Source organism: Polymorphum gilvum SL003B-26A1, assembly GCF_000192745.1.
Classification (GTDB): Bacteria; Pseudomonadota; Alphaproteobacteria; order Rhizobiales; family Stappiaceae; genus Polymorphum; species Polymorphum gilvum.
This window is the reverse complement of record NC_015259.1, coordinates 223290-333397: the sequence shown is the minus strand read 5'-3', so window position 1 is coordinate 333397 and position 110108 is coordinate 223290. Positions and strand designations below refer to the sequence as shown.

At 67.0% G+C, this 110108-nt stretch carries 118 protein-coding genes, 2 tRNA genes and 2 pseudogenes (2 of these 122 cut by a window edge); 81 read left to right on the top strand and 41 right to left on the bottom strand.

Annotated elements, in window-relative coordinates; translation table 11 throughout:
* Nucleotides 1–819, top strand: the 3' portion of a protein-coding gene (locus SL003B_RS01665) for a L,D-transpeptidase family protein (protein ID WP_013651094.1). It extends 540 nt beyond the left edge of the window; 819 of the gene's 1359 nt are visible here — the last part of the coding sequence; the start codon falls outside the window, past its left edge; its stop codon occupies nt 817–819.
* 12 nt (nt 820–831) lie between these two features.
* Here the strand turns inward: SL003B_RS01665 and SL003B_RS01660 are convergent, their stop codons facing one another.
* From SL003B_RS01660 to ispG, 3 genes are read right to left on the bottom strand one after another with little or no spacing between them, the layout of a single operon-like run.
* Nucleotides 832–1566, bottom strand: coding sequence for a DUF429 domain-containing protein (locus SL003B_RS01660; RefSeq protein ID WP_041375313.1), 735 nt, complete (start codon nt 1564–1566; stop codon nt 832–834).
* Nucleotides 1563–2450, bottom strand: a complete 888-nt coding sequence (gene pdxY / locus SL003B_RS01655; RefSeq protein WP_013651092.1) for a pyridoxal kinase — start codon at nt 2448–2450, stop codon at nt 1563–1565. Before pdxY ends, SL003B_RS01660 begins: the two co-directional genes overlap by 4 nt.
* Before the next feature lie 13 nt (nt 2451–2463).
* A complete protein-coding gene (gene ispG / locus SL003B_RS01650) occupies nt 2464–3741 on the bottom strand; it encodes a flavodoxin-dependent (E)-4-hydroxy-3-methylbut-2-enyl-diphosphate synthase (RefSeq protein ID WP_013651091.1) in 1278 nt (425 codons plus the stop codon).
* Between the two features lie 159 nt (nt 3742–3900).
* Between ispG and SL003B_RS01645 the strand changes: the two genes are divergently transcribed.
* Nucleotides 3901–4794, top strand: a complete 894-nt coding sequence (locus SL003B_RS01645) for a hypothetical protein (RefSeq protein WP_013651090.1) — start codon at nt 3901–3903, stop codon at nt 4792–4794.
* 105 nt (nt 4795–4899) lie between these two features.
* Nucleotides 4900–5682 (top strand): 3-hydroxybutyrate dehydrogenase, encoded by a 783-nt coding sequence (locus SL003B_RS01640; protein ID WP_013651089.1) that lies wholly within the window; start codon nt 4900–4902, stop codon nt 5680–5682.
* A gap of 313 nt (nt 5683–5995) precedes the next feature.
* Here the strand turns inward: SL003B_RS01640 and SL003B_RS01635 are convergent, their stop codons facing one another.
* Nucleotides 5996–6439, bottom strand: a complete 444-nt coding sequence (locus SL003B_RS01635; protein ID WP_242390311.1) for a L,D-transpeptidase — start codon at nt 6437–6439, stop codon at nt 5996–5998.
* A gap of 182 nt (nt 6440–6621) precedes the next feature.
* On the opposite strand from SL003B_RS01635, the gene SL003B_RS01630 reads away from it, so the two are divergent.
* Complete coding sequence (locus SL003B_RS01630; RefSeq protein WP_013651087.1) at nt 6622–7452, top strand: pentapeptide repeat-containing protein; 831 nt, start codon at nt 6622–6624, stop codon at nt 7450–7452.
* Nucleotides 7453–7524: 72 nt separating this feature from the next.
* On the opposite strand, the gene SL003B_RS01625 is transcribed toward SL003B_RS01630, so the two are convergent.
* From SL003B_RS01625 to SL003B_RS01615, 3 genes are all read right to left on the bottom strand, one after another.
* The gene (locus tag SL003B_RS01625; RefSeq protein ID WP_013651086.1) at nt 7525–8313 is read right to left on the bottom strand and encodes a MipA/OmpV family protein; all 789 of its coding nucleotides are present in this window, start codon (nt 8311–8313) and stop codon (nt 7525–7527) included.
* 189 nt (nt 8314–8502) lie between these two features.
* A complete protein-coding gene (locus SL003B_RS01620; protein ID WP_148259223.1) occupies nt 8503–10527 on the bottom strand; it encodes a HAMP domain-containing methyl-accepting chemotaxis protein in 2025 nt (674 codons plus the stop codon).
* A gap of 328 nt (nt 10528–10855) precedes the next feature.
* On the bottom strand, nt 10856–11335 hold the full coding sequence (locus SL003B_RS01615; protein WP_013651084.1) for a protoglobin domain-containing protein: 480 nt from the start codon (nt 11333–11335) through the stop codon (nt 10856–10858).
* A 147-nt stretch (nt 11336–11482) separates the two neighbouring features.
* On the opposite strand from SL003B_RS01615, the gene SL003B_RS01610 reads away from it, so the two are divergent.
* Nucleotides 11483–12001, top strand: a complete 519-nt coding sequence (locus SL003B_RS01610) for an RrF2 family transcriptional regulator (protein WP_083812018.1) — start codon at nt 11483–11485, stop codon at nt 11999–12001.
* Here the strand turns inward: SL003B_RS01610 and SL003B_RS01605 are convergent.
* Entirely contained in the window at nt 11982–12326 is a 345-nt protein-coding gene (locus SL003B_RS01605) for a c-type cytochrome (protein WP_013651082.1), read from the bottom strand. The genes SL003B_RS01610 and SL003B_RS01605 overlap by 20 nt on opposite strands.
* A 327-nt stretch (nt 12327–12653) precedes the next feature.
* Entirely contained in the window at nt 12654–13064 is a 411-nt protein-coding gene (locus SL003B_RS23165; RefSeq protein WP_148259222.1) for a TRAP transporter large permease subunit, read from the bottom strand.
* 95 nt (nt 13065–13159) lie between these two features.
* On the opposite strand from SL003B_RS23165, the gene SL003B_RS01600 reads away from it, so the two are divergent.
* From SL003B_RS01600 to SL003B_RS01585, 4 genes are read left to right on the top strand one after another with little or no spacing between them, the layout of a single operon-like run.
* Nucleotides 13160–14446 carry a site-specific integrase gene (locus tag SL003B_RS01600; RefSeq protein ID WP_013651081.1) on the top strand — a complete coding sequence of 429 codons (1287 nt, stop codon included), beginning with the start codon at nt 13160–13162 and terminating at the stop codon, nt 14444–14446.
* Between the two features lie 54 nt (nt 14447–14500).
* Complete coding sequence (locus tag SL003B_RS01595) at nt 14501–14890, top strand: type II toxin-antitoxin system RelE/ParE family toxin (protein ID WP_013651080.1); 390 nt, start codon at nt 14501–14503, stop codon at nt 14888–14890.
* Nucleotides 14868–15191 carry a helix-turn-helix domain-containing protein gene (locus tag SL003B_RS01590; protein ID WP_013651079.1) on the top strand — a complete coding sequence of 108 codons (324 nt, stop codon included), beginning with the start codon at nt 14868–14870 and terminating at the stop codon, nt 15189–15191. Before SL003B_RS01595 ends, SL003B_RS01590 begins: the two co-directional genes overlap by 23 nt.
* 29 nt (nt 15192–15220) lie before the next feature.
* Complete coding sequence (locus SL003B_RS01585) at nt 15221–16042, top strand: hypothetical protein (protein ID WP_013651078.1); 822 nt, start codon at nt 15221–15223, stop codon at nt 16040–16042.
* 164 nt (nt 16043–16206) lie between these two features.
* On the opposite strand, the gene SL003B_RS01580 is transcribed toward SL003B_RS01585, so the two are convergent.
* Together SL003B_RS01580 and SL003B_RS23600 are read right to left on the bottom strand one after the other, a co-directional pair.
* Complete coding sequence (locus SL003B_RS01580) at nt 16207–18660, bottom strand: ATP-binding protein (RefSeq protein WP_013651077.1); 2454 nt, start codon at nt 18658–18660, stop codon at nt 16207–16209.
* Nucleotides 18657–18833: a hypothetical protein gene (locus SL003B_RS23600; protein ID WP_169313676.1), complete on the bottom strand. Its 177-nt coding sequence runs from the start codon at nt 18831–18833 to the stop codon at nt 18657–18659. Before SL003B_RS23600 ends, SL003B_RS01580 begins: the two co-directional genes overlap by 4 nt.
* Before the next feature lie 288 nt (nt 18834–19121).
* On the opposite strand from SL003B_RS23600, the gene SL003B_RS01575 reads away from it, so the two are divergent.
* The 42 genes from SL003B_RS01575 (at nt 19122) to SL003B_RS01375 (ending at nt 56466) form a co-directional block, all read left to right on the top strand.
* Nucleotides 19122–20084 carry an ArdC family protein gene (locus tag SL003B_RS01575; protein ID WP_013651076.1) on the top strand — a complete coding sequence of 321 codons (963 nt, stop codon included), beginning with the start codon at nt 19122–19124 and terminating at the stop codon, nt 20082–20084.
* A 249-nt stretch (nt 20085–20333) separates the two neighbouring features.
* Nucleotides 20334–20726, top strand: a complete 393-nt coding sequence (locus tag SL003B_RS01570; protein WP_013651075.1) for an A1S_2505 family phage non-structural protein — start codon at nt 20334–20336, stop codon at nt 20724–20726.
* The gene (locus SL003B_RS01565; RefSeq protein WP_242390310.1) at nt 20711–21064 is read left to right on the top strand and encodes a hypothetical protein; all 354 of its coding nucleotides are present in this window, start codon (nt 20711–20713) and stop codon (nt 21062–21064) included. The genes SL003B_RS01570 and SL003B_RS01565 overlap by 16 nt, the downstream gene beginning before the upstream one ends.
* A 106-nt stretch (nt 21065–21170) precedes the next feature.
* Complete coding sequence (locus SL003B_RS01560; protein ID WP_013651073.1) at nt 21171–23297, top strand: ParB/RepB/Spo0J family partition protein; 2127 nt, start codon at nt 21171–21173, stop codon at nt 23295–23297.
* A 98-nt stretch (nt 23298–23395) separates the two neighbouring features.
* Nucleotides 23396–23662 (top strand): DUF6117 family protein, encoded by a 267-nt coding sequence (locus SL003B_RS01555; protein WP_013651072.1) that lies wholly within the window; start codon nt 23396–23398, stop codon nt 23660–23662.
* Nucleotides 23659–23958, top strand: coding sequence for a hypothetical protein (locus SL003B_RS01550; RefSeq protein ID WP_013651071.1), 300 nt, complete (start codon nt 23659–23661; stop codon nt 23956–23958). Before SL003B_RS01555 ends, SL003B_RS01550 begins: the two co-directional genes overlap by 4 nt.
* 91 nt (nt 23959–24049) lie before the next feature.
* Complete coding sequence (locus tag SL003B_RS01545; protein WP_013651070.1) at nt 24050–24472, top strand: antirestriction protein; 423 nt, start codon at nt 24050–24052, stop codon at nt 24470–24472.
* A 165-nt stretch (nt 24473–24637) separates the two neighbouring features.
* Complete coding sequence (locus SL003B_RS01540) at nt 24638–28984, top strand: strawberry notch family protein (protein ID WP_041375312.1); 4347 nt, start codon at nt 24638–24640, stop codon at nt 28982–28984.
* The gene (locus tag SL003B_RS01535) at nt 28984–30021 is read left to right on the top strand and encodes a DUF7146 domain-containing protein (protein ID WP_013651068.1); all 1038 of its coding nucleotides are present in this window, start codon (nt 28984–28986) and stop codon (nt 30019–30021) included. The genes SL003B_RS01540 and SL003B_RS01535 overlap by 1 nt, the downstream gene beginning before the upstream one ends.
* A gap of 329 nt (nt 30022–30350) precedes the next feature.
* Nucleotides 30351–31289, top strand: coding sequence for a DUF2493 domain-containing protein (locus SL003B_RS01530; protein ID WP_013651067.1), 939 nt, complete (start codon nt 30351–30353; stop codon nt 31287–31289).
* A 176-nt stretch (nt 31290–31465) separates the two neighbouring features.
* Complete coding sequence (locus SL003B_RS01525) at nt 31466–31882, top strand: hypothetical protein (protein WP_013651066.1); 417 nt, start codon at nt 31466–31468, stop codon at nt 31880–31882.
* A gap of 715 nt (nt 31883–32597) precedes the next feature.
* Nucleotides 32598–33002, top strand: a complete 405-nt coding sequence (locus SL003B_RS01520; protein ID WP_013651065.1) for a single-stranded DNA-binding protein — start codon at nt 32598–32600, stop codon at nt 33000–33002.
* Between the two features lie 561 nt (nt 33003–33563).
* Nucleotides 33564–33938: a hypothetical protein gene (locus SL003B_RS01515; protein ID WP_013651064.1), complete on the top strand. Its 375-nt coding sequence runs from the start codon at nt 33564–33566 to the stop codon at nt 33936–33938.
* A gap of 354 nt (nt 33939–34292) precedes the next feature.
* Nucleotides 34293–34544, top strand: coding sequence for a helix-turn-helix domain-containing protein (locus SL003B_RS01510; RefSeq protein ID WP_013651063.1), 252 nt, complete (start codon nt 34293–34295; stop codon nt 34542–34544).
* Nucleotides 34545–34671: 127 nt separating this feature from the next.
* Entirely contained in the window at nt 34672–34938 is a 267-nt protein-coding gene (locus SL003B_RS01505) for a DNA -binding domain-containing protein (RefSeq protein WP_013651062.1), read from the top strand.
* 124 nt (nt 34939–35062) lie between these two features.
* Nucleotides 35063–35371 (top strand): transcriptional regulator domain-containing protein, encoded by a 309-nt coding sequence (locus tag SL003B_RS24080; protein WP_013651061.1) that lies wholly within the window; start codon nt 35063–35065, stop codon nt 35369–35371.
* Nucleotides 35295–35840 carry a DUF2285 domain-containing protein gene (locus SL003B_RS23685; protein ID WP_013651060.1) on the top strand — a complete coding sequence of 182 codons (546 nt, stop codon included), beginning with the start codon at nt 35295–35297 and terminating at the stop codon, nt 35838–35840. The genes SL003B_RS24080 and SL003B_RS23685 overlap by 77 nt, the downstream gene beginning before the upstream one ends.
* Before the next feature lie 135 nt (nt 35841–35975).
* Nucleotides 35976–36263 carry a helix-turn-helix transcriptional regulator gene (locus tag SL003B_RS01495; protein ID WP_013651059.1) on the top strand — a complete coding sequence of 96 codons (288 nt, stop codon included), beginning with the start codon at nt 35976–35978 and terminating at the stop codon, nt 36261–36263.
* A gap of 12 nt (nt 36264–36275) precedes the next feature.
* Nucleotides 36276–37472: a replication initiator protein A gene (locus tag SL003B_RS01490; protein WP_013651058.1), complete on the top strand. Its 1197-nt coding sequence runs from the start codon at nt 36276–36278 to the stop codon at nt 37470–37472.
* Nucleotides 37469–38122, top strand: coding sequence for a ParA family partition ATPase (parA, locus tag SL003B_RS01485; protein ID WP_013651057.1), 654 nt, complete (start codon nt 37469–37471; stop codon nt 38120–38122). Before SL003B_RS01490 ends, parA begins: the two co-directional genes overlap by 4 nt.
* Nucleotides 38119–38877 carry a DNA-methyltransferase gene (locus SL003B_RS01480; protein WP_013651056.1) on the top strand — a complete coding sequence of 253 codons (759 nt, stop codon included), beginning with the start codon at nt 38119–38121 and terminating at the stop codon, nt 38875–38877. The genes parA and SL003B_RS01480 overlap by 4 nt, the downstream gene beginning before the upstream one ends.
* Complete coding sequence (locus SL003B_RS01475) at nt 38874–39131, top strand: ribbon-helix-helix protein (RefSeq protein WP_013651055.1); 258 nt, start codon at nt 38874–38876, stop codon at nt 39129–39131. Before SL003B_RS01480 ends, SL003B_RS01475 begins: the two co-directional genes overlap by 4 nt.
* The gene (locus SL003B_RS01470) at nt 39128–39646 is read left to right on the top strand and encodes a DUF2840 domain-containing protein (protein WP_013651054.1); all 519 of its coding nucleotides are present in this window, start codon (nt 39128–39130) and stop codon (nt 39644–39646) included. Before SL003B_RS01475 ends, SL003B_RS01470 begins: the two co-directional genes overlap by 4 nt.
* On the top strand, nt 39643–40188 hold the full coding sequence (locus SL003B_RS01465; RefSeq protein WP_013651053.1) for a S26 family signal peptidase: 546 nt from the start codon (nt 39643–39645) through the stop codon (nt 40186–40188). The genes SL003B_RS01470 and SL003B_RS01465 overlap by 4 nt, the downstream gene beginning before the upstream one ends.
* 47 nt (nt 40189–40235) lie before the next feature.
* Nucleotides 40236–40571, top strand: coding sequence for a DUF736 domain-containing protein (locus SL003B_RS01460; protein WP_013651052.1), 336 nt, complete (start codon nt 40236–40238; stop codon nt 40569–40571).
* A complete protein-coding gene (locus tag SL003B_RS01455; protein WP_013651051.1) occupies nt 40572–41294 on the top strand; it encodes a lytic transglycosylase domain-containing protein in 723 nt (240 codons plus the stop codon).
* Between the two features lie 244 nt (nt 41295–41538).
* The gene (locus tag SL003B_RS01450; RefSeq protein ID WP_013651050.1) at nt 41539–43278 is read left to right on the top strand and encodes a relaxase/mobilization nuclease domain-containing protein; all 1740 of its coding nucleotides are present in this window, start codon (nt 41539–41541) and stop codon (nt 43276–43278) included.
* A gap of 30 nt (nt 43279–43308) precedes the next feature.
* On the top strand, nt 43309–45294 hold the full coding sequence (locus SL003B_RS01445; RefSeq protein WP_013651049.1) for a conjugal transfer protein TraG: 1986 nt from the start codon (nt 43309–43311) through the stop codon (nt 45292–45294).
* 8 nt (nt 45295–45302) lie between these two features.
* Complete coding sequence (locus tag SL003B_RS01440; protein WP_013651048.1) at nt 45303–45755, top strand: hypothetical protein; 453 nt, start codon at nt 45303–45305, stop codon at nt 45753–45755.
* A gap of 66 nt (nt 45756–45821) precedes the next feature.
* Nucleotides 45822–46076, top strand: a complete 255-nt coding sequence (locus SL003B_RS01435) for a type II toxin-antitoxin system prevent-host-death family antitoxin (protein WP_013651047.1) — start codon at nt 45822–45824, stop codon at nt 46074–46076.
* 10 nt (nt 46077–46086) lie between these two features.
* The gene (locus tag SL003B_RS01430) at nt 46087–46512 is read left to right on the top strand and encodes a hypothetical protein (RefSeq protein WP_041375734.1); all 426 of its coding nucleotides are present in this window, start codon (nt 46087–46089) and stop codon (nt 46510–46512) included.
* Between the two features lie 308 nt (nt 46513–46820).
* Nucleotides 46821–47753: a P-type conjugative transfer ATPase TrbB gene (gene trbB, locus SL003B_RS01425; RefSeq protein ID WP_013651045.1), complete on the top strand. Its 933-nt coding sequence runs from the start codon at nt 46821–46823 to the stop codon at nt 47751–47753.
* Between the two features lie 134 nt (nt 47754–47887).
* Entirely contained in the window at nt 47888–48160 is a 273-nt protein-coding gene (locus tag SL003B_RS01420; protein WP_242390370.1) for a TrbC/VirB2 family type IV secretion system protein, read from the top strand.
* On the top strand, nt 48160–48441 hold the full coding sequence (locus SL003B_RS01415; RefSeq protein ID WP_013651043.1) for a VirB3 family type IV secretion system protein: 282 nt from the start codon (nt 48160–48162) through the stop codon (nt 48439–48441). The genes SL003B_RS01420 and SL003B_RS01415 overlap by 1 nt, the downstream gene beginning before the upstream one ends.
* Before the next feature lie 10 nt (nt 48442–48451).
* Nucleotides 48452–50902: a conjugal transfer protein TrbE gene (gene trbE / locus SL003B_RS01410; RefSeq protein ID WP_013651042.1), complete on the top strand. Its 2451-nt coding sequence runs from the start codon at nt 48452–48454 to the stop codon at nt 50900–50902.
* Between the two features lie 4 nt (nt 50903–50906).
* Complete coding sequence (gene trbJ, locus SL003B_RS01405; protein WP_013651041.1) at nt 50907–51671, top strand: P-type conjugative transfer protein TrbJ; 765 nt, start codon at nt 50907–50909, stop codon at nt 51669–51671.
* Between the two features lie 22 nt (nt 51672–51693).
* Nucleotides 51694–51981, top strand: coding sequence for a putative entry exclusion protein TrbK-alt (trbK-alt, locus tag SL003B_RS01400; protein ID WP_013651040.1), 288 nt, complete (start codon nt 51694–51696; stop codon nt 51979–51981).
* A 6-nt stretch (nt 51982–51987) separates the two neighbouring features.
* The gene (gene trbL / locus SL003B_RS01395) at nt 51988–53364 is read left to right on the top strand and encodes a P-type conjugative transfer protein TrbL (protein ID WP_013651039.1); all 1377 of its coding nucleotides are present in this window, start codon (nt 51988–51990) and stop codon (nt 53362–53364) included.
* Nucleotides 53361–54050: a conjugal transfer protein TrbF gene (gene trbF, locus SL003B_RS01390; protein WP_013651038.1), complete on the top strand. Its 690-nt coding sequence runs from the start codon at nt 53361–53363 to the stop codon at nt 54048–54050. Before trbL ends, trbF begins: the two co-directional genes overlap by 4 nt.
* The gene (trbG, locus tag SL003B_RS01385) at nt 54047–55069 is read left to right on the top strand and encodes a P-type conjugative transfer protein TrbG (protein ID WP_013651037.1); all 1023 of its coding nucleotides are present in this window, start codon (nt 54047–54049) and stop codon (nt 55067–55069) included. The genes trbF and trbG overlap by 4 nt, the downstream gene beginning before the upstream one ends.
* A complete protein-coding gene (locus SL003B_RS01380) occupies nt 55066–56226 on the top strand; it encodes a TraB/TrbI/VirB10 family type IV secretion system protein (RefSeq protein ID WP_013651036.1) in 1161 nt (386 codons plus the stop codon). The genes trbG and SL003B_RS01380 overlap by 4 nt, the downstream gene beginning before the upstream one ends.
* A 3-nt stretch (nt 56227–56229) precedes the next feature.
* On the top strand, nt 56230–56466 hold the full coding sequence (locus SL003B_RS01375) for a DUF2274 domain-containing protein (protein ID WP_013651035.1): 237 nt from the start codon (nt 56230–56232) through the stop codon (nt 56464–56466).
* Here SL003B_RS01375 and SL003B_RS01370 read toward each other — a convergent pair.
* From SL003B_RS01370 to SL003B_RS01340, 7 genes are all read right to left on the bottom strand, one after another.
* Nucleotides 56444–57391 carry a LysR family transcriptional regulator gene (locus tag SL003B_RS01370; RefSeq protein ID WP_013651034.1) on the bottom strand — a complete coding sequence of 316 codons (948 nt, stop codon included), beginning with the start codon at nt 57389–57391 and terminating at the stop codon, nt 56444–56446. The genes SL003B_RS01375 and SL003B_RS01370 overlap by 23 nt on opposite strands.
* A gap of 314 nt (nt 57392–57705) precedes the next feature.
* On the bottom strand, nt 57706–58215 hold the full coding sequence (locus tag SL003B_RS01365; protein ID WP_013651033.1) for a DUF1269 domain-containing protein: 510 nt from the start codon (nt 58213–58215) through the stop codon (nt 57706–57708).
* Nucleotides 58216–58343: 128 nt separating this feature from the next.
* On the bottom strand, nt 58344–58793 hold the full coding sequence (locus SL003B_RS01360; RefSeq protein ID WP_013651032.1) for a hypothetical protein: 450 nt from the start codon (nt 58791–58793) through the stop codon (nt 58344–58346).
* 30 nt (nt 58794–58823) lie between these two features.
* Nucleotides 58824–59105: a hypothetical protein gene (locus SL003B_RS01355; RefSeq protein WP_013651031.1), complete on the bottom strand. Its 282-nt coding sequence runs from the start codon at nt 59103–59105 to the stop codon at nt 58824–58826.
* 67 nt (nt 59106–59172) lie between these two features.
* Nucleotides 59173–59982: a hypothetical protein gene (locus tag SL003B_RS01350; RefSeq protein ID WP_242390309.1), complete on the bottom strand. Its 810-nt coding sequence runs from the start codon at nt 59980–59982 to the stop codon at nt 59173–59175.
* The gene (locus tag SL003B_RS01345; RefSeq protein ID WP_013651029.1) at nt 59960–60568 is read right to left on the bottom strand and encodes a sll1863 family stress response protein; all 609 of its coding nucleotides are present in this window, start codon (nt 60566–60568) and stop codon (nt 59960–59962) included. Before SL003B_RS01345 ends, SL003B_RS01350 begins: the two co-directional genes overlap by 23 nt.
* 67 nt (nt 60569–60635) lie before the next feature.
* Entirely contained in the window at nt 60636–61307 is a 672-nt protein-coding gene (locus SL003B_RS01340) for a CerR family C-terminal domain-containing protein (RefSeq protein WP_041375310.1), read from the bottom strand.
* 121 nt (nt 61308–61428) lie between these two features.
* On the opposite strand from SL003B_RS01340, the gene SL003B_RS01335 reads away from it, so the two are divergent.
* Genes SL003B_RS01335 through SL003B_RS01325 form a run of 3 tightly spaced genes read left to right on the top strand, consistent with a single transcriptional unit; the run spans nt 61429 to nt 66402 of the window.
* Entirely contained in the window at nt 61429–62028 is a 600-nt protein-coding gene (locus tag SL003B_RS01335) for a TetR/AcrR family transcriptional regulator (protein WP_013651027.1), read from the top strand.
* A 1-nt stretch (nt 62029) separates the two neighbouring features.
* A complete protein-coding gene (locus SL003B_RS01330; protein ID WP_013651026.1) occupies nt 62030–63100 on the top strand; it encodes an efflux RND transporter periplasmic adaptor subunit in 1071 nt (356 codons plus the stop codon).
* Nucleotides 63097–66402: an efflux RND transporter permease subunit gene (locus tag SL003B_RS01325; protein WP_013651025.1), complete on the top strand. Its 3306-nt coding sequence runs from the start codon at nt 63097–63099 to the stop codon at nt 66400–66402. Before SL003B_RS01330 ends, SL003B_RS01325 begins: the two co-directional genes overlap by 4 nt.
* A gap of 302 nt (nt 66403–66704) precedes the next feature.
* On the opposite strand, the gene istB is transcribed toward SL003B_RS01325, so the two are convergent.
* Nucleotides 66705–67475: an IS21-like element helper ATPase IstB gene (gene istB, locus SL003B_RS01320; RefSeq protein WP_013650723.1), complete on the bottom strand. Its 771-nt coding sequence runs from the start codon at nt 67473–67475 to the stop codon at nt 66705–66707.
* On the bottom strand, nt 67472–68968 hold the full coding sequence (istA, locus tag SL003B_RS01315) for an IS21 family transposase (RefSeq protein WP_013650724.1): 1497 nt from the start codon (nt 68966–68968) through the stop codon (nt 67472–67474). The genes istB and istA overlap by 4 nt, the downstream gene beginning before the upstream one ends.
* Nucleotides 68969–69089: 121 nt before the next feature.
* Between istA and SL003B_RS01310 the strand changes: the two are divergent.
* A pseudogene (locus SL003B_RS01310) lies at nt 69090–69842 on the top strand (IS91 family transposase); the annotation flags it as partial.
* A gap of 392 nt (nt 69843–70234) precedes the next feature.
* Nucleotides 70235–70363, top strand: a pseudogene (locus SL003B_RS23155) (transposase); the annotation flags it as partial.
* A gap of 288 nt (nt 70364–70651) precedes the next feature.
* On the opposite strand, the gene SL003B_RS01305 reads toward SL003B_RS23155, so the two are convergent.
* Nucleotides 70652–70726: transfer RNA gene (locus SL003B_RS01305), tRNA-Gly, on the bottom strand.
* 283 nt (nt 70727–71009) lie between these two features.
* Here SL003B_RS01305 and SL003B_RS01300 point away from each other — a divergent pair.
* From SL003B_RS01300 to SL003B_RS01285, 4 genes are all read left to right on the top strand, one after another.
* The gene (locus SL003B_RS01300; protein ID WP_041375731.1) at nt 71010–71531 is read left to right on the top strand and encodes a prolyl-tRNA synthetase associated domain-containing protein; all 522 of its coding nucleotides are present in this window, start codon (nt 71010–71012) and stop codon (nt 71529–71531) included.
* A 109-nt stretch (nt 71532–71640) separates the two neighbouring features.
* On the top strand, nt 71641–72645 hold the full coding sequence (gene trxA / locus SL003B_RS01295; protein ID WP_013651023.1) for a thioredoxin: 1005 nt from the start codon (nt 71641–71643) through the stop codon (nt 72643–72645).
* A 66-nt stretch (nt 72646–72711) separates the two neighbouring features.
* A complete protein-coding gene (locus SL003B_RS01290) occupies nt 72712–73389 on the top strand; it encodes an LON peptidase substrate-binding domain-containing protein (protein ID WP_013651022.1) in 678 nt (225 codons plus the stop codon).
* A 24-nt stretch (nt 73390–73413) separates the two neighbouring features.
* Nucleotides 73414–73605, top strand: coding sequence for a Trm112 family protein (locus SL003B_RS01285; protein WP_013651021.1), 192 nt, complete (start codon nt 73414–73416; stop codon nt 73603–73605).
* A 41-nt stretch (nt 73606–73646) separates the two neighbouring features.
* Here the strand turns inward: SL003B_RS01285 and SL003B_RS01280 are convergent, their stop codons facing one another.
* Nucleotides 73647–73967 (bottom strand): DUF167 family protein, encoded by a 321-nt coding sequence (locus SL003B_RS01280; RefSeq protein ID WP_013651020.1) that lies wholly within the window; start codon nt 73965–73967, stop codon nt 73647–73649.
* Between the two features lie 4 nt (nt 73968–73971).
* On the bottom strand, nt 73972–74304 hold the full coding sequence (locus SL003B_RS01275; RefSeq protein ID WP_013651019.1) for a YggT family protein: 333 nt from the start codon (nt 74302–74304) through the stop codon (nt 73972–73974).
* A gap of 173 nt (nt 74305–74477) precedes the next feature.
* Between SL003B_RS01275 and SL003B_RS01270 the strand changes: the two genes are divergently transcribed.
* Nucleotides 74478–74553 (top strand) — tRNA-Ala (locus tag SL003B_RS01270).
* A gap of 415 nt (nt 74554–74968) precedes the next feature.
* Here the strand turns inward: SL003B_RS01270 and acnA are convergent.
* Nucleotides 74969–77644 carry an aconitate hydratase AcnA gene (gene acnA / locus SL003B_RS01265; protein ID WP_013651018.1) on the bottom strand — a complete coding sequence of 892 codons (2676 nt, stop codon included), beginning with the start codon at nt 77642–77644 and terminating at the stop codon, nt 74969–74971.
* Between the two features lie 535 nt (nt 77645–78179).
* Here acnA and SL003B_RS01260 point away from each other — a divergent pair.
* The 9 genes from SL003B_RS01260 (at nt 78180) to SL003B_RS23940 (ending at nt 86129) form a co-directional block, all read left to right on the top strand.
* Entirely contained in the window at nt 78180–78614 is a 435-nt protein-coding gene (locus SL003B_RS01260; RefSeq protein ID WP_013651016.1) for a cupin domain-containing protein, read from the top strand.
* A gap of 72 nt (nt 78615–78686) precedes the next feature.
* Nucleotides 78687–79322, top strand: a complete 636-nt coding sequence (gene ccmA, locus SL003B_RS01255) for a heme ABC exporter ATP-binding protein CcmA (protein ID WP_013651015.1) — start codon at nt 78687–78689, stop codon at nt 79320–79322.
* Nucleotides 79319–79990 carry a heme exporter protein CcmB gene (ccmB, locus tag SL003B_RS01250; RefSeq protein ID WP_013651014.1) on the top strand — a complete coding sequence of 224 codons (672 nt, stop codon included), beginning with the start codon at nt 79319–79321 and terminating at the stop codon, nt 79988–79990. Before ccmA ends, ccmB begins: the two co-directional genes overlap by 4 nt.
* Nucleotides 79991–80081: 91 nt before the next feature.
* Nucleotides 80082–80846: a heme ABC transporter permease gene (locus SL003B_RS01245; RefSeq protein ID WP_013651013.1), complete on the top strand. Its 765-nt coding sequence runs from the start codon at nt 80082–80084 to the stop codon at nt 80844–80846.
* A gap of 4 nt (nt 80847–80850) precedes the next feature.
* The gene (gene ccmD / locus SL003B_RS01240) at nt 80851–81036 is read left to right on the top strand and encodes a heme exporter protein CcmD (protein WP_013651012.1); all 186 of its coding nucleotides are present in this window, start codon (nt 80851–80853) and stop codon (nt 81034–81036) included.
* Complete coding sequence (locus tag SL003B_RS01235; protein ID WP_013651011.1) at nt 81033–81650, top strand: DsbE family thiol:disulfide interchange protein; 618 nt, start codon at nt 81033–81035, stop codon at nt 81648–81650. The genes ccmD and SL003B_RS01235 overlap by 4 nt, the downstream gene beginning before the upstream one ends.
* Nucleotides 81651–81773: 123 nt before the next feature.
* Nucleotides 81774–82520: a DUF1223 domain-containing protein gene (locus SL003B_RS01230; protein WP_013651010.1), complete on the top strand. Its 747-nt coding sequence runs from the start codon at nt 81774–81776 to the stop codon at nt 82518–82520.
* 122 nt (nt 82521–82642) lie between these two features.
* Nucleotides 82643–83530, top strand: a complete 888-nt coding sequence (locus tag SL003B_RS01225; protein WP_013651009.1) for a cation diffusion facilitator family transporter — start codon at nt 82643–82645, stop codon at nt 83528–83530.
* A 301-nt stretch (nt 83531–83831) separates the two neighbouring features.
* On the top strand, nt 83832–86129 hold the full coding sequence (locus tag SL003B_RS23940; protein ID WP_277914614.1) for a M10 family metallopeptidase: 2298 nt from the start codon (nt 83832–83834) through the stop codon (nt 86127–86129).
* Nucleotides 86130–86253: 124 nt separating this feature from the next.
* Here the strand turns inward: SL003B_RS23940 and SL003B_RS01215 are convergent, their stop codons facing one another.
* The 3 genes from SL003B_RS01215 to SL003B_RS01205 form a co-directional block, all read right to left on the bottom strand.
* Nucleotides 86254–87642, bottom strand: a complete 1389-nt coding sequence (locus SL003B_RS01215) for an ammonium transporter (protein ID WP_041375309.1) — start codon at nt 87640–87642, stop codon at nt 86254–86256.
* 20 nt (nt 87643–87662) lie between these two features.
* Nucleotides 87663–88001 carry a P-II family nitrogen regulator gene (locus SL003B_RS01210; RefSeq protein WP_013651006.1) on the bottom strand — a complete coding sequence of 113 codons (339 nt, stop codon included), beginning with the start codon at nt 87999–88001 and terminating at the stop codon, nt 87663–87665.
* A 394-nt stretch (nt 88002–88395) separates the two neighbouring features.
* On the bottom strand, nt 88396–88947 hold the full coding sequence (locus tag SL003B_RS01205; RefSeq protein ID WP_013651005.1) for a DUF924 family protein: 552 nt from the start codon (nt 88945–88947) through the stop codon (nt 88396–88398).
* 112 nt (nt 88948–89059) lie between these two features.
* Between SL003B_RS01205 and SL003B_RS23750 the strand changes: the two genes are divergently transcribed.
* Nucleotides 89060–89287, top strand: coding sequence for a sulfurtransferase TusA family protein (locus tag SL003B_RS23750; RefSeq protein WP_013651004.1), 228 nt, complete (start codon nt 89060–89062; stop codon nt 89285–89287).
* A gap of 14 nt (nt 89288–89301) precedes the next feature.
* Here the strand turns inward: SL003B_RS23750 and SL003B_RS01195 are convergent, their stop codons facing one another.
* Entirely contained in the window at nt 89302–89604 is a 303-nt protein-coding gene (locus SL003B_RS01195; RefSeq protein ID WP_277914613.1) for a 4a-hydroxytetrahydrobiopterin dehydratase, read from the bottom strand.
* A 133-nt stretch (nt 89605–89737) separates the two neighbouring features.
* Here SL003B_RS01195 and SL003B_RS01190 point away from each other — a divergent pair, with 133 nt between their 5' ends.
* Both SL003B_RS01190 and SL003B_RS01185 read left to right on the top strand, forming a co-directional pair.
* Nucleotides 89738–90199 carry a low molecular weight protein-tyrosine-phosphatase gene (locus SL003B_RS01190; RefSeq protein WP_041375727.1) on the top strand — a complete coding sequence of 154 codons (462 nt, stop codon included), beginning with the start codon at nt 89738–89740 and terminating at the stop codon, nt 90197–90199.
* Nucleotides 90200–90294: 95 nt separating this feature from the next.
* The gene (locus tag SL003B_RS01185) at nt 90295–90747 is read left to right on the top strand and encodes a baeRF12 domain-containing protein (RefSeq protein WP_013651001.1); all 453 of its coding nucleotides are present in this window, start codon (nt 90295–90297) and stop codon (nt 90745–90747) included.
* A gap of 6 nt (nt 90748–90753) precedes the next feature.
* Here SL003B_RS01185 and SL003B_RS01180 read toward each other — a convergent pair whose 3' ends face one another.
* Entirely contained in the window at nt 90754–91608 is an 855-nt protein-coding gene (locus SL003B_RS01180; protein WP_242390308.1) for a phosphatase PAP2 family protein, read from the bottom strand.
* A 67-nt stretch (nt 91609–91675) separates the two neighbouring features.
* Here SL003B_RS01180 and SL003B_RS01175 point away from each other — a divergent pair, with 67 nt between their 5' ends.
* Complete coding sequence (locus tag SL003B_RS01175; RefSeq protein WP_013650999.1) at nt 91676–92284, top strand: 2-hydroxychromene-2-carboxylate isomerase; 609 nt, start codon at nt 91676–91678, stop codon at nt 92282–92284.
* On the opposite strand, the gene SL003B_RS01170 is transcribed toward SL003B_RS01175, so the two are convergent.
* Complete coding sequence (locus SL003B_RS01170; RefSeq protein WP_013650998.1) at nt 92281–93471, bottom strand: hybrid sensor histidine kinase/response regulator; 1191 nt, start codon at nt 93469–93471, stop codon at nt 92281–92283. The genes SL003B_RS01175 and SL003B_RS01170 overlap by 4 nt on opposite strands.
* Nucleotides 93472–93696: 225 nt before the next feature.
* Between SL003B_RS01170 and SL003B_RS01165 the strand changes: the two genes are divergently transcribed.
* Nucleotides 93697–94662: an AEC family transporter gene (locus SL003B_RS01165; RefSeq protein ID WP_013650997.1), complete on the top strand. Its 966-nt coding sequence runs from the start codon at nt 93697–93699 to the stop codon at nt 94660–94662.
* Between the two features lie 3 nt (nt 94663–94665).
* On the opposite strand, the gene gluQRS is transcribed toward SL003B_RS01165, so the two are convergent.
* Nucleotides 94666–95556: a tRNA glutamyl-Q(34) synthetase GluQRS gene (gene gluQRS / locus SL003B_RS01160; protein ID WP_013650996.1), complete on the bottom strand. Its 891-nt coding sequence runs from the start codon at nt 95554–95556 to the stop codon at nt 94666–94668.
* Nucleotides 95557–95721: 165 nt separating this feature from the next.
* Between gluQRS and SL003B_RS01155 the strand changes: the two genes are divergently transcribed.
* Nucleotides 95722–96363, top strand: coding sequence for a DNA-3-methyladenine glycosylase family protein (locus tag SL003B_RS01155; protein WP_013650995.1), 642 nt, complete (start codon nt 95722–95724; stop codon nt 96361–96363).
* A 74-nt stretch (nt 96364–96437) separates the two neighbouring features.
* Here SL003B_RS01155 and SL003B_RS01150 read toward each other — a convergent pair whose 3' ends face one another.
* On the bottom strand, nt 96438–97994 hold the full coding sequence (locus tag SL003B_RS01150; protein ID WP_041375308.1) for an OpgD/OpgG family glucan biosynthesis protein: 1557 nt from the start codon (nt 97992–97994) through the stop codon (nt 96438–96440).
* Nucleotides 97995–98233: 239 nt separating this feature from the next.
* Here SL003B_RS01150 and SL003B_RS01145 point away from each other — a divergent pair, with 239 nt between their 5' ends.
* Nucleotides 98234–99454 (top strand): argininosuccinate synthase, encoded by a 1221-nt coding sequence (locus SL003B_RS01145; protein WP_013650992.1) that lies wholly within the window; start codon nt 98234–98236, stop codon nt 99452–99454.
* 277 nt (nt 99455–99731) lie between these two features.
* Here SL003B_RS01145 and SL003B_RS01140 read toward each other — a convergent pair whose 3' ends face one another.
* Nucleotides 99732–100304 (bottom strand): acyloxyacyl hydrolase, encoded by a 573-nt coding sequence (locus tag SL003B_RS01140; protein WP_158306617.1) that lies wholly within the window; start codon nt 100302–100304, stop codon nt 99732–99734.
* A 245-nt stretch (nt 100305–100549) separates the two neighbouring features.
* Between SL003B_RS01140 and SL003B_RS01135 the strand changes: the two genes are divergently transcribed.
* Nucleotides 100550–101236 (top strand): hypothetical protein, encoded by a 687-nt coding sequence (locus tag SL003B_RS01135; RefSeq protein ID WP_013650989.1) that lies wholly within the window; start codon nt 100550–100552, stop codon nt 101234–101236.
* Nucleotides 101237–101259: 23 nt separating this feature from the next.
* Entirely contained in the window at nt 101260–101721 is a 462-nt protein-coding gene (locus SL003B_RS01130; protein ID WP_041375307.1) for a TspO/MBR family protein, read from the top strand.
* Between the two features lie 6 nt (nt 101722–101727).
* Here SL003B_RS01130 and folK read toward each other — a convergent pair whose 3' ends face one another.
* The 4 genes from folK to SL003B_RS01110 all read right to left on the bottom strand — a co-directional run bounded on the left by folK (nt 101728) and on the right by SL003B_RS01110 (nt 104817).
* Nucleotides 101728–102231: a 2-amino-4-hydroxy-6-hydroxymethyldihydropteridine diphosphokinase gene (gene folK, locus SL003B_RS01125; RefSeq protein WP_013650987.1), complete on the bottom strand. Its 504-nt coding sequence runs from the start codon at nt 102229–102231 to the stop codon at nt 101728–101730.
* Complete coding sequence (gene folP, locus SL003B_RS01120) at nt 102228–103043, bottom strand: dihydropteroate synthase (protein WP_049792533.1); 816 nt, start codon at nt 103041–103043, stop codon at nt 102228–102230. The genes folK and folP overlap by 4 nt, the downstream gene beginning before the upstream one ends.
* 98 nt (nt 103044–103141) lie before the next feature.
* Entirely contained in the window at nt 103142–104359 is a 1218-nt protein-coding gene (locus SL003B_RS01115) for a multidrug effflux MFS transporter (RefSeq protein WP_013650985.1), read from the bottom strand.
* Nucleotides 104356–104817 (bottom strand): MarR family winged helix-turn-helix transcriptional regulator, encoded by a 462-nt coding sequence (locus tag SL003B_RS01110; RefSeq protein WP_013650984.1) that lies wholly within the window; start codon nt 104815–104817, stop codon nt 104356–104358. The genes SL003B_RS01115 and SL003B_RS01110 overlap by 4 nt, the downstream gene beginning before the upstream one ends.
* Before the next feature lie 198 nt (nt 104818–105015).
* Between SL003B_RS01110 and typA the strand changes: the two genes are divergently transcribed.
* A complete protein-coding gene (typA, locus tag SL003B_RS01105; RefSeq protein ID WP_013650983.1) occupies nt 105016–106839 on the top strand; it encodes a translational GTPase TypA in 1824 nt (607 codons plus the stop codon).
* A gap of 31 nt (nt 106840–106870) precedes the next feature.
* Here the strand turns inward: typA and SL003B_RS01100 are convergent, their stop codons facing one another.
* Nucleotides 106871–107305 carry a cupin domain-containing protein gene (locus SL003B_RS01100; RefSeq protein WP_013650982.1) on the bottom strand — a complete coding sequence of 145 codons (435 nt, stop codon included), beginning with the start codon at nt 107303–107305 and terminating at the stop codon, nt 106871–106873.
* Nucleotides 107306–107372: 67 nt separating this feature from the next.
* The gene (gene gloB / locus SL003B_RS01095) at nt 107373–108146 is read right to left on the bottom strand and encodes a hydroxyacylglutathione hydrolase (protein WP_013650981.1); all 774 of its coding nucleotides are present in this window, start codon (nt 108144–108146) and stop codon (nt 107373–107375) included.
* Nucleotides 108147–108273: 127 nt separating this feature from the next.
* Here gloB and SL003B_RS01090 point away from each other — a divergent pair, with 127 nt between their 5' ends.
* A complete protein-coding gene (locus SL003B_RS01090) occupies nt 108274–109101 on the top strand; it encodes a methyltransferase domain-containing protein (protein WP_013650980.1) in 828 nt (275 codons plus the stop codon).
* Here the strand turns inward: SL003B_RS01090 and metW are convergent.
* Both metW and metX read right to left on the bottom strand, forming a co-directional pair.
* Nucleotides 109037–109660: a methionine biosynthesis protein MetW gene (metW, locus tag SL003B_RS01085; RefSeq protein WP_083812015.1), complete on the bottom strand. Its 624-nt coding sequence runs from the start codon at nt 109658–109660 to the stop codon at nt 109037–109039. The two genes, SL003B_RS01090 and metW, sit on opposite strands and share 65 nt — an antisense overlap.
* A 1-nt stretch (nt 109661) precedes the next feature.
* Nucleotides 109662–110108, bottom strand: the end of a protein-coding gene (gene metX / locus SL003B_RS01080) for a homoserine O-acetyltransferase MetX (protein ID WP_049792634.1). Its footprint extends 762 nt past the window's final position; only the last 447 of its 1209 coding nucleotides appear in the window; its start codon lies beyond the right edge, outside the window; the stop codon is at nt 109662–109664.

Here is a 110108-nt window from a genome sequence, read left to right as displayed (position 1 = left end):
GACAGCTTCAAGGGCGGCCAGCGCTCGTTCCAGGTCCAGGCCTTCCCGTTCCGCATGACGCCGGAAAACATGGCCCGTCACCGCCACAACCAGCACATCGATTTCTGGCGCATGCTGAAGGCCGGCTACGACCATTTCGAGGTCACCAAGCTGCCGCCCAAGGTCGACGTCTGCGAGAGGAAATACGTCTACGACGCGACGTCGATCGTCGAAGGCGTTCCCTTCAAGGCCACCGCCAAGTGCCCCGAGTACAAGGTGCCCGAAGCCGTCGAGGTCGCCGTCGTGGCCAAGCAGCGCCAGGACGAAGCAAAGTTCCAGCAGGTCGTCGCGAGCCTCGAGGCCAAGGCGGAGCGCGAGAAGCGCTGGCAGGAAACCCAGACCCGCATCGCCGCGCTGGTCGGCGGCTCCGACGCCGCAGCGACCGGAGCGCCTGCCCCCGAAATGCCCGCTGCCCCGGCCGGGGCGATCGCAGTGGCCACCAATGGCGAGCCGCTCCCGCAGGCCAATCCCGCCCGCGCGGCTGCACCCGCCGCGCCGGCCTCTGGCGGCATCTTCGCCAGCCTTTTCAACAACGGCGCCCAGCCGGATGCCGCACCCACCGAAGCGACCGGCACCGTCGCAGCCCCGGACCAGATGCCCGCCACGGCGCAGGCGGCTGTGTCGGCGACGGCATTCGCAGCCGGACCGGCGCCGGCCGCGCCGGAAAAGCGCGGCTTACTGAGGCGCTGGCTGCCCTTTGGCCAGGACAGCGGAAACGTCGAGGCGGCAACCGCGGCCGACCTTGGCGCCGTGGCGGCCGTACCGCCGCCCAAGCCCTGAGCCGATCCCGGCTCACGCCCAGATCGCCATCCTCAATCCGCGCCCGTCGCGGTCGAAATCCTCCGGAAACGGCCGCGCCATGCCGAGCGCGATCCGCTCCGCGATGACGCAGTTGGCGGCCGCGTCGATCAAGTCGTCGCGGGCCGCTCCCTTCGGCGGCCGTTGCCGCAGGAGCGCCGGGTCGAAACCGTTCCTTTCGAGCAGCGCTGCGCGCTCGTCGAGACCGTCCGGGCTGGGCCGGTTCCCGATCTTCTTGGGCCGGCTCATCGGCTGTTCGCCGTTCAGCCGCCAGAAGGCAAGTTCCGGGTGCACCTCGTAGACCCGCGTCTCCAACGCCGGCACCATCAGCGCGTCGATCTCGCGGATCTTGGCGAACAGATGGAACGCCTGCCTGGAGACCTTGCGCGGCGGATCCGAGGTCTGCAGAGCCACGCCGCAGGCCTGGCGATAGTCCGTGCAGGCCACCGCCGCGCGCGACGGCACCGAGAACACCGACGACTGGCGCGGACCGAGGTGCCGCCGCACCGCTGCCTCGGCTCGGCGTCCGCCAACGCCGGCACGCTCCGGCAGGCCGACCGGCATGTCTACGGCGAGGATCGAAAGGGTCGGATCGAGACCGAGAACCGCGGCGAAGCGGTCGGCGAAGTGGATCCGGCAACTGTCCGGATCGCCGACCCGGCGCAGCACAGCCAGCCAACCGCCGGGGCAACCGTCGATCCCGGCGACCCAGCGCCCATCGCTACTCATCGCGAGGACGCCGTCTCCAGCACCCGGCGCGTGCTGACCAGCGCCATCGGCCGGCCGAGCGTCTGCTGTTCGGCGGCCAGCAGCAATTCGGTCGATCCCTGCTTGACGCTGCGCGCGACCAGTTCGAAGGTCGAGGCGGCAGCGCGCACCAGCGCGGACTCGTCGTCCATGCCCTCCAGACGCCGGGCAAGGAAGAGGGCCGAGATCAGATCGCCCGTCCCGTGCGGCGGATTGGCGATGGCCGCGTGCTCGGCAGCGATCGCCCCGCGCGGAGTCGCCAGCAAGTTGGCGATGGAATTGCGCCGCAGCGCCGGCGACGAGGTAACCAGAACCCGCTCCGCGCCGAGCCGGCGCGCCGCCGACAACGCCTGCAGTTCGCTTTCCACCTCGCGGCCGGTCAGCCAGGCCAGTTCGAAGCGGTTGGGCGTGACCACGTCCGCCAGCCGCACCAGATGATCTCGGATCGCCAGTGCCGTCGCCTCCGGCACGTAGAGTCCGCCCGCATCACCGATCACCGGATCGCAGACATAGGGCGCACCCGGGGCGGCCTTCTTGACCGCCTGCACCAGTCGCGCCACCGGCTCGGCCTGCGCCGCCGCGCCGAGATATCCGGTCAGGATACCGCCGATCTCGCCGAGTTCGGCCGAACCGATCAGGTCTTCCACGATAGCCCCGAAATCCGCCGCCGGTGCAACAATCCGCGTGCCGCGCCCCTGTCCGGGATGCCAGGGAAGCAGGATCGTCGGCAGGAACCAGACCGGAAAGCCCAGCCGCTCGAGCGCGAACACGGCGCCGCGACCGCCGATGCCGCCGCGCACCACCTGCGACGTGATGACGAGGACCGGCGGATGCGCGCCAGCGTCGGCCGGGACGGATTTCAGCATACTCGGAAGTTCCTTATGCGACGTCCGCGGGCACGCGACGGCCCGCCGGCCGGCCCTGCCCGTAGCGCTGCTCGATATAGTCGAGCACCATGGTCTTGAAATCGTCCGCGATGCTCGGCCCGCGCAGCGTGGTCACCTTTTCGCCGTCGATGAACACCGGCGCGGCCGGCGTCTCGCCGGTGCCCGGCAGCGAGATGCCGATGTCGGCATGCTTGGACTCGCCGGGACCGTTGACGATGCAGCCCATCACAGCGACGGAGAGGCTCTCGACGCCCGGATAGCGCTCGCGCCACGCCGGCATCGAACTGCGGATGTGTTCCTGAATGTCCTGAGCGAGCTCCTGGAACACCGTCGAGGTCGTGCGCCCGCAGCCCGGGCAGGCCGCCACCACCGGCACGAAGGCGCGGAATCCCATCACCTGCAGCAGTTCCTGCGCTACCTGGACCTCCCTGGTGCGGTCACCGCCCGGCTCCGGTGTCAGCGACACACGGATGGTGTCACCGATACCCTGCTGGAGCAGGATGCCCATCGACGCCGCCGACGCGACGATACCCTTGCTGCCCATGCCCGCTTCCGTCAGGCCAAGATGCAGGGCGTAGTCGCAGCGCCCGGCAAGGTCGGCATAGACCGCAATCAGATCCTGCACCTGGCTAACCTTGGCCGACAGGATGATCTTGTCGCGCCCCATGCCGAGCGTCTCGGCACGTTCGGCGGAGAGCAGGCCGGACTGGATGATCGCTTCCCGCATCACTGCCGCGGCCGATACGGGCGTTTCGCTCGCCGCGTTCTCGTCCATCAGCCTGGTCAGCAGTTCCTGGTCGAGCGAACCCCAGTTGACGCCGATCCGGACCGGCTTGTCGTATTTCAGCGCAATCTCGATGATCTGCGAGAACTGCGTGTCGCGCTTGGCCTTGAAGCCGACGTTGCCCGGATTGATGCGGTATTTCGCCAGCGCCTCGGCACAGGCCGGATGGTCTGCCAGCAGCTTGTGGCCGATGTAGTGGAAGTCGCCGATCAGCGGCACGGTGACGCCGATGCGATCGAGCCGCTCGCGGATCCGCGGCACCGCGGTCGCTGCCTCGGGTCGGTCGACCGTGATGCGCACCAGTTCCGAGCCCGCGCGGGCGAGCGCGGCCACCTGGGCCACCGTCGCGTCCGCGTCCGCCGTATCCGTGTTGGTCATCGACTGCACGACGATCGGCGCGTCGCCGCCGACCGTTACGCCGCCGACCGCGACCGCGACGGAGCGCCGCCGCGGCCAGGCTTGAGCGAAAGAGCAGGATGTGTTCACGTCGCCATGTCCAGATGGGTTGGTGGGCGTCTTCTCCGCTTGATTAGTGCTCCGGCCTGCGCGAGGCAAGGGGAGACTGGGGAGACCGGCGCCGCCACCCCATATGGGAAGAAGACCGGACGGATGCCAGACTACCGGTCTGCGGGAAAGGAACGGGCAATGTTCATGGCCATAGTCGAACGGACGATCGCGCTCGCCAGCCGACGCGCCGGCACGCTGCTCGGGACCGGTTGGGCCTACATGCTCCTGCTTCTGGCGGTGAACCTCGCGCTCAGCAACGCGGTCGCGCCCGGCGCCAGCTTCACCACCGGTTCCTACATGACCGAACCGCTGGCCACATCGGGCGCTGCGACCGGCGACAGGGTCGCCGGTCTGCGTATCCTCGCGCTGCTCGCCAACGTCCTGATCGGCTTTTCCATTGCCGTCGCCTACACGCGGCGAATCCTGATCGATGCCCGCGACTTCTTCCTCGTCGCCAACGCGCGGACCCTGAAGGTGATCTTCAACCAGATCCTTCTGGCACTGATCGGCCTGCTGGCGCTGATCCCGCTCTTCCTGATAGCCGGCCTCGTCGGCCTCATCACCGCCGGCGCCGGCTTCCTGGCCTTCTTCGCCGCCCCCTTCGTCGCGCTCATGCTGGTCCAGCGCTTTTCCATGATCCTGCCGGCAGCCGCCGTCGACGACCCGCTGACCCTACGCGACTCCTGGACCGCGACGCGAGGCATGGGCTGGGCCATGGCCTTTGCGGCCCTGCTCGCCTCGGCGGTGCTCGCCTGCCTGGTCGGCCTGTGGGCGCTTCTGCTCTACGGCATCGACGCGCTGCTCCCCGCCGATCCGGTCACCGCACAGCTGCGCTCCGCCGCCTTCCCGATGGGCACGATGACGCTCGCGGTCTGGGTCTTCGCCAGCCTGCACGCCACCTGCTACGGTCTGATCCGCGAGCGCTTCGCCGAGAAGGTCGGACTGACCCGCGACATCCGGGCCCGCGCCGATGCCCGCCGCGAGGCCGCCCGCGCCGTGCGCGTCGCCCGTCTTCCCGGCCGCGCTGAATGACCTGACCCGCCGGTCACAATTTCACGCCTGCCGCTCCTGCCGTGTTGCGGTGCGGGGCTGCTTCGTGGGAAGGTGCCGCCGGTTCCAATCAGGGAGTTTCCGCGCATGCTCGCCAAGAAGACCGCCGTCGTCACAGGGTCGACCTCCGGCATCGGCCTCGCCTGTGCCCGGGCACTGGCCAGGGAGGGCGCCAACGTCGTCCTCAACGGCCTCGGCGATCCCGACGCGATCGAGGCCGAGCGCGCCGCCATTGAGAAGGACTTCGATGTCCAGTGCGCCTATTCGGCGGCCAACATGCTCAAGGCCGACGAAATCGCCAACATGATCCTCAACGCCGAGAACGAGTTCGGCTCGGTCGACATCCTGATCAACAACGCGGGCATCCAGCACGTCGCGCCGATCGACGAGTTCCCGCTGGAGAAGTGGGACGCGATCATCGCCATCAACCTGTCCTCCGCCTTCCACGCCATGCGCGCTGCCCTGCCCGGCATGAAGGCACGCGGCTGGGGCCGGATCGTCAACACCGCGTCGGCCCATGCGCTGGTCGCCTCGCCCTACAAGGCCGCCTATGTCGCCGCCAAGCACGGCATCGCCGGCCTGACCAAGACCGCCGCCCTTGAGGTCGCCGAGAAGGGTATCACGGTCAACGCCATATGCCCGGGCTACGTCTGGACGCCTCTGGTCGAGGCGCAGATCCCGGACACCATGAAGGCGCGCAACATGACCGAGGAGGAGGTCAAGCGCGATGTCCTGCTGAAGGCGCAGCCGACCAAGGAATTCGTCCGCGTCGACCAGGTTGCCGCCCTCGCTGTCTACCTGTGTTCGGAAGCCGCCTCGGCGATCACCGGCGCCCTACTGCCGATCGACGGCGGCTGGACGGCGCAGTAGCGTTAACGCGCCTTAACCGGCCTTTGCAGCCCGCGTTGCAGATCGCATCGCGAGGTGCGTTACGATTTCCTTAACACCACCAATATCTTGTAGTCAAACAACCGGCACCCTCAAGGACTGGTGACATCGGCGCGCGAACCATTTGGCAAGGCATTTGCGATAGCGTTTTCACGCTGATTGTCAGGTTGTGCGTCGTCAGCGCCTGTGGACGGAAGGAAATGGCACCTGCGACCCCGCCATTTCCTTCCGGCCCGCTCCCGGCGGCCGGACAGGCGCCTCTCGCCGTTCTTCTTCCGAGATCCCCCGATCCGCCTCAGCGCGTGACCACGATGCGCGTGTTCTGCTTGCCGCTTTGCTGGATCAGCGTGAACAGGGCGCGCGCGTTGTCTGGATGCAGCCGCACGCAGCCGTGCGACGCAGGCCGGCCGAGGCTCTTGATCGCGTCGGTGCCGTGAATGGCATAGCCGCCGTGGAAGAAAACCGAATGCGGCATCGGCGAGCCATGATACTTTTTCGAGAAGTACCTTTGATGCATCCGCCCGGGCCGGAACGTACCGATCGGCGTCCGGTAGCCCTTGCGCGCGGTCGAGACCAGCCAGGAATGCCGCTGCACCCCGTTCACATAGACATGCATCCTCTGCTCCGAAAGATCGATTTTGGCGACGACGGAGGCCGCTTCGGCAGGAGCGACATAGCCGTATGCGGCAAGACACGTCAGGACGAAAAGAAACGAAATAACGCTACGCACCGCAAACACTCCCCGACCATCAAGTGGACTTTCGGAAAATATTAAGAAAAACCTAACATGCCTTTCGATTAAGTCCATTCCCGGCTGGAGAATACGTGCAAACACGGTAAACTGCCCCTTTCCTGCCCAACCGCTTTTCCCGGACCGCGCCGACCGCTACAAAGGATCGATTGCAGGATCGGAAAACCGTCATGGCCCAGCAGACCGCCCGCGCCCCACGCACCCTGGCTACCCTTGCCGGCGCTGTTCTCGCCTTGCCGCTGCTGGCCTCCTCCGGCCCGGCGCAGGAGGGTCTGGCCGAGTTGAACCAGACGGGCGCCTGCGTGGCGTGCGACCTGCGTCTTGTCACCCTTCGCGGCGTAGAGATCCAGGGCGCCGACCTCACCCGCGCGATCCTGCGCGAAGCCGACATGAAGGAGGTCGTCCTGCCCGACGGAAAATTCGCGAAGGCGGACCTGCGCCGCGCGGAACTGGAAAGGGCGGACCTGCGGCGAAGCGATTTTTCCGGCGCCTCGATGCGCGCTGTCGACATGGAAAAGGCCGACCTGTCCGGCGCGGTGCTCGACGGCGCCGATCTGCGCGACGCCGACCTGAACGGGACGTCGCTTGCCGGCGCCCGCTTCGCAGGCGCTGACCTGCGCAATGCCTCGCTGATCAGGGCTGCGGCCACCGGGGCCGCGTTCCGCAACGCCAAGATGGACGGGGCGGACCTCGAGCGCGCCGACCTCAGCGGCGCCGACTTTTCCGGCGCGCGCCTGCCCTATTCGGATCTCGACCGGGTGCGGGCCGCCGGGGCCTCGTTCAGGGGTGCCGATCTCACCGGCGTGCGCCTGTCCAGCGCCGATCTCTCCGGCGCCGATCTCTCCGGCGCTGACATGACCGACACCCTGCTGCGCAACACGCGCCTGCCCGGAGCCGACCTGACCGGCGTCAAGGGCCTCGACCCGAGACGCATCATCGACGCCTGTGGCGACGCGCAGACGAAGCTGCCCGTCGGGATCGTTCTGAAACCCTGCTCCTAGAGCGCTTTCCGATCAAGCGGAACCGCTTGATCGACAAGAAATCGCTCCAGCTATGCTCCAGGCCGGCGGAGCTCAGTCGAACAGGTCGAAGGCGAAGCGGTAGGAAATGCCGGCGCCGACCGAGAATTGGTCCTTGCTGCCGGCCTTGACGATCGGACTGTCCGCCGCGTCGCCGATCAGCCGGTCATACCCGCCCCGCAGGTGCAGCCGGACGTGATCCGTCCAGTCGTAGGAAACGCGCGCCTCCAGACCGACGCTCTTGAAGCCGCCACCGGCCTTGTACTGGGTCAGCGGCCCGGCCGCCGCCTCGGCCGCCGAGACGCTGAAATAGGTGTCCATGTATTCGGACGAGGCGAAGCCCGCGCGCGGTCCGAAGCTCACCTCGATGCGATCCATCGGCCGCACGATGGCGTCGGCACCGATCTCGCCGACCTGGCCGGTGTGGCCGTTGATGCCCTGGCGCAGTTCGGCGAAGACCCGCAGGTGCTCGGTGCGGAACCCGCCGCCGGCACCCAGTTCCAGAGCCCAGTCGATTTTGCGCGTGCCGGTCAGCCACGCGCTGTCGCTTGCGCTGCGTTTCCCGACGAAGCCAAAGGCCGGATAGAAGAAGATCCCGGCGCGCTGCTCGCCGTCCGCCACCTGGCCGAGTCCGGGAAGATAGAAGCGGCCGACCGAAATGATCGGGAATGGCGCGATCAGATAGGAATCGGCGCCGTCGTAGCGCGGCTTGGCGATTGCTCCGACGCCGAGGTCGATGACATATTGTGTCTTCGGCATCGGCACGGCCTCCTGGGCCTGCGCGGCGAAAGAGACCGCCGTCAGGCCGGCAAGCAGGGTCGCACTGAACAAGTGGCGCTTCATGAGTATCCCGTTCAAGCAGGTCACGTAGCAGCGACTATAGGACAAAATATCGGATTGCCGATTGCGACGGAGACGATTTCGTCAGGCTGTTGCATGTCTGCATCGTCCCTGGCTGGGTCAGGCGCGGCTGCGCCTGACCCAGCCAGGGACGAGGACGGGGTGGTCTGACTCTCCGAAGCGCCCGCCCTGCTAGGCGGCCGAGCGCACCTTGTGCAGGAAATTGTCCACCTCCTGCTTCAGCCGCTCGGACTGCTGGGACACCTCGCCCGACGCCGACAGGACCTGCGTGGCGGCCGCGCCGGTGTCTTCGGCAGCAAGGCTCACGCCGCCGATGTTGCTGGATACCTCGGTCGTCCCGGTCGCGACCTGCTGGATGTTGCGCGCGATCTCCTGAGTGGCGGAACTCTGCTCCTCCACCGCGGACGCGACCAGCGTGCCAATCTCGTTGATCCGGCCGATCACGCTGGACACGCCGCCGATAGAGGCCACTGCGGCGCTGGTCTCCGACTGCATGTGGGCGACCTGGTCGGCGATCTGCGACGTCGCCCGGGCCGTCTGCTCGGCGAGTTGCTTGACCTCGGAGGCCACTACGGCGAAACCGCGGCCCGCCTCGCCGGCGCGCGCCGCCTCGATCGTGGCGTTGAGGGCGAGCAGGTTGGTTTGCTCGGCGATGGCATTGATCAGACCCACCACCTCGCCGATCGTCTGCGACGTGGTGGCAAGCGACTGGATCCGATGCGACGCGGCCTGCGCCTCGCTCACCGCCTGATTCGAGATCTGGCTGGACGCGGCGATCTGCTCGGCGATCTCCTTCACCGAGACCGACAGTTCCTCCACCGCGGAGGCCACCGACTGAACGCTGGCCGCCGCCTGTTCGGACGCCGCCGACACTGCGGTCGACTGCGCGCTGGTTTCGGTCGCCGTCGTCGTCAGAGTCTGCGCCGCGGCCTGCAATTCGGTCGAGGTTGAGGCGAGGCCCTGGACGAACCCGCCGACCGCCCGCTCGAACTCGTCGGCCAGTTCCTGCATCATCCGCCGCTTGTCCGCCTCGGCGCGCGCCTTGGCCTCTTCCTGCTCGCGCTCCAGCGCGATCTTGGCGATGGCATTATCCTTGAACACCTGCACCGACTGAGCCATCTGGCCGATCTCGTCCTTGCGGTCGCGCGCCGGAACCTCGCCGTCGACGTCGCCCGCCGCCAGCCGCGTCATCGCGCTGGTCATCGCAATGACCGGGTTGGCGATCTGCCCGCCGAGCAGGAGCGCCAGCACCGCGCCGATGACCACGCCGCCGACGCCTGCCAGGGCAACGCCGAGTTCCGCCGTCTCGAGTTCCTTGGCAAGGGCCAGTTCGATCGCGTGCTCGGCATCTGCAGCCTTCTGCCTCAGCAGCTTCAGATCCTTCTGCAGGATCCTGGTCTGCTCGAGCATTTCGCCCTCGACCAATTCTTCGATCTTTTGCCGATCCTCGGCTGCCTTGGCGAAGCTCGTCGTATAGGCGGCGAGCAGCTCGTTCAGCTCGGCATGCAGCTGCCGCTCGCGCACCGAGCGCATGCTGCCGCCGAGCGCATCGAGTGCTCCCTTGACCGCGTCGAAGTCGCGCTGCGCGCGCTGAAGCGCGTTGGGATCCTTGTAGCCGAGCGTCATGTTGGAATTGAGCTGCGCGCTGAGACCGTGACGGATAGCCGTCTCCGCGTGGGTCTTGGCTTCGACGTTGCCCTCGGCGGTGGCGAGCTTAAGGATCTCGTCGAGGTCCGCCATGAACTTCGCGGCACTCGGCAGCATGCTGCCCTCGACCAGGCCCAGGTAATCTTCCGTCAGGTGGCGCGTTTCCCGGAAGTCTTTGGTGTAGACGGCGACCGCCTGCTTCGCTTCCTCAAACAGGCCGCGCCAGCTGTCGTCGAAGATGGTTTTCTCCGCTTCGGTCATCAACGCGTCGAGCTTGGCCAGTTCGCCCTGGGCGACGTCCGCCAGTTCCGCCTTGGACGAGGCCGAGTATTCGCGCACCGCGGCTTCGAGGCGCAGGAACTCGGCCTCGACCTCCGCCATCGCCGTCGCCGCCGCAACATTGGCCTTGTAGGAGCCGACCTGGCCGGAGGTGTCGAGGAACGTGACGAAGGAATAGGCCGACATGCCGGCGAGGATCGCCAGCACGACCGCAAAGCCCGACAGGATCTTGTATTTCAGCCGCATGTTGGTGAAGAACCCCAGCCCCATGATTGCCTCCTTGAGCATTCCCGTACGCGACCCCGATTTCCGCGGCCGATCACGCATGCGCAGACGCGCGATACGCCTTCCGCTTCGGCAGGAGAAGTATTTCTAGAATGCCTTCCGCACAAGTTCGATGAAAACATATCAATAATTGAGCTAACAAAACGCTAATAGGAACAAGAAAACGCCGAAAAGAATCCTATAACTCATATATATACATTCGATTAAAGGAAAATAGACCTTATACGCACCCCCAAGTGCGTCGGATCACCACTATTTCAGATTTTTCTTCGATTGAGTTTATGAAGAATCACACGTAACGCGTGATATTCGTTCAATCGATAAAGGTGACGTAGTAGGTCGACGACGCGATCGAGAGGTCGAGGAAGATGATCTTGCGCATGGCGGATATGATCGCTTCGCCCTCCTGCGCATCGGCGAAGGCGTCGCGCACGATCGCTGCGAACTTGTTCAGGAACCAGCCGTAGGACAACACGTAGTCGGTCAGCGAGACGCCGGCCTGCCGATGCGCATGGCCGATCTTGATCGCGTGGGACCGGTACACCTCGCCGTAGTCGCCGGCAAACAGCGCCTGCCAGTAGCGCATCTGCTTGCCCTTCAGCCGCTCGACGTCGAAGTCGGGGAACGCCTTGTGCGCCCCGGTCATGATCCGGGAGGTGTAGAACGTGTCGAGGACTTGCGGCATCTGTGGCTCGATCGCGTCCCAGCCGCGCCGACCCAGGCGGACGTCATCTGGAGTCATTTCGAGGAACTCGATGAAGTCGGAGATCGCTGCCCAATGTTCCGAGTTCATATGTTATACCCCCCGTGTATTATTGCGCATTCCTTGATATTTTTGGCATCCTGTAATAGTTTTTAGACGCTTAGTTAAGAGGGGCACACGGATCAAAGGGAGTTTCTACGCAGAATACACACCTCACGATCCGAAAAATTTGCGGTTGTGCTCGACAGGCGCCGCTTCGGCGCGCGTTACATTGAGAGAAATGAAATGAAACTGGCACAACGTACCGATGTTGCCATTAGAATACTTATGACTTTAGCGGCCCTCCGAGACAAGACAGTGTCGATCGACACGATTGCCGACAGGTGCCGTACAGGAAGACCTCAGGTCGTCCATGTCGTGCAGATCCTGCGTAAACATGGTTACATAAAATCTGTTCAAGGCCGAAACGGCGGCATCTGGCTGGACAGGAATCCGGCGGAAATCTCGCTCGCCGAGATCGTGCATTTATTCGAGAGCGATCTCAATCTGGTCGAATGCTTCGAGCCGAAGCGCACATGCAGATGCACCCTCCAGGCCGCCTGCGGCTTTCGACGAACGCTCGATCGCGCCCTCCAGGCCTTCCTGGCCGAACTGGAAGCCACGACCATCGCCGACCTCGCCGGCGAGACCGCAGCCCTCCTGATGGTCGGCGACCGAGACGGCGCGGCAGCCTCCGTCAGCGTGCCAGCGACGTGATATAGGCGGTGAGATCCGAGATTTCCTGGTTCGACAGCGCCATGTCCGGCATCATCGGATGCGGGTCGGCGAGGAAGGTCGTCAGCTTCGCGTCGGTCATGTCCGGATTGCGCGCGATTTCGAAGAAGCTCGCCACCGCCGTGGTGCTAACCGTCGCCTGATCGTTGGCAACGAGGTGGCACGAGGCGCACCACTGCAGCGCCAGCCGGTGGCCGTTGTCGATGTCCGCTGCCGCCTGCGCAACCGGCATCGGCAGGATCCAGAGGGCTGAGCCCCCAGAACCGAGAAGGACGGCACCGGCTAGCAGCTTTTTAAGGACGGTCATCGGTCTCGAACTCCGGTTTCCTCTCGCGCTCCGACCGCATGGCGACCGGACGCACCGCCGCGCAGCGCTTGACGCCGGCCTAGATCAGCAGATCCGACCATACTATGGCAAGCCGTCCGGCACCCGTCCTTGTGGGGATCAAGCGCAGGATCCGTCGCGACACCCGGTCTCTGGCCCTGCCACGCTCCATGGTCCCTGCCGAAAGCCACCCGGCCGAAGACCTCCGGCTCGCGCCGGGGTGCGCCGCCCGAACCGCCCCTCGGCGACCGCAGCCTGCCGTGTCGGGCAGCCAGGTCGCCAGGCCCGGGAAGACGATCTGAAGACGATCTACAGCGCAAGACCGAGCAGCATCAGGATGACGAAGGGTGACGCACTCTTCACGACATCGGCCAGCGACGCGTTGGGAATGTCCTTGATCGCGAACAGGTTCATCCCCACTGGCGCCGTCATCATCGCCAGCTCGAGGGTGATCATCAGAAGCACGCTTTCCAGACCGGATCGATACCGAGGAGCCTCATCGCCGGCAGCAGGATCGCGGCACGAAAACCGAAAGGGCCGCGGACTTGGTGTCCACGGCCCTGGCGCCTTGCGGCGGAAACTGGAGCGGGCGAAGGGATTCGAACCCTCGACCCCAACCTTGGCAACTTCCCCGAGCTTCTTCGCTACGATATCCGTCTTTTCGCTAACATGCTGCGAAACAACAATAATACCTGATACTCTTGCGCCAGCCTTCGCCACGATATGCCGTCATTTTCGCAAAATCTGCTTACACAGTGCTTACACGCGTGCTAGAATCAATCCGTGTAAGCAAATTGATAGAGCGAGGGAGCGAAATGGCCAAGCTCACCAAGAAGGCGGTCGACGATCTCAAGGCCCCGGCATCGGGACAGGCATTCCTCTGGGATGGCGAATTGAAAGGCTTCGGCATCCGGGTCACGAAGGCCGGCGCGAAGACCTTCATTCTCCAGTACCGCAACGCGGCCGGCAAAAGCCGCCGCATCAACATCGGCCGCTACGGCGTCATGACGCTCGACAATGCCCGCGCCGAGGCCAAGATCAAGCTTGGCGCGATCGCGGCCGGCGAGGACCCTGCCGACATCGATGACGATCCTGACGGGCCGATGACGGTCGCCGCATTGTGCGACTGGTATCTCAGCGAAGCGGAGACCGGCCGTCTTCTCGGCCGGCGCAGGCGCCCGATCAAGGCCTCGTCGCTCGCGATGGACAAGAGCCGTATCGAGGCCCACATCAAGCCGCTGCTCGGCAAGCGCGTCGTCAGCAAGCTGAAACTCGGCGACATCGAGGGCGCGCAGGCCGACATAGCCGCTGGCAAGACGTCGAAGCCGCGAAAGGGATCGCGTGGCGGCGTGACCACCGGCGGGGAAGGCGTCGCCGGACGCACCATGTCGACGCTTCATTCGATCTTCGAGCACGCGGTCCGGCTCGGAAAGATCGAGAGCAATCCCGCCAAAGGCGTTCGGAAGATTGCAAGCACGCCCCGCGACCGGCGGCTCAGCCGCACCGAGATCGAGAAGCTCGGGAAGGCGATGCTGGCGGCCGAGGCCGAGGGCGAGCACCCGACCGGCCTCGCCGCCATCCGCTTCCTGCTGCTGACCGGCTTCCGCCGCATGGAAGGGCTCGGCCTTGAGCGCGCCTGGCTCGACGAGGAAGAGGGCGCCATCCGTTTTCCCGACACCAAGAGCGGCGCGCAGACCCGCGTCATCGGCGGGTCGGCGGTCGATCTTCTTCTGGCCCAGCCCAGGACGAGATCGCCCTTCTTCTTCCCGGCCGATTGGGGTGACGGACACTTCATCGGCGTGGTTCGCGTGTTCGATCGTGTCTGCGCGAGGGTCGGCCTCGCCGACGTGACGCTGCACGCGCTTCGCCATACCTTCGCGAGCGTCGCCGCCGATCTCGGCTTCTCGGAATTGACGATTGCCGCGCTTCTCGGCCATGCCGCGCGTGGCGTGACACAGCGCTACATCCATATCGACGAAGCGCTGAAACTCGCGGCCGACAAGGTGGCGAGCGAGATCGCCGCCATTCTCGACCAGACGGTGGCCGAACGGCCATCCCGCCGCGCCGCGCGCGAGGACCGCGCCCATGCGTCCGCCGCTTGAAAACCGTAGTCCCAAGGACTATACCTATAGGAGCTTGCGCGAGCGTCGTTCGGCATGACTGTCTTCGTCACGAAGGAGTTTGCCCGGTTCGCGCACAAGTTCCGCCTCTCGGCCGACAGGCTGCTTCGGGCGGCGGCGGAGGTGATGGACGGGCGATACGACGCCGACCTGGGCGGCGGCGTGTTCAAGCAGCGGGTCGCGCGCGAGGGCGGCGGCAAATCGGGCGGCTTTCGCACGATCGTCGTGTTCAGGGCTGGCGACCATAGCTTCTTCGTTCACGGCTTCGCCAAGAGCGACAAGGCGAACGTGTCGGCGAAGGAATTGAAGGCGCTCAGGCAGTTGGCGAATGTGCTGCTCGGGTTTTCGGACGTGGAGCTTCGTACTGCGCAAGGCGCCGGCGAACTGGTCGAGGTGGTGAGAAATGACGAAGAACAGGACGGCTGACAGCGGCATCCTCGCTTCCGTCCACAAGACGGCCGCCGGTCTGCACAAAGCCGGCTTGGTCGACAAGGCGACGATGCGTGAGTTCGACGCCATATGCCTTACGCCGGTCGAGCCTCTCAGCCCGGACGAGATCCGCGCGCTGCGCGAGCGCGAGCAGGTCTCGCAGCCGGTGTTCGCGCACTATCTGAACGTGCGGAAGGATGCCGTCAGCAAATGGGAGCGTGGCGAGAAACGTCCGGACGGGCCTTCTCTCAAACTGCTCAATCTGGTCAAGGCTAAGGGCCTGCAGGCTATCGCATAGACGATCACAGGATCGGGTTGGGGGGATGGATGCCGGACATATCGTGGGGACAGCTCTTCGTCGCTGCACTTGGCGGCGGCTTCACTGTCAAGGTCCTCGATATCGCCTACCAGGAATTCCGACATCGAAAGGCGCGGACCCTCAGCACAGAGGAACTTGTCGATCAACACTTAGGGCCGCTGCTTAAGTCAGCCGACGAACTTGTCGGAAAATTGCGATCCCTCGCCGAGGTCGACTTCAAGCCAGTCCATCGCGTTGTACCAGACGAAAAGTGCCTCGGGAATCACGAATTCGCAAGCCTCCTCTATCTCTTCGGGCGCTTCTGGGCGCGTGTGGAGCTTATCCGGCACAAGGGCCTGTCGGTGAGCATGGGGAAGGATAAACGCGGCGCCCAGTTGCAGAATTTTCTTGATTGCTTGGAATCGCGCAGGGTCCGCATCGTTGACCGCATTCTTCAGCGCGCTGTTGGCGAGGTGATAGTCCGCAATGACGAAACCCTGACTTTCGTGGAGTTCGTTCGGACGTTCGAGACGGATACCGCCTCCAGGCAATGGATCATGCCGCTCGCGAAATTCCTCTCTCGAACCGAACATACGACAGAGCGGCAGCGCCTACTGCAATATGGAGCTGTGCTGCATGCCCTGATCGACACGCTCGACAGCAAGCATCTGATCACGCGTGAACGACCGGCGTCTCCCAACAAACTGAGCAGCCGCTCTTGGGCTGACCTCAACTATCGGGTGTTCGGCGTGTACCTGAAATTCGTAGAAAACAAGCAGAAATACATCGGGCCGCCTAAGAAGGCGGCCCGGAAAAGGGGGAGGCAAGCCGTTGGGACTTTGGAGCCCTAGAGGCTCGGAACGTCCATTGGGTTGCCTTTATATCGTGGGCACCGGACGGTGCAACATCACGCAAATATATGCCGTTTGGTCCTTTAGCGCAAGGCGGCCCCGACGGTCCAACGCGACATTACGGTCAGGAAGTTGGCGCAAATCCGAGCCCGCTAAAGCGTAGTTCACTTCGGCTTCGCCTTGAGGTTCAGGCTCACACCGCTGCATTGGCAACGCAGGGAGTCAGGGCTGCCGCCGCGCGGCGTCACATAGAGCCATGTTTGGCAATCCTTGCACCGCAGGCACTCCAGCAGTTCCTTGAACGCCGTGACAACGGGCTCGAAATCCTTCTTCCCGAAGTTCGCCCACTCGTTGTAATGCACGGCCTTGTTCACGGCCCACTGCTCGACGTTGCTCGCCCCGCTGGAACCGGACAGTGTCGCCTTGCGCTCGAGTGCGGCCTCCTTCGCGGTCGTATTGCCCCACGATTGGGCCGCATCAGCAGCCTTTCCGTACAGATCCTTCGCACGCGAGAGGACGTTTGGCAGCAATTCGCCGAGGTCATAGTTGCCGTCCGCCCGAAAGATCGGCCGTGCTCCAAGGTGATCCGCGAGCTGGCGTGATGCGTATTCGAGATGGTGACGAAGCCCGTGGGCCGCCGTCTCGACTTTTCCCTTGGCGAGCGCGGCCGCGATCTCATCCCAGATATCCGCATTCGACTCGACAAGCGGGCCTGTGTCCACAGTCCAGCTATGGAACGCCAGGGAAGTTTTCGCGGTAACGAGCCCCGCCGACTTCATCTGCTCGGCCCACAGGCGATCATGCGTCGTGATGATGAACTGCGTGTCGGGGAAATGCGTCTTCAGCAGTTTGCAAAACTGATAGCGATGGCCCGAGTCGACCGACATCACCACATCGTCCAGCAGTGCAATCGTGAAGCTCTTTGCGAAGAGGCGCTTCATCAAGGCGAGGTAGAGACATACTCCCATGCCGTCCTGATGCCCTTCGCTGTGATAAGCGCCTGGCGGGAAAAGACCACGCTCATAGAAATTGACGTCGAAATCGAGCCGTCCCTCGCTCGGCGTCAGCTTCGCCGTGAACTTCGCCTCGTCGTCCTCATTGATCAGCCGGTAGAACGTGCTGAAATCGCCCTGAACGTCCTCATAGAGAGCATTCAGCTCCTGTTCCATGACGCGGCAATAGGCGTCGTAGGCAGCCTTCGCCGCGCTGCTGGCGGCCTTCGCAGTCTCGTTCCTCCGCATGGCGTCGCGATAGTCATTGAGACGAAGCTGCGCTGTCGTGAGAAATGTCTGCGCCTCGATCGCCGCGCTCTGGTCAGGCTTCGCGTCGACCTTGGCCGTCAGGGTGGCGAGCCTGGAAGGCATAGCTTCGGGCATTTTGGGCCATCCGCTGCCCAACCGCTCCTTCAAGCCGATCAGCCCGTCGAAATTCCCAAGGTGCCCCTTCAGCTCCTGAAGGTCAGTTCCCCATGCGGTTATGAGATCGGCCCCGGCCGCGTCGCCTTCCCCTTTGGAGATCCTCAGAGCCTGCCTGAGAAGACCGAGCAGGTTTTCCGCATGTGCGGTGAGGTTGCCGCCGTTCGTGAGAAGAGACGTCTGGAGTTTGCCGGCGTCCTCGGATTTTGAGAGCTTGGCCTTGAGATGCCCGAGCAGATGGTTCTCGTCAGGCCAGGGGTGATCGCATAGTGGGCACTCGGGACCGTCGACCAGTTCAAGCCCCTTCTCCACCAGCGACCGCCGCTGCAACGCCTGGAGCAGGGCGGGATCGCCCTCAAGCGTCGCGATATCGGAAAGGATCGCCGCTGCTTCCTCCTTCCCCATGTCCGCGAGGGAGCCGAGCATATCCGACAACGCCTGGAGATCGCGCAGCGCGGATTGCTTGTTGAACTCGGGCAGCTTGTCGGCGTCGGAAAGGCCTGCATCGAGCTGCGTGTCGGGCGTCAGCGCTTCGATCTTTGGCAGGCCGAGCGCTTCACGCTTTGGATTGACCGCGGCCAGCAGCTCGGCGGCGCCGAATACGGCAATCTGGAGATGCCTCTGCAGCGTGTCGCGGCTCGACTGCACCTGGCCGGTCGCAGATTTGAATCCGCTTTGCAGCTTGTTCTGCGCTGTATTGAGCGCGGCGCGAGTCTGTCCGATGCCGTCCAGCTTCAGGATCGCCTGGATTTCCTCGGAACGTTTTGTCGGCTCCACCAGAATGAAGCGAAGAATGTCGCGCCGCGCGAGCGTGATTTCGGGATGATCCGCGATCTCGGCGAGCGCCGCTTTCACATCTGCATCGGCAGGCTCAATCTTCGGCTTGCCCGGAGCAGATACCTTCCGCGTGATCGTCGCCGACTTGCCGAGAGCCGGAAGGAAAACCTTCAGCTCGACGAAGGCGGCGTCCGGGAACTTCACCTTGTCGACATGCGGGCCATGCTCGGAAACCGACAGGCTCTTCGTACCTCGCCCAGTAAGACGCCCGATCTCTCCGGTGAGGCCGAATTCTATCGCGTCAATGACACCGCTCTTGCCGGTTCCATTCGGACCGGAGATCGCGAAGGTTCCCTTTCCGAAGTCGATATCGAGCTTGCGGATTCCCCGGAACTCTTCGACGTGGGCGGTTTCGAGTTTGATCACTTCACTTCACCGCCAGCCGGGGTCGAGAAGATTTTTACGAAGTCGTCAGCCTTGATCTTCTTGTCGTCCGACAGCAGCTTTCTGATTTCTTCGATCTTATCGGAATCGACCTCCTTCGCCTCCTCAAGAGCTGAAATGAACTTCGTCGCAATGTCCTGCTGTAGCGTTGCCATGTAGCCCCATGTATTGCCCCCGGAATCGGCACGATTGTAGCGTAAAGTTGCTTCGCGGGAAGCTGCATACCTACAGCGGCGTCTGCCTTCTGAAATCCTGATCTCCGTGTTTGCGGTTTTCCGGTTTTGTGGGGGAAGGCCTTCCCCCTGGTCGGCACTGCGTTGCCGACGCACCCCTTCTGCGGGGAGACCCCGCAACGCCCCCTGTAGAGTGAGAGATCGGTCGGTTGGCCGTGACGGGTTGAGGGCTGGAGGAGAGGCTTCCGGCGCCCGTCGCGGAGAACCGCGATGTCCAGACATGACCGCACCATGCGCACCGGCCAGGACCGGGCGAACCTCTATGACGAAATCACCGGCAGGATCATCGCCGAGCTTGAGGCGGGCCGCTTCCCCTGGGTCCAGCCCTGGGGCACGTCGGCGGCGAAGGCTCCGCTCGGCCTGCCGAAGAACGCCAGCAGCGGCCGCAACTACAGCGGCATCAACATCCTGATCCTCTGGGGCGCCGTCGTTCAGCACGGCTTCCCCGGACAGGGCTGGCTCACATACCGGCAGGCCGCCGCGCTCGGCGGCAATGTCCGCAAGGGCGAGCGCGGCACCACCGTCGTCTACGCCGACCGCTTCGTGCCCGAAGACGAGAAGCGGCGCGCCCGCGAGACCGGCGAGGAGGCGCAGGCCATTCCGTTCCTGAAGCGCTTCACCGTCTTCAACACGGCGCAGTGCGAGGGCCTGCCCGACGACACCACGGTCACGGTCCCGCCGCCTCCGCCCGGTCTGATCGAGCCGAAGGTCGAGGCGCTTATCCGCGCGACCGGCATCGACTTCCGCATTGGCGGCGACAAGGCCTTCTATGTCCCCGCCGACGACTACGTGGTCGTGCCGCCGCCGCAGGCCTATTTCGAGCCGATCAATTGGCACCGCACCGCGCTGCATGAGATCGGGCACGCCAGCGGCCATCGCAGCCGCCTCAACCGCGACTTCTCCAGCTCCTTCGGCACGAAGAAATACGCCTTCGAGGAACTGATCGCCGAGATGTCGAGCGCCTTTTGCTGCGCCTCGCTCGGCATCGTGCCGACCGTGCGTCACGCCGATTACATCGGCTCCTGGCTCGACGTCCTTCGCGAGGATTCCCGCGCAGTCGTCCGCGCCGCCAGCCAGGCCAGCAAGGCCGCCGACTGGATCTTGTCCTTCCTGCCGGAAGACGACTCCGCCCCGGTCGCGGCCGAGCCCTCCATCGACAGGAGGGCGGCATGATCCTTCCGACGCACGAACCGCGCCGACCGCCGCTTGCCGATGGCCGCCAGCGCGACGTTGACCATGGCGCCGCCGCTCGCCACGCCGGTTACTTTTCCATCGTGCCGCCAGCCCCTCCGCAGAGCCAACGGCGTTGCCGTTCCCCTCACGGGTCGTCTTTTGCCGCCCGCCTCTGTGACCCTCCGGAGAGTCCTGGGGCCGCTCGGAGCCGTACCGCTCGCGGTGAACGGCAGCAGCCAGGAGGTCTCCATGCGTAGCTCGGCATCCATCGACCCCGTCTTCGTCTTCGGCTCCAATCTGGCGGGTCGCCACGGCAAGGGCGCGGCCCTCTGGGCTCGCCAGCACCGTGGCGCGATCTACGGCCAGGGCGTCGGGCCGCAGGGAGCCGCCTATGCGATCCCCACGAAGGACCGCCAGTTGCGCGTGCTGCCGCTGGCGACGATCCGCGGCCATGTCCACGACTTCCTCGGCCACGCCCGCCGCCGGGCGGACTTGCGCTTCGAGGTCACGCCCATCGGCTGCGGCCTCGCGGGCTATCGCCCGGACCAGATCGCGCCGATGTTCGCCGACGCACCCGCGAACGTCATCCTGCCGGACGCCTTCCGCGCGGTGCTGGTCGCGCGGGCATGGCGGTCGCCATGATGAACCGCGGCGCGCTGCGCGCCGCCCTGGCGCGCATGGAAACCAGCCTTGCCGACAGCCGGCGCAATCTCGCTCTGGCCGAAAACGCGGCGTCTCGCCGCGCCGAGACCGAGGCGATCCGGCGGCGGCCGAAGGCGAGGCACTATCATCGGCGGATGAGCCGGTGGACCGGCGCCGACGAGGCGGCGTATCGCCGCATTCTCGACGAGCTGCTGGAGGCGGTCGGTCCCGATCTCGACCGGCTCCGCCGCAGGATCGATCGGCAGGAGGCCGCCATCGAGGCGTTGCGCCGGAAATACCGGGTGAACGAGCCGCGGCCGTCGTTGCCCGTCTGGTGACGCGGTTCGTGCGTCGGCGTTCGAGAGTGAGAGAGGGGCTGGGGTTTTCGTGACGGGTTGATAGCGGAGAGAGAGGCTCTCGGCGCCCGTCGCGGAGTAGTCCACCATGGCAAAGGCTGCCAAGAAGATCACCCTCTCGCGCTCGCGCGACATTCCCTTCAACCAGCTCGAACGCAGCGCCTCCAATGTCCGGCGCATCAAGACGCCGGCCGCTGTGACGGAAATGGCCGAGGACATCGCCTATCGCGGTCTCCTCCAGAGCCTCAATGTCCGCCCGATCCTCGACGCCGATGGCAACGAGACGGGCCGGTTCGAGGTTCCGGCCGGCGAGACCCGCTACGACGCGCTGGAGCTGCTCGTGAAGCAGAAGCGCATGTCGAAGACCGAAGCCGTGCCCTGCGTGTGCCGCGATCCCAATAGCGGCATTCTCGCCGAGGACGACAGCCTCGCGGAGAACACGCTGCGCCGCGCGCTCCATCCGCTCGACGAGTTCCGCGCCTTCCTCGCCATGCGGGACAAGGGCATGTCGGAGGACGAGATCGCCTTCGCCCACCGCACCAGCAAGCGCGTCGTCGCTCAGCGGCTCGCGCTCGCGAAGGTTTCGCCCACGCTGCACGACGCCTTCGAGACCGGCGAGATGTCGCTGGCGGAGCTGGAGGCGTTCACCGCCCATCCCGACCATGCCCGGCAGGAACAGGTCTGGGACGCCCTTCAGCACTCCCATTTCCGCGAGACGTGGCGGATTCGCGAGATGCTGACCGAGACCAGCGTTCCCGCCTCCAACAAGCGCGCCCGGTTCGTCGGCCTCGACGCCTATGTCGCGGCCGGCGGGCCGGTCCTGCCGCGCTACCTGTTCGACGACGAGGAAGACGGCTGGCTGGATGACGTCGGACTGCTCGACCGCCTCGTGACCGAGAAGCTGCGGGCCGTCGCCGACGAGGTTGCGGCCGAGGGCTGGAAGTGGGTCGCCGTCGACGTCGAGCTGCCTTACGGCCACGACCACGGCCTGCGCGCCATCGCCGGCTCCTTCCCTGAACTCACCAGGAAGGAACGGCGCGAACGCGAGAAGCTGCGCAAGGAGCAGGAGCGGCTCGAGGCCGACCACGCCGGCTACGACGAGCTGCCCGCCGAGATCGACGAACGCCTCGGCGAGATCGAGAAGCAGCTCCGCGCCTTCGAGCGCCGCCCGGCCGTCTACGATCCGGCCGAGGTCGCCATCGCCGGCGTCTTCATCACCATCGACGAGGACGGCGAGCTGGTGGTCGATCGCGGTTGGGTCCGTCCCGAGGACGAGCCTACCGCGACCGTCGATGGCGACGCGCCGGACGCCGATGTCGACGACGGCGGCGATCGCGTTCAGCGCGCCGTCATCACGCTCGGCGGCGAGTCGGTCGAACCCGAGCCCGAGGAGGACGAGGAAACCATCAAGCCTCTCCCCGAACGGCTCGTGGCCGAGCTGACCGCGCACCGCACCGTGGCGCTGCGCGATGCGGTTGGCGCCAACCCGCACGTCGCCATGACGGCGCTGCTGCACAAGCTGGTCCGCGACACCTTCAAGCGGAACACCAGCGGCGCCGCCGTTCAGGTCTCGGTTCTCGCGGTCTATTGCCGCGAGCAGGGCATCGACCTCAAGCACAGCCCCTACGCGACGTCCGTCGATGAGCGGGGCGCTGGCTGGGCGGCCGATCTGCCGGCCGACGACGACGCGCTGTGGGACTGGCTCGACGCGCTCGACGACGCCAGCCGCATGGCGCTGCTCGCCCATTGCGTCTCGTTCGGCATCAACGCCCTCTACGAGCGGCCGAATCCCCATAGCGCCATGGGCATCTCCGAGTACGGGCTGCGCCGTCGCATGGCGGAGGCGGACCGGCTTCAGCGCGCGACCGGGCTCGACATGGTGGAAGCCGGCTTCCGGCCCACCGTCGCCAACTATCTCGGCCGCGTCACCAAGCCGAGAATCCTCGAAGCGGTGCATGAGGCCCTCGGCGAGGAAAAGGCGCGCCTGATCGACCATCTGAAGAAGGACGACATGGCGCGCGAGGCCGAGCGCCTCCTGGCCGACACCGGCTGGCTCCCCGAACCGCTGCGCCTCGTCGCCGAGGAGCCGGCCGTCGACGCCTCGCCCGAGGCCGACGGGGAGGACGTGGCGCTGCCCGACTTCCTCGCCGGCGACGCCGAGGAGGAAGCGGCCGACGCCGACGACGACCCGGCGGTTCTCGTCGCCGCGGAATAGTCCGCGCTCGCGGGGCGGCTCCGGCCGCTCCGCTTGCCCGTCCCTTCCATCCCAAGGCCCGGCGCTCGCCAGGCCTTCTTCGTTTCAGGAGAAAACCCATGGCCATTCCCGACCATGCCCGCGCCAACTTCAACACGCTGCTGCGCGCCGCCGGCGACGGCAATCTCGCGCTCATGGAGTGCATGGATGCCGTCACCGGCGAGCGGCGCTACGTCCTTTGCGCCGTAGGCCGCGACGGCTCGGACTACGTGTTCACGCCGTTCGGCCATCTCGCGGACGGCGACCCCTACGACGCCTACCTGCCGCCCGATCCCGACGACCCGAACGGCTTCATGCCCAAGCCGGAGGGAGGACCCGCGCCATGATCACCGTCGAGGAAATCTTCGCCGCCGATCTGCGTTGCCCTCCCTCTGAGCGCTCGCTGCCCTGGCATGAGACCCGCGATGGCGTCACCGTCATCGTCGAGCCGAAGCCGCATTGGGCCGCCGACATGGCGGCCTTCCGCCTCGGCGACCGGGCCTATGGCTACTACGCCGACTGGATCGAGCACGGCCCCGCCGCACGGTTCTTCGATCATCCCGAAACGCGCGGCGAGGACGTGATGACGAGGGCGCGAACCATGCTCGCCCGCGAAATCGCGCAGGGCCTGTGGAGGCTCTGAGAGACAGAGGGCTGTCGGGCCGGGATGGGTCCGGACAGGTGAAGAGAGAGCCGTCCGGACCTGTCCTTTCCTCTCTCCGGAGCACCAGGCCATGACAACCGAAACCACCACGCGCGATGCCGCGACGATCGTTCCGGACGACCGCCGCGAAATGTTCCTGCCGAACCTGTTCGGCATGCGGCTGCTGATCGTCGCGGAGAACACCGTCTACCATGTGATGGAGCGGCTCAGCCCCTACGACTATGGCGGCGGCTTCTGGGATTTCTATGAGCACAGGGGCCGACCGCTCTTCCTGGCGCCGGCGTCGCGATCGCCTATGCGGATCGAAAGCGGCCTCACGGAATTCCAAGGCGAGGTCTCGGCCGAGGCCGCCGGCATCATCGCGACGCTCCTCGTTCTCTCGAACCTCTCCGTCCGCCACGAGTCCGACCATCTGGCGGAAGGCTATCATCGCCTCCTCGCCTATTCGGGCGGACATCCCGAGGCCTCGGCGATCCTCGCGGCCATCGACTGATTGACACAAGCGCCCCTCCGCATGGCGGGGCGCTTTTTTCATGCCCGCATCGCCGCCGTGACCGGCGGCGAGAGGGAGAGCCGGGCCGGGACGGATTTGAGCCGGTGCGGTCGAGAGAGAGCGCTGCGCGGCTCGATCCCGTCCCGCTCTCCCGAGGTTCTCGATATGACTCCGATCTCCGAATCCGCAGCGGCGTCCGCCGCCGCGCCGCTTCCGCTCGCCGTCGCGCCCGACAACGCCGCCGCCGTCTTCGCCGCGGCCCAGCTCCTCCTTCCCCATCTCGAACGCGGCCAGCGCGTCGATGCCGCCGCGCTGCGCGTCGCCATGGAATCGGCGTTCGGCGCGTCCGACGCCATCGGCGCCTGGGACTGGAAGACCGCCTATGACGCCTGCGAGGCGGCGTCCGTCCTCTTCCTGCGCAAATACGGAAAGGCGCTTTTCCGGAAAGCCGGCTCGCCGTCCGAGCGTCTGCCGCAGCTCGGCAAGATCGCCGGCCTGCTGCCGACGCACACGCGCCGCTCCGAGGAGGCGCAGGCCTTCCAGCAGTTCTCGACGCCGATCCCGCTCGGGCTCGCCGCCGTCACCGCCGCGGCGATAACATCGGCCGACCGCGTGCTGGAGCCCTCGGCCGGCACCGGGCTTCTCGCCATCCTGGCCGAGATCGCCGGCGGGACGCTCGTGCTCAACGAGCTGGCCGACACGCGCGCCGGGCTTCTCTCCCTTCTCTTTCCAGCCTTGTCCGTCACCCGTTTCGACGCGGCCCAGATCGACGACCATCTCGATCCGGCCGCGATCCCGACCGTGGTGCTGATGAACCCGCCATTCTCGGTCATGGCGAATGTCGAGGGCCGGATGGCCGATGCCGCCTTCCGCCATGTCGCCTCGGCGCTGGCGCGCCTTGCGCCGGGCGGCCGGCTCGTGGCGATCACCGGGGCCAATTTCGCGCCCGACGCGCCGGCCTGGTCCTCGGCCTACGCCCGTCTGCAGGAACGCGGCCGCGTCGTCTTCTCCGCCGCGATCGACGGCTCGGTCTACGCCAAGCACGGCACGACGGTCGCCACGCGGCTCACCGTGATCGACAAGCTGCCCGCCGACGATCCGTCCGTCTTTCCGGCAGCTCCCGGCGTCGCCCCGGACGTCGCCTCGCTGCTCGGCTGGCTCGCCGAGCATGTGCCGGCCCGGCTCCCGGTCGATCCCTCCGTCGCCGTTCCCGCCGCCGCGCACGAAGCACCCCGCACTGTGTTTGGCTATCTGAAGCGGGCCGCGAAGATCGCGCCCGCCGTCGCCTCCGCCGAGCCGGACGGCGTGCCGCTCGACTACGAGACCGTAGACTGGCGTGCGGCGGAGGGCGGCCGCCTCTCCGATTCCATCTATGAGGACTACACCCTTCAGGCGATCCGTATCGCCGGGTCCCGGGCCCATCCGACGCCGCTCGTCCAGTCGGCGGCGATGGCCTCGGTCGCCCCGCCGCGGCCGAGCTATCGCCCATGCCTGCCGGACAACATCCGCGACCTGCTGTCCGAGGCGCAGTTGGAGACGGTCATCTATGCCGGCGAGGCGCATAGCGATCATCTCGCCGGCGACTGGACCGTCGACAAGACCTTCGATGTCGTCAAGGCCGCCCCCGAAGGCACGCCGGGGGCCGTCCGCTTCCGGCGCGGCTTCTTCGTCGGCGATGGCACCGGCGTCGGCAAGGGGCGCGAGAACGCTGCCATCATCCTCGATAATTGGCTCCGAGGCCGCCGCAAGGCGGTGTGGATCAGCAAGTCGGACAAGCTGCTGCTCGCCGCGCAGCGTGACTGGAGCGCGCTCGGCATGGAGCGCCTGCTGGTCACGCCGCTGTCGCGCTTCCCGCAGGGCACGGCCATCGCCCACCCGGAAGGCGTCCTATTTACAACCTATGCCACGCTACGCTCCGACGACCGTGGCGAGAGGGTTTCCAGGGTCAAGCAGATCGTCGAATGGTTGGGCTCCGATTTCGATGGAGTGATCATTTTCGACGAGGCGCACGAGATGGCGAACGCCGCCGGCGGCAAAAGCGAGAGGGGCGATGTCGCTGCCTCGCAGCAGGGGCGCGCAGGCCTCAGACTCCAGCACGCGCTTCCGAACGCGCGCATCGTCTACGCCTCGGCCACCGGCGCCTCCTCGGTCCACAACCTCGCCTATGCCCACCGCCTCGGCCTCTGGGGCAGCGAGGACTTCCCCTTCGCCACCAGGGCCGAGTTCGTGGAGGCGATCGAGGACGGCGGCGTCGCGGCGATGGAGGTGCTGGCGCGCGACCTCAAGGCGCTCGGCCTCTATTCGGCGCGGACGCTTTCCTTCGCCGGCGTCGAATACGAGCTGTTCGAGCACGAGCTGACGCCCGAGCAGCACCGCATCTACAATTCCTATGCCGACGCCTTCGCGATCATCCATAACAATCTGGATGCCGCAATGCAGGCCGCCAACGTGACCGGCAGCACCGGCACGCTGAACCGGCAGGCGAAGTCGGCCGCGCGCAGCGCTTTCGAGTCGGCCAAGCAGCGGTTCTTCAACCACCTCCTGACCGGCATGATGACGCCGACGCTGATCCGCTCGATAGAGCGCGATCTTGCCGAGGGTCATTCCTCGGTGATCCAGATCGTCTCGACCGGGGAAGCACTCATGGAGCGCCGCCTCGCCGAGCTGCCGACCGAGGAATGGAACGACGTCCGCGTCGACATCACGCCTCGGGAATATGTGCTCGACTACCTCAAGCACTCCTTCCCGATCCAGCTCTACGAGCCCTATACGGACTCGCAGGGCAAGATGTCGTCGCGGCCGGTCTACCGGGACGGCCAGCCCGTCGAGAGCCGCGAAGCGGTCCTTCGCCGTGACGAGCTGATCGCCAAGCTCGCCAGCCTCGCGCCCGTCCCCGGCGCGCTCGACCAGATCATCCAGCATTTCGGCACGGAAGTCGTGGCCGAGGCCACCGGGCGGTCCCGCCGCATCGTGCGCAAGCGCGGCGAGAACGGCAGGCCCGACCGCCTCGTCGTCGAGACCCGCGCGCCCTCGGCGAACCTCGTCGACGCTCAGGCCTTCATGGACGACGCGAAGCGCGTGCTGATCTTCTCCGAGGCCGGTGGGACCGGCGAGAGCTACCACGCCGATCTCGACGCGAAGAACCAGCGCCTTCGCATGCACTACCTGCTGGAAGCCGGCTTCAAGGCCAAGCCCGCCGTCCAGGGCATCGGCCGCACGCACCGGACGCACCAGAAGCAGCCTCCGTGCTTCCGGCCCGGCGCGATCAACGTCCCGGCGCAGAAGCGCTTCCAGAGCACCATCGCCCGGCATCTCGATTCCCTCGGCGCGATCACGCGCGGCCAGAGGCAGACGGGCGGACAGGGCCTGTTCCGCCCCGAGGACAATCTTGAGAACGCCTATGCACGCGACGCGCTGCGCCAGCTCTACCTGCTGATCGTGGCCGGCAAGATCGAGGGATGCTCGCTCGACCGCTTCGAGTCCTCCACCGGCCTCAAGCTCATGGACTCGACCGGCATCAAGGACGATCTCCCCGGCATCACGACCTTCCTGAACCGGATGCTGGCGCTCAGGATCGAGTTGCAGGGCATCCTCTTCACGGCGTTCGAGCGGCTGCTGAACGCCCGCATCGAGGGCGCGATCGCCGCCGGCACCTACGACATGGCGCTGGAAACGCTGCGCGCCGAGAGCTTCGTCGTCACCGACCGGAAGACGATCTACACCCATCCGGGCACCGGCGCGGAAACGCGGCTCCTCACCATCGCCGAGCGCAGGCGCAACCAGCCGGTCACGCTCGATGACGCGCTCGGCGAACTCCGCGATCCGCGCGCCCGGCTCCTGATCAACGAGCGCTCGCGCCGCGTCGCCGTCCAAATTCCGGCGACGAGCGTCATGCTCGACGACGGCCAGATCGAGCGGCGCATCCGCCTCATCCGGCCGATGGAGGCGCACAACATGCCGCTCAGGCTGCTGAGCGAGACCCATTGGGTCGAAGCCGACCGCGACGTGTTCGCAGCCGCCTGGGATGCCGAGAGCGCGGACGTGCCAGCGTTCTCGGACGCGACGCTGCACATCGTCAGCGGCATCCTGCTGCCGATCTGGAAGCGGCTGCCGAACGAATCGACGCGCGTCTATCGTCTCCAGACCGACGAGGGCGAGCGCATCATCGGCCGCAGGGTCTCGCCCGCCTGGGCTTCGACCGCGACCGAGACCGGCTCCTCGTCGCTCACGCCGGAGGCCGCCTTCGCCGCGCTGGTCGACGGCTCGACCATGCTCGACCTCGCCGAGGGCCTCCAGCTTCGCCGGGTCCGCGTCATGGGCGGCTATCGCATCGAGCTGTCGGGCTTCACCGACACGATGCGCGAGCGCCTGACCGCCTACGGTCTCTTCCACGAGATCATCTCCTACAAGCTCAGGATGTTCGTGCCGACCGACGCCGGGGGCGTCGAGGTCGTGACGAGGATTCTCGACCGTTGGCCGGTCGAGCGCATCTCCGAGCGGGAGGCTGCGTGATGGCCCGTCTCGACGCCTCGGAACTCTCGATCCGTCTCGGCCGGCAGGCCGAGGTGGTCTGCCGCCATTATCTGTCGTCGGGCAAACGTGACGGGCGCTACTGGCGCGTCGGCGACGTGCAGAACAGCCCCGGCGGATCGATGTATGTCCGCCTTTCCGGTCCGGAGACCGGCAAGGGCGCGGCCGGTCGCTGGACCGACGCGGCGACGGGCGAGCATGGCGATCTCCTCGACGTCATCCGCGAAACGCTCGGCCTGGTCGACTTCGGGGACGTCGCCAAGGAAGCGCGGCGGTTCCTCGCGCTTCCCCATCCCGCGCCGAAGAAGACGCCGACCGGCAGGACCTCCGGCATCGCGATCGGTTCGCCCGAAGCGTCGCGTCGCCTCTTCGGGATGTCGCAGCCGATCGGCGGCACGCTTGCGGAAGTCTACCTCAACGGACGGGCGATCGCGCCCGTCATCGGCCTCACCGCGCTGCGCTACCATCCGATGTGCTACTACCGGCCGGACGAGCATTCGCCCACCGAGATATGGCCGGCGATGGTCGCATCCATCACCGACCTCGACGGCAGGCAGACCGGCGCGCATCGCACCTGGCTCGCCCCGGACGGCTCCGGCAAGGCTCCGATCGATACACCGCGCCGGGCGATGGGAGACCTTCTCGGGCACGGCGTCCGCTTCGGCGTCGCCGGCGAGGTGCTCGCCGCGGGCGAAGGCATCGAGACCGTGCTGTCGCCCCGCATGGTCCTGCCCCGCATGCCGATGCTGGCGGCGACCTCGGCGGCTCACCTCGCCGCCATCCTGTTCCCGGCGACCTTGCGCAGGCTCTATGTGCTCAGGGATCTCGACCCGGCCGGTGACGCGGCGAGAGACGGCCTGGTCGCCAGAGCGTCGAGCGTCGGGATCGAGGTGGTTTCGGTGTCCCCGAAGCGCGAGGACTTCAACGAGGATCTGCGACTGGGCGGCGTCGATGCCCTTCGGGCGGCCCTGACGGAACAGCTTCGCCCCGAGGACGTCAGCCGGTTCATGGAGGCATGACGGGATCGGCGGGCGACGAGGCGCGGGAGGCGTCTCCACCTGCCGTCATCGCTCACCACCGCAAGCACCCTTCGATGTCGTGGAGAGAGGCGCCCACGGCCTTCTGAGAGGGCGATCGGCCCACAAACGGGACGGCCGGGCAATGGCGCGGCGCGGTCGGCTATTTTCCGCCGGCGGGACGAGCCCGCCTTTGCATCGCGAAGCAAAATGGCCGGCTTGGCCATCAAGGCCCTCGCGAGAGGGCGAGGGCTGCCAGGCCGTCCCGCCCGTGGGCTTCGACGCCTGCGAAGGCCGCGATGGGCGCGGTCTCCAGACGAAGGATGCTCCCGATGATGAACGAAGACGATACCGCAGGTTTCGAGCCGGTCCACGCCTCGTCCCCCACCGATCATGTCCTCCATGAACTCCAGCTCTACGGCTGGCGCCCCTTCGAGGACGAACCCGATCCGAGGCCGCTTCCCGAGGGCAACGCCGTCGCCGCAGCCGTCGCAGACATCTTCGACGCCCTCGTCGCCACGCTCGGCGACACGCGCCTCGAACCCGACCTCGACGAATTGCTCTGGGGGACCGTCAATCTCTTCCACCGCGCCATCGGCCGGGTGGAGCGCGAGCTTGACGACAACGAGCGGGCGCAGCGCCGCCTCCAGAGCGAACAGGACGGCAGCGAGGTTCGCTCCGTCGAGCTGGAGCGCCGCACGGCCGAGGGCCAGACCATGATCGAGCGGCGCAACAGCATGGAACTCTTCCGCGATGTCGCCGCGGAGGCGTTCGAGCACCACACCGGCAGCGCCTGGCGGCCGCGCACCGGCTCGAAGGTCAGCCATCGCAACCTGACCGCCGCGATGATCGACTCCAGAGACTTCCTCGCAGCGCGGGTCCGGGCCGAGACCGAGGTGATGCTACCCGCCGGTCCGAAGGTCGCCGTCTCGGGCGGGACGGACTTCAACGATCACCGCCTGATCTGGGCGAAGCTCGACCAGTCCCTGGAGAAGCACTCCGATATGGTCCTCATCCACGGCGCGGCGAAGACGGGCGCCGAGAAGATCGCCGCCGATTGGGCCGCCAACCGCAAGGTGCCGCAGGTCGCCTTCGAGCCGAACTTCAAGAAGTATTCGGCGAAGCAGGCGCCCTTCAAGCGCAACGATGCGATGCTGGAGGTCCTGCCGATCGGCGTCCTCGTCTTCGGCGGCGGCGGGATTCAGTCGAACCTCTACGACAAGGCCCGCGAACTTGGCATCCCGGCCCTGAAGTACGACGGCGGCGCGTAAGCGCCGCCTCTTCCTCATTCCATCGGCGGAGCTTCGCTCCGCTTTACTTGACGCGAGGCAGGCTCATGCGGTCAAATACATCATCCTTGCAGCACCGGCGAAGAAGCATAGTCGCAGGCGGAGCGTAACCATCGGCAGCCTGTCGTGATCCCTGAACCGTTTGTTTGGAGGCATCCATGACGCTGATCCTGCTCGCCATCTCGCTGTCGATCGCGCTGTGCGTGATCGCGTTCAAGTTCGCGATCTACGCGCTGCCCTTCTGGATGGGCTTGAGCGCTTTCCGCTTCGTCTACGCCATGGAGGCCGGCCTTTTCCTTTCCGGCCTTGCTGCCGCGGCTGCCGCGCTCCTGTCGATCGGGCTCGTGATCGCCGTGCTCGCCATCGCGAAGAATCCGATCCTGCGCCTTGCCGCGCTCGGCGTCTTCGCGGTTCCGGCTGTGATCGCGGGCTATGCGCTCGTCCACGGCGTCACGCATGACGTCATCGAGTCGGCGGTCGCGCTCAACCTGCTCTGCGGCGCGAGCGGCCTGATCGTCGGCATCGCCGCGATGGTCAATCTCAACGCTGTCGGCGAGACGGTGCTGTCGGCCTGACCACCTGCGGGCCGCGATCGCCGGCTCCCCGAAAGAACACGCGGCGGCGTGCGCCGCTGGAGCTTCGGCCGCCCGCTCAGAAGGGAATGTCGTCGTCGTAATGGGGCGCTTGCGGTCAGCATTCTTCGTCTGCCTCGCCCGGCTCAGGAAATCGGGTGTAGGGACGAAGATCGCGACGCCGAGACGATTGTTACCCGCTGGCGGCGTCCACTCCCTATTGCGGACGCACCCGCGCGAACCTTCATTCTCCTGACATCGGCAATCCACCCGGATCGGCCTTCCGCCCTCGAAGCGGATGACGGGCCATTCGGCATCGTTGACAAGAGAGCCGCCTCACGACGTCCCGGCAAGCCTGTCCGGGTGCGTGGAACAGGTGGCCGTGAAGGAGGAGTGACGCGGGCGGCGGTCTGCATTGGCGCGGTTGGGGTCGCTGGCGGGATGTTGCCGCGAATGCCGAAGGTCCTGCTGTGCGTCCCCGTTCGACGCTTCTCAGAAAAACCAATCCCTCCGACTGACTGATCCCCTAAGTCCGTTCGGTTTCCGGCCGCAACCCACGCGGCTCCGGACCGTGTTGCCGCGCAAGCGCGGCTGCCCGCCCCACTCCGGGCCTAATGGGCGAGCTGCCAGCGAGCAGGCAGTTGCAGGCGTCTCCCGCCGGCCTTGGCCGGGTCTCGTCGGAGGGATGGTCCCTCCGAGGAAGCAACGGAGACTTACAATGCAGAACATCGTCATTCTCGCCGGCAACCTTGGCCTGGACCCCGAGAGCCGCACCACCCAGGGCGGCACCCGCATCACCCACTTCACGCTGGCCACCTCGCGCCCCCGATACAAGGACGGCAAGGTTGTCCGGGACGAGAAGGGCCGCCGGGTCAACGACACCGAATGGCACCGGATCACCGCCTTCAACGGCCTCGGCAAGACGATCCAGCAGTATTGCGAGGTGGGCATGAAGGTTCTGGTTCGCGGCCGCATCCACTACACGAAGTGGAAGGACCAGCAGGGGGTCGATCGCTACGGGTGCGAGATCATCGCCGAGACCGTCGATTTCCTGAGCCGGGCGAAGCAGACCGAAAACGACGACGCCGGCCAGTCGGATTACGACGACGATATCCCGTTCTGAGCGGGCGGTCGAAAGGCCCGGCGGCGCAAGCCGCCGGGTTCTTCCATGTTCGCGGCGGATCTCGGCCCGAAGACAATTGTCGGCCTGGACCGCACGCGCTCGGCGCGGCGGTCCATCTTCTTCGTCGGAGCATCGGGTTGTCCCAGAAAGCGGGTCCCACTTTCTGGCCCGATGCTCCTGTGATGAAAGGGGGGCAGGGCCGCCCCTCTCAATCTCACCCCATGAAGGCGGGGCGCGGCCCCTCCTTCAAACATCCTCCCTCCTTCAAACATCCTCCCATGGAAGGGGGTGTCACACCCCCCTTCCAAACCTTCCCCATCTCTATTCGGACACGGCGTCTGGTCGACGCCGTGGCTACTCCTCTCTCTCTGACTGCGCATTGTACGCCAGCCCATCCGGCGTCAAGGACTGCGCGGCCCCTCCAATTTTCCTCCGCCGGCCTATGGCCGACTCCACAAAATCGGTTCCTCCGCTTGCCGCACGGCGGCCGCGTTCCGCGGTCCCTGACCCCCGCTGGGCTACAGCGTGGACACCTTTCGTCAGAAACGAAAGGAGACTTCAATGACACATCGCAAGATCATCACCATCGACGGCGGCAGCGCCGAATACTGGAGGAAGCGGAAGGAAGGCTTCCGCCTCATCCATGCAGCGGAACGCGCCGAGAAGCGACTGGCGGATGCGCCAATGTACCTTCACGGCGGTTACGATGAAGATGGCGACGTCGTCCCGATCGAAAACCTCGGACCCTGGGACGACATGGAGGTCGCGATCCGGGCGATCGAGGCCGACGAGACCGCGGTGAGCATCCTCGTCGCGCAGGGCCGCACCAAAATCGGCGACTACGAGATCAGAGCGGTAGCCCGCGAATTGGCGTCCGACGACGGACACATCGAGGACCCCGCGAGCAACCCGCTCTGGGGACCCGACACCGACTGAGGTCCAGGCGAGAGGCGGCCACGGCCGCCTCTCGCCTTTATCTCCGTGTCGGGAGCCAGGGCAGCCGGCTCGACCGGCTGCCCTGGCTTATGAAAGGGGGGCAAGCCCCTCCTTCAAACATCCTCCCATTGGGAAAGGGGACGGTTCCCTCCTCCCTTTCCCCAAACCCCTATCCCTCTCCCGGCAGCCGAGGCGCCCGGCCGGCCCGCGACGGGGCGGGCGACCGAATCGGTTTTGCGCCGGATAAGCTTCGTCCGTGCATTTCAGCCGATTATGGCTAGCCCTTCACACCAAGAACGACTAAAATAGCCGTAGTTCTGGCGTGCGCATTCGTGACTGTGGAGGTGATCATGCATGATCACCGCCCGACAGTCGCGGGCCGCACGCGCGTTGCTCGGTTGGACGCAGGAGACGCTCGCTGACAAGGCCCAGGTATCGCTGACCGCGCTCAAGCGCCTTGAATCCGAGAGCGGGCTCAAGGTGTTCGAAACCACGCGCGATCAGGTGCGCCGGGCTCTCGAAGGCAACGGCATCATGTTTCTAAGCACCGAGCAGGGCGAGGGTCTTATGCTTGTTCGACCAAAACAACATCGCGACAATTATTGATGCCGGTATTTTCATACAGTCGCGACGATTTTGCTCTATGCCTTTTCGGGCCATGTCGGGGCCGGGACCATGGCCAATACCTCCGATGCCTTCGCGGGCAGCGTCCCGGCCGTGAACGGACCCTGCCGTGAGTGACGACCCATTCCTCGACGAAGCCCCGGACTGCCCGGAGCTGACGCCTTACGACCGCAAGCATATGAAGCTCTACTTCCGCCTCATGGACTCGGCGACTGACGGCGCCTGCTGGCGCGAGGCGGTCTCGATCCTCTTCCGGCTCGACGCCGATCGCGAACCCGAACGCGCACGGCGCATCTACGACACGCATCTCGCGCGGGCACGGTGGATGTCCGAACAGGGCTACCGCCTTCTCGTACGCGAAGGCCGCCCGGCCTGACCGATCGCCGCGATGCCCGCGCGGCAACATTCGTTGCCAGCCAAGGGACTTCCTGAAACAGCCTAAAAGGCGAAATCATCGTCTTTCTACACGCAAAAATACTACGCGCAGGGAGGAGGAGGCGATGATTCCCGACATATCGCACTGGCGATCTTCTTCCACCTACGATTTCATCGACGAAATCGACTCCCCCGACATCGCCTGGGAATGGCTTCGCCGCAACGAGAAGTACCAGACCGACTATCGGAGCGTTGTCGGCGACACGAGCGGGGATGCGCCCGCTACTGCGCGCCGGATCAACAGTTGGGGGTTGTCCTTTCCCCATTCGCCCCGGCCTTTCGGCGACCGAAACCCCTGTGTTCTGGCTGCCCGCGCACGACACCGGCGCGGTCGTGCTCGCCGCCACCCCGCCGCTGCTTTCCGGCGGCGCTGACCTTTCGGGCGCTCTCGGCCCGGCCGATGCCGAGACGAGCGACGACGGCGAGTATTTCCGTTTCGATCTCGGCCGCGGCCAATACTTGAATCTCGTCAGGCTCCATGACGCCGACGCGGCGGCCCCGCTGTCGATCTTCATCCCGGTCGACACGGATGGTCTCGATAGAATCGATACGGCCAGCCGCCTTCTCCACGCGCTGCTCGGACGCCGCGTGCTTCCCGACAAGCGTGACCTGACGCGCCAGCAGCGCCGGCGTTCGCGCCATATGCTTCAAGCCGTCGACGGCCGCATGAACGGCGCCAGCTATCGCGAGATCGCCGGCGTCGTCTACGGCGTGGCGCGCGTCGCCGATGAGCCCTGGAAAACCTCCGCGCTGCGCGACGCCGTGATGGATCTCGTCAGGGACGCGTTCGCCATGATCGAGGGCGGCTATCTGACCCTGCTGCGCCAGCGTCGCCGCAATTAGTCCGGCCTCCAGGCAGGGGGGTGCGAAATTAGCATCGCTAACTTCGCACTCCCTCCTGCCGATTGTTCTTCGCCACCGTGGCCTTCGACCGCCGCTGACCATCAGCGGCCTCGCGAACCCCACGGAGGCCCGATCATGACGCCCGACATCTCCGACTTGCCGCCACGCTATCTTCGCACGCCCGAGGCCGCGCTCTACCTCGGCCTGTCCGGCCGCACGCTCGAAAAGCACCGCACCTACGGGACCGGCCCGGCCTATCGCAAGCTCGGCGGCCGCGTCGTCTACGCCATCGACGATCTGCAGGCCTGGGCCGAGCGCGGCGCCGTCACCTCGACCGCCGATCCGCGCGGCTCGGTGCTGCCCGCCAAGCGCCACGCATCCCTCATGTCGCCCGCCTTCAACGGCGCGCGGCGTCATCGCTGAGGCGGTGTCGGCATGCAGCGCCGTCGCCTCATCACGCCTAGCGAACGCAATACGCTCGACCCCTTCGTCGTGGCGACCGGCGACGCGAAGCCGCGCGATCAGCGCGACCTCATGGAACGGCCGTTCTTCTCGCTGGCCAAGGCCAAGCGCGTCGTTCCGATCAACTACGAGGCGGGCGACGTCCGCGTCGAGGTCCTCGCCGTGCAGGAGCACGGCATGGCGACCATCTGGGACGCCGACGTGCTGATCTGGGCCGCGAGCCAGATCGTCGAGGCCGAGAACCTGGGCCTTCGAACCTCGCGCTTTCTGCGCTTCACGCCCTACCAGCTTCTCACCGCGATCGGCCGGGAGACGGGCGCGCGCGACTACAAGCTGCTCAAGGGCGCGCTCACCCGGCTCCAGTCCACCGTCATCCGCACCAATATCCGCCACGGCGAAAACTGGCGGCGGCATCAGTTCTCCTGGATCAACGAGTGGGAGGAACTCACCCGCGCCGACGGCCGCGTCGAGGGCATGGAATTCGTCCTGCCCGACTGGTTCTACCGCGGCGTCATCGACCGCTCGCTGGTCCTCACCATCGACCCCGCCTATTTCCGGCTGACCGGCGGCATCGAGCGCTGGCTCTATCGCGTCGCCCGCAAGCATGCGGGCCGCCAGCCCGGCGGCTGGCTGTTCGACGTCCCGCACCTTCACGAGAAATCCGGCAGCCTGGTGCGCGTCTCCGACTTCGCGCTCCAGCTCCGCCGCATCGCGCTGCGCCAGCCGCTGCCCGGCTACCGGCTGCGCATCGAGCGCGAGGGCCGCCGCGAGCTGCTCCGGATACTGCCCGCCGGCCCGTCCACGCCCCCTGTGGACAAGGCTGTGGAAGCGATCGGGACTTCGCACGCAGACCTATCGGGATTTCGCACGCAGACGGTATCGGGACTTCGCACGCAGAAACCCCAATTAAGCCTCTGGCCCGAAACGACGATTCCGGGCCTTAACTTAGAGTCTAATAGAGAATCTAACCTTTTTGGGCGCGCGCGCGATGTGGAAAATCTCATCCGCAGCGCCGCCAGAAGTCTCGATGCCGGCACGGCAAAGACGAAGACCGGACATGGCCCGCAGGCTAATCCGCTTACGTCTTTCCGTAAATCCTCCTTTACGGCCGACGATACTTCCAATAACCGCACGCTACCGCGATCCCGCAAGCCGGGAGGGGCGTCATGATCGTCGCCGTCCTCAACCAGAAGGGAGGCGTCGGCAAGACGACGCTCGCCCTCCATCTCGCCGGTGAATGGGCGCGGCGCGGAAGGCGCGTCACGCTGATCGACGCCGACCCGCAAGGCTCGGCGCTCGACTGGTCGCAGCAGCGCGGCCGCGAAGGCCTGCCGCGCGCGTTCGGCGTCGTCGGCCTCGCCCGCGACACGCTGCATCGCGAAGCGCCCGAGCTGGCGCGCGACGCCGATCACGTCGTCATAGACGGACCGCCGCGGGTAGCCGGCCTCATGCGCTCGGCGCTGCTCGCCGCCGATCTCGTGATCATGCCGGTGCAGCCTTCGCCGCTCGACGGCTGGGCCTCGGCCGAGATGCTGGCGCTCCTGGCGGAAGCGCGCATCTACCGGCCGCAGCTCGCCGCCCGCTTCGTGCTGAACCGCTGCGGCGCTCGCACCGTCATCGCCCGCGAGACGGCCGAGACCCTGGCGGACCACGATCCGCCGGTGCTCGCCACCACGATCGGCCAGCGCGTCGTTTTCGCCGATGCGGCGCAGACCGGACGGCTCGCCTCCGAGATCGCCGCCGACAGCCCCGCCGCGCGCGAGATCTCGGCGCTGGCGGCCGAGATCGCGCGGCTCGGCGTCGGGAGGACCGCGCCATGACGGTGCTCTCCGAAACCGTTCTCGCCGGCGACTGCCGCGATCTCATGCCGGCGCACGGCCCGTTCGACATGATCCTCGCCGATCCGCCTTACGGCGACACCTCGCTCGCCTGGGATCGTCGCGTCGAGGGCTGGCTTCCGCTCGCGCGGGCCGCCCTCAAGCCGACCGGCTCGCTGTGGGTCTTCGGATCGCTGCGCTGCTTTATGGTGACGGCGATCCGGTTCGCGGATGCAGGACTTCGCATCGCGCAGGAGATCGTCTGGGAGAAACAAAACGGCTCCGGCTTCCATGCCGATCGCTTCAAGCGCGTGCATGAGCTGGCCGTCCAGTTCTATCCCGCCGAGACGCCCTGGCGCGACGTCTACAATGACGTCCAGACCACGCCGGACGCGCTGGCGCGGACGGTGCGGCGCAAGAAGCGCCCGCCCCATACCGGCCGTATCGACGCCGGCCACTATGTCAGCCAGGACGGCGGGCCGCGCCTCATGCGCTCGGTCATCTACGTGCGCAACGCCCATGGCCGTGCGATCCATCCGACCGAGAAGCCGTCCGCGCTTCTCGAAATCCTGATACGCACGAGCTGCCCGGAGGGCGGCCTGGTCGGCGACTGGTTCGCCGGATCGGGCGCGGCCGGCGAGGCCTGCCGGCTCTCCGGCCGCCGCTATCTCGGCTGCGAGATCGACGCCGCCATGGCCGAGCGCGCAAACGCGCGCATCGCCGCCGTGCTGCCGTTCGACGCGCGAGGCGCGTCATGACGGCGCGCGCGGAAAAGCGCGGCTTCGCGGCGCGGCCGGGCGACGCCGAAGGCTGGATCAAGGCCGCCGAGACGCCGCCCGCGCGGCCCAGCGCGGCATCCGCCGCCTTCACCGCGCGCCTCACCATCGACATCACGCCCGAGCTGCGCGGCCGCATCAAGATAGCGGCGTTCCGGCGCGGCGTCACCGCGTCCGACATGCTGCGCGAGTTGCTCGAACGCGAATTCCCCGACCGCCAAGGAGACACGCCATGACCGGCAATGCGGCGTTCCGCATGCGCGGCCGTCCGCTGCCGGACGGGCCCGCGCCCTTCACCACGCTCGTCGAACTCACCTGGATCGAGAAGCGGATCGAGAACTGGATCAGGTTTGGCCGCGAGAGCTACGAGCAGAAGCTCGATCGCCGCCGCAGGCTCGTCGGCTTCGCGCCCGGCACGATCTTCTGCCTCGTCCGCTGGGCCGCGAACGAGCACGGCACGATCATCTCGCGCGTCGACATCGTTCGCGCCATTGACCGGGGCGAGCCGTTCCAGACGCTCCCCTTCGTCCGCCCCGGCGGCGACATCCTGCTCAAGATCGACGGCTGGCCGAAGGTCGAGCGCGTGCTGCGGATCGTCGACGCGATCGAGGCGCAGGGCATCGATCCCGCCGAGGTTTCGCCCGACCACTGGCGGCACGTCCACAACCGGCTCACCGCCGGTCTTGAGCCGCGCGCTTACACCGCCATCCAGCACAAGGCGTTCCTCCTGCGCCGGAGGACCGCGCCGTGACGCGCCTCGGCTACGTCCTGGCGACGTGCCTCGCGGCGACGGGCGCCGTCGCCGCAGCGATCGTCCCGACGCCGACAAGGCTGATCTGGAACGCCACCGCGAGCGCGCCGGTCGGCTTCTACACGGTCGAGCCCGCCGATGCGCTTGAGATCCCCGATCTCGTCGCCGTGCTGCCGCCCGAGCCGCTCGCCCACTTCATGGTCGCGCGCGGCTATGTCGGCCGCGGCGTGCCACTCCTGAAGCGCGTGCTCGGCCTGCCGGGACAAACGGTCTGCCGCAGCGGGCGCACCATCACGGTCGACGCGATCGAGATGGGCGAAGCGCTGGAGCGCGACCGCATGGGCCGCGATCTCCCCGCCTGGCAGGGCTGCCGCGTGATCGGCCAGGGCGAGCTTTTCCTCATGAACTGGCAAGTCCGCGACAGCCTCGACGGCCGCTACTTCGGCGCGCTGCCCGCCTCGGCGGTGATCGGCCGCGCCGTCCCTCTCTACACCGACGACGACGGCAATGGCCGCTTCGTCTGGCGCGCGCCGACGCGGTGACGACGCGCTCCTTCCTTCCTCACCGCAACGCACAGGAGACGAAAGCCATGGCGCAGATCGGCCATTTCACTCGCACCGAATCCGGCTTCGAAGGGCGCTTCCGCGCGCTCGGTATCGACGAGCCGCTCACCTTCGTTCCGGCCGAACCGTCGGAGACCAAGAACGCTCCGGCCTATCGCGTGCTGCTCGGCGGTGAGGACGGCCTCGACATCGGCGCGGGCTGGTCGCATGTCGGCGAACGCGCCGGCGAGTTCGTCTCCGTCGACATCTACAGCCCGCTCTTCGGCGGCACGCTGCGCGCCAACCTCTTCCGCGACCCCGACGACGACACCGCCTGGGGCCTGCACGTCACTCCGCCGAAGAAGAAGCGGACGGAGGACTGAATGGTCGCGGTCCAGCATCCCGCCGGCGTCGGACGTTCTTCCACCGTCCGACGCCCCGCGCTCCTCCTTCTTTCCGGCCTGTTCGTCGCCGCGCCCTCTTTGCTCCCAGCTTATGCGCAGACCGTGCAGCCGGCGCGCACGGCAAGCGCCGATCCGCATGCCGCCCATATCGCGGAGGCGTCGCGGCGCTTCGGCATCCCGGCGGCATGGATCGCCGCCGTGATGCGCACTGAGAGCGCCGGCGACATGCGCGCCGTGTCGTCGGCCGGCGCGATCGGATTGATGCAGGTCATGCCCGCCACCTGGGCCGAACTGCGCCTTCGCTACGGCCTCGGCCGCGACCCGTTCTCGCCGCGCGACAACATTCTCGCGGGCACGGCCTATCTGCGCGAGATGCTCGACCGCTACCGCAGCGTCGCGGCCATGCTCGCGGCCTACAATGCGGGGCCGTCGCGCTACGACGAGCACGTCGCGAAGGGCCGCCCGCTGCCGGCGGAAACACGCGCCTATGTCGCCGCCATCCTGCCGATGATCGGCGGCAAGGCCGACATCCGAGCCGCCGACATCCTGCGCGCGAAACCCCGCGGATGGCGGGATTCGCCGCTGTTCGCCCGCGCGCCCACCGATGCGCCCGCCTCCCTTCCGGCGCGCGATCAGCCTGCCGTCGCGCCGCAGTCCGGCGACCTCTTCATCGCCCGTTCCGGCGCTGGAGGCCCGAAATGACGGTATTCGCGGTCTCGGTCAGCGTGGCGTGCAACCGGCGGGGATCGGCGGGGTGGAGGGGGAGGCGCAGAACCACAACCGGAGGATGGCGAGATAAAAAGGCGCGAGGTGCGCTGGATTCCGGTTGTGGTTTTTCAATTGGTTACGCGCCGCCTGCGCGATGTGCGCGGTTCTGGCGAACCTCGCGAATTTCCGGCTTGCGCCGTGATTTCATCGACTTGCCGCGATGTGCGGGGACTCGGCCATGAGCGCCGAGGACGATTTCCGCATCCGTCCGGGGCGCATCCGCTCCTCGCGGGCGCAGCGCGCCAGACCCTTCATCGCCCAGGCGCTCGCCGCCGCGCAGAAGGCCGGCGGCCGCGTCTCGCGCTACGGCCGGATCACGTCCGGCAACCGCTCGCAGTTCGGGCGCGGCCGCCGCGCCAGCGTGCAGGCCAACCGGGTGCTCACGCGCCGGTCCCGCAACGTCGTCATCAAGACCCGCGTGGTCCGGCACTCGGCGCGCGCCGCGCCGCTCGGCGCCCATCTCAAATATCTCCAGCGCGACGGCGTGACCCGCGACGGGGAGAAGGCCCGTCTGTTCGGCGCGGAGCTCGGCGAGGTGGACGCCAAGGATTTCGCCGAACGCTGCGAGGACGACCGGCATCATTTCCGCTTCATCGTCTCGCCCGAGGACGCCTCGCGCATGACCGATCTCCAGGCCTTCGCCCGCGATCTCATGAGCCAGATGGAAAAGGACCTCGGCACCAAGCTCGATTGGGTCGGCGTCGACCACTGGAACACCGACAACCCGCATGTCCACATCATCCTGCGCGGCCGCACCGATGACGGGCAGGACCTCGTGATCGCCCGCGACTACATCAAGGAGGGGATGCGCGCCCGCGCCCAGGACCTGGTGACGCAGGACCTCGGCCTGCGCAGCGATCTCGAAATTCACGCCAATCTGGAGCGGCAGGTCGAGGCCGAGCGCTGGACCGATCTCGACCGCCAGCTCATGCGCGACGGCTACCGCACCGGCGTCATCGACGTCGCGCCGCATCCGGACCGCCAGCCCGACGAATATCTCCCGCTCAAGGTCGGCCGGCTTCGCAAGCTCGAAGCCCTCGGCCTCGCCGAGGAGATCGGCCCCGGCCAGTGGACCATCTCCGAAAAGGCCGAGCCGACGCTGCGCGAGCTTGGCGAGCGCGGCGACATCATCAAGCGCATGCACCGCGCGCTCACCGAACGCGGCATCGATCGCGGTTCGGCGAGCTACGTGCTGGCGGCCGAGAGCCTGGACGATCCGATCGTCGGCCGGCTGGTCGAGCGCGGCCTCGACGACGAGCTGAAGGGCACGGCCTATGCCGTGGTCGACGGCGTCGACGGCCGCACCCATCACATCAAGTTCCCCGATCTCGACGCGACGGGCGACAGCGCGCCGGGTTCGATCGTCGAGCTGCGCAAGTTCGACGACGCGCAGGGCCGCCGCCGCGTCGCGCTCGCCGTCCGCTCCGACCTCGACATCGCCAAGCAGGTCACGGCGACGGGCGCCACCTGGCTCGACCGGCAGAACATCGCCCGCGAGCCGGCCTCGCTTTCCGAGGGCGGCTTCGGCGCGGAGGTGCGCGACGCTCTCGATAGTCGGGCCGAGCACCTGATCGAAAAGGGCTTCGCCGAGCGCCAGGGCCGCAGCGTGATCTTCAACCGCAACCTCCTGCGCACGCTGCGCCAGCGTGAGGTCGACGCGCTGGCGGATCGCATCGCCGGCCAGACCGGGCGCGCCTTCAACCAGTCGGGCACAGGCGAGTTCGTCGCCGGGACCTATCGCCAGCGCTTCACGCTCGCCTCCGGCCGCTTCGCCATGATCGATGACGGTCTCGGCTTCCAGCTCGTGCCTTGGTCCCCATCGCTCGAAAAGCAGCTCGCCAAGCACGTCTCCGGCGTCGCCCGCAGCGACGGCGGCGTCGACTGGTCTTTCGGCCGCAAGCGCGGGATCGGCCTCTGACCGTCACCACAAAAAGAAAGGAGCCTCGCCATGTCCGGCACGAAAATCCTCTGGGGCCAGATCGTCACCGTCTTCCTGATCGTGATCGCCACGACATGGATGGCGACGCAGTGGACGGCCTGGCGCCTCGGCTTTCAGGGGCAGCTCGGCACGCCCTGGTTCGAGCTGGCCGGCTGGCCGGTCTACTATCCGCCGTCCTTCTTCCTCTGGTGGTATTTCTACGACGCCTATGCACCATCGGTCTTCATGGAGGGAGCCGTCATCGCCGCGTCCGGCGGCTTCATCGCCATCGCCGTCGCCATCGGCATGTCGGTGATCCGCGCCCGCGAGGCGAGTGACGTCGACACCTATGGCTCGGCCCGCTGGGCGCGGCCGGACGAGATCGAGGCGGCGCGGCTGCTCGACCCGGACGGCGTGGTACTCGGCCGTCTCGACCGATCCTATCTGCGCCATGACGGGCCGGAGCATGTCATGTGCTTCGCGCCGACGCGATCCGGCAAGGGCGTTGGGCTCGTCGTGCCGACGCTGCTCACTTGGCCAGGCAGTTGCGTCGTCCACGACATCAAGGGCGAGAATTGGACCCTGACCGCTGGCTTCCGCTCGCGGCACGGCCGCGTGCTGCTGTTCGACCCGACCAACGCGCAATCCTCAGCCTACAATCCGCTGCTCGAGGTGCGCAAGGGCCAGTGGGAGGTCCGCGACGTCCAGAACATCGCCGACATTCTCGTCGACCCCGAAGGCTCGCTGGAGAAGCGGAACCATTGGGAGAAGACCTCCCATGCGCTGCTCGTCGGCGCGATCCTGCATGTCCTCTACGCGGAGAAGGACAAGACGCTCGCCGGCGTCGCCGCCTTCCTGTCGGACCCGAAGCGATCGATCGAGGCGACGCTCGACGCGATGATGCGCACGGCGCATCTCGGCGAGGCCGGTCCGCATCCAGTCGTCGCCAGCGCCGCCCGCGAGCTGCTCAACAAATCCGACAACGAGCGCTCCGGCGTGCTCTCCACGGCCATGTCGTTCCTCGGGCTTTATCGCGATCCGGTCGTGGCCGCGGTGACGCGGCGCTGCGACTGGCGGATCGCCGATATCGTCGGCGCGCGCCGGCCGACGACGCTCTACCTCGTCGTGCCCCCCTCCGACATCAACCGGACCAAGCCGCTGATCCGCCTGATCCTCAACCAGATCGGCCGCCGGCTGACCGAGGAGCTGGAGACGAAGGCGGGGCGCCATCGGCTGCTCCTCATGCTCGATGAGTTCCCCGCCTTGGGAAGGCTCGATTTCTTCGAGTCGGCGCTCGCCTTCATGGCCGGCTACGGCCTCAAGAGCTTCCTGATCGCGCAGTCGCTGAACCAGATCGAGAAGGCCTACGGGCCGAACAATTCGATCCTCGACAACTGCCATGTCCGCGTCGCCTTCGCCACGAACGACGAGAGGACGGCGAAGCGCGTCTCCGATGCGCTCGGCACCGCGACCGAGATGCGCGCCATGAAGAACTATGCCGGGCATCGCCTGTCGCCCTGGCTCGGACATTTGATGGTCTCGCGCTCGGAGACCGCGCGGCCGCTGCTCACGCCGGGCGAGATCATGCAGCTTCCGCCCGCCGACGAGATCGTCATGGTGGCGGGCACGCCGCCGATCCGGGCGCGGAAGGCGAGATATTACGAGGATGCCCGGTTTCAGGAGCGCGTCCTGCCGCCGCCGGCTATGGCGGCCGAGCCTGTCGAGCCGGACGACTGGAGCAAGCTGCCGCTGCCGGCGCGCCCCGAGATCGAGCTGACCCCGATCGCCGGCGTCGGCGCGGACGACGACGATCCGACCGATTCCGAACGCCGCCACCAGCCCGAACTCAGCCGCACGAAAACCGTCGAGAAGAAGGAGCCGATCGACAACGAATTCGTCATCGACGCCGGCGACGACAGCGAGGACGACACCGTGCGCAACAGCCGGATGAAACGACTCATGCGGCAGGTCGCCCGGCAGGCCTCGCTCGATCCCAACGACGGCATCGAACTGTGAGGCCCGCCATGATCCGCACCCCGAAGAAGCGGCGCCTCTCCGTCTATCTCGATCCCGACGTCATGGAGGCGCTCGTCGCCTATTCGGCGCGGCGCGACCAGCCGCGCTCGCTGATCGCCGAAGCCGCCATCGCGTCCTTCCTGTCTCCCGACGACGCCGAGCGCCGCGAGGCCGTCGTCGCCAAGCGGCTCGACCAGCTCGACCGCCGCATGACGCGCATGGAGCGCGATCTCGGCATCGCCGTCGAGACGCTCGCCGTCTTCATCCGGTTCTGGGTGACGACAACGCCGCCTCTGCCCGAGCCCGCCCATGCCGCCGCCCGAGCCAAGGCCGGCGAGCGCTACGACGCCTTCGTCGCCGCGCTCGGCCAGCGGCTCGTGAAAGGCCCGAAGCTCCGCCAGGAGATCTCCGAGGATATCGACCAGCCCGGCGATGACGGCGGAGCGGGCCGCGAGGGGTGATGCTGCTCTTGAACGATGCACGAATTATACGTATAATACGGGCACCAAGTTGAAAGGATGCCAGCCATGCCGACAGTCGGCTCTCTCGAATTCCAGCGCAAGTTCGGCGAGTTCCAGCACCAGGCGCAGCGCGAGCCCGTGGAGATCACCCGGCACGGCCGCCGTGAGTTCGTCCTGATGTCCGCCGATCATTACGACTGGCTCCGCGCCGCCGCGCAGCGAAGCCACCGCACGGCCGACGCCTCGGACGTCGTGATCGACGCCGTGGAGCGGGCCGAGATGGACCCGGAACACGCCAAGCTCGACGAGCTGCTGAAGTAAGGCGGACGTGGTGGCGCTTCCCGAGCCGAAGCCCGGCCTCGTCCTCCGTTACGACTACCTCTGGACCCATGAGGCGGCCGCCGGTCAGGAGCAAGGCAAGGACCGTCCGACTTGCCTCGCCGCCGCGACCGACCCGCAGGCCCGGCCCCGCTTCGTCGTGCTGCTGCCGATCACCCACACGCCGCCTTCGGGCGACACCGTCGGGATCGAGATTCCGGCGAAGGTGAAGCAGGCCATCGGCCTAGACGACGAGCCGAGCTGGGTGATCGTCTCGGAGCACAATATCGACGAATGGCCCAATGGCGGCCTGTCGCCGGTCCCCGGCAAGCGGGGCGAGTTCAGCTACGGCTTCATCCCGCCCGGTCTCTTCGCGACAATCAGGGCACGCTTCCTCGAACTGGCCCGCGCCAAGAAAAGCGGCTCCGTGCGCCGCTGACCGACCGAGACCGGGCGCCGACATCGGCGCCGTTCCTCCGACATTCCAGGAACAACTCAGCATAAGTCCAGGCGGGTGATTCGGAATTTTCCGGCCGCAAGCAGACCGGCGCGCGCAAGCGATTCCGCCGTTCGCCTGTCTTTGCACGCCACGGCGCTACTACGACCGATACTTGTTGAATCGGCCCGATTTCGGGCTCTTTTACTCATCCCCGATCCAGGGCCGCGCATGGGGCGCGCCCGCTACAGGACGGGGACGACGTGGCACGATCCTTGCAACAGACCGAGGCGACGACGCGGGGAGCACGCATGCTCCGTACCGCGCTCGGACCCGCGATCGCCCGGTTTCTTGAGGACCCCGCGATCGTCGAGGTGATGCTCAACCCCGATGGGCGGCTCTGGATCGACCGGCTGTCCGAGGGACTGGCCGATACGGGAGAGCGGCTGTCGGCGGCCGATGGCGAACGCATCGTGCGCCTCGTCGCCCATCATGTCGGCGCGGAGGTGCATGCCGGCGCGCCGCGCGTCTCGGCCGAGCTGCCGGAGACCGGCGAGCGCTTCGAAGGATTGCTGCCGCCCGTCGTCGCCGCGCCTGCCTTCGCCATCCGCAAGCCCGCCGTCGCCGTCTTCACCCTCGACGACTATGCCGCCTCCGGCATCATGAGCGCCGAGCAGGCGGCCGTGCTGCGAAACGCCGTCCTGGCGCGCTCCAACATCCTCGTCGCCGGCGGCACCTCGACCGGCAAGACCACGCTGACCAACGCGCTGCTCGCCGAGGTCGCGAAGGGCACGGATCGCGTCGTCATCATCGAGGACACGCGCGAGCTTCAGTGCGCAGCGCCGAACCTCGTCGCCATGCGCACCAAGGACGGCGTGGCGACGCTCTCCGATCTCGTCCGGTCCTCGCTGCGCCTGCGTCCCGACCGCATTCCCATCGGCGAGGTGCGCGGCGCCGAGGCGCTCGACCTCCTCAAGGCCTGGGGCACCGGACATCCCGGCGGGATCGGGACCATCCATGCCGGCACGGCGATCGGTGCGCTGCGCCGTCTCGAACAGCTCATTCAGGAAGCCGTCGTCACCGTCCCGCGCGCCCTGATCGCCGAGACGATCGATCTCGTCGCCGTGCTCGCCGGCCGCGGTTCCGGCCGCCGCCTCGCGCAGCTCGCCCGCGTCGAAGGGCTCGGCCCCGACGGCGACTACCACGTCATCCCCGCCATCCAGCCCCCGACAGGAGAACCTTGATGAAGTCGTCCGTGACCGCCTCGAATACGCCCGTTCCGCCGATCCCGCAGCCGGTCCAGCCGAGGCGGGCCGGAGCCTCCGTGCTGCGCGGCGCCTATGACCGGCTCGCCAGCTCGACCGCGCTCGTCACCATCATGATGATGACGGCGGTTCCGGCCGCTCACGCCTCCGGCTCCTCGATGCCCTGGGAAGCGCCGCTCCAGAAAATCCTCGAATCCGTCGAGGGGCCGGTCGCCAAGATCGTCGCGGTCATCATCATCATCGTCACCGGCCTGACGCTTGCCTTCGGCGACACGGCCGGCGGATTTCGCCGCCTCATCCAGATCGTGTTCGGGCTCAGCATCGCCTTCGCGGCCAGCTCGTTCTTCTTGAGCTTCTTTTCGTTCGGCGGCGGGGCGCTCATCTGATGGCGGCCGGCTTCGAACAACTCGACGCCGTGCCGGGATTCTCCGTGCCGGTCCATCGCGCGCTGACCGAGCACATCCTGCTCGGCGGCGCGCCGCGCTCCATCGCCATCATGAACGGCACGATCGCCGGAGCCGTGGGTCTCGGCTTGCGCCTCTGGCTGGTCGGCCTCGCGATCTGGGCGATCGGCCACTTCGTGGCGGTATGGGCGGCTCGGCGCGATCCGCTCTTCGTGGAGGTCGGTCGCCGGCATCTGCGCATCCCCGGCCATCTTGCGGTGTGAGGGCGCTCCCATGATGAACCTTGCAGAATACCGCCGCGCCTCCGCTCGTCTCGCCGACTATCTGCCCTGGGCGGCTTTGGTCGGCGCCGGTGTCGTCCTCAACAAGGACGGCTCGTTTCAGCGCACGGCGAAGTTTCGCGGTCCCGATCTCGATTCCGCCGTCGCGGCCGAGCTGGTCGCCGTCGCCGGGCGCCTCAACAACGCTTTCCGTCGCCTCGGCTCCGGCTGGGCGATCTTCGTCGAGGCGCAGCGCTCCGAGGCCGCGACCTATCCCGACAGCCGCTTTCCCGATGCGGCCTCGGCGCTCGTCGATTCCGAGCGCAAGGCCGATTTCGAGGAAGAGGGCCAGCACTTCGTTTCCGGCTACTTCCTGACCATCCTCTATATGCCGCCGGCCGAGGAGGCCGCCCGCACCGAGGCTTGGCTCTACGAGGGCCGCGAGCGTTCCGGCATCGATCCGCATGAGGCGCTACGCGCCTTCACCGATCGCACCGATCGCGTGCTCGCACTGCTCGACGGTTTCATGCCGGAATGCGCCTGGCTCGATGACGGCGAGACGCTCACCTATCTGCATTCGACCATCTCGACCAACCGGCATCGCGTCCGCGTTCCCGAGACGCCGATGTATCTCGACGCGCTGCTCGCCGACCAGCCGCTCACCGGCGGGCTGGAGCCGCGCCTGGGCGAGCAGCATCTGCGCATCCTCACCATCGTCGGCTTCCCGACCGCGACCACGCCCGGCATTCTCGACGAGCTGAACCGGCTCGCCTTTCCCTATCGCTGGTCGACGCGCGCCATCCTCCTCGACAAGACCGACGCGATCCGCCTGCTGACCAAGATCAGGAGGCAGTGGTTCGCCAAGCGCAAGAGCATCGCCGCGATCCTGAAGGAGGTGATGACCAACGAGCAATCCGTGCTCGTCGACACCGACGCCGCGAACAAGGCGCAGGACGCGGATCTCGCGCTTCAGGAACTCGGCCAGGACTTCGCCGGCGAGGCCTATGTCACCGCGACCGTGACCGTCTGGGACGCCGATGCCCGTACGGCCGACGAGAAGCTGCGTCTGGTCGAGAAGGTCATCCAGGGGCGCGACTTCACCTGCATGCCCGAGACCATCAACGCCGTCGACGCATGGCTCGGCAGCCTACCGGGCCATGTCTACGGCAATGTCCGGCAACCGCCGGTCAACACCCTCAACCTTGCCCACATGATTCCGCTCAGCGCCGTGTGGGCCGGGCCGGAACGGGACGAGCATTTCGGCGCGCCCCCGCTGCTTTACGGCAGGACCGAAGGCTCGACCCCGTTCCGGTTTTCTTTGCACGTCGGCGATGTCGGCCACACGCTGGTCGTCGGGCCGACCGGCGCGGGCAAGTCTGTCTTGCTTGCCCTCATGTCCTTGCAGTTCCGCCGTTACCCGCGTTCGCAGGTCTTCGCCTTCGATTTCGGGGGCTCGATCAGGGCGTCCGCGCTCGCCATGGGCGGCGACTGGCATGATCTCGGCGGCGACCTGACCGATGGCGCGGAGGGCTCGGTCTCCCTCCAGCCGCTCGCCCGCGTCCATGAGGTGCCCGAACGCGCCTGGGCGGCCGACTGGATCGTCGCGATCCTCCTGCGCGAGGGCGTGCAGATCACGCCCGAGGTCAAGGAGCATCTCTGGACCGCGCTGACCTCGCTCGCTTCCGCGCCGCTCGAGGAGCGGACAATCACCGGCCTGACCGTGCTGCTCCAGTCGAACGACCTCAAGCAGGCGCTGCGACCCTATTGCGTCGGCGGTCCCTACGGCCGGCTGCTCGACGCCGAATCCGAGCATCTCGGCTCAGCGTCCGTGCAGGCCTTCGAGATCGAGGGGCTCGTCGGGACCGGCTCGGCGCCGGCCGTGCTCGCCTATCTCTTCCACCGCATCGGCGACCGGCTCGACGGGCGTCCGACGCTGCTCATCATCGACGAAGGCTGGCTTGCGCTGGACGACGAGGGCTTCTCCGGCCAGCTCAGGGAATGGCTCAAGACGCTGAGGAAGCGAAACGCAAGCGTCGTCTTCGCCACGCAGTCGCTCTCCGACATCGACAACAGCAGCATCGCGCCGGCGATCATCGAAAGCTGCCTGACCCGCGTGATGCTCCCGAACGAGCGCGCCGTGGAGCCCCAGATCACGGCAATCTATCGGCGCTTCGGCCTCAACGACCGGCAGATCGAGCTGATCGCCCGCGCCACGCCGAAGCGTGACTACTACTGCCAGTCGCGGCGCGGCAACCGCATGTTCGAACTCGGCCTGTCGGAAGTCGGGCTCGCGCTCTGCGCTGCCTCCTCGAAATCCGACCAGACGCTGATCTCCCGCATCTTCGCCGAGCACGGCCGCGACGGCTTCCTCGCCGCCTGGCTCGACGCGCGGGACGCCGCCTGGGCGGCCGACCTCATCCCAGACCTCATCAACATCGAACCGCAACCCGAACAGGAGACGTGAATCCATGACCCGCAATCCGCCCCGCCTTGCCATGACGCTGCTCGCCGCCACCATGCTGTCGGCGCCGCTCGCCGTCGCGCCAGTCCTGACCACGCCGGCGCATGCGTGGAGGATCGTCTACGACCCGACCAACTATGCGCAGAACGTCCTTCAGGCCGCCCGCGCGCTGGAGCAGATCACCAACCAGATCACCTCGCTCCAGAATGAGGCGCAGATGCTCATCAACCAGGCGAAGAACCTGGCTAGCCTGCCGTTCTCCTCGCTCCAGCAGCTTCAGCAGTCCGTGCAGCGCACGCAGCAGCTCTTGAGCCAGGCGCAGAACATCGCGTTCGACGTCGGGAAGATCGATCAGGCGTTCAACACGCAGTACGGCAACGCCTCCATGACGGCGACGCAGCAGCAGCTCGTCGCCGACGCCAAGAGCCGCTGGCAGAACACGGTCGGCGGTCTGCAGGACGCCATGCGCGTGCAGGCCACCGTGGTCGGCAACATCGACACCAACCGCACGCAGATGTCGGCGCTGGTCGGGCAGAGCCAAGGCGCGACCGGTGCGCTTCAGGCGACGCAGGCGGGCAACCAGCTCCTCGCCCTCCAGGCGCAGCAGCTCGCCGACCTCACCGCCGTCATTGCCGCGAACGGCCGCGCGCAGGCGCTCACCGAGGCCGAGCGCTCAGCGGCGGCCGAACAGGGCCGCGAGCAGCGCCGCCGCTTCCTGACGCCCGGCTCCGGCTACCAGCCGGGCGGCGCGAAAATGTTCAACGGCAACTGAAGCGCCAGGAAGGGGGACCGTCATGGACGGCAAGATGCTGGCCCGGCTGGGTGCCGTCGTCTTCGTGGCCGTCGCGATCACCGCGACGGCCATCGAACTGACCCGGAAAGAAGAGGAGCCGACGCCCAAACCGGCGCGCGCCGTCGAACGGTCGACCGATCCGCTCCGAAACGAGCAGCGCCGGTGCCAGCAGCTCGGCGAGGCGGCCGGTAAGGACGCCGGATGCCTGCGCGTCTGGGCCGAGACCCGTGACCGCTTTCTCGGCCGCGCGCAGCAGCCGGTAGCGCCCGCAGCCAATGACGAACGGTGAGCGCAGATGGGCAGCACCGGCGTCATCGACAATTTCCTCTCGGTCTTCACCTCCTACATCGACTCGGGCTTCGGCCTGCTCGGCGGCGAGGTGGCGTTTATTGCGACCACGCTCATCGTCATCGACGTGACGCTCGCGGCCCTGTTCTGGAGTTGGGGCGCAGACGACGATATCATGGCGCGGCTTGTGAAGAAGACGCTGTTCGTCGGTGCATTTGCCTACCTGATTTCCAATTGGAATTCGCTCGCGAAGATCGTCTTCGACTCCTTCGCCGGCCTCGGGCTCAAGGGATCGGGCACCAGCTTCAGCGCCGCCGACCTGCTGCGCCCCGGCAAGGTCGCTCAGACCGGGCTCGACGCTGGCCGGCCGCTGCTCGATTCCATCTCCGATCTCATGGGCTGGATCGCGTTCTTCGAGAACTTCATCCAGATCGCGTGCATGTTCTTCGCCTGGGTGCTGGTCATCCTTGCCTTCTTCATCCTCGCCATCCAGCTCTTCGTGACGCTGATCGAGTTCAAGCTGAGCACCCTCGCAGGCTTCGTGCTGATCCCGTTCGGCCTGTTCGGCAAGACGGCGTTCATGGCTGAACGCGTGCTCGGCAACGTGATCTCGTCGGGCATCAAGGTGCTCGTCCTCGCCGTCATCATCGGCATCGGCTCGACGTTGTTCTCGCAGTTCACCGCCGGCTTCGGCGGCCAGACCCCGACCATCGACCAGGCCATGGCGATCGTCCTCGCCGCGCTCTCCTTGCTCGGCCTCGGCATCTTCGGCCCTGGCATCGCCAATGGCCTCGTCTCCGGCGGGCCGCAGCTCGGCGCGGGCGCCGCCGTGGGCACCGGCCTCGCGGTCGGAGGCGCGGCGCTCGCCGCAGGCGGCGGCGCGGTGCTGGCCGCCAAGGGTGGAGCCCTTGCCCTGTCAGGCGGTGCGGCCGCCGCTCGTGGCGGAGCCGCCGCGGCCGGCGCCGCATCGTCCGCCTACACGCTCGGCTCCATGGGGCAGTCCGGCGCGTCCGGCGTCGCTTCCGGCCTTGGGGGCGTCGCGCGCGCCGCGGGCTCGGCCGGGGTCTCGCCGCTTCGACGCGGGCTCGCCCGCGCCGCCGCGAGCCTCAAGTCGAGCCATTCGGGCGGCTTCAAGGGCGCCTTCGAGACGACGGGCGGCTCCTCGACCATGGGCACGGTCGGCGGCGGCGCGGCCGCCGCCAATGACGCCTCGGCCGCTGCGTCCGCCTCCGCAACCCCGAACACGCCGCCGGCCTGGGCGCAGCGCATGAAGCGCGGCCAGGCCGTCAGCCACGGCGTCTCGGCGGCCGCGCATGCGGTCCGCTCCGGCGACAGCCACGGCTCCGGCTCCTCCGTCAATCTCTCCGAAAGCGACCGCTCATGAACATCTTCAGGCGACCAGTCACCCATTACGGCAAGACCCCCGAACCCGAAACGCCCTACCAGAAGGCGGGCCAAAGTTGGGACGACCGCATCGGCTCCGCGCGCGTCCAGGCCAAGAGCTGGCGCTACGTGGCCTTCGGCTGCCTCGCGCTCTCGGGCGGCTTCGCCGCCGCGCTCGTCGTCCAGTCCGCGCGCGGCACCGTCGTTCCCTGGATCGTTCAGGTCGACAAGCTCGGGCAGGCTCAGACCGTCGCGCCGGCGAGCGCCGACTATCGCCCGACCGATCCGCAAATCGCGTGGCACCTCGCCCGCTTCATCGAGCAGGTCCGCTCGGTCCCGGCCGATCCGATCATCGTCCGGCAGAACTGGCTGCGCGCCTATGAATTTACCACGGACCGCGGCGCGGCGGCGCTCAACGACTATGCCCGCGTCAACGACCCCTTCACGAAGGTCGGCAAACAGCAGGTCGCCGTCGAGGTGTCGAGCGTCATCCGGGCGTCGCCGGAAAGTTTCCGCATCGCCTGGATCGAGCGCCGCTACGAGAACGGTCAGCTTTCGACCACCGAACGCTGGACCGCCATCCTCACCATCGTCGTCCAGCCGCCGCGCGACGCCGAGCGGCTCAAGGCCAATCCGCTCGGCATCTACATCAACGCCATCAACTGGTCGCGGGAGATGGGACAATGACGCCGTATGCCCGTAACGCCGGAAAGCCGGCTTTCCGTAAATCCGTGATCTCGGCTTTGCTGGTCTCGACCGCGATGCTCGGTGGATGCGCTTCGGCGAAGAAGCCGCCCGAGATCAGCTACGATTCCGACGTGCCGCCGCTTCCAGACGTGCCGGCCGCAGTGACCGACACGACGCCAAAGCCGGTCCACGTCCCACCGGCCTGGTCGGTCAGCCGCGGCGGCAACGCCGCGTCCACGCCGACCGCGCGCGTCGAGAACGCCAATCTCGCGGCTCGCGTGGAGCCACGCCGCGAGGGCTATTACAACGCCATTCAGGTCTATCCGTGGAGCGAAGGCGCGCTCTATCAGATCTACGCCTCGCCCGGACAGATCACAAACATCGCGCTGGAGCCCGGCGAGAGCCTGACCGGCGCCGGGCCGATCGCCGCCGGCGATACGGCGCGCTGGATCATCGGCGATACCGAGAGCGGATCGGGCGTGACGCGGCGCGTCCATGTGCTGGTGAAGCCGTCGCGCGCCGACATCTCCACCAATCTCGTCATCACCACCGACCGTCGCACCTACATGGTCGAGCTGCGCTCGCGCGAGAAACCCTACATGCCGTCCGTGGCCTGGTCCTATCCACGCCCGCGCGGAGGGTCGGGGCAGGCGATCCCCGCCACACCGATCATCCCGGCCGTGACGACGCGGAACTATCGCTATGGGCTCGCCTCTGGCGACAATCCGCCCTGGAAGCCGGTTTCGGTCTATGACGACGGCCGCCGCGTCTACATCGAGTTCCCGCGCGGCATCGTGCAGGGCGAGATGCCGCCGATCTTCGTGATCGGTCCGGAGGGCGAGGCGCAGATCGCCAACACCCGCGTCCACCAGAACATCCTGATCGTCGATCGGCTGTTCGGCGCGGCCGAGCTGCGCCTCGGCAGCGGCAAGCGCCAGCAGACGGTCCGCATCGAGCGCATCGACGGCTCCCAGCGCGCCTCGAACGTCCGGCACGACAAAGGAGGGCAATCGTCATGACCGATACCGAGAACAACGCAGCCCCGCCGATGCGCCTTCGCACCGAGGCCCCGCGCGTCACCCGCCTTTCGCGCAAAGTGCTGGCGGGCGCTGGCCTCGTCGTCTCGCTCGGCATCGGCGGCGCTCTGATCTATGCGCTCCAGACCCGCGATCGCGGCGCGGACGGCGAGGAGCTGTATTCGACCGAGAACCGCGCCACGGCCGACGGGCTCGCGGGCCTTCCCCGCGACTATACCGGGCCGATCCTCGGGCCGGCGCTGCCCGGCGATCTCGGCCGCCCGATCCTCAGCGCGCAGAATGAGGGCAAGCCAATCACGCCGACCGCTGTGCCGAACCCGACCGTGGATCAGGAGGAGCAGCGGCGACGCGCCGAGGAGGAGGCCGCGCGCACCAGCCGCGTCTTCTTCCAGACGGAGACCCGCACGGCCACCAATTCCGGCATCGGCGCCGAGGCGGGCGCGGCCGCCGGAGCCGGCATGCCCAACCTGACCGGCCTCGGGCTCGGCGGGACGATGGCGCAGGACCGGCAGAACGCCTTCCTCAACGCGGCCGTCGATCGCCGCACAACCGCGACCGATCGTGTCATGGCGCCGGCGTCGCCCTTCGTGCTCCAGGCCGGCGCGGTCATTCCGGCCGCGCTGATCACCGGCATCCGCTCAGACCTTCCGGGGCAGATCACGGCGCAGGTCACGGAATCGATCTACGACAGCCCGACCGGCCGAATCCTGCTCGTGCCCCAGGGCACGCGCATCATCGGCCAGTACGACAACTCCGTGCAGTTCGGCCAGCGCCGCGTGCTGCTCGTCTGGAACCGGCTGATCTTCCCCAATGGCCGCTCGATCGTGCTGGAGCGCCAGCCCGGCGCCGACACGCAGGGCTATGCCGGGCTCGAGGACGGCGTCGACTACCACTGGTGGGACCTCGCCAAGGCGGCAGGCCTCTCGACGCTGCTCGCGGTCGGGGCCGAACTCGCGACGAGCGACGAGGACCGCCTGATCCGCGCGATCCGCGACGGCTCGCAGGACACCATCAATCAGGCCGGACAGCAGATCATCCAGCGCCAGTTGCAGGTGCTGCCGACGCTGACCATCCGACCCGGCTTCCCGGTCAGGGTCATCGTCACCAGAGATTTAGTGCTCGAACCATACCGGGGGTGATCCATGACGAAGCTCAAACTCGGTCCGATCGCCGACGACAAACCGGTCAAGGTCGCGGTCGAGTTGCCCGCCGCGCTGGCGCGCGACCTTGCCGCTTACGCCTCCCTGCTGGCCCGAGAATCCGGCCAGCCGATCGCCGATCCGATGAAGCTGATCGTGCCGATGCTGGAGCGTTTCATTGCCACCGATCGCGGCTTCGCCAAGGCGCGCCGGACGGTCACGTCCAACCGTCAGGGTTGATCGGCGGCGAACCGAAGCGCTTCTTCGACAGGCTCCTGGCGAGGCTCAGCATCCGGCGCAGCGCGGGATTGTCGTTGCGCGGCGACCAGACCGCGCAGAACGGCAGCACATCCGTCATAAGCAGCCGATAGGCCACGCCCGGAAACATCGTGCCGGTCGTGGCCTCGCTGGTCAGCGTGATCCCTTCACCCAACGCCACCATCTGCATTAGCGTGTCCCTGTTGTAGACCGGGCATCGCTCGACGCTCGGATGATGGCCAAGCTCCGCGAGATGCTTCACGAGATAGTCGTGGATCTCGGGGCCGGGCTCGGCCTCGCTGACGATGAAGTGCCGCCCGCGCAGATCGGCCCATTCGATCCGTTCCTTCGCGGCCAGCTCGTGCGTGTCCGGCAGGACGACGAAGACGCGCTCGCACCAGAGCCGCGTCACCTCGCATCCCGTCGCTCGCGGTTGGCCTGTGAGGAAGGCGACATCGATCTCGTGCAGCCGCACGGCCGCGACGTGATCGGCCGGAGCGCCCTCCACGAACTTCGTGCGGACGCCGGGATGCTGCTCGCGGTAGCGCTCCAGCAGCTCGGCGATGAAGCCCGACGCGAGCGAGGTGAAAATGCCGATCCGAAGCACGCCTTCCTCGACCCGGCCGGCCGCACCGACCTCCTTGACGGCTAGATCAATCTCGTTGATCGCGCGTCGCGCGCGCCTCACGAAGTTCTTGCCGGCCTCGGTGAGCGTCACGCCGCGCTGATAGCGGATGAACAGCGCCGCCCCGGCGTCGTCCTCCAGATCGCGGATGCGCCGGCTGATCGCCGATTCCCGCACGCCGACCGCGAGCGCCGCTTGCCGGAAGCTGCCATGCTCGGCCGCCGCGATCACATAGCGAAGCTGTCGGAGCTGGATTTCTGGATCGCGGTCACGTCGAGGCAATCACCTCGACTCCTTGCCCTTTGGTTTGTCTGGAATGGCTCGCGGAATTGACTTCCAGGGCTCTGCACTTAGGTGCAATGAATTTATTTTGTTGGCAGGTTTGAGCAGATAGACAAAATAGGGTGAAATTCATTGCCATAAACATTCTTGAACCAAGATAATTACTGGCCCAGACAAAATACTGCCGATAATGATCATCTGTGGCAGGACGCGCATAAGCGGCCTGCCACACACTTCCATCGCTTTTCGCCCTCTGTTGAGAAGAGATTTTTCCTTTCCCTTCTGGCACTGTCCAGCGCCTCCAATTCTATGGTTTAGGTACTTGAAAGAGCCTCTTGAAGCTTCTTTTCCTGTTCCGGCGACAACGAGGTCTTGAGCACACGCGCCTGCACGCCCGCAAATTCGGCGAGCACCTTCTCCGGCTGGGCTTTGCGGACCAGGATAAACAGCGCCGAACTTTCGGAAGGCAGGGTCGAGGCGAGGGACTTTATGAACGCGTCGTCGATCCCGTAGTCGGCCAGCGATCCGGACAATGCGCCTGTGCCTGCGCCGACGACACCGCCGATGGCGAGGCCGGCAAGCGGGTTGAGGAAGAGGAGGCCGACGAGAGTGCCCCAGAGGGAGCCGGAAATGAGACCCGAAGACGCCCCCAGGGCTGTCAGGTTGAGGCTCTGTTTCAGATGGACCTTGCCATCCTTGTCACGTATGGCCACGACGGCATCCTCAAGGTCTACGAGGTATTCCTTCTGAAGGCTGGCGAGCTTGAGCAGCACGTTGTCCGCGGTCTCTTCCGCTTCGAAGCCGACCACTATGAGATCTGACATTTGCCTGTTCCTTTCTGACGTTTGAAGTATTGCCGCCATCCGTGATGTTCGCGCCTGAGCATGCGGCACGCTCTTGCGAGGCGGCTTCATAGCTGTTGGCGGGTCGAGTCCCGCCGATTCTTTTCCGATCAGGATTTGCGGGATGCCAGCAGCTTGCGCAAAGCGGAGAGGATGCCGACGCCGAGCGTCAGGCTGCTGCCGAGATTCTCGATGCGATGGCCGGCGGCGTTGAAGAGCTGCGTCACGCCTTGCGTGTCCGCGGCGATCGAATCGAGTGCGGCCGCCTCCATCTCCTCCAGCGCCTGCAGCTCTGGCGAGCGAGGCTCGTGCAACGTGTAGGCGAGGAGGACAAGGGCGCAGACGAGATAAATCCCGGCAATCGCCAGCGTCGCGCCAAGCGCGCCGAGGGAAGGCACGATCGCGAGAAACAGCGCATAGGTCGCCAGCCCGGCGGTGACGATGGACGCGGCCACGGCGAGCGCGCCGGCGATGGCGCGTCGGATAAGTTGCTGGAGGAGCACCTGTCGGCGCAACAGCGCTACGCGGCCATAGAGTTTTGCGGAATTGAACGTGGACATGACTGACCTTTCGGGTGAGGCGGCAGGTTGTTAGCGAAGCTGGCGTCCGATCACGACTCCGGCGGCCAGTCCGACACCCAGCGCGGCGAGCGCCGTTAGCCGCGGGAACCTGTCCAACTCCTCGGCGAACTCGTCGAGCGTCGCGTTGACTTCCTTCAGGAGGGTTTCGACATCGTGCGGCTCCGAAACACGCTCCGCCAGCGGTTCCTGGGACGCCGCCGCCGGATCTTCATTTCCATTCACGGACGGCGCCCTGCGGGCGAGGGCCTGGAACTCGTCGCGCAGGGCCTGGATCTCACTCATCAAACTCATTCGCTTTCTCCTTAAAACTGTGCCGGAGGCGGGATTGGGGCGAACCGCCGCCTCCGGCCCATAGGGACTATTTCGTTGCGTCCTCTATGGATTTGCGGATCGAGGCGTAGTTGTCGAGGAAGAGTTGCTGCGCATCTGCGTAGCCTTGCTTCGCCGTCTCCCATGCCTCCGCCGACGCATCCTGGAGCCGCCCGATGCGTGCGCGCGCCTCGGCCCTGGCGTCGTCGATCCTGGCGTTCAGGTCGGCGATCCTCGCGTCGATCGCCGCGCGCTGGTCGGCGGCGAGCTTCTCTGCGTCCGCCCTAAGGCCGTCGATCGACGTCTGCCATGCTTTCTGCCGGGCTTCGAGTTCGGCTTCCAGGATTGCCCTTCGGGTCGCCAGATCGGATTTTGCCGCTTCGAGATATTCATCCCGCGTGGTCTGGAACGCGGCCCAGCTCTCGTCGAGCGACCTGCGGGCTTCGGCAACCTGTGCGTCCGTCCAGGATCTGGCGCTGGCCGCGGCTTCATCCGCCTTGGCGCGGTATGCGTCGCGCCGCTCGCGAAGCGTCTTCAGCGCGGCTTCCGCGCGCTCGCTGGCTTCACCTTGAAGCCTCGCCGCATCCTTCTCCAGAATGGTGATGCTGACGTCGAGTTCGGTAAGCCTGTCCTGCGACCATTCGATGGCCTGTCGTGCAAGCGAGGGATCGTCCTGGGCTGCTGGCTGGGTTTGCGAGGTGGTATCCTGCGCAAATGCAACCGGTGCGGCAAAAACTGCGGTCTGGGCGAGAAGCGCCAGCGCAACAGCGGATAATCGGAGTTTCATTGTCTTGTTCTCCTTGAGCTTTTGTGGTTGACCATCGGAAGCGCGCCGATCACAGCAGCTTCGAGAAGGCATCCTTGATCTTCTGGATCGTGCGGTCGTGGACAGCCCTGGCATCGGCAAGGCCGGCCTTCACCGCAGTCCAGGATTCGTCGCCGGCATCCTTCGCCTCACCGATCCGCGCCTGGAACTTTTCGGCTTCGTCGGACAGCCGCTTGATGGCGGCGTCCAGTTCCTCGCGGGCTTTCTCCACGGCGTTCTCCGCCTGCTCGCGCAGTTCGCTGAACGACGCTTCCCAGGATTTGCGCTGCGCCTCGGCCCGCGCCACGACGACATCGCGCACGGTATCAGCCTGATCCTTCGCGGCAGACAGGAAGGCCTGGAAGGCGGATTCGACCTCGATCCATTCCGCATCGAGCGCGTCCCGTACATCCTCGACACCGCTCTTGACAACGGCAGCCTCCAAGCGGAGCTGGTCGTAGTAGCTTTTGACCTTGGCGCGGGATGCCTGAAGGCGTGCGAGCGCCGCGTCGGCCTGGGTCCGGGCATCCTCCTTCAGCTTGCCGGACGTCTTTTCGACCTTGGAGATGATGGTATCGACATCGTCGAGACGCTGCTTGGCCCAGGAGACGGTTTCATGGGCATTGAACTGATCACTCATAGGATGTTTCCTTTTCTGACTGTAATGAGGATGAATATTTGAAACGCACCACTTTGCGAGCGGTCCGTCATTGACTGCGATGGATCGAAAGAAAGTCGCTGCGGCAGAGATCGCGGACCATGCCTTCGATCTGCTCGACGCCGCTCGCCGGAACCTCCGTCCACGACATGCCGCGCAGCATGATGCCGCGCAAAAACCTGAAGCCGGCAATCGCCGTCACGATCGCGCTGATACGCAGCCGCAGCGCCTCATCTTCAGGGGAGCGTCCGGAAATCTCGCTGGCCGCGCGCATCAGGCGCTCCAGCATCGGACCAACTGCTCGCTCGTAGATGAGAACGAAGGCTTCATCGTTGTCATAGGTGCAGCGGGCGACGAACGATGTCCATGAATGGGGTTCGGCATCTTCCACGATGATATGGAGAAGATTGATGAGCGCCATTTCCAGGCGCAGCGCACCGTCAGCGGAATGATTGTTGTCCAGAACGCCGACCGCTTCCTCGAAGCGTCCAGCCGCGTAATCCGCAATCGCCGCTGCAGCGGCCAGATAAAGCTCTTTCTTCCCGCCAAAATGATAGGGGATTGCCGAAAGCGTCGTGTTTGCTGCTTTCGCCAATGCGCGGGTGCTTGCACCTTCGTAACCAACTGCCCCGATTACATCGATTGCAGCCTCGATTAGATGCGCGCGTGTTTTGGCGCTTCGGGCCTCATGACCGCTCTGCTGGTCTGGATGGGTGCTCATCGGCGTCGCTCCTTCGTCTACTCATAAGATAGTTCATACGAACGAACTTTTCAATTGACCCAGATCAACGTCTCCAATATTTCGTGCTTAACGAACGTTCAGGAAGCTGATGGAGGTCGTAATGCAAGTCGCCGATACGCGAGCCGCGATTCTTGAAACATCCGCGCAGCTCTACGCCGATCTCGGCTACAGCGCGGTGTCCATGCGCGACGTGGCGACAAAGGTAGGTGTCACGCCAGCCAACCTCTACCATCACTTCAAGGGCAAGGACGAACTCATTCGCGAGGCGGTGGGTCATTTCTTCGCAGAAAAAACCGCACCGATCGCGGATCTGCTCGAAAGCCAGGGCAAGGATGTCGATCGGCTTAATCTCTTCGTAGAGTATTTCGTCCGGCTGCTGACGGAGGATCGAGTCTTCTTCCGCCTTCTGGTGCGCGAGCTGGTCGATGGGGACGAGAAGCGCCTGGACGATCTCGCCCGCTCCGTTCTCGAGCGCCCGTTCCATCTGATAAGCACTCTTGCCGGGCCGGGGCGGTCGGAAGACGAACGGCTTCTGTCAACCGTATCGATCATCGGCACCATGCTCGGCCACGCCCTTCTGGCGCCCCTTCTTCCCCATCTGCCGGGTGGGCGTCCCGATCACTCCGACGCATCCGTCATTACCGGTCACATTTCCGCGGCCCTGCGTCGCGCCTTCCACTCCAGCGCAAAGGAAAAGTGAGATGCGCAACGTCTCCCGCGCTGCTTCTCTTATCGGCTTCGCCCTGGCCCTCATCGCCGCGCCGAGCGCGTCTGCGCAAAGCTCGGACGGCAGTTCGCCGGCGCTTCCCGTCACGCAGGTCATGCTGGCTGACGTTCCCGTCACCTATACCGTTCCCGGCTCCGTTATCTCGGACGGGCGCATCGAGGTGTCGTCGCGGGTCGTCGGCTTCATCGAGCAGCTCGATGTCCGCGAGGGACAGAAGGTCTCGCGCGGCGATCTGCTCGTGCGCATCGACCAGACCGATATCGACGAGGCGATCCAGCAGGCGCAGGCGGGCGTGCGCGCCGCCGATGAAGACTTGCAGGATGCCGAGTTCGACGTGCAGAAGTTCGAGGGGCTCGCCCGGTCTGGCTCGGTCTCCACAGAGACGCTACGCAAGGCGAAGGTCCGTGTCGATGTCGCCAGGGCGACGCTCGATGGGGCTCGCTCGACGCTGGCCGCAGCCGAAGCACAGAAGGACTATGCCACGATTACCAGCCCCGTCGACGGAGTCGTCGTGTCCGTTGCAAGGCGCAGCGGCGAGATGGCGACGGCAGGTTCAACGATCCTCACGGTGGAATCCCGTGAGGTCCTCCTGTTCAAGGCCTTCGTTTCGGAGGGCAATCTCGCTGCGATAGATCCAAACACACCCGTGACGATACGGATCGATGCGCTCGATAATGCAAAGTTTACCGGACGCATCCGCGGCATCGTCCCATCCGGCGATGATGTGACCCGCCGCTACGAGATCAACGTCATCCTGCCGAAGGATCAACGTCTCCTGCCGGGCATGTTCGGGCGCGCAGAAATCATTCTAGGAACTCAAAAGTCTGTGCTGGTTCCGGCGAAGGCGATCGTCCGCCGGGGCGGCCTCGATGGCGTATTCGTCGTAGAGGAAAGAACAGCGCGGTTCCGCTGGCTGCGCACGGGCCAGGTTCTTGGCGATACCGTCGAAGTGGTCTCCGGGCTGAGCGGCGGAGAGACGATCCTCGCGGCTGCGAACGACGCCGTTCGCGACGGTTCGGCAATCCGGACGGAGGCCGGACGATGAGCGATATCCGGCTGAACTTCGCCGGCCGGCTGGCGCAGGCCTTCATCGCCTCGAAGATGACGATCGTCTTCATCATCGCCGTCGCGCTGATGGGTGTCGTCGCTGTCCTGCAGACGCCGCGCGAGGAAAATCCGCAGATCGTCGTGCCCGCCGCCGCCGTCACCGTCACCTTGCCCGGCGCGTCGGCCGCCGAGGTCGAACAGCTTCTCGTCACGCCGCTCGAAGGCATCCTCAAGGAGATTCCCGGCGTCGACCATATCGAGAGCACCGCGCAGAACTCGGCGGCCATCGTGCAGGTCCAGTTCAAGGTCGGCGAGCCGAGGGAGGAATCGCTGGTCAAGCTCTACGACCGCGTTCTGGCAAGCCGCAGCCGCCTTCCTTCCGACGCCGGCACCCCGCAGGTGCAGAGCGTCGACGCCGACGACGTTCCCATCGTCACCTTCACGCTTGCCTCTTCGGACTATGACGACTACGCGCTCAAGCGCGTGGCCGAGCGCATGGCCGAGCGGCTGCGCAGCACCGAGAACGTGTCGGTGGTCTCGATCAAGGGCGGCCGCGAGCGCGAGATCGCCATCGAGCTCGATCCCGACCGCTTGCAGGCCTTCGGCGTCACCCTGAGCCAGGCCTATTCCGCTTTTACGGCGAGCAACCTGTCCGTTCCCCTGCAACCGACCGTGCGCGACGGCGAGGTCGAGGCGATCAAGCTCTCCGCCTCCTTCGCTTCGGCCGAGGACGTGCGCAACCAAATCGTCGCCGTCTCGAACGGACGACCCGTCTACGTGCGCGACGTCGCCACCGTCACAGACGGTCCGCCCTCCGAGATCATGGCATTCAGCCGGTTCTCCTTCGGCCCAGGCGATGCCCGTGTGAACGAGGCGAACGCGAGGGACATGCCGGCCGTCACCATCGCGGTCGCCAAGAAGAAGGGCGCCAATGCCGTGGTCGTCGCCAATGCCGTGATCGACCGTGTCGAGCGCATGCAGGCGTCCTTCGTCCCCAAGGACATCCAGGTGGTTGTCACGCGCGACGACGGGGAAAAGGCCGATGCCGCCGTGAACCTCCTGCTTGAGCATCTTCTTGTCGCGCTGGGAACGGTCGGCCTGGTGCTGATCTTCTTCCTCGGCTGGCGTGAGGCCATGATCGTCATGGTGACCGTGCCGCTTATCCTGTCCATTACGCTTCTGGCCGACCTGCTCGGCGGCGTGACCATCAACAGGGTGACGCTGTTCGCGCTGATCCTCGCCCTCGGCCTGCTGGTGGACGCGGCCATCGTCGTCATCGAGAACATCCACCGCCATTACGGCTCGGCGAAGGCGGGCGCCGACAAGCAGGCGATAACGATCCTGGCCACCAACGAAATCGGCAACGCCACCAATCTCGCGACCTTCGCGGTCATGCTGGTCTTCGCGGCGCTGTTTCTCGTGACCGGCATGGCGGGCGACTATTTCTATCCCATCGCCTTCAACGTGCCGGTCGCCATGGCCGCCTCTGTCGTCGTCGCCTACATCGTCACACCCTGGGCGGCCAATCGCTGGCTGCATCGCCACGACGTCCAGGAAGAGGAAGCGCATGCCGAGGAGGTCTCGCACGGCGAGCCGGGGCGGATGGAGCGGCTCTACCTGCGTCTCTTCGCGCCGTTGCAGCAACGTCGCCCTGTCCGGCTTTGCTTCGGGCTGGTTATCGTCGTTCTGATGGCGGCGTCCGCCATGCAGGGCGCATGGCAGTTCGTCCGTCCCTCTGGCGTCGGTGGGCCGGTCTCGTATCTCGGCGTGCCGATCGGCTTCCTGCCGAAGGACAACAAGAACACATTCAACATCGTCGTCTCCATGCCGGAAAACACCCCGGTTGAGGAAACCGACCGGTTCGTGCGCGAGATCGCCACAGAGCTCGTGAAAGAGCCGGAGGTCGTGAATTATCAGACCTGGATCGGTCAGGCGGGCGTGGAGGACTTCAACGGCCTGTTCAAGGGCACCGCCGGGCGCATCGGCAATCATGTGGCGGAGATCCGCGTCAATCTCACCGACAAGCATCACCGATCGAAAAGCTCGATCGACATCGCGCGGGAGTTCCGACCGAAGGTCGATGCCGTTCGAGCCACCTGGCCGGGCGCGAAGGTGGCCCTCGTCGAGGACCCGCCCGGTCCACCGCTGCGCTCGACCGTGCTCGCCGAACTCTACGGCCCCGATTCCGAAGGGTTGCGCGCTTTGTCCGCCGAGGTTCGCAAGGCGTTCGAGGAGACCTGGGACATTGTCGATCTGACCGACACGGAGCCGGTCGATGTCCTGGAGCACCGTATCGTCCCCGACAAGGAGAAGGCGGCGCTCTCGCGGGTCTCGACCGCCCAGATCGCCGAGGCACTGACCCTCGTCTACGGCGGCAACACGCTCAGCCGCGCCCATCTCGCCGACGAGCGCAACCCGGTCGACGTTCGCGCCTTCGTGCCGCGCCGCTTCGCCGTCGATCCGACCCGGCTCGACCGCATCTTCGTCGACAATGCGGACGGCAATCCTGTGCCGCTCTCCGAGTTGGTGAAGATCGTTCCCGCCTCGTCAGACCGGCCGATTCTCCATCGCGATGCCGAGAAGGTGACCTTCGTCGGCGCGGAACTGTCGGATTCCGTGCCCTTCTATGCGGTGCTCGACCTGCAAAAACGTCTGGCCGGCATCACCGCCCCGGACGGCAGGCCGTTGCGAACCGGCAATCTCGGCTTCAACGAGGATGTGCCCGACACGATCGACGGCTACCAGCTCCTGTGGGGTGGAGAGATGCGCATGACCCTCGACGTCTATCGCGACATGGGTATCGCACTCGGCGGCGCGCTGCTGGCCGTCTACTTCCTGCTCGTCGCCTATTACAGGTCCTTCCTGATCCCGATGATCGCGATGTCGTCCGTGCCGCTCGGCGTCATCGGCATCTTCCCCGGCCACTGGCTGGTGGGAGCGGATTTTTCCGCGACCTCCATGGTCGGCATCATCGCGCTCTCCGGCGTCGTCATCCGCAACTCGCTGCTGATCATCGACTTCATCCAGGACAATCTCAGGCACAGCATGCCGCTCGACGTCGCAACCCGGCAGGCGGGTGCTGTACGTCTTCGCCCCATTCTGCTCACCACGCTCGCCATCATCCTCGGCTCGGCGATCATGGTGACGGACCCCGTCTTCGGAGGACTTGCCATCTCGCTGATCTTCGGCACGGTGGTCTCCACCGCGCTCACCGTCTTCGTCGTGCCGGTCCTCTATGAACTCGACGCGAGGAGGCGGCTCCGGCGCGTTGCCTCGAACAGCGAAGAAGTCGCCGAATGATGGCCAAGCCGACGTTCGATCCCGGCGCCGGCAAGCCTCGCCGGGATTGCAACCGTGTCCGGGAAGCCTGCCCACGCTCAGGGCGATATGGAGAAGAGCATGAGAAGACTGATGGCATGCGCCGTGACTTTGACAGTGTGCTATCTCGCAGCGTGCTTCGTGTTGTGTGTCAACGGCGGAGCAAAAGTCGTCCATTGGGCGGCGTAAAAGTAGGCCACCTGACGCCGCACGCGGGGAACGTCGGGAGGGCGTAGCCCGACCAGAGTTTCCCGCGTGCGGCGTTGGCGACTTTTTGAGGGGCTTCAGCCTGCCCTTCGGGCGCGGCTTTGAGCGAGACGATAGCTGTCGCCGTTCATCTCGAGGATGTTGACGTGGTGGGTCAGCCGGTCGAGCAGTGCGCCGGTCAGCCGTTCCGATCCCAGCGTCTCGGTCCATTCGTCGAATGGCAGATTGCTGGTGATCAGGGTGGCACCGCGTTCGTAGCGTTGCGCGATCAGCTCGAACAGCAATTCCGCCCCGGTCTTTGACAATGGCACGAAGCCCAGTTCGTCGATGATCAGGAGCTTGTAGGCTGCCATCTGCTTCTGGAAACGCAGCAGACGTCGCTCGTCGCGCGCCTCCATCATCTCGCTGACCAGGGCAGCGGCGGTCGTGAAGCCGACGGACAAGCCCTTCTGGCAGGCGGCCAGACCGAGACCGAGCGCCACATGGGTCTTGCCCGTGCCGCTGGGGCCAAGCGCGATGACGTTCTCGCGCCGCTCGACCCATTCGCAGCGGGCCAGCTCCAGCACCTGCATCTTGTTGAGCTTCGGGATAGCGGCGAAGTCGAAGCTGTCGAGGCTTTTGACGACCGGGAACCTCGCCGCCTTGATGCGGCGTTCGACCTTGCGGCGATCCCGTTCGATCATCTCCTGCTCAGCAAGCCGAGTGAGGTATCCGACATGGTCCACGCCCTGTGTGGCGCAGAGCCGGGCCAGCTTCTGATACTCGCGCTGGAAGGTCGGCAGCTTGAGGGTCTTGAGCGTGTGGGAGAGCAGGATCGCAGGGGGATTGTCTGACGCTTGGGTGCTCATGCGGCATCTCCCGCATGCGTCGACAGAAGCCGCATATAGGCCTTTGCCGATGTCTTCTCGACGGTGGCTCTTGGCAGGTACGGGTAGATGGACAGGTCCAGTCTCGGCGGCCGCCGCTCCACCTGGCACAGGAGAAGATGCTTGACGGCATCGAAGCCGATGGCCCCGATCTGGAGGGCCTGCTTCACCGCCACATGCAGATCGGCAAGCTCGAAGCTTTCCAGCAGCCGCAGCACCTGCACATACTCGCGCCGGCCATGCTTTGCCATGCGCGCTTCCATCAGGCGGCGCAGCGTGGCGAACGCCTCGGGCAGATCCCAGCCCTGAAGAGGAGCGGCCTGATCCAGCGCGTTGATCTTCTGTTCGATCAGCGGCAGGTAATGCAGCGGGTCGAACACAACGTCTTCCCGTTCCCAGCTTCGAGGATGACGAGCGATGATCTCGCCACGGCAGCCGATCACCACCTCGTCGACATAGCCCCGGATCCATACATCCTGATGGCCGAAGGCGACCGGGACGGAGTAGTCGTTGGTCCTGTAGCGCACCAGCGCCTGGGAAGAGACCCGACCGCTGGCCTGATCGCAGGCCTCAAAAGGCGAAGCTGGCAGCGGCCGCATCGCCGCAAGATCGCGCTGCAGCCGTTCTGCGATCGTCTCGCTCTCGCCGCGCAGCCTGTCGCGCTGGCGCTTGCGGCATTGCTCTTCCAGCCAGGCGTTGAACTCATCCCACGTCGCAAAGCGCGGGATCGGCACCATGAAGTTGCGACGGGCATAGCCGACGAGGCCTTCGACGCTTCCCTTGTCATTACCCTTGCCGGGGCGGCCATAGCGATCCCGGATCAGGTAGTGGGACAGGAAGCCGCTGAACAGCACTGTCCGCTTGCGCGTGCCATCGGCCAGGATCTTCGACACCAGGCAGCGGTCGTTGTCATAGACGATCGATTGTGGCACCGCCCCGAAGAAGGCGAACGCATGGACGTGGCCATCAATCCAGGCCTCTGACACCGCCGCCGGATAGGCCCGCACATAGCAGGCGTCGCTGTGCGGCAGGTCGAGCACAAAGAAGTGCGCCTTCTGCTCCACGCCGCCGATGACAACCACAGCCTCGCCAAAGTCAGCCTGCGCGTGGCCCGGCGGATGCGATAACGGCACGAACACTTCCTGCCGGCGCTGCTCCCGCTCGCGCATGTAGTCCTTGATGATCGTATAGCCGCCGGTGAACCCGCACTCAGCCCGCAACCGGTCGAACACACGCTTGGCCGTGTGGCGCTGCTTGCGCGGTACCTTCAGGTCTTCGTCCAGCCAATGATCAATGGTCGAAACAAAGGCGTCCAGCTTCGGCCGACGCACCGGGGCCTGACGGCGATAGCCCGGAGGCGTCGAATACGACAGCATCTTGGAAACGCTGTCGCGTGAGATATTGAAATGCTTCGCTGCCTGACGTCGGCTCATCCCCTCCGAGACCGCCAGACGCACCTTCAGATATAAGTCCACGGTGTAGATCCCCTGACCCTCCTGCACATGTTGCAGAAGGAAAATAGGTGGACGACTTTTACGCCGCCCGCGGCAGGACTATCCCGCCGCTACCGTGGCCGAATTTTGCACCGCCGCTCTCATGCTGCACAGCAGGGGCCAGACTCTCACCTACCATCCCCACCTGCATTGCATCGTGCCGGGCGGCGGCGTCTCGCCCGACGGCACGCGCTGGATCTCGTGCAGGCCGGGCTTCTTTTTGCCCGTGCGCGTGCTGTCGCGCCTGTTTCGCCGCCGCTTTCTGGAGGAACTGCGCGCAGCCCATGATGCGGGCCGGCTGGGCTTCTTCAGCGATCTCGCCCACCTGGCAAAGCCTGATGCCTTCGTCCGTATGCTCGCCGAAGTCCGTCGCCTCGCATGAGTGGTCTACGCCAAGCCGCCCTTCTGCGGGCCGCAACAGGTGCTGGCCTATCTAGGCCGCTACACCCATCGCGTCGCCATTGCCAACTCCCGGCTGATCAGCATGGACGACGATCGTGTCGCGTTCCGCTGGCGCGATTATCGCTATGGCGGCAGGACCAAGGCCATGACGCTCGCTGCCCGCGAGTTCATCCGCCGCTTCCTGCTGCACACCTTGCCCGACGGCTTCCACCGCATCCGCCACTACGGCTTTCTCGCCAATGGTCATCGAACCACCAGGCTCGAACTGTGCCGCAGGCTGCTGGCCAAACCGCGGCAGAATGCTCTCGAACGGGACGCCGAAAGCATCGCTGTCGCCGCCGAGCCCCTTGCGACAACGCATCGCTGCGCTTGTTGCGGAGGACCGATGATCACACTCGCCATCTGGCGGTGCGGACAGGCGCCGCCGCACCCTTTCTGGAACGACACCTCATGATCGCGCCCGATGCGTCCTTATTGCCATGCTCCGCATCCGTCGCCATGGGCGCCGGAACGCCAACTCTTGGCCCATCGCACGTGGGCGCAAGCTGTCAGGCCGGTGACGAAAGGCGCAGCAAGCTGGCCGACGGCGCCCGCCATCAACATTCCGCCCTCTATCGTGGCGTCCTTCGTCGCCTTCGCATCCCGAGAGCCCTTCGTCTGCCCGGCGAAGACGATCCCGACCGCTCCTGCCGGCTACAATCCCCATAGCGCCAGTCCTGCCCGCGGCTCCGTTCAATCCGGCTTGCAATGAGGTCCGACGTCGGGCCCGCGTGCCCCGCCTGTGCCCCCGGACCTCACAGAAGCCTCCAGATTCCCTTGAGGGCCGTGTCGTGATTCACGCTTGGGATGTGGACCGAGCGGAGCCGCGGCCGAATGGCCGAGATTGCTAGGAAGACGAAGCGCTACCCGTCTGATCTGACGGACGAGGACGGGGCGCAGATCGCGCCGTTGATGCGCAGGCCCGGCAGTCGAGGCCACGCGGTCCACGCTCGACCAGCGAAACATGGCGCTGGCCTCCGAGCGATGCGCTCTTAAGATCGACTTGCATGTCTGACACCGACACCTCGTGCGACGAATCACGGGCACGAAGTTGGAGAGCGCACAGTCCCGATTGGAGGCGAACCGTCGCAAGAGTGTCCGAGGATATCCAGAAATGCGCGCTCGTGTGCTTACACAATGCTTACACACTTGCCGCAAAAAAGCCGTGTAAGCAGCAACCCCCCGAAGGGCGTTTGCTAAGTTGCTGCATTTCTTGAGAAAGTCTGGAGCGGGCGAAGGGATTCGAACCCTCGACCCCAACCTTGGCAAGGTTGTGCTCTACCCCTGAGCTACACCCGCATTTTCTACCCGGCTGAGAGCCTTTCGGCTCACCCGCCAGCGAGGTGGGCTGTATATGGACCAAGCCGCAGCGGATTGCAACAGGGTTTTTTCGCGCCTCGCGCCGCCGCTTCCCGCCTGTGGACACGCTGTGGAAGACGCCCGCACGGGCCCGCTCGCGCGCCGCGCTCGACGGCCCGGCACCGCCGCCCGCAGGCTCTTGAGGCGCGCCGTGCCGATAAGCTACAAGCGGATCGACTTCCCCTCGGCGCGTTCCAGCGTCGCCCGCCTTCCGGAGCCTGCCATGCCCGCCACCCGCGCCGATCTGATGGCCTTCCTCGACGCGCTCGGCATCGCGACCACGACCGTCGAGCATCGGCCGGTGTTCACCGTCGCCGAAGGCCTGGACCTGCACGAAGCCATTCCCGGAGCACACACGCGCAACCTGTTCGTCAAGGACAAGAAGGGCCGGCTTTTCCTGATCGTCGTCCTCGCCGACGCCACCGTCGACCTCAAGCAGGCCCACCATGTGCTCGGCGCACAGGGGCGCGTTTCCTTCGGCAGCGCCGAGCAGCTAATGGAGGTGCTCGGCGTGCCGCCTGGCTCGGTGACGCCCTTCGCGCTGATCAACGACCGCGCCGCCCGGCGCGTCACACCGGTGTTCGATGCAGCGATGATGCGCCACCCCGTGCTCAACTACCACCCGCTCACCAACGACGCGACGACGACCATCGCGCGCGACGATCTCATGGTCTTCGCTCGCGCCTGCGGCCATGAGCCGCTGGTGCTGGCGGTGAGCGATGAAGCGAAGGCGCAGGGTTTGTAATTCTCCCGCCGTGGCGCCATGTTAGGCGCAAAGGCTGGACATGGTTCGGCGGAGCGTCTTCACGGCGAAGGCCTCCTTCCGTCCCTGAGTTTCGACAGAGGCAGATGCAATGAGCGGTGGCAGTTTCTCCATGGGCGGTTCTGTGGGCGGTGGCTTCGGCGGCGGCTATGGCGGTGGGCCGGGCGGCGCGTCAGGCGGCGCGTCAGGCGGCGCGCCGAACGGCGGTTCGGACGCCGGAGGCGAGGCGGTGATCCGCGACGTGACGACTCAGAGCTTCATGAAGGATGTCATCGAGGCGTCGAAGACCCGTCCTGTGCTGGTCGATTTCTGGGCACCCTGGTGCGGCCCGTGCCGCCAGCTGACGCCGGTGCTGGAAGGCGCGGTCAAGGCCGCCAAGGGCGCGGTGCTGCTGGCCAAGATGAACATCGACGACCACCCGGAGGTGGCCGGTCAGCTCGGCATCCAGTCCATTCCGGCGGTCATCGCCTTCGTCAATGGCCAGCCGGTCGACGGTTTCATGGGCGCCCAGCCGGAAAGCCAGATCAAGGCCTTCATCGAGCGCCTGGGCGGCAAGGCGCCGGGCGCGGCCGAGACCGAGCAACTGCTCGAACAGGCCGATGCCCTGCTCGCCGCCAAGGACTACGGCCAGGCGGCGCAGCATTTCGGCGCCGTGCTCCAGATGGCGCCGGACAGCGTGCGCGCGCTCGCCGGCCTGGCCCGCTGCTATCTCGGCACCGGCGACGCCGCCCGCGCCCGCCAGGCGCTGGAGATGGTGCCCGAACCGGGCCATGCCGATCCCGCCTACACGGCCGCCGTGGCCGCGATCGAACTCGCCGAACAGGCCGAATCGCTCGGCGACCTCGCCGAACTGCAGAGCCGCGTCGCCGCCGATCCGGCCGACCACCAGGCCCGCTTCGACCTGGCGTTGGCACTCAACGCACGCGGCGACAAGACCGCAGCGGTCGACCAGCTGATCGAGATCGTGCGCCGCGACCGGGCCTGGAACGACGACGGCGCGCGCAGGCAGCTGCTGCAGTTCTTCGACGCCTGGGGCTTCAAGGAACCGGCCTCTGCCTACGGCCGGAGAAAATTGTCGTCCGTTCTGTTCTCCTGAGCGTATAGGGCGAAGCGGCGGCAGCCGCTTCGCCCCGAAACCTGACAGCCGGGAAAGGACCACGCCATGCGGGCAGGCAACGCCCAATACGACACGCCGGCCGACCTGCCGGCCGCGCTTCCCGTGTTTCCGCTCGCCGGCGCCCTGCTGCTGCCGCGCACCCAGTTGCCACTCAACATCTTCGAGCCGCGCTATCTCGCCATGGTCGACGCTGCGCTGGCCGGCAGCCGGCTGATCGGCATGATCCAGCCGGCACCCGACGCGCCGGCCGACGCGCCCCGGCCCGCCCTGTCGGCGGTCGGCTGCGCTGGCCGACTGACCGGCTTCCAGGAGACCGGTGACGGTCGCTACCTGATCACGCTTCAGGGTGTCGCCCGCTTCCGCATGCGCGTCGAGATGGACGCCATCACGCCGTTCCGCCAGGTCGAGGCCGATTTCGCCGAATTCGCCCACGACCTGAAGCCCGGCCACGGCGAGGAAGCGGTCGACCGCGACGGCCTGCTCAAGGCCTTCCGCGCCTATCTCGACGCCAACGACATGGACGCCGACTGGGACAGCGTGATGAAAGCCGACACCGAGGTGCTGGTCAACGCCCTGTGCATGATGAGCCCTTATGGCGCGCCGGAAAAGCAGGCGCTTCTGGAGGCCTTCGACCTCAAGACCCGCGCCGAGACCCTCGTCGCCATCACCGAGCTCGACCTCGCCCGGGGCAGGAGCAGCGACGGCGGCGCCACGCTGCAATAGAGATATCGATTGAGGATGCCCGCCATGAACGAACAGGCTGCGCGCAAGGTCGACCGGAAGCTGCTCGAACTGCTGGTTTGTCCGGTCACCAAGACCACGCTGGAATACGATGCCGAACGCCAGGAACTGATCTCCCGCGCCGCACGGCTCGCCTACCCGATCCGCGACGGCATCCCGATCATGCTGCCCGAGGAAGCCCGCAAGCTGGAGGAATGATCCGGATCGGTTACGCGCTCCGGGATCCGGTCCGCGTCCCGCTATCCGGTAAGCGCTTCCAGCGCGGCGGCCAGAGCCGCCGCGTCGCCGGAGACCTTCAGCGTCTTCAGCCGCGCGCCGGCGCCCGCGTCGATCGCCACGGCCGATTTCGGCACGCCCAGCGCCTTGGCGATCAGCGCTTCCAGCGCCGCATTGGCGGCGCCCTTTTCGGGGATCGCGCGCACCCGTGCCAGCACCACCGGCCGGCCGTCGGACAGTTCGCTGCAGCCCTCGACCGCATCCTTCCCCGCGCGCGGCGTCAGCCGCACGTCGACGGCGAGCCCTCCGGGGACCGCCCGCCAGGGCCGCGCCGCGCCGGCCATCGGCTCAGAACACGTTGGGATAGATGTAGCGGATGATGATGTTCTGGACCAGGAACACGCCGAGCAGCAGCACGATCGGCGACAGGTCCAGGCCGCCGAGGCTCGGCATGAAACGCCGGATCGGGCGCAGCAGCGGCTCGGTCAGATTGTACAGCATCTGGCCGATCATCGAGATGACCTGGTTGCGCGGATTGACGACGTTGAAGGCGTAGAGCCAGGAAAAAATCGCGCTGGCAATGATCACGTAGGTGTAGAGATTCAGCACCAGCAGAACGACGTCGAGAAGTGCGCGCATGAGGTCCGTTCCTGTCGGGTCGGCGAAAAATGGGTCGGCCATGATGTAGCCGCGCCTCCCGTCGACCGCAAGACGCGATCTGTCGTCAGGGTTTCCGCACCCCTTGCGCCCCCGCCGCCGCGGGCCCGCAGCGGCTCCGATCCGGCACCCCGGAACGGCGACGCGAAACGCTTGACAGGAGGACGCCTCCTCTCCTAAATGCGCGCACCCGGAAAGGGGCCGTAGCTCAGATGGGAGAGCGCTGCAATCGCACTGCAGAGGTCAGGGGTTCGATTCCCCTCGGCTCCACCAGGTTTCCTGTCGACGTGAAAAATCATAAAAATCAAAATCTTGGTGCAAGAGCCTCACGGCTTGCGTAGCCAGACAAGACAAGTCGGCAAACCGTCAACGTGTGACGCAGCGCGCCCCCTTGGCGGAATCGTCTTGGCGCTTTGTTTCCGTTCCTCACTTGTCTTCCGGTTCTCCTCCTTCTCTTCCGACAAACTTTCAAACGCGTCATCACGCACGCAGCGAAGCGCAGATGCGGGATCGGCGAGCCGGGGGGCTCTCGATCTCCTTCCTTGACATCATCGACACCGCGGCTCTCCGGTTCCGGCTCGCAGCTCACGCTTGGCCGGGAGGACACTGGAGAGGTTGCGGGTTTTCAACAAGCTGACGGGCCCCGCAGGGCCCGTCCGATCTCTCTGGCTGGGCCTTATGCGGCGCCTCAGCTGTTCACCAGGTTCCTGAGCACGTAGTGCAGGATGCCGCCGGCCTTGATGTATTCCAGCTCGTCGAGGGTGTCGACGCGGCACAGGCACTCGATCACCTTCTTGGTGCCGTCGGCGTAGGTCACCTCGACGTCCATCATCTGGCGCGGGGTGATATCGGCGATGCCCTTGATGGTAACGCGCTCCTGGCCGGTGATGCCGTGCGACTGCCAGCTCTCGCCGTCCTTGAAGGTCAGCGGGATGACGCCCATGCCGACCAGGTTCGAGCGGTGGATGCGCTCGAACGACTGGGCGATCACGGCGCGCACGCCGAGGAGCTTGGTGCCCTTGGCCGCCCAGTCGCGCGAGGAGCCGGTGCCGTATTCCTTGCCGGCGAAGATGACCAGCGGCGTGCTCTCGGCCTGGTATTCCATGGCCGCGTCGTAGATCCACTTCTGCTGGCCGCCCTTCATGGTCACGCCGCCCTCGACGCCCGGCACCATCTGGTTCTTGATGCGGATGTTGGCGAAGGTGCCGCGCATCATCACCTGGTGGTTGCCGCGCCGCGCGCCGTAGGAGTTGAAGTCCTTGACCGCGACCTGGTGCTCGGACAGGTAGGTGCCCGCCGGGCTGTTGGCCTTGATGTTGCCCGCCGGCGAGATGTGGTCGGTGGTGATGCTGTCCAGGAACAGGCCCATGACCGCCGCGTTCTCGATATCCTCGAGCGGCTTCGGCTCCATGGTCATGCCCTCGAAATAGGGCGGGTTCTGGACGTAGGTGGAGGACATCGGCCAGCCGTAGGTCATGCCGCCCTCGACCTTGATGGCCTGCCAGTGCTCGTCGCCCTTGAACACGTCCGAATAGCGCGAGCGGAACATCTCCTCGGTGATCGACGAGCGGATCAGGTCGGTGATTTCCTGCGTCGTCGGCCAGATGTCCTTCAGGTACACCGGGTTGCCGTCCTGGTCGGTGCCGAGCGGGTCGGCCGTCAGGTTGATGGTGAGCGAGCCGGCGATGGCATAGGCGACGACCAGCGGCGGCGAGGCCAGGTAGTTGGCGCGGACGTCCGGATTGACGCGGCCCTCGAAGTTGCGGTTACCCGACAGCACCGAGCAGGCGATCAGGTCGTTGTCGTTGATGGCCTTGGAGATGGCCGGGTCGAGCGGACCGGAGTTGCCGATGCAGGTGGTGCAGCCGTAGCCGGCCAGCGTGAAGCCGAGCGCGTCGAGATCGTCCTGCACGCCGGCCTTGACCAGGTAGTCGGTGACGACCTGCGAGCCCGGTGCCAGCGAGGTCTTCACCCACGGCTTGACCTTCAGGCCCTTCTTCAGCGCGTTGCGGGCAACGAGGCCGGCGCCGATCAGCACGCTCGGGTTGGAGGTGTTGGTGCAGGAGGTGATGGCGGCGATGACGACGTCGCCGTGGCCGAGGTCGTGGCCGCGGCCCTCGACGGCGACGCGCTTGGCGAGTTCGTCCGCCTTCTTGAACTCGTCCGCCATGGTCCTTGCGAAGCCTTCGGCGGCCTCGGTCAGGTTGACGCGATCCTGCGGGCGCTTCGGGCCGGACACGGCCGGGACGACGGTCGAGATGTCGAGTTCGAGCGTGTCGGTGAACACCGGCTCCTCGCCGCCGGCGCGGAACATGCCCTGGGCCTTGGCATAGGCCTCGACGAGGGCGACGCGCTCGGGATCGCGGCCGGTTGCCTTGAGGTAGTTCAGCGTGTCGTTGTCGACCGGGAAGAAGCCGCAGGTCGCGCCGTATTCCGGCGCCATGTTGGCGATGGTGGCGGCGTCCTCGAGGCTGATGTTGTCGAGGCCGGGGCCATAGAATTCGACGAACTTGCCGACCACGCCCTTCTTGCGCAGCATCTCGGTCACGCGCAGCACCAGGTCGGTGGCGGTGATGCCGTCATTGAGCTTGCCCGTCAGCTTGAAGCCGATGACCTCCGGGATCAGCATGGAGATCGGCTGGCCGAGCATGGCCGCTTCCGCCTCGATGCCGCCGACGCCCCAGCCCAGCACGGCGAGGCCGTTGACCATGGTGGTGTGACTGTCGGTGCCGACCAGCGTGTCCGGATAGGCGACCGTTTCGCCGTTCTCGTCCTTGGTCCAGACGGTCTGGGCCAGGTATTCCAGGTTCACCTGGTGGCAGATGCCGGTGCCTGGCGGCACGGCGCGGAAGTTGTCGAAGGCCGACTGACCCCAGCGCAGGAACTCGTAGCGTTCGCCGTTGCGCTCGTATTCCAGCTCGACGTTCTTGGTGAAGGCGTCCTTGGTGCCGAAATAGTCGATCATCACCGAGTGGTCGATGACCAGGTCGACCGGCACCAGCGGGTTGACCTTCTTCGGGTCGCCGCCGAGCTTGACCGCCGCGTCGCGCATGGCGGCGAGGTCGACCACGGCCGGCACGCCGGTGAAGTCCTGCATCAGCACGCGCGCCGGACGGTAGGAGATCTCGTGGTCGGACCGGCGCTCGACCAGCCACTTGGCGACGGCGCGGATGTCGTCCGCGGTCACCGTGCGGTTGTCCTCGAAGCGCAGCAGGTTTTCCAGCACCACCTTCAGCGAGTTGGGCAGCCTGGAGACGCCCTCCAGGCCGTTCTTCTCGGCGTCGGGAATGGAGAAATAGGTATAGGTCTTGTCGCCGACCTTAAGCGTTTTCTTCGCCTTGAAGCTGTCGAGGGACTGGGTCACGACTGGCGCTCTCCTCTCAAGATCCGCGGCGGCGCGATGGGAGTTCGCCGCCCGCCCGGGGGTGAATTCTCTGGCGTTCCGGATGCGGAGGGCGTCCGCCCGGAACAATGTGCGGCCTCTTGCGGGCCTCGCGCTTGCAGCGGCCGTCGTTGTCGAAGGCCCGCCGGGTGCCGAACGCAAGCTACTGGGCGTGCGCGTCGCCGCCCCTATAGCGAATTTTCGGCTGCGCCACCAGAGAGGGACGCGGCGACAGGAGTGCCGCAGTCCCGGTTTCCAGTCGCGCCCAAACGCGATTGGGCGCTTTTATATACAAGCGTATACAAAAGTCATCCCCGATTTCTGCGCCCGGGCCTGCCACGCGTAGATAATTGGTAAGGGGCCATGGGCCAGTCTGGCCCGAGTCGGCACCCGTCGGCCCTGCCGGAACAGCGCCGGACAGGTGCCGGAGGTCCGCCGGAGACCCGCCGGAGATGTGTCGACGTCATGTCGGAGACGGACAACGCCATCCGGACCCGCCCGTGGAGGAAGGCAAGCCATGAAACCATCGACCATCGCCGCCCTCGCCCTTCTGGTGCTGACCGGCTGCATCGCGGCCCCGGCAGCGGCCGAGGAGGGTAAGCCGGCCGACTATCCTCGCGTCGTCGATCTGCTGCGGACCGACAGCACCGTCCTCGGTCAGCCGCTGCCGCAGTCCGGCGGACCGATGCAGGTCACCTCGATGATCGTGACCATGGAGCCGGGCGAAGAGACCGGGCGGCACATGCATCCGGTGCCGACCTACGGCTACATTCTCGAAGGCGAGGTGACGATCGCCTACGAGGGCCACGGCGAAAGGGTCTACAAGGCCGGCGACGCCTTCATGGAGGCGGTCCATGTCTGGCACAACGGCAGGGCGACCGGCGCCGGGCCGACGCGCATCCTGGCGGTGTTCGTCGGTGCTGACGGCATCCCGAACGTGATTCGGCCTTGATGTTGCGGGCCTGCCGCGACTAACAAGGGCGAACGTCCGCGACATCGCCGCCTCATCGGCCGCTGGAGGATCATGCTGAAGCTCATCGCCGAAACCCTGGCCGTCGACCGCGGCGGACGGCGCGTGTTCGCGGACCTGTCGTTCACGCTCGCCTCCGGCATGGCGCTGCTGGTCACCGGTCCGAACGGCGTCGGCAAGTCGAGCCTGCTGCGCACCCTCGCCGGCCTGGTCGCGCCGGCGCACGGAAATCTGTCTCTGCAGGGCGGCGTCGCCGACCGGTCGGTCGGCGAGCACTGCCACTATTTCGGTCATCTGGACGCGGTCAAGCCGTCGCTCAGCGTGCTCGAGAACCTGAACTTCTGGCAGGCGTTCTTCGGCACCGAGTGGCGCGCCGGCGGCTTCGAGGCGACCGGCATGGACGCCGCCGAGGCACTCGACGGGCTCGGCATCGTCCACACCGCGACCCTGCCCGCGGCCTACCTGTCCGCCGGCCAGCGCCGACGCCTGTCGCTCGCCCGCCTGCTGGTGTCGCCGCGGCCCGTCTGGCTGCTCGACGAACCGACCTCGGCGCTCGACGCCGCGTCCGAGAAGGGTCTGCTTGCGCTGATGAACGACCACCTGACCCGCGGCGGGCTGATCGTCGCCGCCACGCATGCACGCATCGACCTGGCGTCGGCCGCGGAACTGCGCATGGAGGCGCCGCAATGACCGGCTGGGCGGGAGCTCTGCTCCAGCGCGAGATGCGCCTGGCGGTGCGGGTCGGCGGCGGCGCGCTGATCGGCGTGCTGTTCTTCCTGGCGGTGGTCACCGTGGTGCCGTTCGGCATGGGGCCCGACCTCAACCTGCTGGCCCGCATCGGGCCGGCGATCCTGTGGATCGGGGCGCTGCTGTCGACGCTGCTCGGCCTCGACCGTCTGTTCCAGGCCGACCGCGAGGACGGCTCGCTCGATCTCGTGCTGATGGCCGGCCAGCCGCTCGAACTGGTGGTTCTGGTCAAGTGCCTCGCCCACTGGGTGGCGACCGGCTTCCCACTCGTCGCCGCCGCGCCGGTGCTGGCGATCTTCCTCAACCTCGATCCGGTCGCCATCGGCGCGGTGACGCTGACGCTCCTCGTCGGTACCCCGGCGCTGACCCTGATCGGCGCGATCGGCGCCGCGCTGACCGTGACATTGCGCCGCGGCGGCCTGCTGATGGCGGTGCTGGTCGTGCCGCTCGCCATCCCGGTGCTGATCTTCGGCGTCAGCGCCGCCGACGCGGCGGTCAGCGAGCCGGTGCCGTTCCTGACGCCGTTCCTGATCCTGTGCGCCCTGACGCTGATCGCCGCGGTCGTCGGCCCGCTGGCCGGCGCCGCCGCGCTGCGCTTCGCCTCGGATTGATCGTGCGCATGGCGGGCCGCCGGCGGGCGTGGTCAAGGTTGTGGCAGAGTGCTGCATTGAAGACGGCGGCAAGACAGATTAGAACTCTTCCATGGCGATCATCGACCTCGCAAACCCGACCCGCTTCCTGTCCCTGGTGCGCGTGCTGCTGCCTTGGCTGACCGCCCTGTGCGTGGCCTCTTTCGCGGCCGGCCTCTACATGAGCTTCTTCACCGCGCCGGAGGACTACCAACAGGGCGACACCGTCCGGATCATGTACATCCACGTGCCGGCCGCCTGGCTGGCGATGATGTGCTACTCGATCATGACGCTGTCGTCCCTCGGCACGCTGGTGTGGAAGCACCCGCTCGCCGACGTCTCGGCCAAGGCCGCGGCTCCGCTCGGCGCGGCCTTCACCTTCATGTCGCTGGTCACCGGCTCGCTGTGGGGCAAGCCGATGTGGGGCACCTACTGGGTGTGGGACGCGCGGCTGACCTCGGTGCTGGTGCTGTTCATCATGTATCTCGGCCTGATGGCCCTGTGGCGGACGATGGAAGACCCGATCAAGGCCGGCAAGGCGGCGGCGATCCTGACCTTGGTCGGCGCGCTCAACCTGCCGATCATCAAGTTCTCGGTCGACTGGTGGAACACGCTGCACCAGCCGGCGAGCGTCATGCGCATGGACGGGCCGACCATCCACCCGGATATCCTGTGGCCGCTGCTGGTCATGGCCATCGCCTTCACCCTGCTGTTCGTCGTCCTGCACCTGATGGCCATGCGCAACGAGATCCTGCGCCGGCGGGTGCGGGCCCTGCGCATGCGTGCGGCGGCAGCCCGCCCGGCGATCGCCAGGGCGACCGTTCAGGCTGCGGAGTAGAGCCATGGATCTTGGACCCCACGCCGGTTTCATCATCGCTTCCTATGCGACCTGCGCGGCGGTCGTCGCCGGCCTGATCGTCTGGGTGTTCGCCGACAAGGCGCGCCAGGAGGCGGCGCTCGCCGACCTCGAAGCGCAGGGCATCGGCCGGCGCGCGGGCGCCGGCAAGGGCGGGACGCACGAGGCATGAGCGGCCCCCTCTCCGATCCGGCGCAGACCAACGAACGGCCTGCCCGTCGCGGCGTGCCCGTCCTGGTGCTGCTGCCACTGGTCGTGTTCGGCGCACTCGCGGCGCTGTTCCTGTTTCAGCTCTATTTCGGCAAGGACCCGTCCTCGATCCCCTCGGCGCTGATCAACAAGCCGGCGCCGGACATGGCGCTGCCGCCCGTCGCCGACCTGACCCGCGACGGCATGCCGGTGCCCGGCTTCGACGGCAACGACCTCAGGGGCGAGGTGTCCGTGGTCAACGTCTTCGCCTCCTGGTGCGTGCCGTGCCGGCAGGAGCATCCGATCCTGGAAGAGATCGGCAGGGACGACCGGATCAGGCTGATCGGCATCAACTACAAGGACAAGCCGGAGAACGCCCGCCGCTTCCTCGGCAGCCTCGGCAACCCCTACGACCGGATCGGCGCCGACGACACCGGCCGGGCTGCGATCGAATGGGGCGTCTATGGCGTGCCGGAGACCTATATCGTCGATCGGGCCGGCGTGATCCGCTTCAAGTTCATCGGCCCGCTGTCGCCGGAAACCTATGCCGGCACCTTCCAGCCGGAGCTGGAAAGGGTTCTGGCCAGCGGCAGCTGACGGCCGGGTTGCGGTCGCACTGGCCGGCCGCCTGTAACCCCGTCGTGACTTTCTGTTGAGGGTCATTGAGACTATGGTGCGTGCGGGGCATTTCGCGTCACGTTGAAAGGAAACCGGCCGCCGATGGGCATGCTGCGCAAGGCGCTTTGCGCCTTTTTCCTCGGTTTGTCCGCGGCGTTTTACGCCGCGCCCGCCGCCGCCGCCGACGCGCGCGTGGTGGTGGAACTGTTCACCAGTCAGGGCTGCTCTTCCTGTCCGCCGGCGGACCGGTTGCTGGCAGAGTTGGCGGTCGAGGAAGGCGTGCTCGCCCTGTCGCTGCCGGTCGATTACTGGGACTATCTGGGCTGGAAGGACACCCTGGCCAGTCCGGACAATTCGGACCGTCAGCGCCAGTATGCGGTCCGGCGCGGCGACCGGGCGGTCTACACGCCGCAGATGGTCATCAACGGCGGGGAACACGTGACCGGCAACGATGCCGCAGCCGTGCGCGCCGCCATCAGCCGGGCCCGCCCGCTGCCCGCGAAGGTCAAGCTGGCGTCGACCGACCAGGCGATCGAGGTCACGCTCGACGGGCAACTGCCCGACGGCGCCGCCATGGCGACCGTGTTCCTGCTCCAGGTCAAGGAACGCGAGACGGTCGAGATCGGCCGCGGCGAGAACACCGGTCGGGAAATCACCTATGTCAACGTGGTGCGCAAGGTGCTGCCGATGGGCATGTGGTCCGGCGGCACGCAGACCTTCCGCATGCCCCGCCACGAACTGAAGAAATCGAAAGGCGAGCGCTGCGCCGTGCTGGTCCAGCTCGACGACGGCAGCGGGCCGGGCGCGGTCGTCGGCGCGGCCTCGATGACATGGGAAAAATCGAGATAGTGCCGGTTCGCCCGACGCGTCGCTCTTGTATCGCGGGCGAAAGCTGCTAGGCGTACCTCGCGGATCCTGCCCCGCCCTGGGGTGCCGGTCCGGTTGCCAAACGACCGAGCGAGGTATTCCCCATGAGCCTGCGGCTGCGCATCGCCCTTGGAAGCGTCGTCGTCGGCATTGCCGTCCTCGTCCTGAAGTATCTCGCCTATCTGCTCACCGGCTCGGTGGCACTCTATTCGGACGCGCTGGAATCGATCGTCAACGTCGCCTCGTCGCTCGCGGCTCTGACCGCTGTCTGGTTCGCCGCCAAGCCGGCCGACCAGAACCACCCGTATGGCCACGACAAGGCCGAGTATTTCGCCGCGGTGCTGGTCGGGGTGATGATCGTTCTCGCCGCGCTGGCGATCTTCCGCGCCGCCTGGGTCGGCTTCCAGTCGCCGGAGGCGCCCGACTACCGCCTCGACGGTCTGGCGGTCAACGGCCTGGCCAGCGTGATCAACGGCGGCTGGGCGTTCCTGCTGATCCGCTTCGGCCGCCGGCACCGCTCGCCCGCGCTGGTCGCGGACGGCCGCCATCTGGTCGCCGACGTGATGACATCTCTCGGCGTGCTGGTCGGCGTCGGCCTGGTGCTGGTCACGGGCTGGCGGCAGCTCGACTCGATCCTCGCCGCTCTGGTCGGCCTCAACGTGCTGTGGTCCGGCTGGACGCTGATGAAGGAGTCAGTCAGCGGCCTGATGGACGAGGCCGCTTCGACGGAGGTGCAGGACCGGCTGCGCGCCCTGATCTCAGAACACGGCGAGGGCGCCATCGAGGCGCACGACCTGCGCACGCGCACCGCCGGCCAGACCACCTTCATTGATTTCCATCTCGTGGTGCCCGGCGACATGAGCGTCGACACAGCTCACGACATCTGCGACCGGATCGAGCAGGCCATCGCCCGCCACGTCGCCGGCGCCCGCGTCACCATCCACGTCGAGCCCGAGCACAAGGCCAAGCATTCGGGCATCGTGGTGCTGTGACGCGGCGTTGACGTTTTTGTGATCGTTGCCCCGCGGGCGCCGCGACGGTTGCCGAACCGGGTTTCCTGTGGTCTGATTCCGCTATTGAACGTTTCGGCAGGGAATTGTTCAGGATTTTCGGACTTGCTGGAGCGGGATGCACCGCGCCCGCGTGGTGCGAATCGGCGGGCGTTCGCCTGCCGTGGGGGTCACACTGACCTTTCTGTGAACGGGAGGGCTCGTCCGATCCATGATCCAGTTTTCGAAAGCCGCCTCTTCCGGGTCCGCCGACCACGCCGCGGCGGGAGCAGGATCCGCCACCTTGGCATCCACCCTGCCGGTCTATTCCAACGACCAGATCGCCCACCAGCTCACCGACGGCTACTGGAACCATAACGGCTACGGCCGGCACTCGTTCAACGTCGCGCCGGGCGGCAGCATCACCGTCGACATCACGGGCCTGACCAGCGCCGGGCGCAGCCTTGCCACGCAGGCGCTGCAGGCCTGGACCGATGTCACCGGCATCAACTTCGCGCAGGTGACCGGCGGCGCCCAGATCACCTTCGACGACAACAATTCCGGCGCCTATGCCTCGACCTGGTGGAGCGGCACCACCATCACGCAGGCGTCGGTCAACATCTCGACCGCCTGGCTGAGCGCCTACGGCACGTCGATCGACAGCTACAGCTTCCAGACCTACGTCCACGAGATCGGCCATGCGCTCGGTCTCGGCCACGCCGGCAACTACGACGGCTCGGCCACTTACGGCGTGCACAACCACTATGCCAACGATTCCTGGCAGGCCTCGATCATGTCGTATTTCGACCAAGTCGAGAACACGTCGATCGCGGCCAGCTACGCCTACGCGATCACGCCGATGGTCGCCGACATCATCGCGATCCAGAATCTCTACGGCACGCCGACGACGATCCGCGCCGGCAACACCGTCTACGGCGACGGCTCGACCGCCGGCGGCTACCTGGACAGCCTGACCTCCTTCAGCCGACCGGTCGCGGTGACGATCTACGACAACGGCGGCTTCGACACGCTCAACTTCGGCACCGTGTCCGCCAACCAGACCATCGACCTGCGGGCCGAGCACGTCTCCAGCGTGCGCGGCCTGACCGGCAACCTGATCATCGCCCGCGGCACGGTCATCGAGAACGCCATCGGCGGCAGCGGCAACGACACGTTGATCGGCAATGCCGCCAACAACATCCTCGACGGCGGCGCCGGCTTCGACACCGCCCATATCGGCGCCTCGCTCGCCGGAACGCGCGTCACCGTCTTCTTCGAGGGCATGACACTGGCGTCCAGCCAGGGCAACGACGTGCTGGTCAACATCGAGATGGTCGCCTTCTCGGACACCACGCGCAGCACCGCTTCGTTCGGATCCTCCGGGTCGATCTACGCCTATGGCGCGTCCTACGCCGACTTGATCACCGGCATCGGCGGCAATGCGCTCGGCCTGCTCAACCACTACGCCAATTTCGCCGCCGCCGAAGGCCGCTCGATCACCTTCAACGGCCTGAGCTATATCGCGTCCCATGTCGACCTGATCCAGGCGCACGGGGCCAACGCCACCATCGGCGCCCTGCATTACATCAGCCACGGCTACGGCGAGGGCCGGACGATCACCTTCGACGGTCTCGCCTACATTGCCTCCCACGCCGACCTGATCCAGGCGCACGGGGCCAACGCCACCATCGGCGCCCTGCATTACGTCAGCCATGGCTACGGCGAGGGGCGGACGACGTCGTTCAACGGCCTGGAATACATCGCCGCCTATGCCGACCTGCGCGCCGCCTACGGCACCAACGGCTCGATCGGGGCGGAGCATTACATCAACCACGGCTTCGGCGAAGGCCGGGGACTGCGGTTCGATACCCGTCTGTATCTCGGCGCCTATGCCGACCTGCGCGCGGCCTACGGCACCGACATCAACCAGGCCGTCACCCATTTCATCCAGCACGGCGCCGCGGAGGGACGCAGCACGGACCGGTTTTCGGCGCTCGACTACATCGCCTCCTACGGCGACCTGATCGCCGTCTACGGCACCAACACCGCAGGCGCGCTGCAGCACTACTATGCCCACGGGTTCACCGAGGGCCGCGGCGACAATTTCGACGGCCTGCGCTACATCGCCTCCTATGCCGACCTGATTCTGGCCTACGGATCCGACGCGACTCAGGGCACGACGCATTTCATCATGCACGGCTTCGGCGAGGGGCGCTCGACCCTGTTCGATGCCGCCGCCTACATCAACGCGTCAGGCAACGCCGATCTGCTCGCCGTCTACGGATCGAATCTCGACGGAGCCGTCCTGCACTACGTACGGCACGGCTATTTCGAGGGCCGCAACCTGTCCGGGGGCGGGTCGCAGGAAGCGATCGCCTTCTCGCAAGCCGCGGAAGCGGACAGCTTCGCGTTCCTCGACATCGAGTCCGGACAGGACGATCAGGACGACGACGGCTCCTTCGTGCTGACGTCCTTCGAAGACGAAGCCTGGGCGGCCGACGCGCCGGCCGACGCGCCAGTCGATACGCAGGATTTCCTCCTTCTCGCCGAAGCCGACCTCGGGCTCCTGCCCAGGGCTGACGACGACTTCCAGTTCATGTGAGCCCGGCCGCGGCCGGGCTCACGTCTGCCGCATCGGCCTGCACCGGACAACGAAAAAGAGCCCGGGGATGACCCCGGGCTCAAGGTGCGGTCCGAGCCAACGTGACCGCTTTGGGAGAGCGGGTTTACAGGCGCTGCGAGCCCTGGCCGAATTCCGGATAGGCCTCCACGCCGACCTCGACCTTGTCGAGACCGAGGGCTTCCTCTTCCGGCGACACGCGGATGCCGACGACCGCCTTGAGCACCATCCAGACGATCGCTGAGCAGACCAGGGTGAAGACGCCGTAGGAGACGATGCCGATGATCTGGGTCGCGTAGGAGGTCTCGCCGTTGGACAGCGGCACGATCAGAGTGCCCCACATGCCGGCGATCAGGTGCACCGGAATGGCGCCGACGACGTCGTCGATCTTCAGCTTGTCAAGCATCGGCACCGCGAAGACCACGATGGCGCCGCCGACACCGCCGATGAACACGGCCTGCAAGACGCTCGGCGCGAGCGGCTCGGCGGTGATCGAGACCAGACCGGCCAGCGCGCCGTTGAGCGCCATGGTGACGTCGACCTTCTTGTAGAGGATCTGGGTCAGGATCATGGCGACGATCACGCCGGCAGCCGCGGCCATGTTGGTGTTGGCGAAGATGCGCGAGACGTCGGACACGTCGCCGATGGTGCCCATGGCCAGCTGCGAGGCGCCGTTGAAGCCGAACCAGCCGAGCCACAGGATGAAGGTACCGAGGGTCGCCAGCGGCATGGACGAGCCCGGCAGCGGGGTGACCTGACCGTTCGGCCCGTACTTGCCCCTGCGGGCGCCGAGGATGAGCGCGCCGGCGAGCGCCGCCCAGCCGCCGACCGAATGCACCAGCGTGGAGCCGGCGAAGTCGGAGAAGCCCATCTCGGACAGCCAGCCCGCGCCCCACTGCCAGGAGCCGGCGATCGGGTAGATGAAGCCGGTCAGCACGACGGTGAACAGCAGGAACGGCCACAGCTTGATGCGCTCGGCGAGCGTGCCGGAGACGATCGAGGCCGCGGTCGCCACGAACACCATCTGGAAGAACCAGTCGGACGCCGTCGAGTAGCCGGTGTCCAGCAGCGCGGCGGTGTCGGCGCCCTCGAGACCGACCGGATCGAAGGAATAGGGGCCGAAGGAGCCGATGAAGCCGCCGTCGACGCCCGTGTACATGAGGTTGTAGCCGGTGATCCAGAACATCAGGCCGGCGATCGAATAGAGCGCGATGTTCTTCAGACACTGCATCGACACGTTCTTGGAGCGAACGAGGCCGGCCTCCAGCATGGCGAAGCCGGCAGCCATCCACATGACCAGGAAGCCGCCGAGCAGGAACAGCAGGGTGTTGAAGATGTAGGCGGTTTCGGAAGCCAGAGCATAGGCCGGCGCGGCGGCCTCGACGACGGCTTCGGCAGCTTCCGCTGCAGTGGTCGTGTCCTGCGCCAGCGACGGCACGGCCATCAGGCCGAACGCGGTCAGCGACAGGGCGCCAAATGCGACGAGTTTCTTCATTGTGCTTACCTCTTGAACCATCAGAGCGCTTCGGCGTCGGTTTCGCCGGTGCGGATACGAACGACCTGGTCGATGGAGTAGACGAAGATCTTGCCGTCCCCGATCTGGCCGGTCTTGGCGGCGCTGGAGATCACCTCGACGACCTTGTCGACGGTCTCGCTGGACACGGCGACCTCGATCTTCAGCTTCGGCAGGAAGCTGACCGCATATTCGGTGCCGCGGTAGATTTCGGTATGGCCCTTCTGGCGGCCATAGCCCTTGACCTCGGTGACGGTGAGCCCCTGGACGCCGATGCTCGTGAGGGCGTCGCGCACCTCGTCGAGCTTGAACGGCTTGATGATGGCCATCACGATTTTCATGCTCGTTTCCCGTTTCCTTCCATGGCGCCGCCCCCCTGCGGGCCGGCTTCGGCCACCGGGCCCGTCCGGATCGACCGCAGTTCCTGGTGGCGATCGGAACGCTGTCGAACGAAGGGCCGGGCCGGCTTCAGCCCTTCTTAAACAAGGACCGTGCCAACTCGCGGTGCAGGGCGACAAAATGGCGGAGTTCTGCGGAAAAGAACGGCCCGAAGGCGCAAGGGTCAAACCGCGCGGGGAAGCTCTCCGGTGCTCTGGCGCAAGAAGCTGCCTAGAAACTGTGCAAATACCGAAAAATGCTCATAAAGTGATCAATCGCCTGACTCAGATTGCGTCAGCGATGAAATCGCGGGCAGAAAAGACGGCGAAAAGCAGGCGGGCAGGGCCGCAGGCCTCGTCAGGCGCCGAAGCCGCCGTCGTCCAGATAGGCCTTCTCGGCGGCGGTGGAGGCGCGGCCGAGCACCGCGTTGCGGTGCGGAAAGCGCCCGAAGCGGCGGATCACGTCCATGTGGACCAGGGCGTAGTGATAGTAGGTCTGATCGCCCAGCCGCCGGAAAAGGTCGACCGCCCGCTCCTGCTGGGCCATGTCCTCGGCATGCTCGAACGGCAGGTAGAAGAAGGTTCGCCCGTCCTTGGGAAAGGCCCTGTCGAAGCCGGCGTCGACGGCCTTGGCGGCAATCGCCTGGGCCCTGGCGTCGCCGGCGAAGGCGCGCGCGTCGTCGCGAAAGACGTTGCGCGGGAACTGGTCGAGCAGCAGAAGCAGCGCCAGGGCGCCGTGCGGCGTATCGGCCCAGGCGTCGAGCCGTCCGCTCAGCGCCGCCTCCATGCAGCCGGAGAAGCGGTCTCGGATGATCGCATCGAAGTGGGGGTCGCGCTTGAACCAGCTCTGCGGACCGGCGGTCCACCAGAAGTCGAGGATATCGAGCGGGTTGCAGGACGTGTCAGGCATCGGCAGGTCTCCGGACGGCGCGGGCCGCTCTGGCCCGCCGGTGTGGGATCGGTGTAAGGAAGGGCACCGCCTGCGTCGGGCAGGACAGGCAACGGCCGGACGGGAACGCGACGTGAGCGAAGAAAGGATCCTCGACCTGAGGGGCCTCAAGTGCCCCCTGCCGGTGATGAAGACCCGCAAGGCCATGGCCCGGCTCGCCCCGGGCGCGCGCCTGGTGGTGGAAACCACCGATCCGATGGCGGCGATCGACATCCCGCATTTCTGCAACGAGGCAGGCCACCGGCTGCTCGCGCGCGATCTGGAGGCCGGCGTCGGACGCTTCGTCATCGAGAAGGGGTGAGGGACGCGGGCCCGTCACGTCTGCCCCGCGATCCGGTCCATGGCGCGGGCCAGGTCGATGTCGCGCAGGGTCAGGCCGCCGGCGTCGTGCGTGGTCAGCGTCACCTCGACCGTCCGGTAGACGTTGAACCATTCCGGATGGTGATCCATCTTCTCCGCCAGCAGCGCGACCCGGGTCATGAAGCCGAAGGCGGCGTTGAAATCGGCGAAGGCATAGGTCCGGCGGATCGCCTCGCGGCCGGCGAGCAGGGTCCAGGCGTCGAGACCGGCCAGCGCCTCCAGCCGCTCCGCGTCGGTCAGTCGTGCGCTCATCCGCATGTCTCCCCTCCGCCCGCTCTTGCGCTCTGCCGCCCGCTCGGGTCCGATGCGTGATCATTGTCATGGCATTATAGGTCGTTCGCCGGGCTTCGAAAGGCCACGACCGGACCGGATGTTCCTGAAGGAAGATTGCATGACCGCAGTTTTGTTCGTCTGCCTTGGCAACATCTGCCGCTCACCTCTGGCCGAAGGCGTGTTCCGTCACGTGGCGGGACAGACGTTGCCGGGCGCGCGGCTGACGATCGATTCGGCCGGCACTGGCGCCTGGCACGTCGGCAACCCGCCCGATCCGCGCTCGATCGCCGTCGCCCGCCGGCACGGCATCGACATTTCGGACCTGCGGGCGCGGCAGGTGACGCGCGCGGATTTTGAGCGCTTCGATCTCATCCTCGCCATGGACGGCGACAACCTCGACGCCCTGCGGCGCGCCGCACCGCACGCAACGCGGGCGGAGATCCGCCGTTTTCTCGCCGCGCCGCCGCGCGACGTTCCGGATCCCTACCACGGCGGGCCGGACCGCTTCGCGGCCGTCTACCGGCTTATCGAGGAGGGCGCGCGCGACCTCGCGACAAGGCTTGCGCGGATTGCCGTTTGACCAGCCGCAAAGCGCACCCCACATCGGGGGTGCTATCGGATGATGACGGCGCCGGACGGAGGGTTGTCCCGGCGAGAACAAGAAGGAGACGTATCATGAGTGGCGTTCGGATCGAGCACGATGCCTGGGTCCTGGTCGGGGACGGCGAAAAGGCCCTGGTGTTCCGCAACGAAGGCGACGCGGACTATCCGAACCTGCAGGTGATCCGGATCCTCGAACACGAGAACCCGGTGACCCGCGAGCAGGGCACCGACGCGCCGGGCCGCTATATCGACGGCCTCGGCCCCAACCGCAGCGCGGTCGAGAACACCGACTGGCACACGCTGGAAAAGCACCGCTTCGCCAAGACGATGGCCGATGCGCTGTACAAGGCCGCGCACAAGGGCAAGTTCTCCAAGCTGGTCGTCGTGGCGCCGCCGATGACCCTCGGCGATCTCCGCAAGGAGTTCCACAAGGAGGTCAAGGACCGCATCATCGCCGAGGTCGACAAGACGCTGACCGGCCACACGCCGGATGCGATCGAGAAGATCCTGACCACCAAGGCGTGATCCGCGTCAGCGGAACATCGCCACGAATCGCCGCGCCGCTGCGTATCCGCGCAGGGCGGCGCGGACGACGCGTTCCTGCAGGCGCCGGCCGGCGCGCGTCAGCGTCTCGTCCAGCGCGGCATCTCGCGCCCAGGCCGGCGGCGCGACGAACAGCAGCCGGTGCACGGCCAAAAGCACCAGCAGCGTCAGCCCCCAGGACAGCAGCGTGTCGGACAGGAAATGGCCGCCGAAGGCGATCCGGTTGACCGACAGCAGCAGGCACAGCGGCACGGTGAAGGCGAGCGTCGGCAGGCGCCAGTCCTTCGGCACGACGAAGGCCAGGCCGACAAGCCACATCCCGGACGAGGCCTCGCCGGAGACGAAGGAGCAATTGGTGTCGCACCAGCCGCTCGGCAGCCAGACCGGCACATAGGGCATGTCGCCGCCGAAGCTCTCGACCATGTTCGGCCGCGGCCGTCCCCACGTGTTCTTCAGCAGCGAATTGACAAGCAGCCCGGGGCCGAGGATCAGCGTCGACAGCAGGAACAGCGGGATGTGCAGCGGCAGCAGCGGCGCGCGCCCCGGCAGCAGCAGCTTGACCAGCAGCACGGTCACGCAGGCCCCCGCGACCAGCTGGACCAGATGGGGACCGAGATGCCGCAGCCGGCGCAGGAACGGCTCGTCCTGGGCGAAGAAGCCGGCCTGCGGATCGTGGAAAAGCCCGCTCGCCCACAGGTCGAGCTGCGGCAGGACCAGAAACAGCGCCGAGACCAGCAGGACATAGAGCCCCGTCGCGGCAAAGGGCCGGCGCGCCGCCCAGCGGGCGGCCTGCAGCATTCCGTCGCGGAGCGTTTCGCGGTACATCCTCGGTCTGCGCGTCATGGGCGCTGTTTAGCCGATTAGCCCGCTCCGGCCAATGGCCGTGGCGCTGCCGGGAGGAGCCACTGCAATGGAACGGCCGAGACTGGGCTTCTGGTTCGAATTCGCTTCCACCTACAGCTACCTGACCGCGATGCGGATCGAAACGGTCGCCGCCGACCGCGGCGTCGATCTCGACTGGCGGCCCTTCCTGCTCGGGCCGATCTTCGCCCGCCAGGGCTGGTCGACCTCGCCGTTCAACCTCTATCCGGCCAAGGGGCGCTACATGTGGCGCGACATGGAGCGATTGTGCGAGACGCTCGGCCTGCCGCTGGTCATGCCCGATCCGTTCCCGCAGAACGGCCTGATGGCCGCCCGCATCGCCCATGCCGGCCGCAAGGACCCCTGGATCGGCGCCTTCGTGCGCGCCGTCTACATGGCCGAGTTCGGCGAGGGCCGCGACATTTCCGATCCCGCGCTGCTCGCCGGCCTGCTCACCGATCTCGGTGTGGACGCGCCGGTCCTGCTGGCGGCGGCGGAAAAACCGGAGGTCAAGATCGGCCTGCGCGCGGCAGTCTCGGAGGCCGAAACGCTCGGCATCTTCGGCGCGCCAAGTTTCGTCACCGCCGACGGCGAACTCTTCTGGGGCAACGACCGGCTGGAAGACGCGCTCGACTGGGCGTTGCGGCTGACCGACTAGGCATGCCGCTCGCGCCGGTGCCGGCGGGCGAGGTCGAGTGCCTGGAACAGATGCGCCGGCGACAGGGGCTTGGCCAGCACCTCCTGGAAACCGGCCTGGCGCAGCCGGCGGTCGCCGACCGATTCCAGCGCCGCCGTGACCGCGATCAGCGGCAGTCCGTCGCCGCCGGGACCGGCGCGCAGACTGGCGGCCGTCTCCAGGCCGCTCATGCCGGGCATGTGCAGGTCGAGCAGCACCGCGTCGTAGGGCGTGCGCGCCACCATCTCGACCGCCGCCGTGCCGCTCGCCGCCTGGTCGCAGGTGATGCCGAAGGATTCCAGCAGCGCCGACAGCAGGCGCCGGTTGGTGTCGTTGTCGTCGACGATCAGGACATGGGCCTCCGCATCCGGTTCCGCGATCCCGGCGTGGCTCGCGACCGGAGCCGGGCCACCGGCCGCGGCCGCCAGCGGCAGCTCCAGCGTGAAGCAGGTGCCGCCCTCCGGCGGGCTGGAAAGGGTCAGCCGGCCGCCGGCCTCCTTGACCAACTGGGCGACTCCCCACAGGCCCAGGCCAGAACCCTGGACGCCGTTGCGCCCCGCGCTGCCGCGCACGTAGGGGCGGAACAGGCGCGCGCGTTCCATGGGATCTACGCCGGGGCCGGTGTCGGTGACCGACAGCCGCAGCCAGCCCTCCTGCGTCGCGCCATCCTTCGTCGCGCCATCCTTCGTCGCGCCATCCTTCGTCGCGCCATCCTTCGTCGCGCTGGCCTCGATCGCCACGACGACGACGCCGGCGTCGGTGTACTTGACCGCATTGTCGACCAGCGCCGCCAACATCCGCCGCAAGGCCATCGGCGCGGCGATGGCGAGCGGTTCGGCAGTCTTCGGCAGCCGCACCTCCAGGGTTAGGCCCTTCTGGGTCGCCGCGATGCGGAACAGGTCGACCACGTCGGCGACGATGCGGCGGGCGTCGCCGGTGACCGCTTCCGGCTCCGCGTCGGGCCTGCCGCGCCGGATCAGTTCGCCGGTCATCTCGGCCAGCGCGTCGATCGAGCGAATCAGGATGTCGAGGTGGCCGCGCTGGCGTTCGCTCAGCGGCTCGGCGCCGATCAGGTCCGCGGTCAGGCGCATGGCCGACAGCGGCGTGCGCAGGTCATGGGCGAGCAGCGCGAGGCGCGCTCCGTCGGCGCCCTTGCCGGCCGCCGTCATCGTCCGGCCCGCCGCCGCGGGCGTCCGCCGCCGCGCGCCGCGCGGGCGATCGTGACGTTGCACCTACCTTTGTTGACCGTCATGGCCGGGAACTCTAGTCTCCGAGGAGCCTCACAGGGCCTGCGTCGCATTGTTGCATGCACCGCGGCAAGGGTCCATGTTCCGCCGCCCCGCGGCCCGTCTATCCGCAGCTTTCTGCCGCCCTCCCCGACCCACGAGAAATCCATGTTCGGCCAGATCCTGTCCATCGTGCTGCCCGTGTTCGTCCTGGTCGGCATCGGCTACGTGGCGGCGCGCACCGGCATCCTGTCGCGTTCGGTCGGCGAGGCGCTGGGCGAATACGTCTATGTCATCGCGGTTCCGGTCCTGCTGTTCAGGACGCTGGCGACCAGCTCCGCCCACGAGGCCTCGCCCTGGGCTCTGTGGCTGGTCTATTTCGTCGGCGCCGCCGTCACCTGGACCGCTGCCACCCTGATCGTGCGCCGGGGCTTCGGCCGCGAGGCCCGCGCCGGTGTGATCGCCGGCATGTCGGCCGCCTTCGCCAACACCGCCATGGTCGGCATTCCGCTCATCTCGGCGGTGTTCGGCGAGGCCGGGCTGGTGCCCCTGTTCCTGATCCTGTCGGTGCACATGCCGGTGGCCACGGTCGCCACCGCGATCCTGATGGAGCGGGCGGCCGCGCTCGACGGCGTCGGCGCGGCGCGCCCGCCGCTGGAGATCCTGCGTACCGTGCTCGCCAACCTGGCGACCAACCCGATCGTCATCGCCATCGGCTGCTCGGTGCTCTGGCGCCTGACCGGCCTGCCGGTCGAGGGCCTGTTCGCCGACGTGCTCGGCCGGATCGCCGCCACGACGCTGCCGGTGGCGCTGCTGTCGCTCGGCATGAGCATGGTGCTCTACGGCATCCGCGGCAATCTCGCCCCCGGCCTCATCCTCAGCCTGCTCAAGGTCGGCGTCATGCCTGCGCTCGTGTACGTGCTGGCCGCGCATGTCGCGGGGCTGCCGCCGCTGTGGGTCGGCGTCGCCACGCTGACGGCCGCCTGCCCGACAGGGATCAATGCCTTCATCTTCGCCAACCGCTACGGCACCGGTCACGCCATGTCGGCCAATTCGATCACCATCACCACGGCCGGGGCGGTGCTGACGACGGGCCTGTGGGTGCTGTTCCTCGGCGCCGTCGTGCCGCTTTAGGACTCAGGCGCCGAGCCCGACCAGGCGGCGGATATCGGCGGGCGTCGCGCCCTCGGCGCGGAGATCGCACAGCGCCGTGTGGCGTTCGGACTTCGACAGCTTGCGCCCGTCGCCGCCGAGGATCAGCCTATGGTGCCGGTAGACCGGCTCGGGCAGACCGAGCAGCACCTGCAGCAGGCGGTGCACCGAGGTGGCGTGGAACAGGTCACGACCGCGCACGACATGGGTGACGTCCTGCAGCGCGTCGTCGACGACGACCGACAGGTGATAGCTGGTCGGCGTCTCCTTGCGGGCGAGCACAACGTCGCCCCAGGCCGCCGGGTCGGCGGCGACCGTGCCGGTCTCGCCGGCTGGACCCGCCCCCTCCTCGCGCCAGGTCAGCGGCGCGGCCAGGCACGCCAGCGCCTTTGCCATCCTCAGACGCAGGGCGAAAGGCACGCCGGCCCGGGCGCGGGCGTCGATGTCGGCCGGCGACAGCAACGCCGCATCGCCGGGATAGAGCGGCGCGCCGTCGGGATCGCGCGGCCAGATCAGCCCGCCGCTCTCGCGGTCGGCAACCACGCGCCGGATCTCGCCGCGGGTGAGGAAGGCCTCGTAGACCAGCCCCGCGGCGCGCAGCCGGTCGAGCGCGGCCCGGTAGTCGGCGAAATGCTCCGACTGGCGCCGCACCGGCTGCTCCCAGGAAATGCCGAGCCAGGCGAGATCCTCGTAGAGGTCGGCCTCCAGTTCCGGCGTGCAGCGGACCGTGTCGATGTCCTCGATGCGCAGCAGGAAACGCCCGCCGGTCGCCCGCGCCGCCTCGAAGTTCAGCAACGCGGAGAGCGCATGGCCGAGGTGCAGGTGGCCGTTGGGCGAAGGTGCGAAGCGGAAGACGGGCCGGGGCTGACGAGGCATGGACAGGTGCAGGACAGTTGTAGGACGCCGGCAGGATACTCGCAGGACACTCGCAGGACACTTCCAAGCACAGCGGGAGGGCAGCGGCTTGCGGGCGGGCGCGCGATCGCGGATCCTGATCTTCCTATCAGCCCGCCCCCGGTCCGGCAAAGGAAACCGCGTCCCGTGAAGCCGATCGAAACCCTGGACGACATCGCCGCCGGCCTCGCCCATCTCGGCCGCGCCGACCCGCGCCTGGCGCCGGTGATCGCCAAGGCCGGCGCCGTTCCGCTGCGTCGGCGCGCGGCGAGCTTCGCCGGCCTCGTCAACATCGTCGTCGCCCAGCAGGTCTCGGTCGCCAGCGCCAACGCCATCTTCGCCCGCGTCGAGGCGCTGGTGCACCCGTTCGAGGCGGCAACGCTCGACGGCCTCAGCGACGCGGATCTGGCCGGCGCCGGCCTGTCGCGGCCCAAGATCCGCACCGTGCGGGCGATCGCCGAGGCGGTCGCCGGCGGCCTCGACCTTGCCCATCTGGCCGAACGGCCGGCCGAGGACGCCCACGAGGCGCTGTGCCGGATCACCGGCGTCGGGCGCTGGACGGCGGACATCTTCCTGCTGTTCTGCGCCGGCCACCCGGACGTGTTCCCGAGCGGCGATCTTGCCCTGCAGAACGCGGTGCGCGACGCCTTCGGCCTCGACGACCGGCCGAAACCGGCCGCGCTCGACGCGCTGGCCGAGGCCTGGTCGCCGTGGCGCGGCGTCGCCGCCCGGCTGTTCTGGGCCTGGTACAAGGTCGACCGCGACGGCCGCGAGACCCTGCCGGTCTGACGGTCGCCGCGCCTCCGCGCACCCTGTCGGCCTTCGCCGCGCCTTAGCGCGGCATGTCAGCCATTCGCCGCGCCTTAGCGCGGCGGGGTAGCAACGAGTTCGTGCGAGATCTGGCCGAGCCAGGTCTCGGTCAGCACGTCCGTGTCGGTCTTCAGGTAGGCGCGCGCCTCGATCGGGTCATGGTCGGCGACCCTGGCGTCGAAGACGAGGCGCCAGCGATCCGTGCCGACGACCGGCAGCAGGTAGGGGTTGATCGGCTCGCCGCGCGACAGCTCGACGACCGGCACCACACCGTCGTCGCGGGTCAAGCCGTCGAGCGCCGGACCCTTGAAGTCGATGACCACCTTGATCTGGTCGGCAGGCCGCGGCTGGCCGGGCACGCCGCCCTGGCCGACGCGGGTGGCGACCGTCAGCGCGCCGCCGGTCTCGACCGGATGACGGTCCGTCCAGTGCATGCGGTAGTGGAAGCGCTTCTCGCTGCCCGCCTCAGGGAGATCCTTGGGCAGGAAATAGGCGACGATGTTGTCGAAGATCTCGTCGTCGGTCGGGATCTCGACCAGTTGCACCGCACCCTCTCCGAACGGCTCGAGCGGCTCGATCCACACCGACGGCCGCCTGTCGTAGAAGACGCCGTCGTCCTGGTAGTTCTCGAACTCCCGGTCGCGCTTGGCGAGACCGAAGCCCTTCAGGTTCGATGCCAGGAAAGTGGAGGTGCGCAGCGCCTCCGGGTTGTTGAGCGGCCGCCAGATGCGCTCGCCCTCGGCGGTGACGATGGCCAGACCGTCGGTGTCGTGCACTTCGGGGCGCCAGTCGAGCCCAACCGAGCGATTGGTTTCGGAATACCAGTACATGCTGGTCAGCGGCGCGATTCCGAGCCGTTCGACCGGAGCGCGGAAGAACAGTCGGCTGTTGATGCCGATCACCTGGCCCTCGCCGTCGGCGTTGCGCAGGCTCATCTTGTAGGCGCCCGCGACGCTCGGGCTGTCCAGCAGCGCGTAGATGGTCAGCGTGTCGCCGTCCTTCTCCGGACCGGCCAGCCAGAAGTCGGTGAAGCGCGGGAACTCCTCCGGCCGGGACAGGCCGGTATCGAGCGCGAGGCCGCGCGCGGACTGGCCGTACTGGCGAGACTGGCCGTCGGTGCGGAAATAGGACGCACCGAGAAACGAGATCCAGTCGGTCTTCAGATCGCCGCGCATGACGCGGAAGCCGGCGAAGCCGATGTCGGCCGGCAGGTCGCGCGCCGGGCTGTCCTCGGGCATTTCGAAGTAGCGCGGGTTGTAGAGGATCTCGCGCGCCTGGCCGCCCTCGACCTGGTAGAGGCGGACCGGCGTCTTGAAGTAGCGGCCGGTGTGGAAGAACTGCACCGGCGCGGTCTCACCGATCATCACCGTTTCCTCGGGGCGGAAGCGAATCTTCCAGTGCGCATCGTAGTCGATCTTCTCCAGCGTCTCGGCGGCGCGCACGCGCGGCTCGGCATAGGCCTTGGCGGCCAGCGCACGCGCCTTGTCGACGAGCAGTTCGAACCCGAAGGGTTCGGGCGCACCGCGGACGGTGGCGAGTTCGCCGGCATGGGAGGCCGGCACGGGAAGGGCAAGGGAGAGAAGGAGCAGGCAGGCGGCAGGCAGGCGCATGGAACACCCAGGAACAGAGAGACGCCGGTCGAGAAGGGCAGGAAATCATGCCCTTCTGCGGGCGGCGGCGGAAAATACAGCCGCGCCGAAGCAGCCGCAAGCGGCGGTTTTCCGGAGGGTAAAAGCCGTTTCACAAAAGGCCTTTCCTGTTCCGGCCATCCTGACTAGAGTGCGGCCGGTTTTCAAAGGGCGGCCGCCACGGCCGCGACCGACACGACACCTGCGATCGGACTTCTCCCATGGCTCATGGCGACATCAAGAAGGTCGTGCTTGCCTATTCCGGCGGCCTCGACACCTCCATCATCCTGAAATGGCTCCAGACCGAACTCGGTGCGGAGGTGGTCACCTTCACCGCCGACCTCGGCCAGGGCGAGGAACTGGAGCCGGCGCGCCGCAAGGCCGAGATGCTCGGCATCAAGGAGATCTTCATCGAGGACGTGCGCGAGGAATTCGTCCGCGACTTCGTGTTCCCGATGTTCCGCGCCAACGCCGTCTACGAGGGCGTCTACCTGCTCGGCACCTCGATCGCCCGGCCGCTGATCTCCAAGCACCTGATCGAGATCGCTGCCAAGACGGGCGCCGACGCGATCGCCCATGGCGCCACGGGCAAGGGCAACGATCAGGTCCGCTTCGAGCTGTCGGCCTATGCGCTCAACCCGGACATCAAGATCATCGCGCCCTGGCGCGACTGGTCGTTCAAGTCGCGCACCGAGCTGCTCGACTTCGCCGAGAAGCACCAGATTCCGGTCGCCAAGGACAAGAAGGGCGAGGCGCCGTTCTCGGTCGACGCCAACCTGCTGCACTCGTCTTCCGAGGGCAAGGTGCTGGAGGATCCGGCCGTCGAGGCACCGGAATACGTGCACATGCGCACGATCTCGCCGGAAGCGGCTCCCGACAAGGCGACCGTGATCAAGGTCGGTTTCGAGCGCGGCGACGCCGTCTCGATCAACGGCGAGCGCCTGTCGCCGGCCACCCTGCTGGCCAGGCTCAACGACTACGGCCGCGACAACGGCATCGGCCGTATCGATCTGGTCGAGAACCGCTTCGTCGGCATGAAGAGCCGCGGCGTTTACGAGACCCCTGGCGGCACCATCCTGCTCGCCGCCCACCGGGCGATCGAGTCGATCACGCTCGACCGCGGCGCGGCGCACCTGAAGGACGAGATCATGCCGCGCTACGCCGAGCTGATCTACTACGGCTTCTGGTTCTCGCCCGAGCGCGAGATGCTGCAGGCGCTGATCGACAAGAGTCAGGAGCATGTCGAGGGCGAGGTGACGCTGAAGCTCTACAAGGGCAACGTCATCGTCATCGGTCGCGAGAGCCCGAAGTCGCTCTATTCGGAATCGCTGGTGACCTTCGAGGACGACCAGGGCGCCTACGACCAGAAAGACGCTGCCGGCTTCATCAAGCTGAACGCGCTGCGCCTGAGGACGCTCGCCAAGCGCAACCGCATGGGCTGAACGCAGACGCCGACGAGGTGCACGACGGGCGCCGCATCATCCGCCCGCCAGCGTGTTTACCAAGCCGCACCACTCGGCGCCATTCCGGCCAAGCGGAGCGCGAGCCGGAACCGGAGAGCCGCGGTGTCGATGGTGTCAATGAAGGAGACCGACAGGACCCCGGCTCATCGATCCCGCATCTGCGCTTCGCTGCGTGCGGGATGATGCGCTTTGAGGGGTGTCAGCAGTCTGAGGGCGCCGCATGGGCGCACTCTTGCATCCTCTTTAGGGCCGTAGATCAGAACGCGTAGCCGAGGCGAACGCCGGCGTTGGTCAGGCCGTTGTTCGGCGCGCATTCGCCGTTGTTGGAGGAATGCTCGATCGTCGCCGTGACGTTGAGCCGCTCGGTGAGGCGCAGGCCGACCGCCGCCGATTCGCGGAACAGCAGGCTGCAGCCGAGTTCCAGCCGGTCACGCTTCGTGGTGTCGTGATAGCCGTTGTGGACCATGCCGCCGAAGCTGCCCTCGACGAACAGGCGGTCCGTAACGTCGACGGTCAGCGTGTAGCCCGCGTAGATCATGCTGGTGTCGCCCATCAGGTTGAGGCTCGCACCGATGTGAGGGCGCAGCATGGCGAAGGTGTCGAGCCCCGGCACCACGAAGCCGAAACCGCCCCAGCGGCTCAGGAACTCGGCGTTGAGGTCGACGCCCGGCTCCTTGCCGAGCAGGTCATGGTAGAGCAGGCCGCCGCGGACTTCGCTGACGACCGCGGAGCGCGGCGTGGGGGCCGTGAGATCGGCGGCACCGGCCGCGCCGGATATGGCAAGAAGACAGAGTCCGGACGCCAGGATTTGGCCCACAGCTGATGTCACGACGCACCCCCGCTCGTTCTTGTTGTTTCGAAAGTTTATAGCCCCATTCGCTTCGGATACGGCAACGGCAAGGAACAGGATTTCCACCGGCATCAACGGCGAATAATGCTTTTTAGCGCCTTGTTGCATTCCAGTCACGATCCGTTGATCCGCTGCGTCGGACGGTCGCGGGCGGATCGGCCAAGGCGGAAAGGGCGGCGGATTAGCACTTGCCGAATCGCACCGATCGACGGCGATAATCGGCAATGACCCCGGCCCCGTCCCTGCTCCGCTCCCGCCTCGAAGCCAAGGGCTTCCTGCTGCTCGGCGCGCTGGATGCGGCGCGGCTCACGGGCGTGCCCGATCCCTCGGCGCGCACCCTGCTGCTGGTCGGCAACGCCGGGCCCGCCCTGTGGCGAGCGTTTGAGCGCGCGCCCGAGAACGCGGACGGCGCGCCCGATCCGCTCGACCGCTACACCCGGCGGGTCCTGGGCGCGGTCGCGCGGGAGGTCGGCTGCATCGCCGTGTTTCCCTTCGACGGGCCGCCCTGGCGCCCGTTCCAGAGCTGGGCCCTGGCGGCCGGCGGCTTCTCACAGAGCCCGCTCGGCGTGCTCGCTCACATGACCTTCGGGCCATGGGCCGGGTTTCGGGCCGCGTTGCTGTCGTCTGAACCATGGCGGGAGCCCTGGCCCGGGCCGACCGACCCGGACCGGCCGGGCCCCTGCGTGGACTGCGCCGACAAGCCCTGCCTGTCCGCCTGCCCGGTCGGGGCGATCAGCCTGGACGGCGGCTACGACGTGCCGGCCTGCCGCGCCCATCTGGCGAAAAATCCGGACGCAGACTGTTTCGCCGGCTGCCTCGCCCGCCGCGCCTGCCCGGTCGGTAGAGCGTTCCGCCACGGCGCCGAGCAGGCCCGCCTTCACATGGCAAGTTTCTGCGCTATCTGCCGGTGAGTCTTGCTCTCAAGGATCCGATCATGTCTCGCCCGGGTATGCCGACCGTCGTCCTGTTCCTGTTCGCCGTCGTCGGCGGCGGGCTCGTCATCGGTGCCACCAACATGCCCGGCGCCTGGTACCAAGGGCTCGTCAAGCCGCCGTTCACCCCGCCCAACTGGCTGTTCGCGCCGGCATGGACCCTGCTCTATGCGCTAATCGCGCTGGCCGGGGCGCGTGCATTCCAGAGGCGGGTGTCGACGCCGGCCCTGTTCCGCCTGTGGCTGGGGCAGATGGCGCTCAACTTCGCCTGGAGCCCGGCCGTGTTCACTCTGCATAGCCTCACCCTCGGGCTCGTCGTGATCCTGGCTCTGCTGACGGCGATCGGCGCCTTCATCCACCTCGCCTGGAAGACGGACCGGACGGCCGCGCTGCTGTTCCTGCCCTATGCCGGCTGGGTCGCCCTCGCGACCTATCTCAACGCCGGTCTCGTCGCGCTCAACTGAGCGCCGTCAGTCGTCGAGCCGGACGATGCCGTCGGTGTCCGGGCAGCTCGCCAGCGCCTCCAGCGCCGTGCGACCGCCGCCGAGCGGCGCGTCCGGCCAGATCTCGACGAGGGGCACCAGCACGAAGGCGCGCTCGCCCATGCGCGGATGCGGGATCGTCAGGTTGTCCTCGTCGACCGTCTCCCGACCGTAGATCAGCACGTCGATGTCGATCAGCCGCGGCCCCCAGCGCACGTCGCGCACGCGGCCCATCTCGCGCTCGATCTGCAGGCAGCGGTCGAGCAGCGCGCGCGGCGACAAGGTGGTGTCGATCGTCACGCAGATGTTGCGGTAGTCGTCCTGCGGCACCGGTCCCCAGGGCGGGGTACGGTAGCCGGACGAGCGGGCGACGAGGCTGATGCCGTCGCTTGTGGCGAGCCTCGCGACGGCCGCGTCCAGGTTGGCCTTCGGGTCGCCCATGTTGGAGCCGAGGCCGAGTGCCGCGCGCACGGGCGGCATGGCGGCGCTCACCGGACCTGCTCCGCAAGGGTCGCTTCCAGGATGCGCAAGGCGTCGACATGGGGTCGCACGTCGTGGACGCGCACAATCGCCGCCCCCCGCTCGGCGGCCAGCAGGTGGACGGCGAGCGAGCCGTAGAGGCGCTCGTCGGCCAGCACGTCCAGCACCGCGGCGATCATGCGCTTGCGCGAGGCGCCGGCGAGCAGCGGCAGGCCGTGCTTCTTCAGCGACGCGAAGCGGTTGAGGATCAGGTAGTTCTGGTCGACGGTCTTGCCGAAGCCGAAGCCTGGATCGAGGATCTGCCGGTCGCGCGCGATGCCGGCACGATCCGCCAGGGTCATCGAGCGTTCGAAGAAGCGGTCGATGTCGGCGAGGATGTCGACCGACGGGTCGGCTTTGGTACGGTTGTGCATCATGATCACGTGGGCGCCGGTCTCGGCGACCGCGTCGGCCATGGCCGAGTCCCTCTGCAGGCCCCAGACGTCGTTGACGATGACTGCGCCGGCGGCGCAGGCGCGCCGGGCGATCTCGGCCTTGTAGGTGTCGATGGAGACGGGCAGGCCGAGCTCGACCACCGGATCGAGCACCGGAGCAAGGCGCGCCCATTCCTCCTCGAGCGAGACGGGAGCGGCGCCCGGACGGGTGCTTTCGCCGCCGATGTCGAGGATGTCGGCGCCCTCCTCCGCCATCGCCCGCGCATGGGCGACGGCCGTTCGGGCGTCGACAAAACGCCCGCCGTCGGAAAAGCTGTCCGGCGTTAGGTTGAGGATGCCCATCACGTGGGGTCGGCCGGAGGGGAGCGTGTAGGGGCGAGAATGCGCCATGAGGCCAGGCTCCTGGTGTCGGGGCGAAGCGGGATGCAGGGCGCGGTGATGGCCCGCCGCGTCGGCCCGGTCAAGCCCCACGCCCGAACGCTGCCCGGCTATTCCGCCGGCAGGCCGTGCCGACGGGCGGACGGGCCGAGCAGCAGATAGGCGCCGACAGCCAGCAGCGGCATGCCCGGCCCGATCACGGCCATGCCGAGCAGCGGGTCGCCGAGGGCCGCGGCGCACAGGCTGCCGAGGATGCCCGAGCCGAACTGCAGGAAGCCGGTCAGCGACGAGGCGGCGCCCGCCATGTGCGGGAAACCCTGCAGCGAGGCGACGGTGGCGGCCGGCAACATGAAGGTGATCGAGAAGGCGAACAGCGCGACCGGCCCCATCACGCTCAGGAAGCCGGGCGGCAGCATCGTCAGCGACACGATCATGGCCAGCGCCGCCAGCGTCATGCCGACGAGGCTGGCCGGAACCAGCCGGCCGGCTTCGATGCGCTTCAGCAGCCGACCCGTGACGACGGTGCCGGCAATGAACGAGCCCGACTGGGCAAGCATGCCGAAACCGAAGGCCGACGGCGACAGGCCAACCCGATCGATCAGCACGAAGGGCAGCACCGTGGCGATGGCGTAGATGGTGCCGATGCCGAACCCGATCAGAAGGCTCGGCTGCAGGAAGCGGGGGTCCTTCAGCAGAGCGGCATAGTTGACCACCAAGCGCCGGATCCGGATGTTGGCCGGGTCGATATAGGCGTTGGTCTCGCGCATGAACACAACGACGGCCAGGGTCAACACGACGCCGTAGAGCGTCATGAAGATGAAGATCTCTCGCCAGCCGAACAGCTCCAGCGTCAGCCCGCCGACCGATGGCGACAGGGCCGGACCGAGCGCCAGCATCATGGCGATGGTGTTCATGATCCGCGCCGCGGTCTGGCCGGTGAACTGGTCGCGCACGATCGCGCGCGACACCGAGATGCCGATCGCCGCGCCAACGCCCTGCAGCGTGCGGGCCGCGATCATCCATTCGATGGTCGGCGCAAAAGTGGCCAAAAGGGTCGAGACGAGATAGAGCGCCATGAAGATGAGGGTAACCGGACGCCGTCCGTAGGCGTCGGTGAGCGGGCCGCAGACCAGTTGCGTCAGCGCGAAGCCGGCGAAATAGGCCGTCAGGGTCAGCTTGACCATCGAGGCGCTGGTGCCGAAGGCGGCGGCGAGCGCCGGCATGGCGGGGGTGTAGAGGGCCATGGTGATCGGCCCGATCGCGACCAGCGCGGCGCCAAGAATAGCCGTACGCCGTTCGCTCATGAGGGCGGCGGTCGCGGCGCTCATTCGCAGTCTCCGTCGCGGTCGATGGCCAGCAGGTTGGCCTTGAACGCGGCCAGCACGTCGCGGGCGCGCTCCGCCTGCTCTGGCGGAAGATCGCCGACCAACTCGCGATGGACGCGGTTGATCGCGAGATCGATGCGCCCCAGGACGGGCGCGGCGGCCGGGGTCAACGCGACGATCTTGGCGCGCCGGTCGGCGCTGTCGACCTCGCGGCTGACCAGCCCGGCGCGTTCCAGGGAATCGAGATAGCCGACCAGGGTCATCGGCTCGATGTTGAGCCGCTCGGCGAGCACCGCCTGGCGGCGTCCGGGATGGCGGCGGATGAAGTTCAGCGCGCGCGCCTCGGCCACGGTCAGACCGGTATCGACCTCGGCAAGGGCCGCCTCGAAGCGTCGCCGCAGCAGGCGTGAGAGGTCCACGATCAGCATGGCGATCGAGGAAACCGGATCGGAAGCAGTCATCTGGAGGCCATATAATATGGAATACTTATGAAGTAGGCGTCCGGCATGCGCCTGTCAAGGCGCACTGCCGCGTTGCACAAATCCGCCCCAGCGACTATATAGGCCGCAGATTTCGGCCCCGGCAGGACGGGGAGCACCGACCAACGCAAAGACACCGACCGCGGGCCCGACCGGCCCGCGGTGTCTTTTGGAGCCTTCATGAAGCTGCGCAACATCGCCATCATCGCCCACGTCGACCATGGCAAGACCACCCTGATCGACGTCCTTCTGAAGAAGTCGGGCTCATTCCGCGACAACCAGCGCACGGAAGAGCGCATGATGGACTCCAACGACCTGGAGCGCGAGCGCGGCATCACCATCCTGGCCAAGGTCACCTCGCTTGTGTGGGGCGACACCCGCATCAACATCGTCGACACGCCCGGCCACGCCGATTTCGGCGGCGAGGTGGAGCGCATCCTGCACATGGTCGACGGCGTGGTGCTGCTGGTCGACGCCGCCGAGGGACCGATGCCTCAGACCAAGTTCGTGCTCGGCAAGGCGCTCAAGCTCGGCCTCAGGCCGATCGTCGCCATCAACAAGATCGACAAGCCGGAGCAGCGTGCCGAGGAAGTGCTCGACGAGGTGTTCGACCTGTTCGCCGCGCTCGACGCCAACGAAGAGCAACTCGACTTCCCGGTCGTCTACGGGTCGGCCAAGCAGGAATGGATGGCGAACGACCCCTCCGGCCCGCGCGACTCCATGGCGCCGCTGTTCGACCTGATCCTGAACCATGTCCCCGCGCCCAAGGCGGAAGCCGGCTCGTTCCGCATGCTGGCGACGACCATCGAGAGCAACCCGTTCATCGGCCGCATCCTCACCGGCCGCATCGTCGCCGGCGAGGCGGTGCCCAACATGCCGATCAAGGCCCTGTCGCGCGACGGCACGGTGACCGAAACGGGCCGCATATCCAAGGTGTTGGCCTTCCGCGGCCTGGAACGCCAGCCGATCGACAAGGGCGAGGCCGGCGACATCGTCGCCATTGCCGGGCTGTCCGAGGCAACCGTCTCCGACACGCTGTGCGCCATGGACGTGACCGCACCGCTGGAGGCCCAGCCGATCGACCCGCCGACCCTGTCGATGACCTTCCGCGTCAACGACGGCCCGCTTGCCGGCACCGAAGGCGACAAGGTGCAGTCGCGCGTCATCCGCAAGCGCCTGTTCGACGAGGCCGAGGGCAACGTCGCGCTGAAGGTCGAGGACACGGAAGAGCCGGACGCCTTCATCGTCTCGGGGCGCGGCGAACTGCAGCTCGCCATCCTGATCGAGAACATGCGCCGCGAGGGTTTCGAACTGTGCGTCGGCCGTCCGCGCGTGGTCTACCAGTTCGACGCCGCCGGCCAGCGGCTGGAGCCGATCGAGGAAGTCATCATCGACGTCGACGAGGAGCACTCGGGCGTCGTCGTGCAGAAGCTGTCGGAGCGCAAGGCCGAACTGCGCGAGATGCGCCCGTCGGGCGGCGGCCGCACCCGCCTGGTGTTCTACGCGCCGACGCGCGGGCTGATCGGCTACCAGTCCGAACTGCTCTCGGACACCCGCGGCACGGCGATCTTCAACCGCGTGTTCCACGAGTATGCGCCCTACAAGGGCGACATCCCGATGCGCCACACCGGCGTGCTGATCTCCAACGGCGACGGCGAGGCGGTGGCCTACGCCCTGTTCAACCTGGAGGATCGCGGCCCGATGATGATCGACCCGGGCACCAAGGTCTACCAGGGCATGATCATCGGCGAGCACACCCGCGGCAACGACCTTGAGGTCAACGTGCTGAAGGGTAAGCAGCTGACCAACATCCGCGCTGCCGGAAAGGACGATGCGGTCAAGCTGACGACGCCGATGCGCCTCAGCCTGGAGGCGGCACTGTCCTATGTCGCCGACGACGAGCTGGTCGAGGTGACGCCGAAGAACATCCGTCTGCGCAAGGCGCTGCTCGATCCGCACGACCGCAAGCGCGCCGAGCGCGCCGCAGCCAAGGCGAGCGCCTGAGCGGCCAGGTAACCGGCCGTCCTGAAACCGCTTACCTCGGCGCCCAGCCCTCGGGCGCCAGTTCGAAGCCGGAGAAGTCGAACCCCGGCGCCACGGTGCAGCCGACCAGCGTCCAGGGGCCGAGGCTCATGGCCTGCTGCCAGGAGTGGCGCGGCACGCCCGCCTGCGGCCGCTGGCCGGCGACGAGATCGGGACCGAGCGTCACCGTCTCCAGGCAAGCGCCATCGGCGCTGACCGACAGCTCCAGCGGCGCGCCGCGGTACCAGTGCCAGACCTCGACCGCATCGATCCGGTGCCAGCGCGACAGAACGCCCTCGGGCAGCAGGAAATAGATCGCCGTCGAGGCGGCGCGCCCGCCGGCGTCGGTCGCCGGATCGCGGAACGTCTCGACATAGAAGCCGCCTTCGGGATGCGGCTTCATGCCGAGCATCGCCACGACCTCGGAGACGCTGAGATTGAGGGGCATCCGGCTTCCTCCTGTCCTGTCGGGCGGCGAGCGCCGGGGTGCCGGCGGCCGGCGTGTCCGATCCTGGTTAAGCCTTGTCCTTGCGTCGGCGGACCTCGGCGAAGACGGCGGCCGGATCCGCGCCCTCGAAGCCGAGCGCCCTCTGCAGGCCCGGATCCCGCGCGCGCAGGAACGGGTTGGTCGCCAGTTCGCGCGCCATGGTCGTCGGCAGCGTCGGCCGGCCGGCGGCGCGCAGCGCGGCGACCTCGTCGGCGCGCGCCCTGAGCGCCGCGTTATGCGGATCGACGGCGAGCGCGAAGCGGGCGTTGGCGGCCGTGTATTCGTGGCCGCAGTAGATCACGGTCTCGGGCGGCAGCAGGCGGGCGAGCTTGTCGAGCGAGGCCCACATCATCTCCATGTCGCCTTCGAACACCCGGCCGCAGCCGAGCGCGAACAGCGTGTCGCCGGTGTGCGCGATGCCCTCGGACGGAAACCACCAGGAGATCTGGTCGAGCGTGTGGCCCGGCGTCGCGATCGCCTTGACCTCCCAGGGACCGACATGGACGGTGTCGCCGTCCTCCACGGTGTCGTCGAGGCCGGCGATCTTGTCGCGCGACAGGGCCGGGCCGACGACACGGGCACCGGTCGCCTCCTTCAGCGCGGCGAGGCCCTGGACGTGGTCCCAGTGATGATGGGTGATCAGGATGTGGCCGAGCGTCCAGCCGGTTTCAGAGAGCACCGCGAGATAGGGCTCGGCATCGGGCACGTCGATGGCGACCGTCGCGCCGCTGTCGGGGTCGTGCACCAGCACGCCGAAATTGTCGGACAGGCAGGAAAACTGTCGGACCTCGGCACGGGCCATGGATCTTCTCCTTCTTTCGGGTGTCTTTTCCGCACAGTGGCAAAGCCGCCTGCCCGCCGCAAGGGCCAAGCCTTGCCTTATCGGGCCGGGCAAGGTTCAATCGCCGCGACCTTGACGCGGACGGGCCATGTATCTCGACGTTGCCGACCTGAGAACCTTCTACGACCTGCCGCTCGGGCGCCTGCTGCGCAGCCTCGTCGGCGGACGCATCCGCGCGCTGTGGCCGTCCCTTAAGGGCCAGAGCATGCTCGGCGTCGGCTACGCCGGGCCGTTCCTGCGCCCCTATCTGGACGAGGCCGAACGCTGCGTCGCCGCCATGCCCGGACCGCAGGGCGTGGTCGCCTGGCCGCGCGAGCGCGACAATGCCGCCGTTCTGGTCGACGAGGCCCACCTGCCGTTTTCCGATGCCCTGTTCGAGCGCGCGCTGGTCGTGCACGCCCTCGACCTGTCCGGCGATCCGGCGGCGATGCTGCGCGAGGTCTGGCGCGTTCTGGCGCCGGGCGGGCGGGTGATCGTGGTGGTGCCCAACCGGCGCGGCCTGTGGTCGCAGTCGGAGACATCGCCCTTCGGCTACGGCCGGCCCTATTCGAGGGGCCAGATCCAGGGACTGCTGAAAACCTGCCAGTTCGACGTGACCGCCAACGAGGAGGCGTTGTTCCTGCCGCCGACGCGCGCCCGCATGGTGCTGCGCTCGGCGCGGACCTGGGAGGCCGCCGGCCGTCGCCTGTGGCCAGCCTTCGCCGGCCTTCTGCTGGTCGAGGCGGAGAAGCGGATCTACCGCGGCCTGCCGGTCGAGGAGGGGCCGCGGGTGCTGCGGGTGCTGCGGCCGGTGTTCATCCCCGAGGGCGCGGCGACGGGATTGCGGCCGGCGGGACCGGAGCCATCCCGCCTCACCGTTTCAACAGGAACACCGCCTGTTCGCCGACCAGATTCCACAGCCACCACGGCGCGTTGAAGGTAATCCGCTCGCCGCGACCGCTGAGCGCCACCGCCTTGACCACCGTGGCGTCCAGCTCGTCGACCAGGGCGACAAAGTCGCGGATCGAGCAGAAATGGATGTTCGGCGTGTCGTACCACTGATAGGGCAGGTACTTGGTCACCGGCATGCGGCCGCGCAGCAGGAGTTGCATGCGGTTGCGCCAGTGGGCGAAATTGGGGATCGACACGATCACCAGGCCGCCGATGCGCAACAGCTGGCGCAGTACGCCCTTGGGATCGCGGGTCGCCTGCAGCGTCTGGCTGAGGATGACCACGTCGAAGGCATCGTCCGGATAGTCGGCGAGGTCGGTATCGGCGTCGCCCTGGACGACCGACAGGCCGCGCGCCACCGCCTTGTTGACGCCGCTCTGCGACAGCTCGATGCCGCGGCCATCGACATGGCGCCGCTCGGCGAGCAGCCGCAGCAGCGCGCCGTCCTCGCAGCCGACGTCGAGCACGCGCGCCCCTTCCGGGACGAGATCGCAGACCACCAGGTGATCGCCGCGCGGCTGGAGCATGCGGGTGTTCGTGGTCATCTCAGGCAGCCCCTCCGGGCGCCGGAATGCCGCGCGCATGCGCCGCCCCGGTCAGGAAGCCGCGCACGGTGCGGAACAGCTCCGGCTCGTCGAGCAGGAAGGCGTCGTGGCCGCGGTCGGATGCGACCTCGACGAAGGACACGTTGGCGGCCGCCGCGTTGAGCGCGCGCACCACCGCCTTGCTCTCGGCTGTCGGGAACAGCCAGTCCGAGGTGAAGGACATGACGCAGAAGCGCGTGTCCGTGTGCAGGAACGCCTGCGGCAGGGAGCCGCCGTACTCGGCGGCGAGGTCGAAATAGTCCATCGCCCGGGTGACATAGAGATAGGAATTGGCGTCGAAGCGGTCGACGAAGGTCATGCCCTGGTGGCGCAAGTAGCTCTCGATCTGGAAATCGGCGTCGAAGCCGAAGGTCAGCGCCTCGCGGTCCTGCAGGTTGCGGCCGAACTT

Coding starts and splice junctions, on each gene's coding strand:
- SL003B_RS01620 (WP_148259223.1), bottom strand. CDS start 10,527: ATGGGGCTGGGGTTCTTCACCAACATGCGGCTGAAATACAAGATCCTG.
- SL003B_RS01360 (WP_013651032.1), bottom strand. CDS start 58,793: ATGTCCACGTTCAATTCCGCAAAACTCTATGGCCGCGTAGCGCTGTTG.
- parA (WP_013651057.1), top strand. CDS start 37,469: ATGATCGTCGCCGTCCTCAACCAGAAGGGAGGCGTCGGCAAGACGACG.
- SL003B_RS01435 (WP_013651047.1), top strand. CDS start 45,822: ATGCCGACAGTCGGCTCTCTCGAATTCCAGCGCAAGTTCGGCGAGTTC.
- SL003B_RS01355 (WP_013651031.1), bottom strand. CDS start 59,105: ATGAGTTTGATGAGTGAGATCCAGGCCCTGCGCGACGAGTTCCAGGCC.
- SL003B_RS01345 (WP_013651029.1), bottom strand. CDS start 60,568: ATGAGTGATCAGTTCAATGCCCATGAAACCGTCTCCTGGGCCAAGCAG.
- gloB (WP_013650981.1), bottom strand. CDS start 108,146: ATGGCCCGTGCCGAGGTCCGACAGTTTTCCTGCCTGTCCGACAATTTC.
- SL003B_RS01260 (WP_013651016.1), top strand. CDS start 78,180: ATGAAACCATCGACCATCGCCGCCCTCGCCCTTCTGGTGCTGACCGGC.
- trxA (WP_013651023.1), top strand. CDS start 71,641: ATGAGCGGTGGCAGTTTCTCCATGGGCGGTTCTGTGGGCGGTGGCTTC.
- SL003B_RS01455 (WP_013651051.1), top strand. CDS start 40,572: ATGGTCGCGGTCCAGCATCCCGCCGGCGTCGGACGTTCTTCCACCGTC.
- SL003B_RS01605 (WP_013651082.1), bottom strand. CDS start 12,326: ATGACCGTCCTTAAAAAGCTGCTAGCCGGTGCCGTCCTTCTCGGTTCT.
- SL003B_RS01565 (WP_242390310.1), top strand. CDS start 20,711: ATGGCGGTCGCCATGATGAACCGCGGCGCGCTGCGCGCCGCCCTGGCG.
- SL003B_RS01145 (WP_013650992.1), top strand. CDS start 98,234: ATGGCTCATGGCGACATCAAGAAGGTCGTGCTTGCCTATTCCGGCGGC.
- SL003B_RS01090 (WP_013650980.1), top strand. CDS start 108,274: ATGTATCTCGACGTTGCCGACCTGAGAACCTTCTACGACCTGCCGCTC.
- SL003B_RS01525 (WP_013651066.1), top strand. CDS start 31,466: ATGACGCTGATCCTGCTCGCCATCTCGCTGTCGATCGCGCTGTGCGTG.
- SL003B_RS01380 (WP_013651036.1), top strand. CDS start 55,066: ATGACCGATACCGAGAACAACGCAGCCCCGCCGATGCGCCTTCGCACC.
- trbG (WP_013651037.1), top strand. CDS start 54,047: ATGACGCCGTATGCCCGTAACGCCGGAAAGCCGGCTTTCCGTAAATCC.
- SL003B_RS01300 (WP_041375731.1), top strand. CDS start 71,010: ATGCCCGCCACCCGCGCCGATCTGATGGCCTTCCTCGACGCGCTCGGC.
- SL003B_RS01560 (WP_013651073.1), top strand. CDS start 21,171: ATGGCAAAGGCTGCCAAGAAGATCACCCTCTCGCGCTCGCGCGACATT.
- SL003B_RS01510 (WP_013651063.1), top strand. CDS start 34,293: ATGATCACCGCCCGACAGTCGCGGGCCGCACGCGCGTTGCTCGGTTGG.
- istB (WP_013650723.1), bottom strand. CDS start 67,475: ATGAGCACCCAAGCGTCAGACAATCCCCCTGCGATCCTGCTCTCCCAC.
- SL003B_RS01535 (WP_013651068.1), top strand. CDS start 28,984: ATGGCCCGTCTCGACGCCTCGGAACTCTCGATCCGTCTCGGCCGGCAG.
- SL003B_RS01135 (WP_013650989.1), top strand. CDS start 100,550: ATGACCCCGGCCCCGTCCCTGCTCCGCTCCCGCCTCGAAGCCAAGGGC.
- SL003B_RS01330 (WP_013651026.1), top strand. CDS start 62,030: ATGCGCAACGTCTCCCGCGCTGCTTCTCTTATCGGCTTCGCCCTGGCC.
- SL003B_RS01215 (WP_041375309.1), bottom strand. CDS start 87,642: ATGAAGAAACTCGTCGCATTTGGCGCCCTGTCGCTGACCGCGTTCGGC.
- SL003B_RS01175 (WP_013650999.1), top strand. CDS start 91,676: ATGGAACGGCCGAGACTGGGCTTCTGGTTCGAATTCGCTTCCACCTAC.
- SL003B_RS01445 (WP_013651049.1), top strand. CDS start 43,309: ATGTCCGGCACGAAAATCCTCTGGGGCCAGATCGTCACCGTCTTCCTG.
- SL003B_RS01170 (WP_013650998.1), bottom strand. CDS start 93,471: ATGACGGCGGCCGGCAAGGGCGCCGACGGAGCGCGCCTCGCGCTGCTC.
- SL003B_RS01245 (WP_013651013.1), top strand. CDS start 80,082: ATGGCGATCATCGACCTCGCAAACCCGACCCGCTTCCTGTCCCTGGTG.
- trbL (WP_013651039.1), top strand. CDS start 51,988: ATGGGCAGCACCGGCGTCATCGACAATTTCCTCTCGGTCTTCACCTCC.
- SL003B_RS01615 (WP_013651084.1), bottom strand. CDS start 11,335: ATGAACTCGGAACATTGGGCAGCGATCTCCGACTTCATCGAGTTCCTC.
- SL003B_RS01545 (WP_013651070.1), top strand. CDS start 24,050: ATGACAACCGAAACCACCACGCGCGATGCCGCGACGATCGTTCCGGAC.
- SL003B_RS01335 (WP_013651027.1), top strand. CDS start 61,429: ATGCAAGTCGCCGATACGCGAGCCGCGATTCTTGAAACATCCGCGCAG.
- SL003B_RS01590 (WP_013651079.1), top strand. CDS start 14,868: ATGACGAAGAACAGGACGGCTGACAGCGGCATCCTCGCTTCCGTCCAC.
- SL003B_RS01225 (WP_013651009.1), top strand. CDS start 82,643: ATGAGCCTGCGGCTGCGCATCGCCCTTGGAAGCGTCGTCGTCGGCATT.
- SL003B_RS24080 (WP_013651061.1), top strand. CDS start 35,063: ATGATTCCCGACATATCGCACTGGCGATCTTCTTCCACCTACGATTTC.
- trbJ (WP_013651041.1), top strand. CDS start 50,907: ATGACCCGCAATCCGCCCCGCCTTGCCATGACGCTGCTCGCCGCCACC.
- SL003B_RS01420 (WP_242390370.1), top strand. CDS start 47,888: ATGATGATGACGGCGGTTCCGGCCGCTCACGCCTCCGGCTCCTCGATG.
- SL003B_RS01645 (WP_013651090.1), top strand. CDS start 3,901: ATGTTCATGGCCATAGTCGAACGGACGATCGCGCTCGCCAGCCGACGC.
- SL003B_RS01185 (WP_013651001.1), top strand. CDS start 90,295: ATGAGTGGCGTTCGGATCGAGCACGATGCCTGGGTCCTGGTCGGGGAC.
- SL003B_RS01350 (WP_242390309.1), bottom strand. CDS start 59,982: ATGCCTTCTCGAAGCTGCTGTGATCGGCGCGCTTCCGATGGTCAACCA.
- SL003B_RS01515 (WP_013651064.1), top strand. CDS start 33,564: ATGACACATCGCAAGATCATCACCATCGACGGCGGCAGCGCCGAATAC.
- SL003B_RS01165 (WP_013650997.1), top strand. CDS start 93,697: ATGTTCGGCCAGATCCTGTCCATCGTGCTGCCCGTGTTCGTCCTGGTC.
- SL003B_RS01100 (WP_013650982.1), bottom strand. CDS start 107,305: ATGCCCCTCAATCTCAGCGTCTCCGAGGTCGTGGCGATGCTCGGCATG.
- SL003B_RS01555 (WP_013651072.1), top strand. CDS start 23,396: ATGGCCATTCCCGACCATGCCCGCGCCAACTTCAACACGCTGCTGCGC.
- SL003B_RS01115 (WP_013650985.1), bottom strand. CDS start 104,359: ATGAGCGCCGCGACCGCCGCCCTCATGAGCGAACGGCGTACGGCTATT.
- SL003B_RS01630 (WP_013651087.1), top strand. CDS start 6,622: ATGGCCCAGCAGACCGCCCGCGCCCCACGCACCCTGGCTACCCTTGCC.
- SL003B_RS01480 (WP_013651056.1), top strand. CDS start 38,119: ATGACGGTGCTCTCCGAAACCGTTCTCGCCGGCGACTGCCGCGATCTC.
- SL003B_RS01520 (WP_013651065.1), top strand. CDS start 32,598: ATGCAGAACATCGTCATTCTCGCCGGCAACCTTGGCCTGGACCCCGAG.
- SL003B_RS01285 (WP_013651021.1), top strand. CDS start 73,414: ATGAACGAACAGGCTGCGCGCAAGGTCGACCGGAAGCTGCTCGAACTG.
- SL003B_RS01195 (WP_277914613.1), bottom strand. CDS start 89,604: ATGCGGATGAGCGCACGACTGACCGACGCGGAGCGGCTGGAGGCGCTG.
- gluQRS (WP_013650996.1), bottom strand. CDS start 95,556: ATGCCTCGTCAGCCCCGGCCCGTCTTCCGCTTCGCACCTTCGCCCAAC.
- SL003B_RS23600 (WP_169313676.1), bottom strand. CDS start 18,833: ATGGCAACGCTACAGCAGGACATTGCGACGAAGTTCATTTCAGCTCTT.
- SL003B_RS01550 (WP_013651071.1), top strand. CDS start 23,659: ATGATCACCGTCGAGGAAATCTTCGCCGCCGATCTGCGTTGCCCTCCC.
- SL003B_RS01625 (WP_013651086.1), bottom strand. CDS start 8,313: ATGAAGCGCCACTTGTTCAGTGCGACCCTGCTTGCCGGCCTGACGGCG.
- typA (WP_013650983.1), top strand. CDS start 105,016: ATGAAGCTGCGCAACATCGCCATCATCGCCCACGTCGACCATGGCAAG.
- SL003B_RS01450 (WP_013651050.1), top strand. CDS start 41,539: ATGAGCGCCGAGGACGATTTCCGCATCCGTCCGGGGCGCATCCGCTCC.
- SL003B_RS01585 (WP_013651078.1), top strand. CDS start 15,221: ATGCCGGACATATCGTGGGGACAGCTCTTCGTCGCTGCACTTGGCGGC.
- SL003B_RS01325 (WP_013651025.1), top strand. CDS start 63,097: ATGAGCGATATCCGGCTGAACTTCGCCGGCCGGCTGGCGCAGGCCTTC.
- folP (WP_049792533.1), bottom strand. CDS start 103,043: ATGGCGCATTCTCGCCCCTACACGCTCCCCTCCGGCCGACCCCACGTG.
- SL003B_RS01365 (WP_013651033.1), bottom strand. CDS start 58,215: ATGTCAGATCTCATAGTGGTCGGCTTCGAAGCGGAAGAGACCGCGGAC.
- SL003B_RS01375 (WP_013651035.1), top strand. CDS start 56,230: ATGACGAAGCTCAAACTCGGTCCGATCGCCGACGACAAACCGGTCAAG.
- SL003B_RS01205 (WP_013651005.1), bottom strand. CDS start 88,947: ATGCCTGACACGTCCTGCAACCCGCTCGATATCCTCGACTTCTGGTGG.
- metW (WP_083812015.1), bottom strand. CDS start 109,660: ATGACCACGAACACCCGCATGCTCCAGCCGCGCGGCGATCACCTGGTG.
- SL003B_RS01340 (WP_041375310.1), bottom strand. CDS start 61,307: ATGAGCACCCATCCAGACCAGCAGAGCGGTCATGAGGCCCGAAGCGCC.
- SL003B_RS01640 (WP_013651089.1), top strand. CDS start 4,900: ATGCTCGCCAAGAAGACCGCCGTCGTCACAGGGTCGACCTCCGGCATC.
- SL003B_RS01190 (WP_041375727.1), top strand. CDS start 89,738: ATGACCGCAGTTTTGTTCGTCTGCCTTGGCAACATCTGCCGCTCACCT.
- SL003B_RS01415 (WP_013651043.1), top strand. CDS start 48,160: ATGGCGGCCGGCTTCGAACAACTCGACGCCGTGCCGGGATTCTCCGTG.
- SL003B_RS01600 (WP_013651081.1), top strand. CDS start 13,160: ATGGCCAAGCTCACCAAGAAGGCGGTCGACGATCTCAAGGCCCCGGCA.
- trbF (WP_013651038.1), top strand. CDS start 53,361: ATGAACATCTTCAGGCGACCAGTCACCCATTACGGCAAGACCCCCGAA.
- SL003B_RS01230 (WP_013651010.1), top strand. CDS start 81,774: ATGGGCATGCTGCGCAAGGCGCTTTGCGCCTTTTTCCTCGGTTTGTCC.
- trbE (WP_013651042.1), top strand. CDS start 48,452: ATGATGAACCTTGCAGAATACCGCCGCGCCTCCGCTCGTCTCGCCGAC.
- SL003B_RS01275 (WP_013651019.1), bottom strand. CDS start 74,304: ATGGCCGACCCATTTTTCGCCGACCCGACAGGAACGGACCTCATGCGC.
- ccmA (WP_013651015.1), top strand. CDS start 78,687: ATGCTGAAGCTCATCGCCGAAACCCTGGCCGTCGACCGCGGCGGACGG.
- SL003B_RS01150 (WP_041375308.1), bottom strand. CDS start 97,994: ATGCGCCTGCCTGCCGCCTGCCTGCTCCTTCTCTCCCTTGCCCTTCCC.
- SL003B_RS01440 (WP_013651048.1), top strand. CDS start 45,303: ATGATCCGCACCCCGAAGAAGCGGCGCCTCTCCGTCTATCTCGATCCC.
- SL003B_RS01660 (WP_041375313.1), bottom strand. CDS start 1,566: ATGAGTAGCGATGGGCGCTGGGTCGCCGGGATCGACGGTTGCCCCGGC.
- SL003B_RS01470 (WP_013651054.1), top strand. CDS start 39,128: ATGACCGGCAATGCGGCGTTCCGCATGCGCGGCCGTCCGCTGCCGGAC.
- SL003B_RS01490 (WP_013651058.1), top strand. CDS start 36,276: ATGCAGCGCCGTCGCCTCATCACGCCTAGCGAACGCAATACGCTCGAC.
- SL003B_RS01460 (WP_013651052.1), top strand. CDS start 40,236: ATGGCGCAGATCGGCCATTTCACTCGCACCGAATCCGGCTTCGAAGGG.
- SL003B_RS01540 (WP_041375312.1), top strand. CDS start 24,638: ATGACTCCGATCTCCGAATCCGCAGCGGCGTCCGCCGCCGCGCCGCTT.
- SL003B_RS01570 (WP_013651075.1), top strand. CDS start 20,334: ATGCGTAGCTCGGCATCCATCGACCCCGTCTTCGTCTTCGGCTCCAAT.
- SL003B_RS01180 (WP_242390308.1), bottom strand. CDS start 91,608: ATGACGCGCAGACCGAGGATGTACCGCGAAACGCTCCGCGACGGAATG.
- SL003B_RS01595 (WP_013651080.1), top strand. CDS start 14,501: ATGACTGTCTTCGTCACGAAGGAGTTTGCCCGGTTCGCGCACAAGTTC.
- trbK-alt (WP_013651040.1), top strand. CDS start 51,694: ATGGACGGCAAGATGCTGGCCCGGCTGGGTGCCGTCGTCTTCGTGGCC.
- SL003B_RS01130 (WP_041375307.1), top strand. CDS start 101,260: ATGTCTCGCCCGGGTATGCCGACCGTCGTCCTGTTCCTGTTCGCCGTC.
- SL003B_RS01235 (WP_013651011.1), top strand. CDS start 81,033: ATGAGCGGCCCCCTCTCCGATCCGGCGCAGACCAACGAACGGCCTGCC.
- ccmD (WP_013651012.1), top strand. CDS start 80,851: ATGGATCTTGGACCCCACGCCGGTTTCATCATCGCTTCCTATGCGACC.
- SL003B_RS01475 (WP_013651055.1), top strand. CDS start 38,874: ATGACGGCGCGCGCGGAAAAGCGCGGCTTCGCGGCGCGGCCGGGCGAC.
- SL003B_RS01495 (WP_013651059.1), top strand. CDS start 35,976: ATGACGCCCGACATCTCCGACTTGCCGCCACGCTATCTTCGCACGCCC.
- pdxY (WP_013651092.1), bottom strand. CDS start 2,450: ATGCTGAAATCCGTCCCGGCCGACGCTGGCGCGCATCCGCCGGTCCTC.
- SL003B_RS01575 (WP_013651076.1), top strand. CDS start 19,122: ATGTCCAGACATGACCGCACCATGCGCACCGGCCAGGACCGGGCGAAC.
- SL003B_RS01210 (WP_013651006.1), bottom strand. CDS start 88,001: ATGAAAATCGTGATGGCCATCATCAAGCCGTTCAAGCTCGACGAGGTG.
- ccmB (WP_013651014.1), top strand. CDS start 79,319: ATGACCGGCTGGGCGGGAGCTCTGCTCCAGCGCGAGATGCGCCTGGCG.
- trbB (WP_013651045.1), top strand. CDS start 46,821: ATGCTCCGTACCGCGCTCGGACCCGCGATCGCCCGGTTTCTTGAGGAC.
- SL003B_RS01530 (WP_013651067.1), top strand. CDS start 30,351: ATGATGAACGAAGACGATACCGCAGGTTTCGAGCCGGTCCACGCCTCG.
- SL003B_RS01290 (WP_013651022.1), top strand. CDS start 72,712: ATGCGGGCAGGCAACGCCCAATACGACACGCCGGCCGACCTGCCGGCC.
- SL003B_RS01110 (WP_013650984.1), bottom strand. CDS start 104,817: ATGACTGCTTCCGATCCGGTTTCCTCGATCGCCATGCTGATCGTGGAC.
- SL003B_RS01280 (WP_013651020.1), bottom strand. CDS start 73,967: ATGGCCGGCGCGGCGCGGCCCTGGCGGGCGGTCCCCGGAGGGCTCGCC.